The organism is Neobacillus sp. YIM B06451, from assembly GCF_032667185.1.
Lineage (GTDB): Bacteria > Bacillota > Bacilli > Bacillales > Cytobacillaceae > Bacillus_D.
Map to the genome: position 1 here is coordinate 1 of NZ_JAVFKJ010000004.1, position 115343 is coordinate 115343.

The window sequence follows — 115343 nt, forward strand, 5'->3', positions numbered from 1 at the left end:
TCATGAAGATGACCTTTTTTTTTACACAATTATATGGACTTTATCCGGATGAGTGACATTGATTTGCCAAAATCGGAAAAGGAAGTCACTCAAATCCGTATGAGTGACATTGATGGGTAAAATCTAAAAAGGAAGTCACTCAAACCCCGATAAGTGAAAATCCATCCAAAAAGGGTGGGAGGCAAAGAGCATTGTCCCCTCCTATTGAGCAACGGGGTTTTGCCTTCTAAATCATTCTGAATCCTCCCCAAAACTCTTATACGCCCTTTCAAATTTTTCTCCTAGTGAAGCCCCTAAACCCCTTGCCAGATCCTGTCGAAACCCGCGCTGGACAAGCATTTGAAATGTAATTGTAATTTATTGGAGGATTAATGGACAACCTGCGGGGGTAACTAATCTTTGTATCAACCTTTAAAGGAGGAAGATCAATGGATAAGCGAGTAGTTGGTGTTTTTGACAACGGAGATGAAGCGGTTAGAGCGATTGAGGATTTAAAAGTACAAGGTTATGACAGGGATGCGATTTCTGTAGTTGCAAGAGACAGAGACGACGTTGACGACATACATGATGAAACAGGTACGAAAACAGAGGAAGGTTTGGCGACAGGAGCTGCGACTGGCGGAGTGCTCGGAGGCTTGGCTGGATTCCTTGCCGGTGTGGGCGCATTGGCGATTCCGGGCGTTGGTCCAATCCTTGCGGCGGGGCCAATTGCGGCTACATTGACCGGGGCTGCTGTGGGAGCCGGTGCTGGCGGTTTGACTGGGGCATTGATCGGCATGGGTATTCCGGAAGACGAAGCGGATCAATATGAAAGGGATGTGAAGTCTGGGAAAATCCTTGTCCTTGTTGATGAAGACGGGAAAAATCTCGGATACGATCGAACCGGCACGGTGACGGGAAACACGAATGACTGGTCCGGCAGCACGACGATGGATGACCCAACTATGAGAGCGGGCGATGAATTCGGAACCGGGACGGTAGACGCGAATTACGATACTCTCGGCGGGAACATGAATACCCGTAACGATCGATCGGGAAATCCGACAAACTGGAATGATGATTCTGCGAGCGGGATGATGTCTGGAGGCGCCTCGGTGGGTAGATCGAGCATGATGGATGACTACCCTGTAGGATCTGATGATATGTCGCGTGGCAACTCGTCACTTCGAAATGGTGATACCGGTACATCGGATCCATCCGCGATTAACCAAAATACCGCAGGAGCTGCTTTCGGAACTGATGAAGACACAGTTATGGGCGGCCCTGGTGGAAATTCAACGATGGGCACTGGCGGTAATACAACAATGGGTGCAGGAACCGGCTATAACGCAGGGCTTGGAACCGACCCGAATTTCTCCAATACGCCAAATGCCAATCCTGATTCGACCATGGGTGATTCGATGATCAGCAATGATCCATTCCGGGGAACCGACGATACGCTGAGGGAAACGAATAAGAATCGAGACAGCTTCGATGACAGGTTCCGGGGTGAAGGAAGGGACAACACAAAACGCTAACTTTGGGCTAAATAGCAAAAGGCAGGGAATGGCGACATTCCCTGCCTTTTTGAGTTTGAGGCGCAAACAGGCGCCGTAATCCACGCGATAAGCCCAAAGAGCGTCGCGCCGTATCAAGTAACTTGCAGCATGTTGCAAGGTAATAGTTAAAATTAGGATTGTTTAACGTGAACAATCAGTTTGCCGCGGTCCAATATTCCACCTGGTTGTTTAAAACCTAAACGACGTAAGCCCTGCCTCTCTTACATCCTCGCGGCTCCGAAGCCGCTCCAGTGTGAATAAGTCCTTCTATATAAAACATAAGCAGAATGCCAGTCTAAATTACTTTGCAATCCGCACGTTCAAGTTACTCGATCAAACAATTATCAATAATAACATGTAAAACCATATATGTCAACCATCTTTTTGTTAATAAAATTTTTACATAATGATTTAAAAAAATGGAAAAAAGCAGTATGATTGATTTGCAAGAATATTTAGATTTCCGAAGTATTGCATAGGTACTGGCCTCCGGTACCGCAGCTTGGGATATATCCATTCAGGCAGGTGGCAGACGGTGTCAAAAATTTTTTCTTATTTAAAATCATACAGAATCCATATGGCAATCGCGCTTTTCCTAATGCTCGTCGAATTGATCGTCGAACTGTGGCAGCCATTGCTGATGGCAAGAATTATTGATGAAGGCGTCCTGAAAAAAGACCTCGACCTTGTCCTGCAGGGTGGAGCAATCATGCTCGGAGTTTCGGCGCTTGCGTTTGCGGCGGGTATTCTTAATTCATTTTACGCCGGCCACGCCAGCCAAAGCTTTGGCTATGATGTGCGGAAAGCACTTTTTGAAAAAGTCCAATCTTTTTCCTTCGCAAATTTTGATCGCTTCTCGACTTCATCCCTTGTTACGAGGATGACGAATGATGTTACGATGATCCAAAATACGGTGTTCATGAGTTTGAGGATCATGCTCCGAGCACCGCTCCTTATTATCGGTGGGCTCGTGATGGCAATGGTGGTCGACCTGAAACTCGGTTTAATCCTGGCAGGGGTCACACCATTTCTTATCTTTTTCCTCACATGGGCGATGACGAAAGCTCGAGGCTATTTCCTAATGATGCAAAAAAACTTGGACCGGGTTAACTCGGTCCTAAGGGAAAACCTGACCGCAATGAGGCTTATCAAAGCTTTTTTACGCGGGAGGCACGAGATTGGCCGATTTACAGAAGCAAATGGGCACCTAAGGGAAAAGACCGTTTCCGCCTTCAGGTTGATCGAATACACGACCCCAGTCCTGATGCTTGCAATGAATGCGGGGATTCTTGCTGTGCTATGGTTTGGCAGCATTGAAGTCAGTACTGGCAAGATAAAGGTCGGGGAAGTTGTAGCGATCATCAACTATGGAACAAGAATCACATCCGCTCTTTCGATTGTGTCAATGATCATCATGGTTTTTTCAAGAGCGAGGGCATCAGGCCAGAGGATTGCCGAAGTGTTCGATACCGAGGTTGACCTCGTCGATTCTCCGTTGCCGCACAAGGAAAAGGCTGTTCCTTATGGGAAAATTGAATTCAAATCCGTCTCCTTCCAGTATCCTGGTACGAATACGCCGGTTCTTGAACATGTATCGTTTATGGCCAAGGCTGGTTCAACCATTGCCATCCTTGGCGCAACAGGGTCAGGCAAGACTTCTTTATTCCAGTTAATTCCCCGGCTCTATGATGTGACGGATGGCGAAATCCTGATTGATGGGACTGACATCCGCAAAATGAAACTTGAAACACTGAGAAGGCAAATCGGGTATGTGCCGCAGGATGTCCTTCTTTTTACAGGAACAGTCGCGGAAAACATCTCGTGGGGGAAGGAAAACGCTACTGAACAAGAGATTACCGAAGCAGCGGTGAATGCCCAAATCCATGAGTCCATCGAAAATTTCCCGGAAGGCTACCAATCGAGGATCGGCCAAAAAGGGGTTAACCTGTCAGGCGGCCAGAAGCAGCGGATTTCAATTGCCAGGGCCCTTGTCAGGAAGCCGAAAATCCTTCTTCTTGACGATAGCACAAGCGCGCTTGATTTAAAGACCGAAGCCATCCTCTTGAAGTCTTTGAAACAATACAAATGCACAACCCTAATCATTACGCAAAAGATTTCGACAGCGATGAGCGCCGATTCCATCCTCCTGCTCGAGGACGGAAAGATTAAGGCTGCCGGAACCCATGCGATGCTGATGAGGTCGGAGCCGCTGTACAGGAGAATTTACGAAACCCAGCTTGAAGAGGAGAACAGATTATATGCTGAAGGTATTAACTAGGCCTTTTTTGTATCCGAAGCCGGTCCTGAAGGCTAAAGGCGCGCCTGAGCCTAGGAAAAAGGCCAAGGCAAAAAACTGGGCGGGCACGATTAGACGATTATGGGATTATCTTTCTGTAAAAAAAGGCGGCATAACAGTCGTCCTGTTCCTCGTCATCCTTAGCACAGGACTTTCCCTTCTTGGGCCAATACTGATTGGCAGGACGGTCGACGATTACATTGTTACAAAGGAAACTACGGGGCTTCCGCTTTTGCTTGCGGGAATCCTCGGGGTGTATATCTTATTTTCACTTTCAAATTTCCTTCAGGGTTATCTGATGATCGGAATCGCCCAGGATACCGTATCCAGGCTGAGGACGGATTTGTTCAGCCACCTTCACAGGCTGCCTATCTCCTTCTTTGATAAAAGGCAATCGGGCGAGCTAATGAGCCGTGTAACCAACGACATTGAAAACGTCAGTTCAACGCTGAACAGCTCCGTCATCCAAATATTTTCAAGTGTGCTTATGCTTGTGGGCACCATTTCCGTCATGGTATGGCTCAGTCCGCTATTGACCCTGATTTCACTTACTATTGTTCCGCTCATGTTCCTTGGCATGAAATGGATTACAAACCGGACAGGGATATTATTTAAAGAACAGCAACGGAACCTTGGAGAAATTAATGGATACATTGAAGAGACGATTTCTGGCCAGCGGATCGTCAAAACCTTTTCGCAGGAGCAGAAAGCCATTGAAGCTTTCCTTGAAAAAAATCGCCGGTTAAGGCAGGCAGGCTTTTGGGCCCAAACCTTTTCCGGGTTCATTCCAAAGCTCATGAACGTCCTCAACAATGTCAGCTTTACGATTATCGCGGCAATCGGCGGAATTTTCGCTTTGAATGGGATGATTACAATTGGTGTTATCATCGTCTTCGCCGAGTATTCCCGCCAGTTTACACGGCCCTTGAACGATTTGGCGAACCAGTTCAACACACTCCTGTCCGCGGTTGCGGGGGCGGAGAGGGTATTTGAAATTCTGGATGAAGATGCCGAATCGATTAATGAATCCGGCGCAATCGAGCTTGAAGAAGTAAAGGGCGAGGTGGAATTCCGTAACGTTTCGTTCTCTTATGAAAAGGAAGGAAATACAATCAGGGATGTTTCATTCCTTGTCCACCCTGGAGAGATGGTTGCGCTTGTCGGCCCGACGGGTGCTGGAAAGTCAACAATCATCAATCTGCTATCACGGTTCTATGACCCTGATAGCGGAGCGATATTGATTGATGGACATGATACATCCGCTGTTAAAAGAAAAAGCCTCCGCAGCCATATGGGCTTTGTACTCCAAGATTCCTTCCTGTTCGAGGGTCCGATCTTGGAAAACATCCGCTATGGAAGACTCGATGCGACCGACGAGGAAGTAGTAGAAGCCGCGAAAATGGCCAATGCCAATTCCTTCATTGAGAAGATGCCGGAGGGTTACAATACCGTCCTGAAACAGGATGGAAGCGGTATTTCACAGGGACAAAAACAGCTCTTATCAATTGCGAGGGCAATTCTGGCTGATCCGTCCATTTTGATATTGGATGAAGCGACAAGTTCAATCGATACGATCACCGAACTGAAAATCCAGGATGCGCTTGGAAGGTTGATGGAGGGCAGGACCAGCTTTGTAATTGCCCATCGTTTGAACACGATCCGAAATGCAGACAAAATCCTTGTCCTTCAAAATGGGGAGATCATCGAGGAAGGAAACCACGATTCCCTTCTGAGAAATAAAGGATTTTATTATGAATTGAATAATAATCGAAACTAGGCTGAAGGTCTTAAACCTTCAGCTTTTATTGTTCTAGTAACTTCAAATATGTCATCCTAATTCCTTCCGAAATGTTAGTTTATTCAGTTTTCTACTAAAAAGACAGCCTATTTGCAAAAATATAGAGGGAAGGATTCTGAATAGTGTGACTTAAATAGTTGCTTTACATCAAAATATTATTTTATAATTCAGAATGAAACAAAAATTCTGAAACACGCAAGGGGGATGTTTGTGAACGAATTTGTTGACGCGTTGAATGGATGGCTTTGGAGTACGCCGATGATCGTATTTTGTATTGGGGTAGGGCTTTACTTTTCATTGCGTACCCGCTTTCTTCAAGTAAGGCACATTAAGGAAATGGTCATGCTGATGTTTCAGGGGAAAAGCTCGGACGCGGGTGTTTCATCATTCCAGGCGCTATCGCTTGCCCTTTCCGGACGTGTAGGAACGGGTAATATCGCAGGTACAGCCACAGCCATCGCTTTCGGCGGCCCGGGAGCGGTATTCTGGATGTGGGCGATCGCCTTCATCGGCGCGGGAACAGCGTTTGTTGAATCGACCCTCGCGCAGATTTACAAAGTGAAGCAGGACGGGGAGTACCGCGGGGGGCCAGCCTATTACATTGAAAAAGGCATGGGAATGAAATGGTACGGAATCCTGTTTGCATTATCGGCTCTGGTTGCAATGAGCTTCCTGATGCCGGGAATCCAGGCGAATTCGATTGCAATCGGAATTGAAAATGCATTCAAAGTGGACAGGGCCATCACCGGAGCGATTATTGTCGTTATTCTTGGTGCGATTATTTTTGGGGGAGTAAAAAGGATTTCCATCGTTGCTTCTTATGTGGTTCCATTTATGGCCCTTGGCTATATTCTTGTTTCCCTCTATATTGTCGCAGTTAATTTTACAGAAGTACCAGCTGTTTTCTCGTTGATATTCAGAAGCGCATTCGGTGCGGACGCAGCGTTCGGGGCGCTGCTTGGCTTGGCCATCCAGTGGGGCGTTAAGCGAGGGATTTATTCCAACGAAGCCGGCCAGGGAACGGGAGCGCATGCTGCGGGTGCGGCTGAAGTATCCCACCCGGCGAAGCAAGGGCTTGTACAGGCTTTTTCGGTTTACATTGATACATTATTCGTTTGTTCTGCAACCGCCTTCATGATTCTTTTTACAGGTATGTACAACACTGTAGACCCAAGTGATCCAACTGAAAAAACATTTATTATACAAAATCTTCCTGGGGTGGAAGCGGGGCCTGGCTTTACACAGGCGGCTGTTGACACCGCATTGCCTGGGTTTGGCGCTGGGTTTGTTGCAATCGCACTTTTCTTTTTCGCATTTACTACCATTATGGCTTACTACTATATCGCTGAAACGAACATTGCCTACCTAACAAGGGGCATGAGCAGCAAATGGCCGATGTTCGTACTTAAGATTGTATTGATGGCTTCAACTTTTTATGGCGCGGTTAAAACAGCAAAACTTGCCTGGGCCCTCGGGGATGTCGGCCTTGGCATCATGGTATGGCTGAACCTTATTGCGATAGTGATTCTTGCCAAACCGGCACTTATGGCGCTGAAGGATTACGAGGCCCAGAAAAAGGCCGGCCTGGATCCTGTATTTAACTCCAAGGAGCTTGGCATTAAAAACGCCGAGTATTGGGAAGATGGTTATAAATCGGAGGAAACTGAAAAAGTATCATAGGGTTGTTTTATTGGAACGGGGTGCCAGGCATCCCGTTTTTTTTCGTACTCAGTTTTATAGCAAATGTCGTTTTTTAGGGGAAATGCTAAGTAATTGTCGGACGAAACATAGGTGGGAAATGAAGGATTGGCTAGAGATTTGTCGTAAAATAAATATAACAAAATAGTCAGATAAGAAATTGGGTGTATACGATGATCGAGGAAAAACTTCTTCTTCAGGCCCTACTGATTTTGGCCCCCGTACTCCTCTTCAGCCTTCTGCCTGAAAACAGGCGATTGGAGAATAATAGCTTGATTTTTGGGATTTTCCAGGGCGGCGCCGCCTTTTTATGTGTCGTTTTTTCCTATCAATTTGAAGGGTTCCATTGGGACCTGCGGTTTGTCCCTTTTGTATTGGCGCTTCTTTACGGGGGGCCTGGCGCGGGGTTGATTGTTTTCTCCGTCATCCTCATAACGAGGACCTTTATCGGTGGAGAGGCCGTAATTTACAGTTATTTCACAAGCATTGCAACTGTGGTTTTCGCGATTTTCTGGTACAAAAAGTTCTGGGCATACACGCCTTCAAATCGGATAAAATTAGCTATTCTTGGGAGTGTCTGGTCGATTTCCTTTAGTTTTGGCATGTTTGCGACTTTCCGAACCCTTGCCGGGAAACCTTTGAATAAGGATTTAATTTTGTCCCCGGATATTATCTTGTTTGGCGTCATCAGTATTGTGGGAATCGGTTTCGCCGCAAGATTGATTGAGGAAATTATTGAGAGGGAAAAAATGAGGGACGATATACTAAGAAGCGAGAAATTGAACACAATGGGAGAACTCGCCGCCTCTTTTGCCCATGAGGTAAGAAATCCCCTTACAGTAGTAAAAGGGTTCATGCAGCTTATGCACCAAAATGAAACCGGCAAAAACCATGAATATCTTACCCTTGCCTTAAGTGAAGTGGGGCGCGCGGAAATGATCCTTAGTGACTATCTGAATTTTGCAAAGCCCCAGTTTCATAAAATAGAGGAATGCAGCTACAATGAAGCTCTCTCGGAAATCATAGCACTTCTTAACCCATTTGCCGCTAAAGGTGGAGTCGCACTGGATGGGAGCCTGTCAAAAGAACACCTCCATATTGAAACGGACCGGAACCAGCTGAAGCAGGCGATCGTCAACCTGGTGAAAAACGCGATTGAAGCCACACAGGAAGGAGGTCTGGTCTCTATCAGGCTTTATAATAAAGAGGGCCAGGCGGTCATTGAAATTACCGATACCGGAAGGGGAATGACAAAAGAGCAGCTTTCAAGGATTGGTACGCTTTTTTACACGACAAAGGAAAGAGGGACCGGGCTAGGTACTTGCGTGTCCCTTAGAATTATCAATGAAATGGGCGGCCGGGCCTTTTACTCGAGCGAATTGGAAAAAGGAACAAAAGTGACGCTGCTTATGCCGATAACCAAAAAGGGCTGCTCTCACCAACCCCATTCGGTGTTGGAAGTAGCAAAATAAAATTAATTTTTGGGTTTTTGCCACTTAGGCGAAAACCTTTTATTATTTTTAAAAAATAAGGAATCAAAAGAAATGTAGTGATATAAGTAATAGAAAAATGTATGAGACCTTGAAATAATTTATGTGAAATTATTTTTTGAAAATTTTTGAGTGGATAGGGAAATGATTATAGTATGGCTTTTTGTTAACGTTCACCAAGGGGGGCATCATGAACCTATTTAGAAAAAAATCAATTGAACAGCTTCTTTTGGAAGCCGGAAAAAAAGATATCAAGCTTAAGAAGGACCTGGGGGCTTTTGATTTATCCATGCTCGGAATTGGAGCAATCATCGGGACGGGCATTTTTGTACTGACAGGGGTGGCAGCGGCGACCCATGCCGGTCCGGCCCTGATTATTTCGTTTATTTTATCTGGGCTTGCCTGTGTATTTGCCGCTCTCTGTTATGCGGAATTTGCTTCGACCGTTCCTGTATCCGGAAGTGCATACACATATAGTTACGCGGCATTCGGTGAACTCATCGCCTGGATTCTCGGCTGGGTTTTGGTCTTGGAATACGGGCTTGCCTCTTCTGCGGTGGCAAGCGGCTGGTCCGGCTATTTCCAAGGTTTGCTGGAGGGATTTGGCATTCACATTCCTACCACCCTTTCAAGCGCATACGACCCAGCGAAAGGGACGTATATTGACTTGCCGGCTATTTGTATTCTTTTTCTCATTACATTGCTTTTAACACAGGGAGTTAAGAAATCGTCACGTTTCAATACGATAATGGTAATCATAAAAGTTGCTGTTATTTTGCTGTTTATTGGCGTAGGCGTCTGGTATGTTGAGCCTGCGAACTGGACCCCGTTCATGCCATTCGGTTTTTCGGGGGTAACAACGGGCGCGGCGACTGTGTTTTTTGCCTACATTGGCTTTGATGCTGTTTCGACAGCGGCGGAGGAAGTAAGAAATCCGCAGCGAAATATGCCAATCGGAATTATAGTATCCTTGCTTGTATGTACGATTTTATATGTTGTTGTATCGCTAGTTCTTACCGGGATTGTTCCTTATGATCAGTTGAACGTAAAAAATCCAGTCGCATTTGCCCTGACCTATATCCACCAGGATTGGGTTGCGGGATTCATTTCTGTTGGCGCCATAACAGGCATCACGACCGTTCTTCTGGTTATGCTGTACGGCCAGACCCGGCTATTCTATGCCATGTCAAGGGACGGGCTCCTTCCAAAGGCTTTCTCAAAAGTTGACCAAAAGAAACAGACACCAGTCGTTAACTCATGGATTACGTTCCTGATGGTTGCTGTATTCGCGGGTGTTGTCCCGCTGAACAGGCTTGCTGAACTCGTTAACATCGGCACATTGTTTGCCTTTATGACTGTGTCGATCGGCATTTTGTATCTCCGCAAACATTACACACCTACCGGAAAAGGATTCCGCGTACCTTTCGTACCGGTCATTCCGATTCTGGCATTCTTATCCTGCGGCTACCTTGCCACCCAGCTCCCTTCGACTACCTGGAAAGGATTCCTAATCTGGCTCGCAATTGGGCTTGTTGTTTATTTTGTTTACGGAAGAAAGCACTCGGTTTTAAATAATTCCAATTAACACGCAGATATTGCTGAAAAAGTCCCAGTTAGCGTAAGGAGGTCCAATAAAGGGCCTCCTTTTTTGCTAACACGATTATGTTGAATGTGGAAATAATGCAAAAAATGACGAATTTTGGAGTTTTTTTATAAAATATGTAATTAACTATCGTGGAAAGATGGTAATATAAAGGAGGAATAAACTTAAACATTAAGGGAGAAAGCCGATGACCGGAAGATTGCAAGACGTTCGAATGGTTTCAGAAGAAGTAAAGGCTCTTAAGCTTTTTTTCTTCCTTTTTTATCTTACTTTTATTGTAGTGGACCTATTTTTATTCCTTGCTTATAGGGGAACCAAATCTTCAGCCCATTATGTGATCAATCCTTTGGAGGTTGCATGGTACTATCTAATTGTCTTAGGGCTACTTCCACTATCAATATACTGGATTAAAAGATATTCTCCATTTACGGTAAAATACTTATTTTTTATTTGTTTTTCAATTGTTGACTTCAACTATATAGTTTATTCTTTTTGGAACTCTCCCAATAACGTTCTAAGCTCGAATTTTGTTGAGCTTATTTTTATCTTGCTTGTTCCGACTTTTGTGAATAAAAGATATTTCTGGGTGATAAGCATCGGGACTATTATTAAGTATTTGTTCTGTGGATTGGTCCTTCAGACAACAGAGGTTTTTGTGCCTATGGCTCTATTCATGCTTATATCATCTATTTCCTTTATTATATTAAATCGATATGCATCCCATTTAAAAGCCATTACAGAAGTATATGAAGAACTAAGGCAAAATGAGAAACTAATTGGCATTGGACAGATGGCTACAGGTATTGCGCATGAAATTCGGAATCCTTTAACAGCCTTGAAAGGATTTATTCAGCTCCAGCAAGAGTCATCGAATAAAAAGGATTACTCTCTGATCATGAATCAGGAAATCGACAGGCTGACTACAATCGTTGACGACCTGATGATTTTAGGGAAACCAAAAAGCTCTTCTTTCTCTAAAATTGACTTAAAGCAAATGGTTGATTATGCCCTTTCAATAGCCATGCAATTTGCAAGGGGAACAAAGATTACCTTTATAAAGGAATTTGATGCAAATCCAGCTTTTATAAAGGGAGATGAAAAGCAAATTAAGCAAGTTGTCATCAATTTGGTCAAAAATTCCATTGAATCAATGTCCGAAGAAGGCACTATTAAAATTTCTCTTAAATCGATTGATGAAAACCAAATCGTCCTCTCTGTATCTGATGAAGGGTTTGGGATACCTGAAGAACACATTAAAAAGTTATGTGATCCCTTTTTTACTACTAAGAAGGACGGAACCGGATTGGGACTTATGGTAACAAATCAAATAGTCAACGATCATGGCGGAAAAATCCAAATAGAGAGTGAATTAAATGTAGGCACAAAAATTGACATCTTATTTCCGAAAGTGCAATAAAAGTACATTTTTTTATTAAAAACCTGCACATTTTTAGGAAAATTTCTATGATTATACATAAATAATCCAGTTGAGCTATGTATTGATAGTAGAAATTGTTTTATAATGTATGAGAAATCAAATAAGATGGCAGAAAAACTAGATATTAGTAATAGAGGTAAGAAGAGTTCTTTACTAGCGAGGTATTTACATGCAGAAACCTATTTACAATAGTTTGTTGAATGAGGAGCAGAGATCTTTAAAATGGTTTATCGCTCTCTTTTATATTATTTCACTGTCGTTTGATCTTTTTTATGAATTATTTGTTCGTAAGTATATGCCTAATGTTGAAGATTCTATTACTTACGTTTTGGGATTTTGGATTTATTTAGTTCTGTTTGCATTAATTCCAGTTGCAATATATTTAATTAAGCAGAATAAAGCTTATTTGGTTAAATATGTTTATTTTATTACTTATACTATAATAAGCTTAATAAATGATATATTAACTTTTTCTGGAAACCCAGAACTTTTTAGGAGTGGAAATCCAGTTGAAGTATTTTGGCTATTATTATCGCCAATTTTTGTTAGTACCCCTTTCTTCTTCCTTGTGATTTTTGGGTTGATAGTGAAATATTTAATTGCAGGAATTGTAATTCAAGCACCAAATGCCCTCTTTGCACTTGTGATAATTGTTATAATATCTATTTTTTCTTATATATTATTAATTAGATTCCAATCCTATGTAAATGCTGTTAAAACGTCCTATGACCAACAACTAGTCGGGATAGTAAAAGGGGTTATTTCAACTTTAGAACTTAAAGATCCCTATACAAGGGGTCATAGTGAGAGAGTAGCAAATTATGCCTTAATTTTGGCGAAAGAATTAGGCCAATTTTCAAAAGAAGAACTTAAAACATTTAATTACGCCTGTCTTCTTCATGATATTGGAAAAGTCCATATTCCTGACCATATTTTAATGAAACCAACGGCTCTTACAAAAGAAGAATATGAAATTATTAAATCCCATCCCGAAGTTGGTGAGAGGGCAGTCTCCAATGTGGATGGCCTTCAGGGAAGCATTTCAGTAATCCGCTCACATCATGAACGGTGGGATGGTAAAGGGTACCCTGACCAACTTAAGGGAACGGAAATTCCGTATCTAGCGAGAATAACTTCAATTGCAGATGCATTTGATGCCATGACGAGTTCACGGTCTTATAGAGCAGCTCTTTCTGTCGAGGAAGCTTACAGCAGAATAATAGAAGGTAAAGGAACTCAATTTGATCCTGAATTGGTTGAAGTCTTTGAAAAAGTCTATCCTGATTGGAAAACAATCCATAAAGAATGGAATTCAAAACCTAATGAGAAATTTTCAAGCTTAAATATAAGTTAATAAGGAGGTGATATCATGAAAATTCGTAAGTTAAAGAAAGTTAAGGCAACTGCCGTTCCTTGCTGGTGGTGCATCTGGCTATAGATATGTAATTGGGAGGATGCATATTATTATGTGCATCCTCTTATCATTTAGTTAAAGGTGAAGGAATGGAAATTAATAAAAAAACACGGGTAGAAATAAAACCAGTAATTATTAGAAAAGATAAAAAAAATTTCATAGTTGAAGACAAGCAAAGCGGTGAATTTTACGAAATGCCTGAACCGGCAGTTGAAGCAATTCGCATGATTGAAGAAGAAATTCCTCTAGGGGAGATAGAAGATATTTTGACATTTCGTTTCCCTGAAGAAGAGATTGATATGATTGATTTTGCAAACCAGCTTATTGAGCTTGGCCTGGTAAGCAAGGTTGACGGAGTAGAAGTTCACACAAAAAAAGAAAAGAGAGAAGAGCTCGGTTTCACATGGATTCCTTCTTGGGTTGGTAAAATGGTATTTAATCGAGGGAGTTACATCTTTTACGGACTCCTTTTTCTAATAAATATCCTTTATTTCATTGGGAAGCCTGATCTTTTCCCTAATTATAAAGATTATTTTGTGTTTTCCTGGATGTCGCTTAATGTTCTGCTCTGGATTGCAATAGGAATGACGCTTTTACTCATCCATGAACTTGGCCATATATTAGCTATGCGTTCCAATGATTTGCCAACCCGTCTTAGTATTGGCCACAGGCTGATGTTTTTAGCTCTTGAGACGGATATGGAGGGCGCTTGGAAGCTGTCACCTGGAAAACGCAATGTTCTCTATCTTGGAGGCCTTTGTTTTGATATGGCAATACTGGCTATTGCACTTTCGGTTCAGTATTTTTATCAAACTGCTCCAGTTTTGCTGCTTTCAATCATGAAAATTGTGGTAATTGATATATTCATCCGATTCATTTTTCAGTGTGGAGTGTATATGAAAACAGATTTCTACTTTGTGCTGGAAAATAGTACTGGAAGTTACAATCTAATGGAAAACGCCCATCACTACATAAAAAGCTTTTTTAAAAAAGAAGAAAGGAAGGCAGGCGAAACTGTCTATGAGGAAGAAAAACGGACTATTAAGTGGTACAGCGTCATCTACTTCCTTGGAGTGATATTAACTATTCTCGTCTTTGCTTTCTATTCCATCCCACAAATTATCACAACAATAAGCCATTCTATCGACAGGCTCGGTAACCCAATATTCTCAAAGCCTTTCTTTGATGGGGCGATTGTTTTGATTCAAACACTGACTGGATTAAGCCTCCTCCTCTACTCATGGAACAAAAAGTACCGGCTTAAAAAAGAATAAGCGCTTTGGCCATTTCGGATACCAACCGGAATGGCTTTTTTGTTGTAAAAAAAGGGTGGCTTGCCCCATTTATAACCCTTTTGTGTCTAAACTTTGACGGATTCTCGTGAACTCAGGGGATTTTCCCCCGAGGATGGGGGAATACCCTGATTCTGGCGGGAGGCTGGTTTTTCTTACAATGGGAGTAACAAAAGAAAGTGCGATTTTTTAAGGAGGAACTTCCATGCAGGCAAATCTTGAAACTGTAAAAAAACCTGGCCGGTCTGTAAACGATGCATTTGCATCCCGCTTTGCCAAGTCGATGTTTTTGGCGGTGAGCGGCCTTGTCATCCTATCTTTCATTGGTACGAGAATGTTTACCCACGTTGACTTGAATCTTTACGGATATATGGTGGGGACGATCGTTTTCCTGGGTGGATTTTTCTACAGGTTCATCGCCTGGGGAGAAAGGCCACCGACAAAGATTTTTATCAAAAAGGGTATCAAGCTTCTATTCAGGAAATCCACTCCTAAAACGGCGACCGAGCAGCTTGTTACATACCGGTTCATCTGGAACCGAGGCCTGTATCGCTGGACACAGCATCTTATGATGGGCTGGGGCTGCGTGATAGCCCTTCTTGTAACTTTTCCACTTGTCTTTGGCTGGATGTACTTCACGATGGCCGACAATGGCATGTACACCATTGTCTTAATGGGAATGAACATCATGACGGTCCCGGCAGACGGCTTCATCGCATTCTTATCGTATAACGCCTTAAACATTTCGGCCTTCATGGTCATCACCGGTGTTTCAATGGCGCTTTATCGCCGCCTTAAGAACATGCAGGCACGAGCGGAGCAGACTTTCATGTACGACTTTCTGCCGCTGTACCTATTGCTGTTTGTGTCAATTACGGGGCTTGCCCTTACTTTTATCAACATCGCGCTGCACGGCTTTGGCCATCAGGTGATGTCACTGATCCACCAGTACTCGGTTATCGTCACACTTATTTACATGCCGTTCGGAAAACTTGCCCACATCCCGTTCCGTCCTTTGAGCGTATTCGCAAGGAACTACCGTGAACATTATGCTGAGCAGGCCACAAAGGAATGCAAGGTTTGCGGAACAGGCTTCGTCTCTGTCGAACAATCAAATGACGTCATTGATGTACTTGGAACGAACAATATTGAATTTGCGTCCAAAGAAGGCTTCCAGCTTGCTGAGCTCTGCCTTCCATGCCGCCGGAAATACCGGATCGCCCAATTTTCGGGAGTTGCGACCCACCATGTGAAAGTCAAGGAGGCCAACCAGAATGCAAAAGGCTGAGTTCAGAAACGAACGGGATAAATTTTTCAAGGAAGTTGAAAACCTCACCCATCCGAACGAAACGCTAGTCAAAACACATTGCAGCTATTGTGCGATGCAGTGCGGGATGAACTTGAGGGTAAATACAGTAACAAATAAAATCATTGGCGTTGAGCCGCGCTATGACTGGCCTGTGACGGTTGGTAAAATGTGCCCGAAAGGCGTGACCGCTTACCAGCAGGTAAACCACCCGGACCGAATACTAAAGCCGCTGATCCGTGATGATAAATCCTTAAAAGGAACAAAAGAGGGATTCCGCGAAGCATCCTGGGATGAAGCGTATGACCTGATTATTAAGAACTTCAAAAGGCTTCAGGCTGAAAATGGAAAAGATAGCTTGTCCGTTTATGGCGGGGTTTCGATGACTAATGAAAAGTGTTATCTGACAGGGAAGTTCGCCCGTGTCGGATTGCAAACACGATACATTGATTACAACGGCCGCTTCTGTATGTCGAGCGCGGCTGGAGGCTTGAACCGTTCTTTAGGGATTGACCGCGGTTCGACTGTTCCATGGACAGATGTACATGAGACAGACTGCCTGTTCATCGCCGGAAGCAACACCGCTGAGTGCCACCCGACTTCAATGTTCCGCGTCTGGAACGTACAGGAACGTGGCGGCTATCTAATCATAGCCGATCCGCGTGAAACTCCAATCGCGCGGCGAGCAGATGTCCACCTTGACCTGATGCCGGGGACGGACCTTGCTCTTGCGAATGGTATTGTAAATTTGCTAATCCAAAACGGCTATGCCGATGAAGAGTTCGTAAACAACCATACGAATGGGTTTGCTGAACTGAAGGAGCTCGTAAAGGAATTCACGCCTGAATACACAAGTGAACTTACCGGAGTCGCCTCGGAAAAAATCATCCGCGCCGCCGAATTGTTCGGCAAGGCTCCGAACGCGATTGTCATGTTCGCCCGTGGAATCGAGCAGCAGCAAAAAGGCGTCGACAACGTTTCCGCCTATGTGAACATGTCGCTTGTCACAGGCAAAATCGGGCGCCCGAAGGCAGGGGTCGCAACGATTACCGGACAGGGGAACGGCCAGGGCGGCCGGGAACACGGCCAGAAGGCTGACGCGCTTCCGGGATATCGTAAGCTTGCGAATCCTGAACATGTTAAGGAAGTAGCAGAAGTATGGGGAATTAAACCGGAGGAAATGCCGGAAGCGGGTGTTTCCGCTTATGAAATGTTCGGACTTATGGAACAAAAAACAATCCGGGCGCTTTACTTGCTATGTTCCAATCCAGCGGTATCCGCCCCTAACCTGAATTATGTAAGGGAACAAATGAAAAATCTTGATTTCATGGTCTGTGTCGACTTTTACATGTCAGAATCAGCCGAGTTTGCCGATGTCATCCTGCCGACAACTACTTGGGCGGAAGACGAGGGAACGACAACGAATGTGGAAGGCCGGATTATTAAAATCAACCGTGCCCAGGAGCCGCTTGGAGAATCCAAGCCTGATTGGAAAATCCAGGTTGAAATAGCAGAGCGCATGGGACGAGGACAATATTTCTCACACCTTAAAACACCGCTTGATATTTTCAATGAACTGCGCCGCGCTTCAAAAGGCGGAATCGCGGATTACTCGGGAGTAACATGGGAAAAGATAGATAAACAGGATGGCGTCTTCTGGCCATGCAAGAGCGAGGAAGACCCGGGAACACCACACTTATTCCTTGATAAAAAGTTCTACCATCCAGACGGGAAAGCAAAGCTGTTCGCCCTTCCATACACGCCTCCAGCAGAGGAGCCGGATGGTGACTTCCCGCTAAGACTTACGACCGGCCGTGTTGTCTACCATTATCTATCAGGCAACCAGACTAGAAGAATACAATTTTTGCACGATATGTGTCCGGATCCGTTTGTCGAGGTACACCCGGAAACAGCCGCAAGGTATGGCATCGAGCATGAGGAACGGGTTCTTCTCTATACTCGCCGCGGTGAAGCGGTCTATCAGGTAAAGATAACAGAAGCAATCCGGAAAGATACTGTCTTCGTTCCTTATTCATGGGGACATGAAAAATCTATCAACCTATTAACAATCCCGGCGCTTGACCCGATAAGCAGGATGCCGGAATTCAAGGCATGCGCCGCGCAGATCAAGAAGGTGCAAGCCGCAAATCACGAATTGAAGAAGGTGCAATAATGGATAAGAGGCTTTATATAGAACTAGAAAACTGTATAGGATGCCGCTCATGCCTTGCTGCCTGTACTCAGTGCGGCGGGCATGAAGAGCGGAACAGGAACTACGTCTATGACGTGAATCCGCTTGTCGACCGGCAGACAATGCCTCTTATGTGCCTTCACTGCGTGAACCCGGCATGTGCAAGAAGCTGTCCGGCCCAGGCCATCCAGATACATGAAACAGGCGCGGTCCTTTCCGCACTCGTTGAGAAGTGCATCGGCTGCCAAAACTGTACTATTGCCTGCCCATACGGTATCCCGAAATTTGATACAGAGCAGAACCTGATGTACAAATGTGACTTATGTATCGACCGTTCCAAGGACGGCATCCCGCCAATGTGCTCGAGCGTCTGCCCGACGAATACGTTGCAGTGGCTGACCGATGAGGAAATCGATGCGAAGAGAAAGCAATTCAATCTTGATAATGGCGGCAAATGGGTAACAAGCCTGCCATACCTTGAAGGCGAAACAAACGTCAAAGTGAACCTGCCTGGTATTCTGCAGGGCGTCACGAAACTGTTTTAGGAGGGATTGGCATGACAGAGAAAAATAATAAAATCCCGTTCGAAGAAGATAATTATACACATAATATAAACCGCAACAACGAGCGGAAGTTGGACCGGCGCGGTTTCATGAAAACCCTTGTCGGCGCAGCGGGCGTATTCGCTGTCTCCTCCCTGCCATGGGGGGCGATGGCAGCTAAGGAACTGATGGGCCTTGGCGAAAAGGAATATCCGCGCAAAAAAATCGCCAGCCTCGATTCGGTCGCTGTCGGGGACGCAGTCGAATTTGCTTTCCCTGGTGAGCATGACAGTGCGATTATGATTAGACTATCCGAAACGAAGTTCGTTGCGTACCAGAACGCGTGTACACACCTCCGCTGTCCGGTTTTCTGGGATAAAAAGGAGAACGATCTCCTTTGCCCATGCCACCACGGAAAATTTGACGTAGAAACAGGAGCGCCGACTGCGGGGCCGCCAAGAAGGCCGCTTCCAGAGATTTTTGTAAAGGTCGATAAGGGCGCAGTTTACGCAACAGGGGTGAAAAGATATGAAGCCTAGTAAGGTAAACTTTTTTATCCTTTGCGCCGTCCTGATGATGAACATCGTATTCACCCATTTCATGGTCCAGCAGTACTTTTTCGAAAACTATGCCAACTCACTCATTTTCGGTGCGATGAATATTGCGCTCTTCCCGTTTGCCTTGTACATTTATAAACGTGATAGGAAACAGGAGCGTGAAAGGCAATGATGAATAGCGAGACGTACATCGACTTTTGTTTTGCCAGGAAGGAAGAAGGGAACTTCTCGCCTGAAGTGGATTCCATGCTGATGCAGCTTTTTTCAGGGAAACGCCTGAAGTGGTACCTTGAAGAAAAGCAGACGGACGGCGCGGACATTGTCATTGCCGAAATCAAAGGGATGAGCCCTTTCCAGACAGAGGATGAGGCAATCGCCTTTATCGAGATGAATGCCGGAGAACCGTTCTGGCACTATCTTCAAGGCTATAAAATCTTTATTTATCCAAACAAAAGAGGGTGCGGCAGCTGTGGAACCCATTAAGCTGAAAGAACTGAAACGCTTCGAAGGCGCTAATGTTGAACTGGCCATCACGGACAGGGAGGGCGGGGAGCAGGCTCCTTCCATAAGGAAGACAATCAAGTATGTCCTGATGTGCCCGGATGGAACACATGTGAGGTTTTATTTTGACAAAAACAAATTCCTTGCTGTCCCCGTGTCCAGTGAGTTTGGAAGTACGGAAGAGGAATTAACAGCATACGATGCGGTAAGCGGCCTGTCCTACTCGGTAAAAATGAAGCAATAAAAGGCGGCCCCTGGAAAAGAAGGAGGAAATGGTATGGAGGCTTTAACGGGAAATAAAGACATCAGCTCGTATATTATCCATTCCCAGGAAGACGAATTAAAAAGAATCGCGCTCGACCTTCACGAAGGGGTCGGCCAAAATCTGTACAGCGTCTTCAACGGCCTTCAATTTATCCAGGCTTCGATACAGGATCCGGGAATGAAGGCGTATGTGAACGAGATGTCGCAGCTAATGGAGAGGACAATCCAGGAAATTCGCCTCCTGTCCGTCGAATTGCATCCACCGACATTAAGTACTCTTGGCTTTGTACCTGCAATGAAAAGCTATATAAGGCTATATACTTCGACATTCGGTATCCTTGTCGATGTCGAGACGGAGGGCGAGGAGCAGGACATTTCCGAAAAAGGCAGGATTGCCGTGTTCCGGGTTTGCCAGGAAGCACTCGCGAATATCGCAAAGTATGCGGACACCTGCCATGTCAGCCTCCGGATCCAATGGTCGGCGGATTCGTTAACCGTGTCCATTAAGGACTTTGGCAAGGGCTTCGATTTAGATGAAAGCGCCATTGCATTCCAGTCTTCCGGCCTTGCCGCAATGAAAGAAAGAATGCTTCTAGCTGGCGGCAATTGCCATATTTCCTCTACAATAGGGGAAGGGACATTGATTGAACTAACCCTGCCGCTCTAAACAAGCCGGCCGGGTTTTTTTGCAGAAAAGCTGTCTGTTAAATAAAAGGGGGGGGTTGCTTTGATTAAAATCCTGCTAGTAGATGACCATGCGGTAGTCAGGATGGGCCTTTCAATGCTTTTGAATGTGCACCCGGACATGAGGGTGGTTGGCGAGGCGTCGGAGGGGAACGAAGGGATTCAAAAAGCACTCGAGCATAAGCCGAACGTTGTTATCATGGACTTGAGCATGCCCCACGGCAAGGATGGTCTTTCGGCTACCTCGGAACTTAAGAAGCTGATGCCTGAAGTCAATATCCTGATTTTAACGATGCACGATGACGAGGAATATTTGTTCAGGGCAATCCAGGCCGGCTCGTCTGGCTGTATCTTGAAAAGCGCCCCACACGATGAGCTTTTGGCCGCGATCGAGACCGTGGCAAAAGGCGATGCGTATCTACACCCGTCGGCGACCAAAAGGCTGATGGAAGAATACATGGGCGCGGTAAGGCAAGGAAGCACCGATACCTTCAACCAATTGTCCGACAGGGAAAAGGAAGTGCTTACCCTGATTGCCAAGGGATTTTCGAATAAGGAAATTGCCGAGCAGCTTGTGATTTCCGTTAAAACGGTTGAAACGCATAAAGGGAATGTCATGGAAAAATTGCAATTGAAAACGAGGCCAGAGCTCGTCCAATACGCCATTAAAAAAGGGCTATTGGGATACGGCCTGTAAGGAGAGTCAGCCGGCATGGAAGAATTAAGGGGATTTCAGCCTGTCAGTGAAACATGCGAACAGCTTCGGGAAGCGATTGGCTGTGATTTTGTCGGGCTCGCCCTCCAGAACAGGGTCGGCCTTGATATCCGCTGGCATTTCGCATCCGGAAATTTGAATGATAAATATGAGAGGATTACGGTCCGGTACGGAAAAGGGGTTGCCGGCAAGGTAATTTCAACCGGGAGCCCGCTTCTTGTGGAAAACTTTCCGGAGAACATTCTCGGCAAAACGACCGACCATCCGATCATGCTGGCCGAAAAGTTGGTTTCCGCCTATGCGGTGCCGCTATTTTTCAGGGGAATGCCAAAAGGAGTACTGCTGGCCGGAAACAGGACAGCAAGCTCCTTCAGCGCGCAATCATGCCTGATCGTGAAGGAAACGGCCACGGCACTCGAGAAAATTCTTGAAGGGCAAATCTACTTTAAATAACGGAGGCTCTTTATGAGAAAAGAAGGCGGTTTGGCAGACAGACACGATTTTGGGGACGGGGTTTTGCTTGTCGATTATGGCGGCAAGGTCCGGTACATAAATGAACAAGCGCGGTTAAAATTCGGCTATAGTAAAGAAGCTCATCAGGATAGGGAGCTTTATTTTAGTGATTTCCTACCAGATATTGATTTGAAAAACGCGTCAGAAGGAATCGTGACAGGTGCATATGGACGAAATGCAGAGGGGGAAACATTTCCGCTCTTTTTCAGTATGAACAGCTTTTTGCTGGAAGGGGAAAAGTATACCCTCGTCGTTATCCAGGACATTAAAAACAGGGAAAGGCTCGACAAGGAACTATCCCAAACGCTTAACGAATTGGTCGACCTGAAGTTCGCGCTTGACCAGTCCGCGATCGTTGCGATAACAGACAGGCGCGGGACGATTAAATATGTAAATGAAAAATTTTGCGAGATTTCGAAATACAGGGCAGAGGAACTAATTGGACAGGATCACAGAATTATTAACTCCGGTTACCATTCGAAGGAATTCTTTTCGAGGTTATGGAGGACGATTTCCTCAGGGGAAGTATGGCATGGGGAAATCAAAAATAAGGCGAAGGATGGAAGCTTTTACTGGGTTGATACAACGATTATCCCGTTTTTGGATGAAGGAGGAAAGCCATATCAATACCTGGCCATCCGGTTTGAGATAACCCAACGGAAACGGATGGAGGGTGAGCTGCAAAAGATGATGACCCGGATCATCGATGTCCAGGAGGATGAACGAAAGCGGCTCTCGCGTGAGTTGCATGACGGCCTCGGACAGAATCTTTACAGCCATCTGATTACGATTAACCGGCTGTTGTCGGAAATCGATCATCCACTCCTCCTCCAAATGCAGGAGGAGGCAATGGAAATGATTGAGGAAATCCGGGATCTTTCGTGGGAGCTTCGCCCATCCGTCCTGGATGACCTTGGCCTTGTGCCAGCCATCCGTTCTTTTTTAAACCGTTACTCCAACCATTATAAAATTGCCGTCCATTTCGAGTGCGTCCTTGGCCGGCGGCTTCCGGCAAGCACGGAAACGACGATTTACCGCGTCATCCAGGAGGCGCTTACGAACACCCGGAAATATGCGGACGTGGACGAAGCTTTTGTCGTGATTAGGGAATACGATGATGCAGTCCGCGTGATGATTGAGGACCATGGCAAAGGATTTACCGTTGGGGAAGGCCCGCGCGGTGTCGGCCTGTTCAGCATGGACGAACGCGCCAAGGCTTCGGGCGGTGAACTTCAGTTGGTTTCGGAGCCAGGAAAGGGAACGAAAGTCATCCTTGAAGTTCCAGTTGCTCCATAGTGTTGAAAAAGGGAGTGGAAATTTGAAAACGGAAAAACAAAAGATGCTTGACGGTCAAATGTACAACCCTGCAGATCCTAAACTGGAAGAAGCGCGATTAAACGCCCGAAGGCTGACGAATGCGTACAACCGTACAGCCGAAAACGAGCTTGAGAAGCGGACAGAAATCTTACGGGAGCTTTTCGGTACCCTTGGCAAAAATGCCTTCATCGAACCGAGCTTCCGCTGCGACTATGGCTCGAATATTTATACCGGCGCCAATTTTTACGCCAATTTTGACTGTGTCATTCTTGATGTGTGCGAGGTGCGGTTCGGAGATAACTGCATGCTTGCCCCTGGTGTCCACATCTACACGGCGACCCACCCATTGGGAGCCGCGGAGAGGAATTCGGGACGCGAATTCGGTAGGCCGGTCACGATTGGAAACAATGTTTGGATTGGCGGCCGGGCAGTCATCAATCCAGGGGTGACAATTGGGGATAATGCCGTTATTGCATCAGGCGCGGTGGTCGTGAAGGATGTTCCTCCAAATGCGATTGTCGGCGGAAACCCTGCGAAAATTATTAAATTCATTGAGGAATGAATTAGGAACGGAGCCAGGTTATAAAAGCTTTTGCCTAACTCCTCGGGGAATCTGGATAATCTGAGGACCGTTAGGGGTGCTCTATCGAAGTGAAAAGGTCTTGATGGAATGTCCAAGAACGAAAAAGGGACGGGTTTTTCATAATTAAACGCAATAAAAGACAACCGGCTGCGGGTATACACAGCCGGTTGTCTTTTTTTAAAGACCTGTATTTGCTTTTACGAGAATTTCATCAAAATTCCTCGCATCTTCCCTCTTAGTGGATAAAAGGGTGCCGATGATGGCAGCCAAAAAGCCCATCGGAATGGAGACGATTCCCGGGTTTGTCAAGGTAACGAGCGGTTCTCCGACTAGTATCGCTGCTCCTGCTTCAGGCGACCAAATATTCGGTGAAATCGCAACCATGAGCAGGGCGCTTGCCAAGCCAACAACCATCCCGGTGATGGCGCCGGTCGTGTTGAACTTTTTCCAAAAAATCGTCAGTAAAATAACAGGCAGGTTTGCGCTCGCTGCGACGGCAAATGCAAGGGAAACAAGGAACGCCACGTTCATCTTCTGGGCAAACAGGGCTAAAAGAATGGACAGGACCGCTACCCCGATTGAGGCAAAGCGGGCTACCTTAACCTGTTGTTTCTCCGTTGCCGTTCCCTTTTTTAAAATATGCGCGTAAAAGTCATGCGCAAACGCGGAGGCCGCGGAAAGAACGAGTCCCGCTACTACGGCAAGAATTGTTGCGAAGGCAACTGCCGAAATGAACGCAAACAGGAATTCTCCTCCGAGCGCCTCGGCGAGCAGCGGCGCCGCCATATTGCCGGCCGCATTGGCGGTGACAATTTTATCGTAGCCGACAAATTTCGCAGCTCCAAAGCCGAGGAATACAGTCATGACATAGAAAATCCCGATGATCCATGTTGCGTAGATTACCGACTTCCTGGCCGTAATTGCATCCTTTACAGTAAAAAAGCGAATCAGGATGTGCGGCAGCCCGGCTGTTCCAAGAACAAGGGCAAGGTTGAGCGAAATGGTATCGAGCGGATTTTTAAACTTATTACCTGGATTCAAAAATGCTTCACCTAGCGGAGTCGCTGCCTTCATTTCGTTAAACATTTTGAATACGCTGAAATCAAATTTCGCGAAAACGATAACTGAAATGATAAATGTACCGGCCATCAGCAAGACAGCTTTAGCGATTTGCACCCAGGAGGTGGCGGTCATGCCGCCAAAAACGACGTAAACGGTCATGAGCGTCCCTACAATGAGTACGGAATAAACATAATCGATTCCCAGGAGCAACTTAATTAGCGCGCCGGCGCCGACAAGCTGGGCGATCATATAAAAAATCGAAATGGTAATTGTGTTTAGCGCTACAACACCGCGTACTTTCTTTTCCTTAAAACGGGCCGCTATCATGTCGGCCATCGTATATTTCCCAAGATTCCGTAATGGTTCGGCAACAAGATATAGGACGACAAGATAAGCGACCAAAAACCCGATGCTATAAAAGAAACCGTCGAAGCCAGATAGCGCAACCATCCCCGCGATGCCGAGGAATGAGGCTGCGGACATATAGTCACCTGCAATCGCGAGCCCATTCTGGAAACCGGTCAGGCTGGAATCTGCAGTATAAAAATCGCTCGTTGTTTTCGTCCTTTTTGAAGCAAAATATGTTATAACGAGCGTAAGGAGGACGATCGCCAAAAATAGGGAAAAGGCTACAGTGTTCATCGCTGGGCCCTCCGTTCAACATTCTGTTGTTTAATTTCCTCCACAAGCCGGTCAAACCCGGCTGCCCGTTTTGTATAAATGATACACAATGCCCAGGTCATGATGAATTGCGCAAACGCAAACACCCAAGCCCAGCTGATTGGGCCGATTGCGGGGTTGTTCAAGATTGTGGAATAGGATGTCAAAACAGGAAGCGTAAAATAAAAGGCCAAGAAAAATAAACTGGCTGGCAGCAAGAATTGCCGTTTTTCGCGCAGTAACTGTTGAAAAGAGCTAGATTGGACGATTTTTGAATAGTCTAAAGAGGGAGATGAAAGATTTGTTTCCTTTAATTTCGGTTCCTTCAATGCCATGAGCAATTCCTCCTTGATAGTAAAAGGATAGATTGTTATAAAATCAAGGTTATTATATTACTATCAAAATAATTTGTAAATTCTGAATACGGATGATTATTGTTGGATTTTCGGCAATTTTCCCAATGAAATTTTAATAGATGAAGCTTGCCTTTTTAATTGAAAAGTGGTTGGAATAAGGGCTGATTTACTAGAATGGAAGAATAAATTTTCCCTATTTAAGGTCGGAGTGGAATAAAATGTTGCTCTTTACCGAAGTAGAGGTGAAAATTAAAGTCAACAGATAGAGGGAAGGTGGGATATACAGTGAAAATAATCTACCTTATTCGCCACTGCCAAGCGGAAGGACAGGAGCGGGAAGCCAAGCTTACTAAAGCCGGGGAAAGCCAGGCGAGGGAGCTTGCGACATTTTTGAAAAATAATCAAATCGATCATATTGTTTCGAGCCCTTTTGAAAGGGCGGTTTCCTCTATTCGTCCCTTTGCGGAGGAAGCTGGTATTGATGTTGAAACCGACGAACGGCTTTCGGAGAGGGTATTGTCGTCGGCGCCACATCCGGACTGGCTTGATATGCTGGAAAAATCGTTCAGTAATCCCGACTTGGCTTTTGAAGGCGGAGAGTCCGCAGCCGAAGCGGGACAGCGCGGCATCGATGCTATTAATGAAGTCATTAAAAGGACCGGTAAAAATGCGGCTGTTGTCACGCATGGCAATCTAATGGCCTTGATTCTCAAACATTATGACGAGACATATGGCTTCCAACAGTGGAAGGCCCTCTCGAATCCAGACGTGTTTAAACTCACGTTTAAAGGTGCAACTACGGAGATTAAGAGGATTTGGGAGTGAATAAAGGTGGAAGATAAAGAGAAATTATTGATGGAACGAATGAACCAGATCCGCCATTTGTTCGGACGTGAGTTTACAATTTTAGAAGGACTACCAATTTCGATTATCCTTGAACAAAAGGAGCCGGGAGTAGTCCTTGATTGGGAAGAAAAAATCTTAGCACTCCTTGATATTTCCAGTAAACTTGGAGTGGAACGCACTGGGGTCACATTGCATAAAGGAAACCCAGCCGTAGAGATGTTGGGTAATCTTCTACTTGAAAAAGGATTTGAACATTTCTCCTCAAAAGTGGATGTATACAAGGATTTAAAAAACTATAAGGAACCTGATGAGAAAGTAATGTGGCGGTCTCTTGAATGCCCAAAACTAAATGAGGAGGAATTCAAACATTACTGGGAGCAAGCGATGCTTTATTCCGCGAATCAGGCCTCCACTTTGACGATGGACCAGCAGCTTGCTTCAGTAAGGGCGGAGCTCGGATCAGAATGGAGGGGTGCATGCCGTGTCTTTTATATAGACGGGAAAGCGGCTGGTGTGGGCATTCCCCATATCGAACCCGGAATGCCGGGTGAGGGAAGGCTTTTCTATTTCGGAATCCTTCCTGAGGCAAGGGGACGGGGACTTGGTTCGTTTTTACATAAACAGGCCCTTTCAATGCTAAAGGATATTGGAGCGGACTATTATGTAGGCAGTACGCATATGGCTAATGTGGCGATGCAGAAAGTGTTTGAACGGAATGGATGCAGTGTCAGGTCTTATACCGAGTCGTATTATTATTACTTTTAAAAGAATGAGAGGGCAGATACCTTCATTTGTAATTTTTGGATAGGTTGGTGGTACTGCCAATTATTTCTGGTAAACTAATAGTATTGATGTTATGCCTGGCAGGATGGTACGCCAGGCATTTTATTCTTAATGTGCCACAAATGGCGCATGGTTCCGTCTACTATTTAAGGGGAAAGCGGAGGAAAGCTGATGTCGAGGAAAGAGGTCATTTCAGAGTGGTTCCGGCAGTATAGCCATGATGTATACAATTTTCTGATTTACTATACTGGTAAGCGCGATGTAGAGGACCTTGTCCAGGAGACGTTCATCAAGGCGCTGAAGGGGCTGGAGCGGTTTAATTACAATTCGAGTCCGAAGACGTGGCTGTTTGCGATTGCCCGAAACCTCGCGATTGATGAAGCGCGGAAAAAGAAAAACAGGATATGGGATAAAATAGCGCGGTTTGATAAAGCCAATGAAGGTGTTGACAGTGTAACTCCGGAGACGATTTTTGAGGGGAATGAGCAGGCGGAGGAACTGTTGGCGGCAATCCGCGGTTTGAAACAAAACTACCGTGATGTCGTAATCCTTCGCGGAATTAAGGAGTTAAGCGTGGCCGAAACAGCCGCAGTCCTTGATTGGACTGAGGATATGGTCAGGACGAATTATTATCGTGCCTTAAAAGCGCTCAGGAAGGAAAAAGGAGGTGGCCTCAATGAACAGCCAGGACGAATTTCGTGAATTGGAATTACAATTGAATAGCCTTCCTTCTAAAAAGTTGAATCCTAAATCCTTTGATGATATCCATCAAAACCTGATGCTTGAAGCCGAGGCACTCGACCGAAAGGAAAGATTGGGTTCGGTTTTGAAAAAGGCGGCAATGGGGATGGTAGGTGCGGCAGCGCTTAGCCTGATGCTGTTCCTCGGGTTCTCGATGGGCCCAGAGTCAAATTCCAGTGAGTCGTCGAAATTGTCTGGACAAAAGAATGATGCGAAAGTCACCGAGGATAGGGACGTTACTGAGAGTACGTCACAATTCAGGGGGAAATTGGTTGTTGAAACCGGGAACGGAGACATAGAGGAAATCGCGAATGAGGCGATAATTGACAAGGCTGCTGAAATTTTGCAGGCTGCTGATTGGGAGGATGCAAAAATGCAAATGGCCCATCCTCCTGATTTTAAGCTGAACGATCGTTATTTCATCTGGCTGGCACCAGGAAGCGACCGTCTCGAAATCATCATTTATGGTGAAAACAAATATACAAAATTGACAAAGGAAGCCTCGGGTGCGTTGTACGAAATGATTACTGGGGAAAGGCTTGGAGAGTAGTTTCCAACATGAGAAAAGCAGAAAGGATTTTTTTTCCAAACGATGAAACTAAAAAGCTTCCCAGACGTTAAATAGTAAAAAGGGAGGGAATAAAGATGGGGGATATCATTTCTCAATTGCTGCCTCTTGTTTTAATGCTGTTATTTTTTGTGTCCCTGGGGTTGTTTATAAGCAGATTGCTGCGGAATCAAAAGGAGCGGACCCATTCAAACGTTGAAATCGCAAAAAAACTCGACCATATCATTGAATTGCTTGAAAAGCAGAAGTCATAAAAGCTAATTCCATCAGGGAGACAATTTTCTCTAGCTGATAGTTAGGTAAGACAGCCCGGTGGCGATGTATTCGGCCCCGGGCTTTTTTCAGGGGTTAAATTTCAAGCTGTACCCTTTTTAATCAGCGCTTTTTTCCGTGGAAGCTGTTTTATGGCAAAGGAGATCACACCGCCCGTATAGAAGTCGGTAGCCGTTCCTTCGGTCACTAAATTGTAAAAAAGAATGTTGAAACTATTTTGCTATCTAGACGTTAACATATTATTGAAATTCAGGAAAATGCCCCATATCTATTTATACTAATACCCATATATGGTAAGTTTTCCATAAGAGGAAAAGAGGAGGAACAACAATGGAAACTCAAATCGAAACGAGTACGACGAACCGGCCGCCATCACTATTTGGCATTTTTACGAGTCCGGGAGAGCAGTTTGAAAGGATTAGGACAAATCCGAAAATCTGGGTGCCGCTCCTGATTGTAGCGGTCGTCAATGCAATTGGAATGGGAATTATGGCTATGATGATGGATGCCGGGATGCTCATCAAGCAAGGAGTGCCGGAAGAAAATGCCGATATGATTCTTGGCATTACCCGGATTGCGATGGTTGCAACCGGAGTCATCTTTCCGGCGATCGGCGCACTGATTTCAAGTGCTATTATGTTAGCTGTCGGGAAGATTGCAAATGCACCGGCTACATTCAGGCAGTTGTTTTCGATGAACACATACATAAGCTTTGTCGCCGCTGTCGGCCACCTGCTTAATATGGCTGTTGGGTATCTGATAGGTGCGGATGCGGAAACCCATGTCACAAGCCTCGGTGGATTGCTTGGAAAAGGCAGTTCCGGAGTCCTTGGCGCAATTGAGTTATTCGCAATTTGGGGAATGGTGCTGACTGCAATCGGGCTCTACAAAACGGCGCGCTTCCCAAAAGGACTTGCGTGGGCGGTTGCCATCGTCTTTTTCCTTGTTGGAATTGGGCTGGCTGCAATTGGAACTCTAATGCAAGGAGCGCCTAAACTTTGATGAACAAGAAAAAGAAACTGTTAATCGGCTCCACAATCGCCGTCCTGCTGCTATCGATGATCAGCGTCAGCGTTTACCGAGAAGTCTATGCTAAAGGGCCTTCTGTGAAACTAGTTGATTCAAAGGAAGATAGCATTTCCGCTTTCCTGATGGTCCCAGGCACTGTTGCGCTCGAGGAGGAACAGGCCGTGTATCTGTCTCCTGAACGGGGAGTGTTGAAGGAAATTCTCGTCGAGGAAGGGCAATCCATTGCAAAAGGAACCGCCATCGCACGTTTTGAGAATCCACAGCTACAGCTGGAGGAGGAACAAAATGCACTATCCCTTGAATCAAACGAAATGAAGATTGACCAGCTTGAAGAGCAAATTAGCAACTTGAAAGACCAGGAGCAAACATTGGCGGGTGCACCCGTTCCGGACCCCGCCGCTTCTGCGCAAATTGCCGCTCAAATCTCCCAGCTTGAAATGGAACTGAAGGTTGCGGAGCTTGAGCGGAGGCAGGCGGAATTGCAAAAGGAAAGCATTGAAAATAGAACCGCAGAGTTGGAGATTAAAAGTACGATTGATGGAACCGTCCTTTTGGTGAATGAGGATGTCTCACTGCAGGGAACTTCCGCCGGAAGCCCGATTGTTTTGATAGGCAAAATGGAAGGGCTTGTCGCAAAGGGCCTATTATCCGAATATGATACGTTAAAGGTGAGCACGGGGCAAAAAGTAACCCTCCGGTCTGACGCTGTACCTGACCAGTCATGGCCGGGCGAGGTAATAAAGGTAGGCACCCTTCCGGAATCCCAGGGGGCCATGGCCGGAAGCCAGGCAGTCCAATATCCAGTCATCGTGAAGCTTTCCGGGCAGAACCCTATCTTGAAACCAGGCTTCCAGGTAATTATGGAAATCGAAACGGAACAAAAGACAGCCATCGTCCTTCCTGACACTGCTCTTGTGGATGAAGGGGATTCCCAATATGTCTTTGTCGTCGAAAATGAGGTAGCCCACAAACGAAAGGTAAAAACAGGGATCATGTCCGGTTCAAAAGTCGAAATCCTTGAAGGAATCAAGGTCGATGATAAAGTGGTTGCCGTACCGCCTGAAAAACTGGAGGACGGCATGGAAGTGACCGTAAAATGATAGAACTCAAATCGATTACAAAGACTTACACCGTGGGAACAGAAAAAATCGATGTCCTGAAAAATGTGTCGGTCACGATTGAAGATGGGGAATTTGTCGCCATCATGGGGCCTTCCGGGTCTGGGAAATCGACGCTGATGAACATCATTGGTTGTCTCGATAAGGCATCCGAAGGGTCTTACTTCCTCGATGGAGAGGATGTTTCCGGATACAAGGAAGCTGAACTGGCCAGGGTCAGAAATGCTTCTATTGGGTTCGTCTTTCAGCAATTCCACCTGCTGCCAAGGCTTACCGCGTTAAGGAATGTCGAGTTGCCGATGATTTACGCCGGTGTCGCCAAAGCCGAGCGAGAGGAGCGCGCCGAAGAAGCGCTTGTTAAAATGGGTTTGGGAGACCGGATGGGCCATCTGCCAAACGCCCTTTCAGGAGGGCAAAAGCAGCGCGTCGCCATTGCAAGGGCGATTGTGAACAGGCCATCACTCATCCTTGCCGATGAACCGACTGGCGCGCTTGATACAAAAACAAGCAGGACGATTATGGAACAGTTCCGGAAATTGAATGATGAGGGCGTAACAGTTGTTGTTGTAACGCATGAACCCGAAATTGCCGAATATGCAAACAGGACGATTCTTGTCCGAGACGGGGAAATTGTCTCTGCCGGCTTGCAGGGGAATCTGCCAGAGCCTGCAAGCCCGGGAAGGACTGCAACGGGAGACCCTGCTGAATTTTACCATGAAGCGGGTAATAATGATCGTTCCATTCCGATTCGAAACTCTTCATTTGAAGACGATCGGGGGGTGGGCCGATGAGCTTGATGGAAAACTTTAAAATGGCGCTTGGCTCGCTAAAAGCCCATAAGATGCGGTCGATTTTAACCATGCTCGGAATCGTAATAGGCGTTGGCGCGATCATCATTGTCGTCGCAATTGGCCAGGGGGGCGAGGCGATGCTGAAAACCCAGATAACCGGCCCTGGAAATACGATTGAAGTGTTTTACCAGCCTTCCGATGAAGAAATTCGCGCCAACCCGAACGTGTTCAACAGGGCGCCTTTTACCCAGGAGGATATCCGGGCGCTTGAAAGGATTCCCGAGATAAAACGGGTGGTCGCATCTAGCTCGCAATTTTCCTCGGCGCGCCTGCAGGATAAGGTTGTTGATGTCTCGGCAACCGGGATTACGAAGGATTATATTAGCCTCCATGAGCTTAAGGTGAAAAGTGGAAGAACATTTTCCGCCTCCGACTTCCTTGGTGGCAGAAGGGTGGCATTGGCCAGCCAAAAGCTGCAGGAAGAGCTTTTCAAAGGGAAGTCACCAGTTGGAAAAGTCATCCTTGTCGCCAATCATCCGGTAGAAATCATCGGAGTACTGGAAAAGCCCCAAGGCCTGTTTGCTTTCGGATCGATGGAAGTTTACCTTCCCTTCCAAACGTGGCGAACGATTTACGGGAAATCCGACTATACGCAAATAACGCTCCAGGCGGCACATCCGGATAAAATCCAGGCAGCGGGGAAAAAGGCCGCGAAGACATTGAATACACTCCATAATACTGAAAAATCGTATCAGGTAATCAATATGGAGGAAATCGCCGCTGGCGTTGGGCAGGTTACGAAAATCATGACCCTGATCATTGGCAGCATCGCCGGCATATCGCTGTTTGTTGGCGGTATCGGCGTAATGAACATAATGCTTGTTTCCGTCACTGAACGGACGCGGGAAATTGGCATTCGGATGGCGCTCGGGGCGACAAGGAATCAGGTCCTGACCCAGTTCCTGATTGAATCCGTCACCCTGACCTTAATCGGCGGGATTCTTGGCATCGGACTTGGATGGGGAATCGCGACATTGGTCAGCATTTTTGCCGGATGGCCGTCCCTCGTATCCTGGCAGGTCGTTGTCATCGGGGTTCTTTTCTCGATGGTCATTGGTATCATTTTCGGCATATTGCCTGCCAACAAGGCATCCAAGCTCGACCCGATTGAATCGCTGAGGTATGAATAATGGATTTTGCAAACCCCTTCTATGCGGGCAACCGTTTAGAGGGGGTTTTTGTTTTTCAAGAAGGTGTTGGCCCATCATTGTTCACTCGGTTTAGCTGGCCAATAAAAAAATCCCCTTCTCCGCTTATACCTAAATGCGGAAAGGGGAATGTTTTCCTATAACTTAAACGAACTCTTCAGCGAAACAATCCGGTTAAATACCGGTTTTTCCGGTGAAGTGTACTTTGGATCAACATTGAAATAGCCGTGGCGGAAGAACTGGAATTTATCCTGCGGCTTTACGTCTTTCATGTTCGGTTCGACAAAGCCCTGCAGCACTTCAAGCGAGTTCGGGTTCACCTTGTCAAGGAAGGTTTTTGCATCGTCTTCGCCGTCTTCCTCACCGTTATCATCCAGGATGAGCGGCTCGTACAGGCGGAACTCAGCAGGAACGGCATGGGTCGCTTCCACCCAGTGGATTGTCCCCTTTACTTTCCGGCCGGTGAACCCTGTACCGCTCTTCGTTTCCGGATCGTATGTGCACCGCAGTTCAATCACATTTCCGTTTTCATCCTTGATGGCTTCCTCGCATTTAATGAAGTACGCGTGCTTTAGGCGGACCTCATTGCCAGGGAAGAGGCGGAAGTATTTGGGCGGCGGGTTTTCCATGAAATCGTCCTGCTCGATGTAGATTTCGCGTGAAAACGGGATTTGCCGGATTCCCATGTCCGGGTTTTCAGGGTTGATTTCTGCGTCAAGCATTTCCACTTCGCCTTCAGGATAATTCGTGATGACCACCTTAAGCGGGTTCAACACGCCCATCGTCCGGGGCGCTTTCAGCTTCAAATCTTCGCGGACAAAATGCTCGAGCATTTGCTCATCCACAACGCCTGAGCTCTTGGAAACACCTGTTTCACGGACAAACGCGCGGATGGCTTCAGGCGTGTAACCTCGGCGGCGCATGCCGGAAATCGTCGGCATCCTAGGGTCATCCCAGCCGTCAACAAAGCCTTCGTCCACAAGCTGCTTCAGCTTCCGCTTGCTCATGACTGTATTGGTGATGTTCAGGCGACCAAACTCGATTTGTTGTGGGGTAGCCTCCATCTCACATTGCTCGACTACCCAATTGTAAAACGGACGCTGGTCTTCGAACTCAACCGTACAAATGGAGTGGGTAATCCCCTCAATCGCATCCTCGAGCGGGTGGGCGAACGCGTACATCGGATAGATGCACCACTTATCGCCGGTATTGTGATGTTCCGCGTGGGCAATCCGGTAGATGACCGGGTCCCGGAGGTTGATGTTTGGCGATGCCATATCAATTTTTGCACGAAGGACCTTTTCGCCGTTCCCGAATTCTCCTGCCCGCATCCGTTCAAACAGGTTCAGGTTTTCTTCAATGGACCGGTCCCTATACGGGCTGTTTTTCCCGGGTTCCGTCAGAGTTCCCCTGTATTGGCGAATTTCATCTGCGGAAAGGTCATCAACGTAGGCAAGCCCTTTTTTTATTAAAAGAACCGCCCTGTTGTACATTTCCTCGAAGTAATCCGATGCGAAGTGAAGGTTTTCCCATTGAAATCCGAGCCATTTTACATCTTCCTTGATGGAATTGACGTATTCGATGTCTTCCTTCAAAGGGTTTGTATCATCGAAGCGAAGATTTGTCGTTCCTTCAAATTCATCGGCAAGCCCGAAGTTCAGGACGATCGACTTTGCGTGGCCGATATGTAAGTAGCCGTTTGGCTCAGGAGGGAAGCGGGTGGCGATTTTTTTGTGTTTTCCCGATTCCAAATCCTTGATAATGATGTCGCGGATAAAATTAGACGTATTGTCCACAGTTTTCTACCTCTTTCAAAAGCGCGATAAATGATACTTGTATATATATCATAAATACTGCTATTTTTCCATAAAACCAGCTATTTAATAAGGAAAGCTTCGGTTTCACCAAAAAATTCTTAGGTGCGGGCCATCCAAAACGCCTGCCAAACACTATGTGACAGTTTTCCGACATTGTTTGGTGTGTTATGTAAATCACATACTCTTCATGGCTGATTTTCTATAGTGGATGTATAGGAATGAAATGGAGGGAGTGTAATGGCTGCTTTCACCCGGTTTTACAAAAGAATGAAGCGGCATCCGGTTCAGTATACGAGAATGGCGGTGCAAATTGTATTTGCGCTGTTCCTTTTGTTCGTTGGTTTCCGTTTTTATCAATTTTATGAGCATTTCAATACCATGGGGGCGGAGCCATTTGTGCCGAGGCCCTCCGCTGTTGAGGGATTTCTGCCAATCAGCGCACTCGTAGCATTGAAGGTTTGGGTTACAACGGGGATATTTGACCCAATTCATCCCGCGGGGCTTGCGCTGTTCGCCTTTTTCGTCGCCTCTGGTTTTATTTTTCGAAAGGCGTTCTGTGGTTGGATGTGTCCAATTGGAACGTTAAGCGAATGGATTGGCAGGCTCGGAAAAAAGCTGTTCAAGCGGAATTTCGAAGTTCCAACATGGCTCGGATGGTTATTGAAGCCGCTCAAATATTTAATCCTTTTTTTCTTTATAAAATTCATTGTCATTGATATGCCGGTATTCTATGCGATCGATTTCATGGCGGGAGCTTACAACAAAATTTCCGATGTGAAAATGATGCTGTTCTTCATGCACATGGGCGGCCTTGGGCTGAAGGTCATCCTGGTTCTATTGGTCCTGTCCCTTTTTGTAAAAAACTTCTGGTGCCGCTTCCTTTGCCCGTATGGCGCGATGATCGGCCTCGGTTCGGTTTTCGGGATAACGAAAATCAGGCGCAATGAAGAGTCATGCATTGATTGCAACGCCTGCACGAGGGTGTGCCCACAGCGGATTGCCGTTTCCAAGGTAAAAGCCGTCAGGACCCCGGACTGCTCTGCTTGCATGTCATGCGTTGAGGTCTGTCCCGTAAAAGACACCCTAAACATGACTGTCGCCGGTAAAAGGGTCAATAAATGGGTAATCCCCGCGGTATTCTTCGCCGCCTTCTTTCTCGTGGTGGTGATTGCAAAAGTGACCGGCCACTGGAATACAATCATCTCGTACGAGGAATTCAAGATCCTCATCCCGAACGTTTACAATATCGGGCACTGAGTGGCCGAACATTAAATGCATCAGCATCTTCGCGGCAAGCAAAGACCGTTTCCCGCTGTGAAGGTGATTCTAGAGATTAAAAATGCCTGCCCACTGTTTCCCCGGGCAGGCAATTGTTTTTAATTGTAGTATCCAATGTTAAGATGCTAGCACACTCGGTCTCTTCCAAGCCTTTTTGCGAGGTACAGCTGCTTATCGGCTTCTTCTATCGCTTCATTCAACTGGGCAGGACTCGAGAGTTCTGCCATCCCAATTGAGAGTGACAGCCTTAAAGGTAAATCCCCATAAATCGGATGGCATGTTTGTTCTTTGGCGCCTTTTCTGATTTCCTCAAGCTTTTGCTTTACGGTTAAAATTCGATCCGTTGCTATACACAAGATGAACTCATCCCCTCCGTAGCGGGCGACGATTGTATCCGGGCCGCAATGGGACAGAAGGTATTTCCCTATCTTTGCTATGGCAGAATCGCCAATCTGATGGCCGAACTTATCGTTGATTTCCTTGAATCTGTCGATATCGATCATTGCAATGAACATCGGCTTTCCGGCCCGGCTGTTGTCCCGAAGCTTTTCCTCGAACTTTCGCATATTGTACAGGCCGGTTAACCGATCCCGGTCAGCAAAAAACTGGAGCGTCCTTGTCGAAGCAAGATGGCGCCTCCCCATTTCCACGAAAAAATACATTACCGCGAATGCAAGGAGCAGCGCGCCAAGATGGAGGAATGCGGCAGGCATGGGCAAAAAGAGCCTGATTTTAGCCGAAAAAAGATCGGATGCTGCCCAGGAAAGAAGGACAACACCAAATAGATACAAATAGAGATGTTTCCGTACGCCAATGGATTTGGCAAGTATTGAAAATGCCGCCGGGAGGAGAATGCCAAACAGAGTTCCCTGTATTGCGGTCGGCCCGCCAAGCCCAAGGCGGTATAGCGATGCGATGGCAACAACCGGCAAAACATATTTCCAGCCATGGAAGAAGCCTAGAAGGATAATCGGGATCATCCTTAAATCGACCCGATGGCCTCCGCTCATGAATGGGAAATGAAACATTGAAATGACTGTTAACGCCACAATGAATATATGTATTGCAGGCAACCAGGCCGCGCGGATTTTCTTCTCTTCACTTAAATGGTAAGTGGTATTTATACATAAATGCATCAGCAAAAGGATGCCCAGGTTGGATAAAAAAGACTGCAGGATAAAAATCCCTCCATTCACATGAAACCATTATAATACTGATATGCCATTTCCATCATCACTAAATAATGAAAGATATTCGAACATTTCGGGTATTCCCGCGACTCAGTGACATAATCAATTGACGGTCATCAAAGCAGGCTCAACTAAGCGGGAGTGATAAGTGAGGGGGAATTTTTGCAAAATAAAAACCAGCCGCGATGCAGACTGGTTTTGAAACCATCAAACAACTTTTTTCCTAAGCACAAGCCAGTAGGAGGCAAGTCCCCCAATAATCAGGATTCCGGCTATTCCGGGGAGGATATATGTCTTGATTGGGGATATGGGTTCCGTGGATTTTTCCTGGACCGGCTTTTGCGCTTCCTCGCCGGCTGCCTCCGCCAAGGTGATTGGCTGATTTTTACCAGTAAGTGTTGGTGAAATTGCTTCGTTGGATATAAAAAGGAACAAGAGTCCGAAAATAACTAGAATTTTCTTTAACATTGTATTCAACTCCGATATGTTGTTTATCGTGATGTTCCTATTTTAACATCTATAGAAAACCGCAAGGGGCTTTGTGGCTATTGTTCACAATAGTTTCATATTTAGCGTTTGAAATATGACAAATTTGGCTATTGGGAGTGGGTTTTGAAGGGTGCAAAACGATGGTGTGTGCAGCTTGAGGCGGGTGGCTCGATGGCATGGGCCGATTTTTCCCAAAAAGGCCTTGGCCTTAAATGGATTTATGAGGGAATCTTCCTTATAATAAGGACAATCAACAGGTGAAAAGGAGCAGTTTATGCTAACGATACGTGAAACATTTAAGCCATTTATACAGGATGTGTGGGAGAAGTCGGGGTTCAGCCGGCCGACGTCGATCCAGGAGGCTGCGATTCCGGCGATTCTTGAGGGGCGCGACGTGATTGCGGAGTCGCCAACCGGGACGGGGAAGACGCTGGCGTATTTGTTGCCGGTGCTTGAAAAGGTCGATAGTTCGAGCCTGGCGCTCCAGGCGGTCGTGCTTGCGTCGAGCCAGGAGCTGATTATGCAGGTGTACCAGGAATTCCAGAAATGGTCGGAAGGGAGCGGCATCCGCGGGGCGACTTTTATTGGCGGCGCAAACGTGAAACGGCAGCTTGAGAAGCTGAAGAAGAAACCGCATATCGCTTTCGGGACACCTGGCAGGGTCAATGAGCTGATTAAGCAGAAAAAATTGAAGATGCATGAGGTGAAAACAATCGTCCTGGATGAGGGCGACCAGCTTTTGGTGCGTGAACATTTCGGCCCGGTGCTTGATATTGTGAATTCGGCGCTGAAGGATCGCCAGGTAGTCCTGTTTTCGGCGACGATGAAGCCGGAGACGGAGCAGCTTGCGAAGAATTTGACAGAAAATGCGGAAATCATCAGGGTCACGAGGGATGAAGCGATTGAGCAGGGATTGGTTGAGCATATATATTTCTCATGCGAGCCGCGTGAGAAGATGCTCATGCTTGAAAAAATAGCGAGGCTGAACGGGATTAAGGCGCTGGCGTTCATCAACGATATTACCGAAATTCCGTTTATTACGGCGAAGCTTCAATTCAAGGAGTTGTCCGTGGGCCTTTTGCATAGCGAGCTTGGAAAGATGGACAGGCAAAAGGCGATCAAGGATTTCCGCGATGGTAAAATTAAGATGCTCGTCGCCACCGATGTTGCCGCGAGAGGGCTTGATATCCCTGGCGTCACCCATGTCGTCCATGTTGATTTTCCGAGAGATATCGACCAGTACATCCACCGCTCCGGCCGTACAGGTAGGATGGGCGCGAATGGGACGGTCATATCACTCGTAACGGAACGGGAGGAGCGCGAGTTGAAGACGTATGGCCGAAAACTGAACGTTCCGGTGGAAAAGCGGATTTTTTACAAAGGGACCATTGCCGTTGAGAACATCAGGCAAATCGAACGATCGAAAAAGAGATAGGAACAGGGCGTCCACGGTTGGGGTGGGCGCTCTTTTGGTTTATCAGCAACCTTTTAATAAAAAGGATTCGCGGGAACTTTTATCGAATGTATGTACAAAGAGAGCAGGGGGGATTCTTATGCAAAATCCAAGGTTGAAAGAACTGCATGATACATGGCTTGAAGAAGCGACGATTGGCGATATGCAGGAAAAAATGGCGACCGGGGAACTTACGTCTAAGGAACTTGTGCTGATGTATTTATACCGGATTTCAAAGTATGACCGAAAAGGCCCGGAGTTGAAGTCGGTGATTGAGATTAACCCGGATGCGGTGCAAATCGCGGCCGCTTTGGATGCTGAGCGTGAGGTTTCGGGAGCGCGCGGACCGCTGCATGGGATTCCAGTGCTGATAAAGGATAATATCGATACGGGAGACCGTATGCATACGAGCGCGGGTTCGAAGGCGCTGGCCGATTCATATGCGCCGGTTGATTCGGAAGTCGCGCGCAGGCTGCGTGAAGCGGGTGCGGTGATTCTTGGGAAAACAAATATGACGGAATGGGCCAATTTCATGGCAATCGGCATGAAGAGCGGCTACAGTTCAAGGGGTGGCCAGACACTTAATCCATACGGCCCAGGCACCTTCGACGTTGGCGGTTCGAGCGCGGGTTCGGGTGCGGCAATTGCGGCAAATTTTGCTGCGGTTGCGGTTGGGACGGAAACCTCTGGTTCGATCCTCAATCCATCGGCGCAAAATTCGCTTGTCGGAATAAAGCCGACTGTCGGCCTGGTCAGCAGAAGGGGAATCATTCCGATTGCGCATACCCAGGATACGGCCGGCCCAATCGCAAGGACCGTTACCGATGCGGCGATTTTGCTAAACGTGCTTGCAGGCGAGGATGGAGAAGACCCGGCGACATTGGCGAGCAGGCTCGTCGGAATGGACTTTACAATCCATTTGGAAAAAGGGCTTTCCGGCAAAAGGCTCGGCGTTGCCCGGGAACATTATTTTGCCGAAGCCGGTGAAAAAAGGGCCGCTGTCGTCGACAAGGCGATTGAAAAGCTGAAATCACTCGGTGCGGAAGTGATTGATATAACGATTCCCTCCGCGAAAAAGCAATGGGATTGGGAGGTGCTCACGTTCGAGTTTAAGGCAGGGTTGAACGCCTACCTGAAAAGCCTTGGTCCAAACGCGAAGGTGCGTACGCTTGCGGATGTGATTCGGTTCAACAAGGAAAATGAAGCGGAAATGCTCAAATATGGCCAGGAAGTCCTCATCGGATCGGAGGCTACAAGCGGCGGATTGTATGAGGAAGCCTATATCCGTTCGCTCGAATTCAATGAGTACCATGCGAAAGATAACGGCATCGATTATGTGTTGTATGAGTATCAACTTGATGCGATAGTTTTCCCGCATGATGAAGGGGCGGACCTTTCGGCGCGGGCGGGCTACCCGACGGTTGTCGTGCCCGTCGGCTTCACGGAGGACGGCGAGCCGGTGGGCATTAGTTTCGCAGGGACGGCCTGGAGCGAGCCGGAGCTAATCCAAATTGCGTATGCGTTTGAGCAGGAAACCCATGCCCGGAAACTGCCTAACCTCGAGAAAGACGCTGCACATTGATTTATGATTTTTTAAAAAAACATCCCTTAAAACAATGAAGAAACTGCCACTCTACGATAAGAATAATCCAGTTTCCTTAGTCAAAACTAAACAATATCCTGAATAAGGAGATGTGGTTAGGATGGGTAGAAAGAAGTTGGGAAACCGGAATGCGCAAATCAATAACAATAAAAGTGTAGGCAAAACAAGTTCTGAGCTTGTAAAGTTTACAACCGGCCAGGACAGGCTAATTCGTAATCGGCCGAATGATGATTGATGCTCGATTGAACTTTGGAAGCCACTCCTATTGGGGGTGGCTGTTTTATGTTTATGGTTATATTGGTCTATTCTCCAATGGGCACAAAGGCGCTATACTACATACAGAAAAAGGCAAACCTGCCGAAAGACAGGGACGCAAAGCGATGGGCCTGCCCGGGAAACCGAATGGCTGCCACGCCGCCGGACTTCTTTTTGGATGTCTGGGACAATTCCAAAAAGGAGAGGAAAGAAGTCTATGCGTAAAGCTTTGTTGTGTGCAATTTTATTATGTATGGCGGCGGGGTCAATGGGAAATCAAATTGTAAAGGCTGAGGGGGTGCCGCGGGCAACCTGGCTGTGGGATACATCCCTTATCGAAACTCGGCCTGATGAGGTGCTCGCTTTTCTTAAGGAAAACAACGCAAACCAAGTTTTTTTACAAATCAACCGGGACATCAGCATGAATTCATACAAGCGGTTCATCAGCAAATCCTCAGCTTTAGGAATCAAGATTCATGCGCTTGATGGCGCTCCTGACTGGGTATCCGGGAAAGGCGGCGCGTATTTGAACCAGTTTATGGGGTGGGTTGCTAGTTATCAAGCAGGGGCCGCTCCGGAAGAGAAGTTCTCTGGAATCCATCTCGATTTGGAGCCGTATTTGTACAGTGGCTGGACGTCCAACTACAAAGCCACAGTGCTTGCCTATCAAACCCTTCTTTTAAACGCGAAGGCGCAGTCTGGCCAACTTGGCTTGCCTCTGGGTGCGGATATGCCTTTTTGGTTTGACGAGCATACTTATAACAATAAAATTGGTAAAGGCAATCTCGCCAATTGGGCCATTCAAACGGTTGATTTCCCGACCATCATGGCCTACCGCGACACGGCGCCGGCAATCACCGAAATTATCAGCAACGAAATCCGCATGGCGCAAAATGCGGGGAAAACGCTTATTGTCGGTGTGGAAACAGGCGCAAGTTCGGAGGGTAATTCCATCACATTCCATGAAGAGGGAAAAGCTTATATGGAAGGCGAACTTGCCGCGGTTGATGGCAGCCATGTTTTTGCCATCCATTATCTTGAAAGCTGGATGAATATGAAACCTTAATGTTTTGGGAGAACAGTTGCACCAGAGGGGGTAGCTGTTTTTTTTACACGGGTAATTCGGGAAATAAACAATTTTGAAAATTTAGATAGAGGCGAATCCATGAAATAATGGGTTGAATAATTGGAAAAATGGTCCGAATTCTTTAAAAAATGGGGTGAATAAAAGTCGGTGGCTGCTAATTAACAAGATTGTAAGTGAATTTAACCCGTTCTTTTTGTAAAAAGGTATAGTCCCGGCTGGGAAATTTGGTGATCATTCCATAAATAAAGGGTGCCTAACAAAAATGAGGCAAAGGGTATGTCCTCTGCCTCATTTTTTCATCCTTCCAGCTTTTTAAGGTCTTCGATTGCCGGGCCTTCGACAACTTCTCCGTTATAGGCGAATCGTGAGCCATGGCATGGGCAATCCCATGTCTTTTCGGCGCTGTTCCATTCGCACTCGCATCCAAGATGTGTGCACGTCGTATCAACAAGATACAGCTTCCCGGTTTCGTCCTTGTAGCCGCCGGCACGTTTGCCATCGACCAGAACAACGCCGCCTTGGCCAACCGACAGATCGCCAGGGAACTTAGGAATAAACTCCAACTTTCCTTTTACAAGATGGCCGGCTACAGACGCATTAAAGCTGACCGCCTTTTTTAACGCCGGGTCGAGCTCGAAGCGGGATGGGTGATAAAGTTTTTTATACGGGCTTTCAAGGTTCAGGACATAGTCCGTTAAAATGTGCCCGGCGAGCGTACTCGTCGTCATTCCCCACTTTTTATAGCCTGTTGCAACAAGGATGGTTTCTTCATCATCCTTTAATGGCCCAATATAAGGCAGTTTATCAAGCGTATCCAAATCCTGCGCTGACCAGCGGTACATATAGTGCCCGTTTCCCAACACATCCTCGGCGAATTTAGCGAGCGCAAGATAATGCTTCTCTGTATTCTCACTTTTCCCGGTACGGTGGTTCTCTCCGCCGATAATTAGCAGGTTATCCCCATCATGAGGCGTATAGCGGATTGAGCGGGTAGGAGAATCCGCGCTTATGTACATGCCGCCGGGATATTCCTTGTCCGTCTTCACACCAATCGCATAAGACCGGGACGCGTACATCCTTGCGAAATACAGACCTCTTTTATCAAAAAATGGCCAGTGCGAGGCGATAATGGCATGCCCGCAGGATATTTTCAGCCCATCCTTTGTATGGACAACGGTGCCGCCTTCAAGGGTGATATCCTTCGCGGTGGTATTTTCAAACACTTTGCAGCCGGCATCAATGGCTTTTTTCAAAAGCGCCCTTAAATATTTCAGAGGGTGGAACTGTGCCTGGTGTTTCATTGCGAGCGCATTTTTGACTTTGATGTTAAACGGGATGCTCTCGCGCAATTCGTGCGGAATGCCAAGCTTTTTATATGCTTCAGCCTCGGTCTCGATTTTCGATTTGTATTGATCGGTTTCGGAGTAAATGACCGCATCCTGGCTGCTGAAGTCGCAGTCGATGTTTTCTTCGTTAATGATCCTTCTGATAAAACCGAGCGCATCGGAATGGGATTCATAGTAAAGCTTCGCGTTTTCCTCGCCAAAATGGCTGATCAGCTCATCGTATAGCAGACCGTGTTGGGCCGTGATTTTTGCGGTCGTATGCCCTGTCGTTCCGTTCAGAACACTGCCGGCCTCGATAATCGCCACCTTTTTGCCTTGTTTAGAAAGCAGGTAGGCCGTTGTGATGCCGGTCATTCCCGCCCCGACGATAGCGACATCAACAGAAAGGTCCCCCTCAAGCCTGCTAAACTTCGGAAGGTCGATTTCTCGCCAATACGTTCTCGGATACTTTGGCGTCCTGCTTTGTCCGCTCATGTTATTCCTCCTTCATCTGATAAGTCCGAATAATGCAATCTGCAATTCACTTTATCCATTCCTTAGGGCAACTGTCCCTAAAGATTCGCTTGGTTCAACCTAACCATCTGCAGAAAACCACCGCTGATGGAAGCTTCACTTTATTGTTCCCTGTTTTGGGAAAATAAACTCAATAACTTGCCAGGGGTCTGCTATCTGATTTTTCGAAGGATTAGCAATTCCGTTGACGCTTAATGCACTGACTGATATACTCACCCTCATACTAAGGATACCCAACAGAAGAAGGTGGCTTGAGTGGCAAAGGAATTTGAAACAAAAGTATTGCATGGGGACAAAATAGGCAGGGAAATTGCAAGCAAGGTGACACCGATTTACCAGACGTCTGCCTTTACGTTCAAGGATTTGGATGAGCTTGAAGGGTTTTATGAGGGCAGTGGGCGCTATCTGTATTCGAGGGTTGGAAACCCGAATACGGATGAGCTTGGCGCGGCGGTTGCCAGGCTTGAGGGGGCTCCTGCCGGAGTGGCGGCTTCATCGGGATTATCGGCTATCCTCGCCGGGGTGCTCGCGGCTGTTAAAAGTGGCGGCCATATTATCGCGGCGGACGACGTATACGGCGGCAGTTACCATATGCTGAAGGAAGAACTGAAGGATTTTGGCATTGAGACAACGTTTGTCTCATTTACTGACCTCTCCAATGTTGAAAAGGAAGTCAGGGAAAACACCCGCTTGATTTACACGGAAACGATTACGAATCCGCTTCTCCGCGTCGAGGAGCTCGGGTCGGTTATTTCTTTTGCGAAAAAGAAAGGCCTAATCACGCTTGTCGACAATACGTTCGCGACACCGCTGCATGTCCGCCCGTATGAGCTTGGTGCCGACCTCGTTGTACATAGCGCCACTAAGTATATTGGCGGCCATAGCGATGTGACATCCGGCGTCGTAGTCGGAAGGGAAGACTTGATTGCCAAGGCGAGCGGGAAGATAACCAACCTTGGAGCCAACCTGAGCCCCTTTGAAGCGTGGCTAACTACCCGTGGCTTAAAAACGCTGGCGCTCCGCATGAAAGCCCAGTCATCCAATGCCCGGCTGCTTGCTTTGGCGTTAAAGGAAAATCCGGATGTAAAGAGAGTGTATTATCCATTCGGGTATGGGGAAGATGGGTACGGCGCGATCGTTACGATTGAGCTTTCCGAAAAGGCGGATATGAATGGATTTTTCCGGGCGTTTTCCTGGATTAAAATTGCGCCAACACTCGCCGGCGTGGAAACAACCGTTTCCCACCCGGAAGTGACATCCCACCGCGCACTTTCACCGGAAGCGCGCGCCGCACTTGGCATTAACCGCCAAGTCGTCCGAATTTCGGTCGGCATTGAACATGTGAATGACATCATCAGCCAGTTCGAAACGGCGATTAAAGAATCCCTTCAAGGTTAATGAAACGACAGCACCGGCTAAAAAGGCCGGTGTTTTTTACCCGAAATTTGTGTTGCAGTTAAAAGGCCAATCTCTTTTGGTTCCCGCTTAAATCATCTAAAACTTCACTATTCAAGTACCCCTCCATGGCTGCCATGTTTCACAATCACCTCAAGATTGGTAAATAAGTAACGGGAAACTAGTAACTTTAAGGAGGCCAGCCTATGGCTCATAATCAAAAAGAGATAAAAAGGCAAAGGGAGAGATCCGAACGCTTTGAGGTGGCGTTCAACCAAATCCATACAGAATTAAAAAAGCTCGAGAAAAATGCAGATACCGACCATTTTATCGAGTTGCTCCATAAAGTGAAGAACAGGCATGCGCCAATACGCCGTTACTTTGACGATTTAAAAAGCTATGCCCGGCTCCGTAACGCGCTTGTCCATGAAAAGAGCAGGAAAAACTTCTATATTGCCGAGCCCCATCCGGAGGTTGTTGAGCAAATTGAAGCAATTGCCGAATTCCTGCAAGTCCCACCGTCAATCCTAACTGTTGCTTCGAAGCCGGTGAAGACGTTCCAGGCGGATGAAGAAATCAAGGACGCGCTTCTCGAGATGGAAAAGCACGAATTCACACAGTACCCGGTTTACGAAGGAGAAAGATTTAAATTCTTGATGACCGAGAGCGGGCTGAGGTGTTATTTTGCAAGCAGGCTGAAAGGCTCCAAGATTGAACTCGCAGGACAAAAGCTAAGCGATGTCCAAAAGTATGAAAAGACGAATACGGTTAAAATCGTATCGAAGGATATGAATATTTTCGAACTTCAGGACTTATATGATTCCCGTCCGGAGCATGAAAACAAACTGGAGGCAGTCATCATCACCGAGAATGGATCACATAAGGAAAAGCCAATCGGAATCGTTTCCTCATGGGATTTAATAAAGATGGATACGGATTAATTCATACCCTGGATGCATCCAGTTCCTGTTTAAATTAAATGGCTCCCCAAATGATTGTATAAACATCCCGGCCAAACCATTTTCAGCCGTGAAACAACATTTGTGAAACAAGAAAATTCGGGTGGTGCCAGGCACTGTTCGTATTTTCAAGTAAAAAACTCGCCAAATTCGGCGAGTTTTTTTGTGTTAACCTTTTGGATGTTCCTTTGGAGGGCGGGCATCTGGAGTGTTGGTTTCGTGCTCTTTTGCGGAGTAATAGGCGACTTTTTTAATGTTGACGCCAACAAATGTTTCTATGACAGACTGGCCGCCGGCAATGGCTAGGATTAGCCCGAGGACAAGGAATACTTTTGGAAAAAGCAAATAGCCTCCTCCAAGGAAAATCGCGCTCCAGATGCCCGCGCACCAATAACAGTTAAGCAGGTAGCCAAACATGTTCTTCGGGACGTCCTTTACCTCGCTGCCATGCGAAGTCTTAATCTCCTTCTTCTTCATGAAAGGCTTGCGGATAAATTCGGTAATTTTATCAAAAACAATCAAATGGGTCAGGCGATAGCTCGCCAGGATAAGGATGATGAGTTCCAGCCAGGACAGGCTTTCCATAATGAACCTCCTACAAAAGCTTTTGGTGTTAGATTGCCCAAAACATGCCTAAGGGTCCGTTATCTGTTTTCCCGCCCGCGAGAATAATAACCATCCTCTCTTCGTTTCGGTATATTTTTGTGAAAAAAACACAATCTATCCCGAGGAGGCGATTATATGAAAAAAGCTTTATTGATTCTATTGGTTTTCGTCATGGCCATTGTTGCAGTGCCGTCGATTTCAAGCGCCCAGACGATCCATACGGTTGTCCGGGGGGACACGCTCTGGAAAATTTCTGTCCGGTATCACGTTGGGCTTCATGAACTGATTAGGGCAAACCCGCAATTTAAAAACCCAGACTTGATCTATCCTGGCCAAAAGGTAACCATTCCGAAAATTGGGGCAAAGTCGGTGGAGCAGCAGGTCATTAGCCTGACGAATCAGGAGCGCGCCAAACATGGTCTTAAGGCGCTTGCGCATGACTGGGAGCTCTCAAGGGTGGCAAGGTATAAGTCCGTCGATATGAGGAACAAGAACTATTTTTCTCATACAAGCCCTACATACGGTTCGCCGTTCACAATGATGAAGAATTTTGGTATTGCCTATAGATCCGCTGGTGAAAACATTGCGGCAGGGCAGACGACCGCGGCGGAAGTCGTCCGGGCATGGATGAATTCGCCGGGCCACAGGAAGAATATCCTGAGCCGGGACTATACGCATATCGGCGTAGGCTATGCGGCAGGCGGTTCCCAGCGGCATTACTGGACACAGATGTTCATCTCCAAATAAGCTCTTTCATGGCATCCGCTTTCCAAAGCGGGTGCTTTTCTTTTGTTAAAAAAAGTCAGTCCCACCGCTGGGCCGAGCCTGTCCTCCGCCTCAAGTCCTAGATGAAAATCTGGCTTGAGCACGTTATTGAAAATTCTCCCTGAAGGTAAGATAGAGACATGAAAGGAAAGGAGAGGAAATGGAGTGAAAAAATTTGGTTTGCTCGTAGCAGGAGGCATCGCGGCCATGGTCCTGTTATCGACAATTGGCCCAATCGCGGGAATGGTGATCAGCCTGGCAATTCTGTACTTTGTGATTAAGCAATTCTTGAAAACGAAATCGACAGCGGCGAGGATTGGCCTTGGCATCCTTGGCCTGATCGTCCTATCGTCGGCGGCAAGCAACGCGCCTGCTCTATTCGGCCTAGCGGCGGCTTATGTCCTGTACCTCGTGTACAAAAATTGGAATGACACAAAGTATTCCGAACCCGTTAAAGAATCTGATCCATTCGTTAATTTCGAAACGCAATGGAACGAACTGCATAAAAACCACTAATTCATAAGGGAGAGAAAAGACAATGGCAAACTTATTTACTAAACTCAAAAACACGGTGATGGCGGATCTGCATGAAGCGTTGGACCAGAAGGAAAGGAAAAATCCGATCGCGATGCTGAACGAGTACCTTCGCCAATGCGAGAAGGAAACTGAAAAGGTACGGAAGCTTGTTGAGCGCCAGCATGCGTTGAAGGAAGAATTCAACCGTGAGTACAACCTTGCAAAAGATATGGCCGCAAAGCGGAAGCATCAGGCTGACGTAGCATCCCAGGCAGGGGAACTTGACCTGCAGGAATTTGCGTCAAGGGAGTACCTACAATATTCTGAGCGGGCGGCGCGCCTTGAAGAGGCGATTGCCCATGCGACAAGGCAGCACAATGAGCTTGAAGCGAAATACGAGGAAATGAAGCATAAGCTGAAGGACATGAACATTCGCCGCCTTGAATTGATGGGCCGGGAAAATATGAGCAGAGCCAACCATCGCATTAGCCAGGTGGTGGAATCGGGCGAATTGAAATCGGAAACCCGCTTCCGGGAAATCGAAACCTATCTTGACACTGTTGAGCACGAGGCGAATAACAACTATATGCGCAGCACAATCGATGCCAGGATTGCCCAGCTTGAAAGACAGTTGAAGGAACAGGAAGGGCAGCAAAACGCGCAATAAAATAGACTGGCCGAATGTGAAGTATGCACGGCCCAAGTAACAAAAGCAGGGGCGAGTCCCGGTAATACGCCGGGACGCCCTATTGTCAATAATTAAAATGTATAGAATGTCTAGCTTCAACGCTAAACGGGCGCTTACGCTTTTCTTAAAGACAACAACCCACGGGAAATGATATCCTAAAGATGACAAAAGATTATAGTACAGAAGAGGCTTTCGGGGAGGAAGAAAGATGGATAGGAAAATGACAGGGGATTATATGGGCTGGCTCATATTTGGCGGCGGAATCATACTTCTATTGGAAATTGCCTTTTTTAACAGCGGCCTTGTCTTTTCCATTTTCCTGGCTGTGGCCTTGATTTACATTGGCAGGAAAAAGTCTCCTTCCAAATTCGGAAAATTTCTTTTTTGGGTAGGGGTTGCAATTTTAATCGCGAGCCTGATGAGTATGATTACATTGAAACTGGTGCTGATTGGGATGCTCGTTATGGTCTTTATCCAGTTCATGCAGTCAAAAAAAGCGCATAAGCGGATAGCCCCGTCCATTGAAGTTACAAATCCGGGTAGTTCCGGGCATATTGTAAGAACAAAACCGCTTTTTGAAAATATCTTGTTTGGCCAGCAAAAAACCCCTGACCATGTGTATGACTGGAATGATATCAACATCCAGGCAGGGGTTGGCGATACGACGATTGATTTGAGCTACACCGTTTTTCCAAAAGGGGAGACGGTCATCTTCATTCGGAACTTCATTGGCAATGTCCAAATCCTCGTCCCGTATGAAATGGAGGTCAGCATCAACCACTCGGTAATGGCGGGTTCGACGACCATTTTCGGCCAGGAGGAAGAAAAGGTTTTTAACCAGGTCTATCAGGTGAAAACAGCTGATTATGATGAATCGATCCAGAAGGTGAAAATTTTTACATCATTAGTCGTCGGGAATCTCGAGGTGAGCCGGATATGAGCGCAATCCAAAGACAGGTTGTCTGGTGCCTCGGGTTCGCCATTATTTTAATGGTTATTGGTTCAACGGCCTTTTTTGTCGTTTTTCCAATTTCCGAATTGTCGCAGCTTTGGGAGAGGGAACTGATGGGCATCCCATTCATCATTTTTTTACCAGCATCAAGCGGGGCATTCGGAATTTTGTTCGGCTTGATTTCCGGTGTTTTCTGGAAATCACAGCTTTCACAGATCGGCCAGTCACTCCGCCAGATTGAGGAAGGGCATCAGGCGGAATTCAAGGATGATGGTTCTGTTTTTGAAATGAAAGAAATCCATGAACGTTTTCAAAAACTGAATGCCCAGCTGTCGGAAAAAGCAAAGGTATCTCAACGGCTCGCGACTGAAAAAGCCGAAGAGCAGGAAGTGAGAATCCAGGAAATCATCTCCCAGGAGCGAAACCGGCTTGCCCGCGAACTTCACGACTCTGTTAGCCAGCAGCTTTTCGCCGCTTCGATGCTGATGTCGGCGGTGACGGAATCAAGAGAGGAAGTGAAAGGCCCGGAATCAAAACAATTAAAGCTTGTAGAGGAGATGATCCACCAGTCCCAGATTGAAATGAGGGCGCTTCTCCTACACCTACGCCCGGCAGCCTTGAAAGGCAAGTCACTTCAGGAAGGCATCGCCGAGCTTCTTAATGAGCTTTCACAGAAGGTAATGATGGAAATTACCTGGAGGGCAGAGAACTTTTCAATGGATAAAGGCGTGGAGGACCACCTGTTCCGTATCCTCCAGGAATCGGTCTCTAACACGCTTAGGCACGCGAAGGCAAAGTCACTCAACGTACTGTTAATTAAAAGGGATGGTTTGATTATAATGCGGGTTGTTGATGACGGAGTCGGCTTTGATGAAGATGACCGGAAAGCGGGTGCGTACGGCCTGCAAAATATGCATGAACGCGCGCTGGAAATAGGAGGCACGCTGAAGATTGTCTCTGTGAAGAATAAAGGGACGCGGCTTGAAGTGAAGGTTCCGGCTGTGTCGAATGGGGATGGGGAAAAATGATTAAAGTTGTATTTGTTGATGACCATGAGATGGTCCGCATCGGAGTATCTTCCTACTTGTCCGCACAGCCCGATATCGAGGTGGTTGGCGAAGCGGACAACGGGCAACGGGGCGTCGAACTGGCGCTGGAACTAAGGCCGGATATCATCTTGATGGACCTTGTGATGAAGGAGATGGATGGAATCGAGGCGACACGCCAGATTATCGAGCAATGGCCCGAGGCGAAAATCATTATCGTCACTAGCTTCCTTGATGACGAAAAAGTGTACCCCGCCCTTGAAGCGGGTGCAACAAGCTATATGCTGAAAACATCGAAGGCAAGCGAAATCGCGAACGCTGTCCGTGCTACATACCAGGGCCAATCGATTCTTGAACCGGAAGTTACTGGCAAAATGATGCTCAAGATGCGCCAGAAAAAAGAACTCCTTCCCCACGAGGAACTGACGGAACGGGAAATGGAAATCCTCCTGTTGATGACCGAAGGAAAAACGAATCAGGAAATCGCCGACGAACTGTTCATAGCTTTGAAAACAGTCAAAACTCATGTGAGCAATATTCTCTCAAAGCTCCAGGTCCAGGACCGTACACAGGCTGTCATCTATGCGTTCAAGCACAACCTTACGAAGTAGGATCCGAAGTTTAAGAATAATAGAAGAGCTTCCTTCCAAGAGAAAAGGAGGCTTTTTCATTTGGGCAGTTTTCAGGAGGCTTAATTGTTTTGAAAATGGTACGTAATCCGCTTCATAACAGCCATCTGGTTCATAAAATCAATTTTCGGTACGTAAAAGTATAAACCCGGTTCATAAAAGTAAAATTCGGTTCATAAAAACATCATTATGGTTCATAAATCCAGCAAACAGGTTCATAAAAGCTAGAACCCGCTAGCCATTTGCTATCACCATCATAGGTTGGTGCCTAAGGACCAGCAGGACTAAACTTCCTGGCAGCAGAACATGCCGAAAATCATGCGAAATTTACATGCCTGACAGCGGGAATCGTCCCCGGCTACATACTCCCAATACTTATGGCTAAATCATTTGTTTTTTGCTTCCGGATTTTCCTCGATTTTCTCTTCATGTTCTTTTATTTCGGCCTCAAATTTCTTTTGCAGAAGCGATTTGTCTCCGTATAAAACCAACTGGTCGCCGGCCTGGATTTTTTCTTTTTGCCGGTCGTGGCGTATGGCCACATCCCCTCTTTTAATGAAAAGGATATTGATATCCTCTTCTGGCTTGATCGTTTCCTCCAGTGTATTCCCGACTAAATCAGACGCCTCATGGACATGAATTTCTACAAAGTAATCATCATCATTTTGCAATAGTACATCTTTGATCGGGAGGTCCTCGAGTTTATAGTTTTCCTCAAGTTCTTCCTGAAGGATGGAAGAGAGCCTTTTTTGTAAAAACGGAAGTTTGAGGATAACCAAAAGCAGGACTAACACTCCCGCCGTAACGCCTAGCTCGGTTATATGAAAATTTTTTTGCAGGATGCCGCTTATGGCGGAAATGATGACAGCGAGGGAAAAAGCGCCAAACATGATCAGGAAAGCGCCGAGCCTTCTCCTGATTGGATGGGCAATAATGAGCTCGGATTCCCCCGTAGTGAATCCTGTACTTGTCAGCATGGATACGACCTGGAAACGGGCGATGGGTTTTTCAAGCCCTGTAAGGACAAATAACGCTGTACAAATTTCCACTACGATCAAGATAATCCCGATATAAATACAAATAAATAAATAACCCATCGCCAGTTCCTCCGTATCCGGAATCATGAATCGCCATTTTGGCCAAATCAGCAAAAAGCCTAAAGGGGTTACCCTTTAGGCATTATCCTGTTCGTTCTTGTTGTAGTAGTGCACTCCGTATTGTGATCCTTCGCTAACCATTTTGTTGTCATCGAGGTCCATTGGGTCGGATAGGCCGGCTTTTGCGACGGCAGGCTCCATATTGTTTTTTCCAAATGGAAGTTTGTTGACTGCTGAATTGACCATTTCTTTCATATTCATACTCGACGGTTTCAGTGCGTACCAAAGCAATGCCCCAATTCCGGCTCCAGCTACCAGGTAACGGGTATTTCGATTCATGCCAGACCATCTCCTTTTCGTCTATTTTCTCTCTTGAGTGTAATGTTTATTTACCCTGTGCCTCGTCCATAAAAACCTTCCCTCCTCGTTAAGGGCAAAAAAGTTTTGAAAAGGATACTTTTGGGGATTGTTAAATAAGGCTGGGTACGTATTTATTGATTCGATTGGATGTGGGGAAATGAAGCATGTATTTAATGGGGGTACCTGGGAATGGCATGAATTTCCGGAATCGGATAAAGCGGGAATCGAAAAGCTTATCCGGGAAAAGGATCCCTATGATATAAATAAATGGGCAGCTAATCTACCAAGGATAAAAACAAACCATATAATGGTAGACACATTTCGGAAAGGACACGAATGGATAGCCGGAACCCTCGTTTTCAAACAGGATTTAACGGAAAAAGAAGATTATCATTATTTCCACTTTTTTGTCGCGGAAAATTTCATGATAACGAGTGGGCTGGATTTTAATGTTTTTGGAAAAGACGATTACAGCCTTCTGAATGAACAAATGGAAACCTGCGATAATGCCCTTGAGGGATTTTCAGTCCTGCTCGGGGAAATTACGACCAGCAGCCTGATGAAAATCGACCCATTTGAGGTAAAGCTCAACGACCTTTTTTGGAAGGTTAAAAAAGAGAATAGTACCGGGTTGCTAGAAGAAATCTACCATGCCCGGCATGAGTTGCTGGTCCTAAAACACCTTATGATGCCGCTTCAGGAAATTAAAATAGCAATGGAAGAGGCATTTGGAGAACAAGCATCCGGCGGGCCAGAATATAAAAGAACGTGTTTGAAAATTGAGAGGGGTTTCAAAATCGCAAACGAATACCAGACGGAGATCGATACGCTTATAAGGCTAGAGGAAGTTGTTTCTTCACACCGTGGAAATGAGATTATGAAAACACTGACGGTTCTTACAACTTTGTTCACCCCTATTACCGCTCTTGGGGCCTTGTGGGGAATGAACTTCAAGAATATGCCTGAACTTGAGTGGAAGTATGGGTATTTATTCGCAATTGGACTTGTTATGATTTCTACTCTTATCCTATATATCGTTTTGAAAAAAAAGGGATGGGCGGGAGATATTTTACGCGGAAAAAAGCGGAATTCATTCTTTAAATGAACGAAAGGCAGGCCTGGGGGAAGGCCTGCCTTTCATTATCTATTCAAAAAAAGGGGGAACACATATTAATCGTCGCTCGACAAAATGCCGAAAATACGCAACAAATTGATGAACAGGTTGACGAAGTCCAAATACAGGTTCAGGGCCATGAGCGGAACTTCTTCAGCTGTAACGCCATAATGCTTCATTCTATTAAAATCAAATAGGATGTAGCCGCTGAAAACAAGGACGCCTACGAATGAGAATGCGAGCATTCCAGTCGAGTTAAGCGGCCAAATCAAATTGAAAATCGAAATTGCGATAAGTGCGAGCAGGGCTGCCATCAGCATGCCGCCCATCCAGGAGAAATTGCGCTTCGTCTTTGTTGCGTAAACGCCGATTCCCGCAAAAACAACCGTTGTTGTCCCTAGTGCGAGCAAGACCACTTTGCCACCAGATTGTGCCATATAGTGGTAAATAATCGGGTATGTGGTTATACCCGAAATGAACGTAAAGGCATAAAGGAATGTGTACGAAATCGTCCTCTTTCTGCGAATCAGGAATGCGAAAACAAGCATACCTATTTCCAGGATGATAAGTGGAATAAATAATGCCGGAGGAACGTAAACACCAGCCATTGCGCCAAGGAGCGCGAACGCAATCGACATTGCGAACGCCCTCATTACGGATGGCAAATGTTCCGTGCTGGTTTGTACATACATGAGTGCTTCACCTCATAAATTTTTTCGTATAAACGTTGTACGGGTGGAAGATTCAAAGGTTTCAATTTTTTTCAAAAAAATTCTGGGCAACTGTAATCAACGGACATTGTATCCGGCTGGTTATTCTTGAAGACGATTATTTAGAGAAAAAGAAGCTAGCCGCGGTCAGCAGATCCCTTGGTCTGTTCTTTTAGGAGATCCCTGATTTCCGTTAACAATACCTCGGTTTTGTCGGCTTCTTCTTTTACCTCTTCCTTCTTTTCTTCATTCACCTGCCTGAAGTGTTGGAACAGCCTTATGAAAATAAAAATTGAAAATGATACGATTAAAAAGTCGATAACAGACTGCAGGAACTCTCCGTAGAGGAGTTCCGCGTCACCTACCGGAAAACTCAGGCCTTTTAGGTCGATTCCCCCCATAAACAGGCCGATAAGCGGCATCAGGATATCTTCAACAAGCGAAGCGACGATTTTGCCAAAAGCCCCTCCAATGATGACCCCGACAGCCAGGTCAAATACATTTCCTTTCATTGCGAATTTCTTGAATTCTTGCAGCATTCCAAATCCCCCATTTTTAAAAAAGATAAGCCTACTTTACCAGCAATGCATGGAGTTGTCACTGCCTGGAATGAAAAAAAGGAGAGGCTCTCTGGCAATAAGTTGTGCCTCTAACCGCGAAGGTTTACAAAAAAACAGACAGGGTTTTCGAAAACCCCTGCCTGCCTTCCTCATTAGATGCAAACCATTTTTTTTAAAAGTTTAAATGAAATGGTGTTTTTCAAACAACCTTTGATTAAAGTGATGTCCCACTTTCACATAAACGGTCAGATTAAGTGAAATGGTTTTTCAATCAAACGTTTGATTGAATTGTTAAATTGCCCAGTTTCCGCCTCGGAAGACGGGTTCGGATTTGCCGTCCTCGGTGATGCCGTCGATGTCCATTTCGGCGGAGCCGATCATGAAATCAACGTGGGTGATGCTCTCATTCAAGCCTGCCTCTGCAAGCTGCTCGGCATTCATTGTTTTGCCGCCTTCAATGCAGAATGCGTACGCGCTGCCGATTGCCAGGTGGTTTGACGCGTTTTCGTCGAAAAGTGTGTTGAAGAACAATACATTTGATTGTGAAATCGGCGAGTCGTAAGGGACGAGCGCCACTTCCCCAAGGTAATGGGAGCCTTCATCGGTTTCAACAAGCCTCTTCAGAATTTCTTCGCCTTCTTCGGCTTTTACATCGATTATTCGGCCATTTTGGAACGTCAGGCTGAACTTGTCAATGATGTTTCCGCCATAGCTGAGCGGCTTAGTGCTGGAAACAACGCCGTTGACGCCAGTTTTGAGCGGAACGGTGAATACTTCCTCTGTTGGCATATTAGCCATGAATTCAAACCCTTTTTCATTGATGCTTCCAGCACCTACCCAAAGGTGGCCATTAGGAAGCTCGATCGTCAAATCGGTTCCAGGCGCCTTGTAATGAAGGAATTTAAAGCGCTTATCATTCAGGATGCGCACCTTTTCGTGAAGGGTCTCGTCATGCTGTTTCCACGCCTGAACCGGGTTTTCCGAGTCGACACGGACAGCTTTGAAAATCGCATCCCATAGCTTATCAACCTGCTCGGATTCTGGAGCATCCGGGAATACTTTGGCAGCCCATTCCCGGGAAGGGACAGCGATGACTGTCCAGCTAACCTTATCGGACTGGATCATCCTGCGGTAATTGGCAAGTGCGGTACCCGCGGCTTTCTGGAAGTTGGAAATGCGCTGTGGCTGAACACCTTTCAGAAGGTCCGGGGATGAAGATACAATCGACATGAAGGCAGCTCCATTTTCGGCAAGCTCTTCCGTTTCCTTCGCTCTCCACTTTGGATATTCATTGAATGCTTCCTCTGGTGCAAGTTCATACTTCAGGCGTGACACCGTATCATCGTTCCAGTTAACGACGACATTGTATGCACCGGCTTCGTATGCTTTTTTCGCGGCAACCCTGATAAATTCTGCTGCGTCAAGCGTCGCATTGATGACAAGCGTCTGGCCAGGCTGGACATTGACCCCAACCTTGACAGCGAGCTCCGCGTACTTTTCCAATCTTGTTTGAAAATCATTCATTGTATGTACCTCTCTTCCTGTTTCATCCTCCTCAGTTTATCTCTTTTTTGGAAAAAAAAGAAATGAAATACACGCGGGTTATGTGAAAAATGGCCATTTCAAGGTACAAACAAAAAAGCAGCAGGCGAGGCCTACTGCTCGATATCATTATATAATTTTATATTCAAGTAAATCCCCCAGGAAAACAGCGATGCGAATGCGATAATTCCTGACAAAGAGGTAGGAGACATCCAATCCATCATTTCCACCATCCCAACGTGGTTTAGTATCTGTTAACTTGAAGTATACGCTCATTTATCAAACAGTTCAATTAAAAGTTCACCAAATTTTCACAAAATAATATTGACAAGATGATAGGGTGAGCGCAGTAACTTGAAAATGGAAAAACCTTAAATAACACTCCCTACTTCATTTGGATAGCAGAAAAGCCTGTTGGACAAGTTTTTTGAGCAGCTCCGGGAGCGCTGTGAATGAAAAGTCCAGTTCGAGCCGTTCCGTTTTCTGGTGCGGGTCGGCTCCATATGGACCAAGGTTGAATACCGGCATATTGAGTTTCCTGATTGAATCGAATGGAATCGTATAGCCATTGCCGTAGAGAGGCATATTCCCGGAAAGAAGCCTGATATCTTTTTCGGTCATGGACGTTGCGACAAAACTTAGATCGCACAGACCTGGAAAAAAGTTCCGGGCGACAATTTGTTCATTCTCCTTTTTTATAAAAGAAGCAAGTGACTGGACCAAACCGGAATTCCGGGATGAAACGGCCGGGTAAAAGGGAGGGCTAAAATAAAATACGATAAACGGCTTTTGATTTACAAACGCTGAAAACTCCTGAACGATTCGAAGTGTTTTACCTCGCTCGTCCTCTCCGGCGGCTGCTGCCAGAGAGGAAGCTATTAAATCCGCGGCTCCTTCTTCCCCAATTAAATCAACAGCATGCGCATACAACTCGTCCCACGTATAAACCCCTATCTCAAAAGGTAATCCCTGCATGCCGGCTTCTTCCGCTTTAACCCGGTAATGGACTGCAATTCTGCCGGCTGCTTTCCGGGTCTCGGCCAAAAGCCAATGGAACAGTTCCTCAGGCTTTTTTTCCATATACAATAGGTTGAACATCACCACCGCTGAGGTTGGCGTCTGCACATTGTAGCCTGCTTTTAAATCCCTCATCATCAGATTTGTCAGGGCGGGGGTTTTCTCGTCGCCAATCGTTTCGGCACTCCTGCTGTTCAATTCAAACTCCATCGTCAGCGCTGCCGCCATCAGGGAAGCATTCAGGCCGGCAAACGGTTCCCCGACATGCGTTTCCTGGCCGATGCATAAAAAGCTCGGCATCATTTTCCCAATCGTTCCGGTATACATGTATTTATTCGTATCATGTGGGTGCTCTTTGAATGAGGGCTCCGAATTCAGGCAAAGAATGTATTCAAGACCCAGTTCCTCTTTTAAGCGGAGGATTTCATCAATGGCCTTCAGCATTCCTTTAGAACTGACTTCCTCGTCCGAAACGGTAATGAACAGGAGATTTCCGTCAAGTTTGCCTTCCCCGCCTTTTTCCAGAATGGATAGTTGGGCGACGATGCCGGCCTTCATATCCAACGAACCTCTGCCGAAAATCCAATCCCCTGACTGCAATTCCTCCCTGAAATCGTCCGGCAATAACTCTGGATTGGTTTGATATACTTCTGTCAGTTTTTCTGTATTGAACGCGAATTCCTTAAGTTGCCCATAATCGTCGACCCCTACGACATCGAAGTGGCTGATCATGACAATCGTCTTTCGAGTGCCCTTCTTTTCCACAAAAGCAGCCAGGAAGGAGCCGTCCAGTGAATTATGTACATTCAAATGATGGGGGTTCTCCTGGAAGTAGGGGAGCTTTTTCAGCTCAAGCGCCAACAAATCCGGGAATATCGCCTCCGTTTCCGTCCCCGTGATGCTGGGAATGCTCACGAGCCGCGCCAATAAATCCGATAATTGTATCTTTGTTTGCCAATACATATCCAGGACCTCCTTTTAGGCTGAATCCGCTTTTTGTTTATCATATAACCTAAAGGTCACCCAGTACAGCACTGCGCTCAAAAGTGAAAGCGCACAAAGGGTAATGAAGGTCCAATCATAGCCGATCCACTCGGTTAATGGTATGGATAGGGGTGCAATTGTCCTCCCGATGGTATATCGGAGGCTTGCCGCAGCGAAATACTGGCCGCGCAGGTGTTCAGGGGCAAGCTTTGATACAAATCCTTGCTGGACGCCGGCTGTTGCGAGTTCTCCGAGGGTGAAGATTGCCATGGCGAATATAAGCCCCCAAATCCACACGGTCTGTCCAAAGAGGATAATCGAAATCGCAAACAAAATTGATGACACGATAAAAACATTTTGCTCTTTGTATTTTGACATCCATCGTGTGACAACGACTGTAAATAGTGCGACGAGCAACCCGTTTTCAGAGAGGATTAAGCCAAAAGCCTGTTCTCCGTTCACCTTGAAACTCCAGTCCCCCAAACTGAATACTGTCTGGGTTCCAACGAATTCCTTCATGTAAACCGGAAACAGCAAATCCAACTGCATAAATGTCTGTGAAACGACAATCCCGGCGATGATGAACAGGAGGAAAATTTTGTCGGCCATAATGACCCGATAATCTTTAAACTGATTAACGATTGCCGAATACCAGCTGTTTCCGTCGGTATTAGCGGAAACCATTTTATGCGGCAGCGTTTCCCGGATCCATTTTAAAAGGATAAATGAAAGCAGCAGGCCGATGAAACCTGAAACGAGCAGCACTTCGAAAGGGTAACGCACGAAAAAAATCGACCCAAGGATCGGCCCGATAACAACCGATATATTAATCGAGGTGTAGAACACGGCGAACACTTCACTCCGGTCTTTTTCTGGTACGAGATCGGCGACCATCGCTTGGCTTGCAGGCCAGTAAAGCGAACCGAAAACCCCGGCGAACGCAAAGCAAATAAAGCCTAGCATCGGGGAGTCGAGCAATGGTGACTGGGCAAGCCCGAAAACTAGAAAGGACAAACCCTGGCCCGCCGCTGACAGGACCATCATCTTTTTCCGTCCAAACCGGTCGGCACAGTAGCCCCCAATCAGGTTGGCGGCAACCGAAAAAACCTGCGAGAAGACAAGAAGGAGTCCTGCTTTGCTTTTCCCGAATTCCTCGGAAAAATAGATTGCTAAAAACGGAAAGAACATCCAGAACATTGTATTAAATGATGCTTCCGCCACGAGACGGATGCGTAAATTAGTATCCCAATCTTTAAGGCTCATCTGTAAATCTCCATTTCTATAACTGAAGGCAGCTTTTTAATCATACTACCTTAGAGGAAGAATTTTCAAGAAAGAAAACCGTTTTTAACATCCGCGTGGAAACAAAAGGTTTTCTCATGAAGAATGCCGAACTATACAGTTGAATGAAACAAAAGGGGCGAAAATCCATGGACAATATGATAAACAGGATTGCCGAAGATATGACGAAAACCAGTCCGGAACAAATGTGGGCCGGCTTTCAGTATGTGGCGTTTGCGCTATATGATGAAAAGCTGGTTTATTTATTCAACCATCCGAACTATCCGGCGGTAAACGAAAAACCGTACTGTGTGTTAACCCGCACGGATTCTTTTATCGCTGAAACTTTGATTCTATTTGAAGGGCATCCAACCGCTATAGCGAATCTGTCCCTCCATAACGATTATGAAGGATTGTTTTCCACCTTGGTCCACGAATTATTCCATGGATACCAATATATAAAAGGGGAAAAACGGTTCCCGAATGAGCTTCTCGGAATTATGTATCCCATCCAGGAGGAAAATGTCGAGGCGAGGAATCAGGAGAGGAAGGCTTTGCATGATGCGTTCATGGCGGACAGCCGTGAACAAATGCTTCATGATCTCTGCCGGTTTATAGCGTTGAGAGAGAAACGGGAGGAACTGATCGGGGAAGCGCTCGAATACGAAAACAGGATTGAAACGGTCGAGGGGCCGGCCATTTATCTCGAGGCAAAGGCAAAGTCACTCGTAAGCCCGCTTTCTTTTGGAAAAATTCTCGAATACTATGCGGCCTTCCTTGTTGATCCCTATGATTCTTCCTTTCAATTGCGCAGAAGCTGCTATTATACCGGAATTTTTTTATCGTTGATCCTTGATAAAGTAGCTCCAGCTTGGAAGGAATCTTTTATGGAAACGGATAAGACTTTGTATGCTATTTTAAAAGAAGCCTTATTTGGCCAGGGGCTGGGCCTTCCTGAAGTGAAGTTGTCTTTAAGTGGGGAGAGCCGGAACATTGTCAGGGAGATACTTGAAAAAAGGGAACAGGGTTTTGATGAGTTTTATAAAAAGCCCGGAACTCGGGTATGCATATTAGGAGAACTAACAGCCAAAGGAATTGACCCCATGAACATCATCCGCCACGGGGACAAGCTGCTGCACAAACATTATCTAAAAGTAGCCATAAGCCAAGAGGAATATCTTTTCAAGCAGCCCGTGGTAGCATTTATTAATAAGGATTACCGGCAGATGAAAGAGCTGCATCTAATCCTAAATAACAAGCCCGTTGAAACGAAGGAATCGCTCATCTTAGACGGCATCGGTGAAATAAAAGGGACATACAAAAAAAAGGGAGATATTCTTTACCTGTACCCGAAAGAATAGGTGTGAAAAATGTATGCAAAAATTGAAGCAATGGGCTAGGCAGCTTAAAAAACAGATCATGATCCTTTACTATGCGGTCAGGGATCCCCGGATGCCGTGGTATGCGAGGCTTGTGGCTGCCATGGTTGCCGCTTATGCGCTTAGTCCAATCGATTTGATTCCCGACTTTATCCCAGTGCTCGGATACCTCGATGATGTCATCTTGCTGCCGATCGGAATTTGGCTCGCCCTAAAACTAATACCGATGGAAGTCAGGCGAGAAGCAGCCCAAATGGCAGAAAACGCAAAAAGGCCGGTCAGCAAGCTTGGGGCGGCCGTTATCATCCTGGTTTGGGTTGTGGGAATTGCAGCAGCATTCGCTATTCTATGGTAATTGGTGGAATGTAAAAACCGTTTCGAAAGGGAAACCCCGCCAAAACGGTCTTCATAAAGGCTATTTCGCACATCGTTGTCACGACTCATTGCTTTTCGTGACAACCGAACCAGTTTCTTACACATGGTTGTCATGAATCATAGCTTTTCGTGACAACCAAACCGGATTTTTCGTACATGGTTGTCACGAATCATTCACTTTCGTGACAACCGAACCGGATTTTGGAACATCGTTGTCACGAATCATAGCCGTTCGTGACAACCGAACCAGATTTTTGCACATGGTTGTCACGAATCATAGCTTTTCGTGACAACCGAACCAGATTTTTGCACATTGTTGTCACGAATCATAGCTTTTCGTGACAACCGAACCAGATTTTGGCACGTGGTTGTCCCGAATCATAGCTTTTCGTGACAACCGAACCAGATTTTTGCACATGGTTGTCACGAATCATAGCTTTTCGTGACAACCGAACCAGATTTTTGCACATTGTTGTCACGAATCATAGCTTTTCGTGACAACCGAACCAGATTTTGGCACGTGGTTGTCCCGAATCATAGCTTTTCGTGACAACCGAACCAGATTTTTGCACATGGTTGTCACGAATCATAGCTTTTCGTGACAACCGAACCAGATTTTTGCACATTGTTGTCACGAATCATAGCTTTTCGTGACAACCGAACCAGATTTTGGCACGTGGTTGTCCCGAATCATAGCTTTTCGTGACAACCGAACCAGATTTTTGCACATGGTTGTCACGAATCACGGTCTTTTGTGACAACCGAACCTGATTATTACGCATGGTTGTCACGAATCACGGCCTTTTGTGACAATCGAACGAGATATTGAAGAACGATTCAAAAGGGAAACCCCGCCAAAACGGTCTTCATAAAGAACTTAGTCTTCTTTCTCTAAAGCTTTTTTAAGCAGGTCGCCGAGGCTTGTTCCGAAATCCTCCTTTTGGGTGTATTTCTGGACAAGCTTTTTCTCTTCGCGCTTGTTGACGGCTTTTTTCTTTTCTTCGGCTTTTTCAACGACGTTGCACGGGCGGCACTGGAAGTAGGTGCCGGCTTTGCCATTGTGGATTTCCATTTTCTTATGGCATTGCGGGCAGCGGCGGTTCGACAGCTTCGGATCCTTCCGCTTCCGGTATGAGCAGTCGAGGCTTGAGCAAACAAGAACCTTGCCTTCCTTCGTGTTCCGCTCCTTCAGGAAGGAGCCGCATTCCGGGCATTTCGAGCCGGTCAGGTTCGGCGGGCGGTATGACTTGTCGCTCGTTTTGATTTCGGAAACGAGCCACTTTGTCTGTTCGCGGATTTTCCGGCCAAATGCTTTCGCATCGCCTTTTCCCTTAGCGATTTTCTCAAGCTCTTCTTCCCATTTGGCTGTCAGCTCTGGTGATTTTAAGTCATCGTTGACTAGCTCAATCAGTTGCTTGCCTTTTTGGGTAGGGTTGAGACGGCCATTCTGCCTATCGACGACTTCTGTTTCGACGAGCCTCTCGATGATTTCAGCGCGTGTTGCCGGCGTCCCTAGACCGAACTTTTCCATCTGCCCAAGAATATCGGACTCTGAGAAGCGGGCTGGCGGCTCGGTCCATTTTTGGTTTATGTTCGCGGAGGAAACGGTCAGTGCTTGGCCCTCCTTCAGTGCGGCGACTGCTGGCTTAAGAGGAACAGTTTCTTCCTTGCCGAGAACCTTTTTGAACCCCGGCTCAATCGTAACTGTCTCTCTCGTTGTGAACGATTCGCCGGCGGCCGCTACTTCAAACGAAATCGTTTCGTACTCGTACGCTGGGTAGAAGAGCGTGAGGAAGCGGCGGACGATGAGGTCATAAATTTTCCGCTCATCCGAATCAAGCTCGGACAAGTTCGGGCGCTCCTCGGTCGGGATAATCGCATGGTGGTCGGTTACCTTGGCATTGTTGAAAACACGCTTGGCGAGAACCTGGCCTTTCCCTAAAACCGGCTTTGCCTCGTCCTTGTAAGCACCGGCAATGGCGCCTAGGCGGTCGGCCATTGTCGCTTCCATATCGGTTGTGAGATAACGGGAGTCGGTACGAGGATACGTAACCAATTTATATTGCTCGTATAGGCGCTGCATCGTGTTCAGCGTCTTTTTGGCGGAAAAGCCAAAACGCTTATTGGCGTCCCGCTGCAGTTCCGTTAAATCATAAGGCATCGGCTGCGGCTCGGACTTTGTTTTCCGTTCAATTTTTACAACAGCCGCTTTGGCGTTTTTCACTTTGCCAACAATCTCTTCGGCTTTCGCCTTATCAAATATGCGTTTTTCGCCTTTCTTTTCCCATTCAAGCGAGAGTGGGCCAGCAGAAAGGGATATCGTCCAGTATTCCTTCGGTTGAAACTTTTGAATCTGTTCTTCTCGTTCCAATACCATCGCCAGTGTCGGCGTCTGGACGCGGCCGGCGGAAAGGGGATCCTGGTATTTCGTTGTTAGGGCACGGGTTACATTCAAACCAATCAGCCAGTCTGCTTCCGCGCGGCAGACGGCTGATTCATACAGGCTCTCGAACTGGGAGCCTGGTTTCAACTGGCGGAATCCGTCCTTGATTGCTTTATCTGTCTGGGAAGAAATCCACAGGCGCTTGACTGGCTTTTTCCAATGGATTTTTTCTAGAATCCAGCGCGCAACCAACTCTCCTTCACGCCCGGCGTCCGTCGCAATGATGACTTCGCCGACATCCTTCCTCTTGGCTAGGTTCTCGATCGCCCGGAACTGGTGGCTCGTCTGCTTCATGACCTTGATACCCATTTTGTCCGGAATGATGGGCAGGTCTTCAAGGTTCCAGTTCTTGAATTTTGTATCGTAATGCTCGGGCATCTTCAATTCGACAAGGTGGCCGAGTGCCCAAGTCACAACGTATTTATCGCCTTCTATATAGCTTTTAGATGATTGCCTGCATCCAAGAACGCGTGCAATTTCACGCCCCACGCTTGGTTTCTCGGCAAGTACCAATGATTTCACAGCATTCAATCCTTTCGTTAAGCCATTCTTCTCCCGGCAAGCCGGGTTGGCCTTTTACAAGTATACCGGAAAATGGACCATTTTTAAAAACAGGAGGAATGAGAAAGTCGGGCTAGCCCTTGTGGTGCTCCATCAAAATTAATACTGATAGAATTATCAATGCACCTCGAAGCTAATTTGAATCCCTCAAATCAGGCAACCAGGCGGGAGGCCAAACTTTCCGTTGACACCGCTTCCAGGCACACATACAATAAAAGTAATTATCGTTATTTTCTAAAAACAAGGGCTGATTCCGATGAAAATAAAACATGATGCAGGCATATACAAAAGGCTGGACCCCAAATCTTAACCGGTTTGGACGTCCAGCCTTTTTCTTTATCCTGCTAAATTGGTAGAGGTGAGAATGATGGTTACATTAACAGGAAACACATTGACGCTTGCGGAGGTAAAGGAGGTCCTTTATAACGGGGCATACGTGGCCGCATCAAAGGAAAGTATGGAGAAAGTGGAGAAAAGCAGGCAGGCTGTCGAGCGGATTGTTGCCGAAAAGAAAGTTGTCTATGGAATCAATACCGGATTTGGCAAATTTAGCGATGTGCTGATTGACGCCGCCAATGTCCGGGATTTGCAGCTGAACCTGATTCGTTCGCATGCATGCGGCGTTGGCGAACCATTTCCTGAGGTTGTTTCAAAAGCGATGGTTCTGCTGAGGGCGAATGCATTGCTGAAAGGTTACTCAGGAGTTAGGCCGATCGTTATTGAAAGGCTTATTGATCTTGTGAATACCGACATCATCCCAGTTATTCCACAGCAAGGGTCACTCGGCGCGAGCGGGGACCTTGCCCCGTTGTCCCATTTGGCGCTTGTCCTGATTGGGGAAGGGGAGGCCTTTTACAAAGGAATTCGGATGGACGCGGCTACCGCGCTTCAGCAGGAAGGAATTATGCCAATCACACTCGAGGCAAAAGAGGGGCTTGCCCTTATTAATGGAACTCAGGCGATGACTGCGATGGGAGCGGTCGGCTATCTCGAAGCGGAGCAGCTTGCCTTCCAGAGCGAACTGATTGCAAGCATGACGATTGAAGGGCTGTCTGGAATTATGGATGCATTCGCTGAGGAAATCCATCAGGCGAGGGGGTACACGCAGCAAATCGAAACAGCAGCAAGAATCCGGAATTATCTTCATGACAGCCAGCTGACAACGAAACAGGGGGAGCTGCGTGTTCAGGACGCATATAGCCTTCGCTGTATACCGCAGGTTCACGGCGCATCCTGGCAGGCATTGGATTATGTTCGTGAAAAACTCGAAATCGAGCTGAACGCAGCAACCGACAATCCGCTTATTTTCCATGATGGCGAGATGATTGTCTCGGGCGGAAATTTCCATGGCCAGCCAATCGCGCTTGCAATGGACTTTATGAAGATCGCCGTTGCCGAACTTGCGAATATATCCGAGCGACGCATCGAGCGCCTCGTCAATCCGCAGCTGAATGACCTGCCGCCATTCCTAAGCCCGGAACCAGGCCTGCAGTCAGGGGCAATGATCATGCAATACGTAGCGGCATCGCTCGTTTCGGAAAATAAAACACTGGCCCATCCGGCAAGCGTCGATTCGATTCCGTCATCCGCGAACCAAGAGGACCATGTATCAATGGGAACAATTGCAGCGCGCCACGCCTGGCAAATCGTCCAAAATGCTAGAAGGGTCCTGGCAATCGAACTCATTTGTGCACTCCAGGCTGCTGAATTCCGAGGACCGGAAAAATTGGCCACCGTAACACGAAAAATGTACGACGAAGCAAGGGAAGTGGTCCCAAGCATCACCCATGACCGCGTTTTTTCAAAAGACATTGAAGCCGCAGCAAGCTGGCTGAAGCAAAAGGAGCTTACCACGGTTTTGTTGCCTAAAGAAGAGCAGGTGTGAGCTAATTCCGAAAAAGTTCAAAAAAACGGTTCCGCCAAATTGTGGCTGAACCGTTTTTTATGTATTCCTGCTTTCAATAATGGATTTCTTAATGGAACCTGTTTCCGTCCCCTCGTTCAACGCGGTTTTTAAATGCTTCTCTGACGACCAGGAACTCCTCATCGCCAATTGCTTCCTTGACATGCTTTTCGGTCAGGCTATCCTTCGGGAACTCACCGGGATGCCCTTTCTTTTTATGCTCAAATTGTTTGCCGCGGCCCATATTGGCACTCCTTTCACATTCAACTGTCTTAACGCGATTAGTTTCCCCTGCTATTGCTTGTTTATGAAAAAGAAACCCTGCTTAAGTAAAGGGTTTACTCGCTGATGATAGTGGAAAAGTGGTATACTTATAATGACAGCATGTTCATCCATACACATTCCCATATGAGGAGGAAACAGGGTGGATTATTTTCAAATCATTTCAGAAGACCGAATTAAAAAGGCTTACAATAACGGGGAATTTGAAAATTTGCCAGGCTTCGGAAAACCGCTTCCGCCGGATGAACTGGCGGGGATACCAGATGAATTGCGAATGGCTTACCGTGTCCTGAAGAATGCAGGATATACGGAAGAAGCAAAATCTCTGCGCCAGGAAATGGTCTCCCTTGAAAGCATGATCGCCCAATGTACGGATGATGCCGAGCGTGCTTCCATGCAAAAGAAGCTTAATCAAAAGCTTTTGAGGTACAATAGCATGATGGCCAAACGCGGCGCCAAAACGAACTCCTCCGTTTTTAAAAACTACGGGGATAAGGTTATAAGAAAACTGACATAACCATAAATTAAAGGGACCCGCCATTGCCGGCAGGTCCTAATTCATTTCCATACCCCGTTTCGAATTTCAATTGGCTGATCACCAGCCTGGTCCTGGAGGTGGGCTTCCGTTTCCTCCGATGCCTGGGAAGGCCTACACATCCGATCAAGTAAAAAGCCAAAGAAAATCATAAACGCTATCGGGATTGTATAATTTATTACATGGATTAAGGTCAATTCAATCCCTCCTATTTGAAATTTTGGTTGTTTTCCTTATCTTCATGTTGTTTATATTATATTTAACGTTGGCTGAAAATTCAAAAAGTTTTCAAAATTTTCATTCAACATTTTTTTAAAAAAGAATCGGCACAATTCGTTCCATTCCGGAAGAATATTGGCTCGAAGAAATCGTTATCCTCCAGTGTTTCGACAATTTCCCAACTCCTTTTCCAGCGTAATCATAAAAAACTAAATCAAATTGAATTATCAGAAAATTTACTGTAGATTTTTGTATGAATTTATTGGTATTATATGGTTTTTTCAAGACAAAATCTAACAACCTCCCCCAAAAGAACTATCTATAATGGATGTAGAACTACTACTTAAGTATGTGTCCATGTTTATAACAGTAGAGACGGCATGGAGCGTGCCTAGGTACATAACAGAAAAAGGCAAACCGTTTGAAAAAGCGGGACGCAAAGCTTCAGGTCTTCTGCAGAGTTTTTGCAATGACGGCTGGGCTGCCTGGAATACGAAATCGTATTTTAGGGGTGAGAAAGTGCTAGTTAAAGAAAGAGGTTTTGAGGGACTCGATCAGGAGTGGATTGCACTTATCATGGAGGCAAAAGAGATAGGCCTCGAGTCGGAGTTGGTCAGGGATTTCTTGAGTAGGAATGAAAAAGCGTCATTGAAATGACAGTTCCGGGGCAAAAAAAACAATCCAATGGGAAATTCCCATTGGATTGTTTTTGTCTAGCTCAAGCGCCCAGCGCCTAGGGTACTTCGGTCCATACGGCACTAAACGGGCACTTGCGCTTTACTATTTGTCATCATTGTTCTGGTTCAAACGCCATTTATTAAATTCGAGGAAATCCCGGAACTGATCCTTCGATACCCCCGATTCCATCGCCTCTTTCACCAGATTCAGCCAGTCGCTGTCCAACTCTCCCTTGTCTGCCGCATCATGGATCAAGTGGTCAACAGGAACATTCAGCACAGCCGAGATTTTTTCGAGGAACTGGATCGACGGATTCCGCTGTAAATTTCGTTCTAGGGAGCTAATATATGATTTAGCAACCCCCGCCTGTTCGGCCAACTCTGATAACGACATTTTTCTTTCCAAACGAATCTTCTTGACGCGATCACCAATCATGAACGTTCACACACCTTGGAATTATATATCTTTCATTCATGATAACAAATTGAGAATAAAAGTACCATAGCATGAAACTGAATAATCAAAAAATCCAACGCAATGAAACCACCCAATAACCCAAAAGTCTAATGCATTTGAAACCGATTCAACGAAAATATTCAACTACCCGCCTAGACAGACGGCCAAGGTTTTATTACGGAAGTCGAAGGGAATGAGAATAACGGGCAATTTTGAAAAACAAGAGAAGGAGCTGCATACAATGGCAAAAAAAATCGCCTGCCTAATTACATCGATGTTTGAAGACTCCGAATTCACCGAGCCGGCAAAAGCCTATGTCGAAGGCGGACATGAAGTCTTCACGATTGGGACCGAAAAAGGGAATGAAGTCAAAGGGAAGCAGGGTAAAGCAACAATAACAATTGACTACAGTATTGACGAGGTAAGTCCCAACGAGTACGATGCCTTGTTTTTACCAGGAGGCTTCTCACCCGACATTCTTCGCGCTGATGACCGATTTGTCCAATTCTCAAAGCACTTCATGGACGAAAAAAAGCCTGTTTTCGCCATTTGCCACGGACCCCAGCTGCTCATCACAGCCAAGGCCCTTGAAGGCCGAACCGTGACCGGCTATAAATCCATCAAGGTCGATCTTGAAAACGCCGGGGCGACTTATAAGGATGAAGAAGTTGTTGTCTGCGGCGACCAGCTAGTCACAAGCCGTACCCCTGATGACATTCCGGCCTTTATACAAGAATCAACAAAACTATTGGAAGCATAATTGATTTTACTACCTCTTATCATGAGGCTGTAGCCGGCAAAAGTGCGGCACAGCCTTTTTGTTTGCGAAGGAAAGCTGCTAGGATAGCCATGTCAGCAACCAACGACTAGTACTTGTGGCCAAGAGATTTGCCTAATTAGTGGTTTTGCCCAAAAACAAGCCGCTTTGAAAAAGAGGAAAAGAGAGATACTATAAAGGATGAGAGCATTTTATTGTGACAGCATATAGTAAACGAGAAAATGAATTTTGCAAAAAGGCGGGAAATACATGATTGTCCTCAAATCACCAAGGGAAATCGCCATGATGAAAAAGGCAGGAGAGGTTTTAGCCGCTTGCCATAAAGAGTTGGCAGGCATAATCAAACCTGGCATAACAACATGGGAGATTGACCAATTTACGGAAGAATTTTTAAAAAAACATGGAGCCACTCCGGAACAGAAAGGTTACCGGGGATATGAATATGCCACATGCGCAAGCATTAATGACGAAGTTTGCCATGGGTTCCCTCGAAAGGAACCGCTCAAGGAAGGCGATATTGTTACCGTGGATATGGTTGTGAACCTCAACGGGGCGCTTGCCGATTCTGCCTGGACGTATCCTGTCGGCAAGGTTAGCGATGAAGTCCAGAAGCTGGTGGATGTAACGAAGGAAGCGCTCTATAAAGGAATCGAAAAGTCCGTCATCGGATCGAGAATCGGCGACATTGGCCATGCCATCCAGCAATATGTTGAGGGGGAGGGCTTCTCAGTCGTCCGGGATTTTATTGGCCACGGTATTGGATCTGTCATCCACGAAAAACCAGACGTTCCCCACTTCGGGCTGCCAGGCAAAGGCGCAAGGTTGAAAGAAGGGATGGTCTTCACGATCGAACCAATGGTCAACATCGGCGCATGGGCAACCAAAATGGACCCTAACGGCTGGACAGCGAGAACCGTAGACGGTACCTACTCCGCCCAATACGAACACACTATAGCCATAACAAAAGACGGCCCGCTTATCCTCACCAACCAGGAGTAAATGAAAGGTGCCAGGCACCAATGTGGACATTTTCTGCCCCATTCGGGTGTCTGGCACCTTAAATGATAAAAATGGCGCCTCTTTTGGGAAGCGCCTTCCATTTCATCTTATTGTTTGCGGAGGTTGCCAAGCTCTTCTGCGAGTGCCTGCATTTCGCTTGTGGAGAAGGAGTTTTTCCGCATGACCATTTCATAGATTTCGGTTAGTTCCTCATACATATTTTCATCGAAGTGGGAGGGCTTGATTGCCCCCAAATTCATAACTTTAAGCTTGTCCTTTATTTTTTCGATCATATACTCAACGTTTTCAGCCGATTTTTTCGATAAATCCATCTTATCCACCCTTCCTGGTTTTCGTAGTTTCATCTTTCCATGGTAAAGTAGAAATGTCAACATCGGAGGAGAACACCAACGAAATTAAAAGGATTCCCTTGGCAACGCGGGACGAGGCAGTCATGTTTGCCTGTTTCTTAAAGCGGGAAGGATAGTACCAAAGAAATCTGGATCAGTACGTATTTTTAAAGTATAACAATGATAAGAAAAACGCGCAGAAGAAGGAGAGATTGTTTATGGCAGGTACGAGCAAATTTTGGAAGGCAATAGCCTTGGGGGCATTGGCAGGCGGGGCAATCAGCCTTTTTAACAAAGAAACGCGTAAAGCTGTATTTGAAGGAGCAAAGAAGACCTCCAGCAACTTAACGTATGCAATGAAAAATCCACACGAAATCACGAATTCAATTCGTGAAGCCGCGAAAAAAATCCAAAACACTGTTGAACAAATGAATGATGACATCGCCTATATCGCGGGCAAAGTCGATGAGCTGCGCGGCACGACTCCACAACTCGTCGGAATCCTGAAGGAAACAAAAGAAGCTTTCGCGAAAAAAGAGGACAACGGCAATCCTGACACTGTTTCAGCCATGGCAGGCGGCATGAAAAACGACAGCGATGGCAACGAGCCGGTATTAAGCGAAGTAGTCCTAAAGGAAGCTGATACTGTTGGTACATGAGGCATTGGAGGAAAGAGTCGAGAATGTCAGCCGTTTGTTCAGCAAGAATATATTTAAACAGCTTTGGCACCGCATCCAGGAGGATGACCTGCCGGGGCTGGCAGCGCAACTGGCCTACTACTTTCTACTCTCCATGTTTCCAATGCTGATTTTCCTTTTAACGCTTCTTCCGTATTTGCCGATTCCCCACCATGATATCCTTGGGGCAATCAGCCAATACGCGCCGGAAGAGGCAATGGTCCTGATTGAAAAAAACCTTGATAGTGTAATGGCAAACAGAAGCGGCGGACTATTGTCCATCGGGATTATCGGGACAATCTGGTCCGCCTCAAATGGAATCAACGCACTTGTTCGCGCATTCAATAAAGCATATAACGTAAAGGAGAGCCGGCCTTTCATTGTAGCCCGCGGAATGGCAATTGTATTGACCTTTGGAATAATCACGGTTTTTATCGTCGCACTTGCTCTGCCTGTATTCGGTAAAGCAATCGGGCTGTTTTTATTTTCGCAACTGGGCCTTAGTGAACAATTCCTAGCCATTTGGGCCGCACTCCGCTGGATTGTTAGCGCGCTGATTCTATTTGGCATTTTCACCGTCTTGTATTGGGTGGCGCCAAATGTGAAAATGAGGTGCAGATCCGCAGTTCCCGGCGCTATTTTTGCAACAGTCGGCTGGACAGTCGTTTCCCTTCTTTTTTCGTTCTATGTCAATAACTTTGGCAACTACACCGCAACCTATGGAAGCATTGGGGCAATCATTATCCTGATGATCTGGCTTTACCTGACTGGTTTTATTATCCTTCTCGGCGGGGAAATCAACGCCTTCTATGCGGAAAAAGCGAAAGAGTGCTAATATACCGTAAGAGAAGCCGTGCCTTAAAAAGGTGCGGTTTCTTTTTTGAAATTTAGGATGTTTTAAAGTGAATTCACTAGTGAAAAATCACTATCTGTTTTCTATTAAAATAGTAGGTGTCAGACGCTTACTATTTGTCTCGGAATTTTATAGCAATAAATCACTAGTCTTATTGCGTGTTGAACCGGGATTCACTAGTAAAAAATAACTATCTGTTTTCAAAAAAATAGTAGGTGTCAGACGCTTACTATATTTCCTGAAATCCTATAGCCATAAATCACTAGCCATCCCAACAAAACCGTACTAAACGAAATAAAAGCAGCCAGCATCACAGTGCCAACTGCATTTAATCCTCCATCCCAAGCAACAGCAACTCAAGATCTCAAGAGCCGCAAGCTGTTTAAAATAACCAAAATCGTGCTTCCTTCGTGTCCGATAACTCCGTATGGCAAATCAAGAACCTGTAAAAAATTCGATGCAATCAGTACCATAATAACCAAAATCGAAAACACAACATTCTGCTTAATAATCCGGTTCATCCTGCGCGACAGCCGAATCGCTTCTGCAATTTTCGGAAGATCATTTTTCATTAACACGATATCAGCTGTTTCCAGAGCGACGTCGGTTCCTTCTCCCATTGCAATCCCGACGTTTGCGGTCGCGAGTGCGGGCGCGTCGTTAATTCCGTCTCCGACCATGGCGACAGTGTTAAACCGCTTCATGAGCCCTTTCAACTTGTCGACCTTCTCCTCGGGCAGGCACTCGGCAAAATACTCATCGACTCCACTCTCCGCGGCAATCGCCTTCGCGGTCGTTTCGCTGTCGCCGGTCAGCATCACCGTATACACGCCTTCCTGCTCAAGCTCCCCAATCGCCGCCATCGCCTTCTCGCGGACAACATCCTTCAGAGCAAGCATCCCGGCAGGAACGCCATTTACACTGATATAGACAAGCGTGTTTCCTTGAGCCGCAAGCTGTTCAGCCCGTTCGCCGCCAAGTACAGCGGCCCCTTCGCCAATAAACCCCGCTTTGCCGATTTTCCAAGACTCACCGCTAATTTCAGCTGAAATGCCCCAACCCGGCATATCTTCCATTTTATCCGGCTGAATCATCTCTTTTTCAAATCGGTTTTTTGCAAAGCCCACAATCGCCTTCGCAAGCGGATGGTTGGACTGGTTTTCGATGGATGCGGTTTTCCAGAGCAGGTCTCTTTCGGAAAATCCTTCCCCGATCACGAATTCGGTCACTTCCGGCTTTCCTTTAGTCAGCGTTCCGGTTTTGTCAAAAGCAATCGCGTTAAGGTTGCTTAAATTTTCAAGATGGACGCCGCCCTTTACAAGGATTCCATGCCGTGCCCCATTGGAAATCGCAGATAACGTCGCAGGCATAATCGAAGCGACGAGGGCGCATGGCGAGGCTACGACCAACAAGATCATCGCCCGGTAGAACGATTCCTGCCAACTCCAGCCCAGCGCGAAATGCGGAACAATCATCATCAGCGCCACAACCGCCAGGACCACTTTTACATATCTTCCTTCAAACCGTTCAATGAAAAGTTGGGAAGGGGACTTTTCACTTTGTGCTGACTGCACCAGCTGGATAATCTTGTGGAAAAGCGTTTCGTTGCTAGCCTTTGTTACTTTGACGGTTATCGCACCCGTCAAGTTCACCGTTCCGGCAAAAACCTCGTCACGCAAGCCTTTTATAACCGGAATCGATTCTCCGGTAATCGCTGCCTGGTCGATGCTCGATTCACCTTTATCGATAATGCCGTCAGCAGGGACGCGTTCACCAGGCTTTACCAAAATCGCATCGCCAACAGCCAGCTCCGATACCCGTACCCTCCGTTCGCCGCTGCTTGTAATCAGGAGGGCCTCTTCAGGCTGAAGCTCCATCAGCGACGAGATTTCCTTATGGCTTTTGTTCATCGTATACGTTTCAAGGGCGCCGCTGACCGCGAAGATGAAAATCAATATCGCGCCTTCCGCCCAGTATCCGATGATGGCGGAACCAATTGCCGCAAAGACCATCAGCATTTCGACATTCAGTTCTTTGTCCTCGATTGTCGCTTCTATGCCTTCCTTCGCCTTTGCAAAACCGCCAATCACAAATGCCGCCAAATACGATGTTACACTCGCGGCCTCAAGGCCATTTGTGGCAAGCAGCCATCCGGCGAGAATGAGGATGCCGCTTACGGCCGCGGCTATCAATTCCGCATGGGGAAGTATTTTTTGTAAAAAAGAATCATCGGTGGTTTGCCGTTCATTCACCCTGGCTTCCGCTTCCATTTTCGTTTCCCTCCTTCTAATTGAGAAAAAGAATCATAATCAATACCCTTATAAAATGACGAAAGCTGCCACCGACAAGCGATAGCAGCATAAAACATTTGTTTTCTAGTTTAGAATAATTCTATCATATAGTATAAGTGAAGGAAAGTAAAACTGCCTGGAATAAAATCGCTATATTGTGAAACCGGGTTAACTAGCAGATTCTTTTGTTAACGAACTGCCTGGCTGCTTGACAAAATAAAGGCAGGCAAAAATGATAAGCAGCAGGACGCTAATCATATAGAAAAACGTTGCACCCTCAGTGTACTGGATGGCCAGCCCGCCTATGAAAGGCCCGGACATACTGCCAAAGCTAAAAAAGATTCCGCACATCAGGTTCCCGGCGGGAAGAAGCTGCTTTGGCAGCAAATCCGCCATATAGCTGATTCCAAGCGAGAACGTCGTGCCAACCGCCATACCCGCTAAAAAGAAGCAAATAAGAAGTCCAAGGGCTGTTTTATGAAAAATACCCGCCGCGATAAAGAATATAAAGCCGCTGAGCATAATACCCATTAGAACGTTCCGCCTTCCGAATTTGTCACTCAGCATCCCGAGCGGAAACTGGAAAAGGATCCCGCCAATCGAGAATGCGGGCAAGATAATTGATACGGCTGAAATATCAAGCCCATTCCGCAATGCCAAGACGGGGAAGTTCCCATTCAGGGAGGCTTCAAGGAATCCATACCCAAGTGGGGGCAGTAATGAAACCCAAGCAATTTTCAAAACCTTCCCGAAACGGGAAAAGGTGCCTAGATAAGTACCGGCAGAACCCGCCCCTTCCGTATCGGGGGAGTCATTCCGCAAAAGCCAGACGAACAGCCACGAAATCACCGACAGTACGGACGAAACAACGAAAGGAAGCGCTTCATTGATTTCCACAAGCCTTGTCAATAGCGGCCCGGCCGCAAAGCCTATTCCAAAGAATAGCCCATACAGCGACACATTCCTGCCGCGGCGGTTTTCTGGCGATGATGCGGTTATCCAAGTCTGGGCGCCGAAATGGAGCATGTGGTCACCGATGCCAATCACGAACCGTAGCATAAACCAAAACCAAAAACTTTTCCAGACAGGGAACAAAGCGAGCGCCAACGCCACGCTCAAGCCTCCTGCAAGGATGATAGGCTTATAGCCAAATCTTCTGAGCGGCGCCTCCATGAAAGGGGAGGCCAACAGTATTCCAATATAAAGGGCGGTCGCGTTGATTCCATTAAGGGAGGAAGAGAGCCCGTCTTGTTCAAAAATGATTGCAATCAACGGAAGCAGCATGCCCTGTGAGATCCCGGAGATGCCGACCGTACTGACCAGGATCCAAAAATGGGCTGGGGGACTTTTTTTCATGATGAAAACCTCAATTTACTAGAATAGTCAAAGTCGATAGTATCTGTTAAAGCCCCTTTTTGCAATAGGAAGAAGTGAAAAACTTTTCTCCGAAAACCTTTTGAGTTAATCTCTAAACAAGATACTTGTGGCAAAATAAATGAAGAGGTGAAGATGTTGATTTTTAAAATGAAAGAAATCGGTTTTTATACGGAGCTGCCGTTCGGGCGCCTCGATGTATCAGGCAATGAGGAGGCGGGTTTCCGTCCATATCAGCTGATGGCTGCTTCCGTAGCCGTATGCAGCGGGGGGATCCTTAGGACAATCCTTGAGAAAAAGAGGCTGCAGGTCGAGGATATTGAAATCCACACGGAAGTCGACCGAAATCCGCACGAGGTAAACAGGATTGAAACGATTCATCTCCATTTCATCATTAAGGGTAACGGGCTCGATGAGAAGCAAATTGAAAAGGCGCTCGAGCTTGTCGGAAAAAATTGCTCGATGGCACAATCCGTAAAGGGAAGCATCGATATCAAGGAAACGTTCGAGCTAGTCAACGGGGAATAAATAAAGAGAACGCGGGTAAAGGTAGAATTATAATCAGCACTAGGATTGAGAGGGAAAAATCGTGGCTAACAAGATTTTTATGATTATGACCTTTGTCGGCGTTCCGGTGTCTGTGATTGGGAGCCTCATGCATTGGCCGAGCACGATTATGTTCGGTATTTATTGTTTGACCATCATCGCGTTGGCAAGCTATATGGGCAGGGCGACCGAAAGCCTAGCGGTAATTGCCGGGCCCAGGATAGGCGGGCTATTGAACGCTACGTTCGGGAACGCGGTCGAGCTGATTATTTCGATCTTTGCCCTCAAGGCCGGACTGACGGGAGTCGTCCTCGCTTCACTAACTGGTTCTGTCCTTGGGAACTTGCTGCTGGTTGCCGGACTATCCTTCTTCCTAGGAGGGATTAAGTTCAAACGCCAAACGTTTAACGTCTATGATGCGCGCCATAACTCGGGGCTGCTGATGTTTGCAGTCATCGTCGCATTCGTCATCCCGGAAGTGTTCTCGATGGGAATGGATGAAGGCAAGACGATTTCATTAAGTGTTGGGATTTCCGTCATTTTGATTGCGCTGTACCTTGCGGCGCTCTTCTTCAAGCTTGTTACCCACCGAGGGGTTTACCAAAGTGAAAATAGCGGTGGTGGAGGCGGCCATGAGGAAGAACCGGAATGGAGCAAAATGAAGGCGATCATCATCCTTGCCCTTGCGACAGTCGCAGTTGCGTATGTTTCCGAAAGCCTTGTCCACACATTTGAAACAGTGGCAGAGTCGTTCGGCTGGACGGAGCTGTTTATTGGGGTCATCATTGTGGCGATTGTCGGTAATGCGGCCGAGCACGCATCCGCCCTCATTTTTGCCTGGAAAAACAAAATGGACATCGCTGTTGAAATCGCCATCGGCTCTACATTGCAAATCGCGATGTTCGTTGCTCCGGTCCTTGTTCTCGTTTCGCTTCTGTTTAATGAAGCCATGCCGCTCGTCTTCACCCTGCCGGAATTGGTCGCAATGGCTTCATCTGTCCTGCTGATGGTCATTATTTCAAATGACGGCGAATCAAACTGGTTTGAAGGGCTGACGCTTTTAGCGGCTTATATTATCATGGGAATCGGCTTCTTTCTGCTTTAAAAATTTTTTGGCAACACAAAATGGCTCGGGGCGTGAAGCCCGGAGCCATTCTTTAATCCAACTATTTACCCAACCAATAGCATAAAACCACCACTGATGGTTGGTTCACTTGACTCGCCGATAAGGGTCCTCAATCAATTCGCTTTTATTTAGGGGACAACCACCAACCTTCATGCTTAATATGGTAAAATCAATCTCAGTCAACATAAATTAGTGTATCCCTGCCTCCTTCTATGGAAAGTTGCCAGCGAGTTGATCCTGCCCTCCTTTTTATTAAAGTAAGGTCAGTATACACCATTATTTAATTTTTGTAAACATTCTGAACATTTCTTTTTGCTAAAAAGGAGAATAAAATGTCGTTAGTCTATCGTTTTTTATTTTTTCTTATAGGGTTAATGATTTTAACAATTGGTATTTGTATGACAATTGTCGCTGACTTCGGGGCGGGTGCTTGGGATGCACTGAACGTTGCGTTAACTGAAACATTCGGCCTTTCAATTGGGCGCTGGGTCATGATTGTCGGAGCCATCCTGATTGTTGTAAATGCATTTCTTCATAAAAGCAGGCCGGAATTCCTGGCAATAGGAATCATTTTCGCCATTGGATCTCTAATTGATCTATGGATGTCCCTTTTCTTTAAAGGTTGGGAACCTTCAGGGCTTTTCGGCCAGCTTTCAATGTTTCTTGCAGGAATCGTTGTTATTGGAATTGGAGCGGCAATTTATTTGCAGCCAAAATTCCCGCTTAACCCAATTGATTCCTTAATGATGGGAATTAAAAAACGGCTGAACATCAGCATCATGGCGGCTAAGACAATTGGGGAGCTGATCGCCCTTATCCTCGCGCTGGTTTTCAACGGTCCAATCGGGCTTGGAACATTGATTATCACGTTCGCGATTGGCCCGGTCATCCAGCTTTTCTTCCCGCCTTTTGAAAAATTGCACAAAAAGCTGCTTGCTTCAGCCGAAAAAAGCCAGGAAATTGGATAATATCGCCGAACTCCGAAAACAATAAGTGCAAACACATGCACCTTTGTGAAAGGAGTTCTTTTTTGTGGGAAAAAAACTTGTCGTTTTCATCATGATTACATTAATGGCCTCACTCGCTTCGCCGGCTTCTGCTGAAAAGGCGACACAGAAAAAGCTGATTCCTGAAGGGGTTATGAATATTACGAAAGAAAACACATACCCGAATCCGAATCAGGACGAGCCTCTTCTCCAGCCAAGCGACCTTGCGACTAAGCTAATCAAGTCATCCAGGATCAAAATAGAAAACCCGAATTTAATCCGGATGCTGAACGAGACATCGATCAGTACCACTCCGTTTGCCCTGGGATACAAAGCCATCATCTATCTTGGGCAGTGGCCGCTCAATTATGAATCGGCGGAAACGTCGCCGAATTGGGAATACCAGAGGATCAACACGAATTACTACGACAATCGGGGCGGAGAGAAGCCATACCAAATCCATTACGTACAGGAAGCACAGAAGGTCATCAAAGGCGGCCTGACGGCGAAAATCCCGAACGCCGATGAAGTGAAGAAAATGATGCTAATCAAAGCTGCCGGCAAAACAAACTTGCCGCTTGCTTTTGAAACCGTCATTGGCCTCGGGACAAAGAAGGACCAGATTTACAACATCCCTAGGAAGCGGCTCGGCTATTTGTATGCATATGCCCCGGCCATCAATGAAAAGGGAAAAATCACCTATGGCGAAGTGTACCTGGTACTAAAGGGCAACAAAAAAACACTCGTCATTAAAAATGTCACCTCCCAGGGAATCGGCGCCTGGATTCCGATACAGGATTATGTATCCTTCAGCTTCGCGGCAAGCGAACGTCCAAGGTAAAAATGTTTCACTATTAAAGGGGCTATCTCGGGTCAAACCGGGATGCCCTTTTTGCATGGGATTGTTTTTTTTAGACGCGGGATTAGATTTCATCGTAAATGTCCTTGTAACCAATTATTGAACAGTATGGAAATCCTCCTTTTCTTTGTTTAGGCAAGCCCCCGACCGGGAAATAAACAAACAGGCTAAACTTTACTTTTAAATGATGTAAGGAGGAATTGGCAATGAACGAGTACGAAAACCAAAACAACCAGAACTATGGCTACTCTGAAAATGAAAAGAATAGCAAATTGCTGAAAGGGATCGTAATCGGCGGCGTGATTGGGGGAATCTTGACACTTCTTGATTCTTCGACGCGCAGCAGCCTAAAGGAAACCGCTGTGGACCTGAAAAATACCTCTAAGAACATGTTCACGGAAGTAAAGCAAAACCCCACTGAAGTAAAGGATCAGATGGTTTCACAGTTTCAACAGGCATCCAACGTCCTGAAAGAAGCGATTGCTGACGCACAGAAGCTGTACGATCGCTTGAACAACGACCTGTTTGGTAAAGTGTCCGAAGTGAAGGATATTTCAAAGGATGCAATTGGCACAGTTATGGGCTTTAAAGGAGAAGTAAAGGAAATTGGATCAAAGGTAGCGGAAGCAGGTTCTGAATTGAAGGCCGCCGCGCCAACGGGATCGGGCACTTCTACTGGCAGCTCATCTTCGTCCCAATACGATACTTCGATGAATTCATCCATGTCCGAAACGTATCTCGGCAAGGCGTCTGGCTCATTGACAGGATCGACAGGGCTTGGAACCGATATGGAAACCAGCGATGGCACCGGTCTAGACGGATTGGGCAACTCTTCCGTATCGTCCGAATCGGTAGATATGTCCGCGAGTGACGATTCATTCGAATCGGAAAAATCAGGCGGACTCGGCTATTCAAATGACAAGGGCCGCCACACAACAGGCGGACAGGAGTCACCAAACCACGACAAGGATGAAAAATATTAAGAAAAGCAGACGAATAAATGAACCAGCGGGATAACCCCGCTGGTTCGTTTCATTTCTCATTCTTTCTTGCTCCCCATTACCAAAACTCTTCCTAACTTATTTGTGTATAATAATGGAAAAGTGATAAAACGGCAGGGAATACATAACCTGGGGTGAGGGAAATGGGGAAAGTTTCAACGAGAAGATTAACAGTTTTTATCGTAACTTTATTTATCATTTCGATTTCAAATATTGCATTCATGACACTCCCGTATTTTGAACCAATAAGAAAGGATGTAGCTATTTGGTCATTTTTTGATTTAGCGGTCTGCCTTCCAATTCTTTTTTATTTTCTAATCATCCGAAAGAATTTTAAAGTCTACACCGTCGTGCCGTTCGCGATCGCCTGTTTTTGGTTCGCCTATTTGATTGTGCCAAAAGAGGACTTAGCGGGGCTGGATTATTTAAAAAATGGCCTATTATTGGCCGAGGCTGCACTAATAGGCTTTGAAATTTTTCTCGCGGCGTTTTTAATCACAAAAGTCCCGAAATTAATTAACCAGTATAAAAAGGAAAAGCAGGTGAGCAATCAATTTCTCATTAATTTGCAGAAAGCGATCACAAAAACAATGGGTGAGCGAAAAACACTTATTCTTTTTGCAACTGAGGTATCTGTTTTTTACTACGGGCTGTTTTCTTGGAAAAATAAACATAAAGAAAATGAAACTGCATTTAGCTACCACAAGGATTCCGGTTACTTCGGAGAATTTATTATGCTGGCCCATGCATTAACAATAGAAATTATCGGTGTCCATTTTATGATGCTGAAGATAAGCCACATACTTGCTTGGGCGGTGACGGCTCTTGATGTTTACATCCTTTTAATTTTGATAGCCGACTACAAAGCGATTGTACAAAGCCCGCTCATGCTGACTAAAACCTCTATAAAAATCCAAAAGGGGTTGAGGGCAACGATGGAAATTGACTATAACAATATTGATTCAATAGAAGTAAATCGGTCTACCAAGGAGGATAGGAAAAAAGAGAAACGGGCGTATTCAATGGAATTAGGCTCCATGATGGAAGACAAAGTCCCTTATGTTATGAACTTTAAGGAAGAAATAACGATGAGGGGCTTATATGGAAAAAAGAGAACGATTGAAAAAGTGTACATCTCGGTGGATGAGCCAGAAAAATTTATGAAGTGCATAATCGATTTGAAAAAAGAGCAGGAAGAGGAAATGTACATGCCCGAAACAATCGTGCCCAAATTGTAGCTAGAGCATAAAAACTTATTGAACAAAATGGCTGTAAAGGGTAAGTTTGGATTAATAGAACAAGTAGGAGGATTTATTCGTGTATTTTCCATCAAAAAAAGATGTTTGGCTTACCCTCGTTATCTGGTTATCTATCCTCGTGTGCTTTATACCACTGTTTTCAAAAGGAAATGGTTCACCTATCACGACTGTCCCCATTGCCGGATTTTTGCTTTGGCTTTGGTTTTCGACAGGCTATAAGGTCGAGGGTGACATGCTTATGGTCAAAAGTGGGCCCTTCAGAAGAAGTATTCCAATCAAGGAAATCGTGAAAGTTAGCCGAAGTAAAAGTCTGCTCGCATCGTATGCACTTTCCATCAAGCGGCTGGAGATACGATTTGGCAAATACGGGCAGGTTTATGTATCTCCCCAGGATGAGCAGGGTTTTATAAAATCCCTTAAAAAAGTTAACCCAACCATACAAACGGATTTAGAGTGATTTCTGGGCAGCCGAGGGGCTGTTCTTTTTTTCGAAAAGATGCCCGACTTCCTGCCCATTTGCCATAGACGTCCAGTTTTACTGAGAAGCCATACGGGTACTTACTTGGTATAAGACATTAGATAGAGAGAGGAGAGGCGGCATTTGGCGCGTTCAGATAGATGCTCGATAGAAAGAGAAACAGCAACAGGAAAATATGGAATGGTGGCAACCGCCCATCCACTTGCGACGGAAATCGGTGCGAAGGTGCTAGAAGAGGGGGGGAACGCCATAGATGCCGCGGTGGCTATCCAGTTTGCCTTGAATGTCGGCGAGCCGATGATGACAGGCATTGGCGGTTCTGGTTTCTTCATGGTCTACCATAAGGAAACCGGCGACATCAAAATTTTTGATGGACATTCAGAAGCCCCGGCGGCAGCCCACCCGGAAATGTTCCTGGATGAAAACGGCGAGGTCATTCCTTTCCGGGAGCGGTCGACCCACGCAACCGCTGTCGGTATACCGGGAATCCTTAAAGCAATGGACGCCGCATTAAAAGAATATGGAAGCAAGCCCCTTGCCGAGCTTATCGAGCCTGCCGCGCAGGCGTGTGAAGACGGCATCCCCCTTAATTGGGTATTCATGAGTTCGCTTGATCAGTTCGGCTACAGGCTGGGTGATGAAGCAAAGAAGGTTTATTTGTCAGAAGAGGGGAAGTTCGAGGAAGGCCATACCCTGAAAAAGCCGCACCTTGCAAAAACATTCCGTATATTGCAAAGTGAGGGCGTTGCCGCTTTTTATAAAGGAGAAATTGCCGAAGCGATTGTCGAAACACTTCAAAGCCTCGGCGGATTCATGACGCTGGAAGACTTGAAAAAGTACAAGCACACCGTCGATGAACCAACGCGAGGCTCTTACAGGGGGTACGAAATTGCCGCCGCAAGCCCGCCAACCGCAGGAGGGCCTAGCCTCCTTTATATCCTGAAGCTGCTTGAAAGGTTTGATCTCGCTTCATATGGTCCGCGTTCGTGGGAAAAGTATTATTTATTCACAGAAGCGATGCGGCTGGCTTTTTCTGATAAAATTGCCTATATTGCCGACCCGCACTTCAATGAAATCCCACTGAAAGGGATGGCGGATGAGCGTTATCTCGCGGAACGTTCAAAATACATCAACTTTGAATTCAGAAATCCAGAAATCGATTTCGGTAACCCATGGAAGTATCAAAAGGGACAAGGCCGTCCGGTTGTCAGACAGCCGAATGACGTAGAAAAAAGTGAAACGACCCACTTTACCGTCGCCGACCAATGGGGAAATATTGTCGCATGCACATCGACGGTGGAGCATCCATTCGGGACAGGTATCATGGTTCCGGGCTATGGTTTTTTCCTTAACAATGAATTGACCGACTTTGATGCGATTCCTGGCGGAGTAAACGAACCAGGGTCGGGGAAACGGCCGGTCAGCTGCAAATGCCCAACTATTTTATTCAAGGATGGCAAGCCGGTCCTGACCCTTGGTTCACCGGGCGGGCCGACGATTATCGCATCCGTTTTTCAAACAATCGTGAACTTCATCGATTTCGGGATGGATTTGAAGGACGCAATCGAAGAACCGCGTATCTTCTCCACCCCGGGCATGCTGCTATCTTGGGAAGAGGGAGTCGATATGCTGGCCAAAGGAAAGCTTGAATCAATGAATTTCGAGTTTGGCGATGAGCCGCATATAATTGGGAACGTCCAGGCGATCCAGTTCGACCAGGAAACGGGAATGCTGTACGGAGCGGCCGATTCAAGCCGGGAGGGAACCGCAATCGGGATTGATTTTTTGCCTAAAGAGGAATAATAGGACTAGAAAAACAGTCCGTTTTCGGATAGGATGATAAACGAGACGAAAGGAGCGAACCACTTGGGCAAAGACATTACCGACAAAGATACGCAAGTAACCTTCCTGAAACAGCGCCTGAACATGTTCATGGAACTGCTTGAGGCGATTGAACCTGAAGACGCGGACGTTGACGACATCGACCGCCTGCTCGAAATTATCGACGAAATTGAATCCAAAGTACGCGAATTCAATAATCGCGACATCTAACCCCTGCCACGAGCGGGGTTTTTTAAATGGACACATAAATTTAAGAATCAAACATACTGTAATCACTTATGCATTCGGGGTATAATGGACGAGAATGGGAATGTTTGCACTTTTCATACTATAACTGCTGTTTCATACAAGGGGGAGAAGACAGTGAACATAGAAAAGTTTCAGGAGAGTATGTACAAACTGATTGTGGAAACGTCTACAAAGCTGCCAAAGGATGTCCGCCGGGCAATCAAGGCTGCCGCAGAGCGTGAAAATGCCGGAACACGTTCGGCAATGAGTCTTGCGACAATTACCAACAATATTAAAATGGCCGATGAACAGGTTTCGCCGATTTGCCAGGATACCGGGCTGCCAACGTTCAAAATCAAGACGCCGGTTGGCGCGAACCAAATTCAAATGAAAGCAGCTATCCAACATGCGATTGCTTTGGCGACAAAGGATGGCAAGCTCCGCCCGAACTCCGTCGACTCGTTGACAGGTGAAAATAGCGGCGACAACCTTGGCGGGGGAACTCCTGTCATCAAGTTTGAGCAATGGGAAAAAGACTATATCGATGTCCGCCTTATTTTAAAAGGCGGCGGTTGTGAAAATAAAAATATCCAATACAGCCTTCCTTGTGAGCTTGAAGGGCTTGGCCGCGCGGGCCGGGACCTTGACGGAATCCGCAAATGCATTATGCATTCCGTCTATCAGGCACAGGGACAGGGCTGCAGTGCAGGATTTATCGGAGTTGGCATTGGCGGCGACCGTTCTTCAGGCTATGACCTTGCCAAGGAACAGCTTTTCCGCTCCAATGATGATGTGAACCCGAATGAAGACCTTCGCAAGCTAGAGGAATACATTATGGAAAATGCCAACAAGCTTGGCATCGGTACTATGGGCTTTGGTGGGGAAACAACCCTTCTTGGCTGTAAAATTGGCGTCATGAACCGGATTCCAGCAAGCTTCTTTGTGTCGGTTGCTTACAACTGCTGGGCGTTCCGCCGCCTTGGAGTCAATGTCCATCCTGAAACCGGGGAAATCATTGATTGGATGTACCAGGAAGGCGAAATGATCGACTTCAGGCAGGATCAAACGCTTGCGGCCCAGGAAACAGCCGCGGCATCTGAAGGAGTCATCACGCTACAGGCGCCAATTACAGAAGAGCAAATCCGCAGCCTGAAGGTTGGTGACGTTGTCCAAATTAACGGAATGATGTATACAGGCCGTGACGCAATCCATAAATACTTGTCGACAAACGATTCTCCAGTCGACCTGAACGGACAGGTCATTTACCACTGCGGGCCGGTTATGCTGAAGGACGAAGAAGGAAAATGGCGCGTTAAGGCTGCCGGTCCGACAACTAGTATCCGCGAGGAGCCTTATCAGGGCGATATCATGAAGAAGTTCGGTATCCGCGCCGTAATTGGAAAAGGTGGAATGGGGCCGAAAACACTTGCCGCGCTTCAGGAGCATGGCGGGGTTTATTTAAACGCAATCGGGGGAGCGGCACAGTATTACGCGGATTGCATTAAATCTGTCGAAGGCGTTGACCTGATGCAGTTCGGCATTCCGGAAGCAATGTGGCATCTCAAGGTTGAAGGATTCACCGCTGTTGTCACAATGGATTCGCACGGGAACAGCCTTCACGCAGATGTCGATAAATCCTCTCTCGAAAAGCTGGCAAAGTTTAAAGAGCCGGTATTCAAATAAGAATATTCTGACAAAACGACAGCCTATCACAAGGAGGCTGTCGTTTTTTTGTCCAACTAACAGAAATTGCCGGAATTTCCCGGGAAATTAAAAGTGGTATAACACAATTCTCCATAGTGTAAATATTGCCAGCAGTATTATCGACAAGAACTCCAAACACTAAAGAAAATGGGTTTGGAGGAATCCTCAAATGAGAAAATTGTATATGATTTTGATTGCAGTTTGCATTATCCTCGCTTTTATTCCAAATAAAACTCACGGTCAAGCTTCTTCTGCACCGTTCGGCTGGGGGTTTAAACGCGGGCAAAACGAACAGCAGGCTGATGCGGGATGGCAATATGAAGCACTCCTCGAAAAGAACGGAGCATTTTACAAAGGCAGTCCTGACGACAAAATTGTTTATCTGACTTTCGACAATGGTTATGAAAATGGCTATACGGAAAAGGTTCTCAATGTCCTGAAAAAAGAGAAAGTCCCTGCGGCCTTTTTCGTAACCGGCCACTACATTGAGAGCGCGCCGGAATATGTGGAACGAATGGTAAGGGAAGGGCATATTGTAGGAAACCATTCGTGGGGGCACCCTGATTTTACAAAGATACCTGATGCACAAATCAAAGAAGAGCTTGAACGGGTCCGGGCAGCTTATCAAGAGCTGACCGGGAAAAAGAAAATGGCTTATGTCCGGCCGCCACGCGGAACGTTCAGTGATAGGTCCATGGCTGTAAGTAAGGAAGCGGGTTACACACATGTTTTCTGGTCACTCGCATTTGTCGACTGGAATGTAAACCAGCAAAGGGGCTGGCAATATTCGTATGACAACATTATGCGGCAAATCCATCCGGGAGCCGTCATTCTGCTCCATTCTGTTTCTAAGGACAATGCCGATGCACTTGAAAAAGTAATCGTAGATCTAAAGGCAAAAGGCTACAAATTCAAAAGCCTCGACCATTTGGCGAAACAGCAAAAAGCAAAGTAGTCCAAAGTAGAACTGCAGCGATGCAGTTCTTTTTAATTCTTGGCGAAATGGTTTCCTGGTTTTTGTTAATCAAATGGTATAATTGGTAATATAAACCTATTAAAAACGGCTTAGAAAAGACAAATGGAGGTAACGAATGGAAGACGTAATGCTAAAAACCGAGAAAAGTCCGATGTTAATGGTTGTTTGGGCGATTATTTTATTTGTTTGCAGTTCTTTTATGCCCTTTATTATTGTTTCTATTATTCACAGCTATTTGTTCAAAAGCCCCGATCAGTGGTTATTCATTGCGCTTGGCGAAGGTTATATAACTTTCATGGCGGGAATGTTTTGGGTTTCAATTGTCATGTTTCTATATGTCTTCATTCAATACAAATATCATGTGAAATTTATGAAGTGGATTGCGTTTGCGCTTTTCTCTATAAGTATCCCTCTGTTTATGTTTGGGTCTGAACATTTTTACTTTTTTAACGAAAATGGCCTTCATTACAATGACCTAAATACATTTAAACAAACAACTACTTATGATTGGGCAAGTATGAAAGAAGTAAAACAAGTATATGCCAATAGGGCAACGAACAACGCCAGGTATTTGGATAACTATGTGTTTATCATGCCGGACAACAGGCATATTGTTATTCCTTATGATTCTGAACTTAGAAGAAACGAAAAAAGAATTTTGGTGAAACTGGAGAGAAGCCAAGTCAAAGTTACGGATAATTATTATGAATGAGAATGGATTTTCCAGATTAGAAGAACCTAAAAAATCATTCGTGAGGTGATGGTATGAAAAGCTCCAAATGGGTGATTTGCTGTTTTTGCTTTCTATTCATTTTTGTTCTATCGGGGTGCATACAGACCCATAAAGATAATACCAGTGTGAATGAGGAAGATGTACTCATAACGGATAAAGCCAAACAGTGGGAGCTGTCCCCCGAATTTGAAACTTCCGATGGAGACTATCTGATTGGCGAGGAAGGGAAGGTTGGGATACTTGGACCGGAGTTTATTGCAGGGGAAACGGGTAAATGGCTTTGGCATTTTTGGGGTGATGAACAGACGATAGAAGGCGGCAATTTCAAAGTAGTCGCCATATACAAAGAGACAGGAACAAAAGAAAAAGCACTCGTTGAACATGCCGGAACAGCTAATGTGAAAAAAGTATGGAATTATGGAAAGATGGACTACGGCCCAAATGGGATTAGAGGTTCTGACAGTTCAAGGCCCTCCAATATGTCCTTATCCAAACCGGGACTCTGGCGTTTGGAAGTATCCATTGGGAATAAAAACGTTGGCTCTATCGTTGTGGAAGTAAAAGAAAAATAATGTAGTGGAGTAGGGGGCGGCTATTGATATGCAAATAGAGACGTTTGAACAATTAGTCATGGCGATTGATACACTTCCGAGAAAGCAAAAAACCTTGATTATCGGGGTTGATGGATGCGGGGGCTCAGGGAAAAGCACTTTGGCCAGAAAACTGAAGGAAGCAAGGAAAGATGCCACCATTGTCCATATGGACGATTTTTATTTTCCATCTGCCCAAATTATAAAAGGACTGCCACAGGATAAGCCGGTTGGTGCGGATTTTGATTGGCAGCGGGTATTAAATCAGGTGCTGCTGCCGTTGAGCAAGGATAAAGATGGCGAGTACCAACGTTATGATTGGAATAGTGATCAGCTTGCCGAATGGCATACCGTCCCCGTTGGTGGAATTGTCATTATTGAAGGGATATCCTCGACCCGTCATGAGCTGGCGGATTACTACGATTTCACGATTTTCGTGGAATGCCCGTACGATATCAGGCTCCAACGAGGGCTTGAACGGGATGGAGAAGGGGCCAGGGACATGTGGGTAAACAACTGGATGGTTGCGGAACAAATGTATATAGAAGCCCATAAACCGGACGAGCGGGCTGATCTGGTGATAGATGGGACGAAGTAGCTGAGTCTAGAGTAGATAATAATTAGTAATTAGTGGTAAATACCTAAATGCCCTTTTTAAATTTACAATTTTTCCATATAATTCTTCTAGTATACTAATTACTGGAGGAAATAATGAGAAAAATTACTATATTAATTGTTGCTTGTTTTTTGATTGCCATGGCCGATACTCCAAAGACCGAAGCTGCTGAAGCAGGAAATTTTTGTGACCAATTCAAAAATGTTAAGACCGTTTGGTGGAATGGAATGGAGTTAAAGCCAGGACAAATTGGAAGGCTAAATGTTGTTAAAGATACCCCGTTGTTTAAAGTTTCTGGTGAAAAGATAGTGTTTTCAAGAACTTTGAAAAAAGGTGAATTTTACCGAATCTATGCTTTCAAACCCGGAATGTTAAGTGTGGGCGGGGGCTATTTTGTAGATAGAGATACAAGGGTTAAATATGAAACCCCTAGTAAATCCAAACTGCAGGCGGTTAAGTGCATCAGTGTTTGGAATACGAAAACGCCATATCCGTTGGAATCTTATGTGGCTAAAGATGTATGGATTAATATGAATAAATCTAAAAGCAGTTCTTTAAGTGAGAATGACTTCTATAATAGTTTGTATCCATTTGTATTGGAAATCAGCAAATTAAAAAATCCAATAGAAAAAGAGTATCTCATCCATGAATTGTATAGATTGAGAACTCAAAATAAGATTGCCATTAACAAGATTATTGTAAAATTAAGCGATGGGGAAAAGTACTTGTTTTCCGATAATAGCATGTTAATTGGCGACAATTTGAAATTTGAAAATGAAATTTACCTTAAAACGCAATACTTAAATGAGTTGTTCGGATTATTAAGCAATCAATTTACTATCAAGAAAGAAACTCTTCCCGGGGGATTAAAAGGAAGGATAAGTGCTTTCTACGTAAATTCATTTCCCGAAAAGGTTTATTTGGACATGAATGATATCAACTCTGATTATTACGAAAAGATCGTATTAAGAGCGCCATGGACAGATAAAACACTGGAATATGGCGGCTTTATCGACAAAGCACAAAGTTTTACAAATAAACGAAATCCTTATTCCATCAATGATTTATTCAATTTTGTAAATATAACTGGGTCTTATTCACTTAATGGTGATGTCTTAGAAATACATTTACCAGAAGTTGCGCCTAAATAAATGATTGGATGCTGGCAAAGATACTTTTCTTGGCCAGCATCTTTTTTGGTGTTTTAGGAATTTATAAAATTGAACCATGTGGATAACTCGAAACAAGTTATTGTAATCCAGCTCCAGCGCCTAGCCCCTCGAGGTCATAAGCCGGTTCCCTCCGGAGGGCTGGCCCGTCCTGCGGGCCCCGTCTTATGCTGGTCGGGGCTGACCAAGGCGCTTGCGCATTTTGTTCTTGTTTACAGTGTTTTATGCCATCCCAGGAAATCATGCTATAATCAGGGAAAATGGACAAAGGGGAAACGAATGTGTGGCAGGAATCAATTCAAATAGACGGCCCGTATAATTTTGACAGGGTCCTCGACCGGCTATCGATGGACCCGCTCAATGCCCTCAACCTTGAAAAAAGGACAATCACGGTACCAATCAAACTTGAAGGCGAAGCTCACACGGCAACCGTCACCGCAACCGGTACGACTGTGCAGCCAAGCTTCATCATTGAGGCAAAAAACGGAGATAAAGAGCTTATCATCAAGCGCCTCGCCGAGGTTTTCCAGTGGGAAGTACCGTTAAAGGATATTCACGAGCATTTTGGTAAAACTGACCTCAACGAAATTTTTGATGAGCATATCGGCACCCCGCTCATTCTCGACTTCGATCCGTTCGGCTGCCTGCTGAAATGCATCATCCACCAACAGCTAAATATGGCATTCGCCATCAAGCTGACTGAACGTTTTGTGAAAAAATACGGCTACGAAAAAGACGGTGCCTGGTTCTATCCGGACCCCGATACCGTTGCCGCGCTAACAGTCGAAGAACTGCGGGAACTTCAGTTCAGCGGCCGGAAAGCGGAATATTGCATCGACATTGCCAAAGCTGTCACCGAGGGCGGTCTTGATATCGAGGCTTTGAAGCAAGAGAATGAGCAGGTTATTTTTGACAAGCTTATTAAAATACGCGGCATCGGCGCATGGACCATTCAGAATTTCCTGCTGTTCGGGCTCGGCCGCCAAAACCTGTTTCCAATGGCAGACATCGGCATCCAAAACGCACTGAAAAAACTATACCAGCTTGAACGCAAACCAACCCTAGAAGAAATGGAACGCTACAAAACCGGCTGGGAACCATACCTAAGCTATGCATCTCTCTACCTTTGGAGAAGCATTGAATAAAGCACGCGCTTCTTTTAAAGAGGGAAAGTAAACGGAGTTGAACATCATGAAAAAAGAACAGGCAATTAAAATAGAACCAAAGCAAACCTTCCCGTTGACAATTAAAAGGCTTGGCATCAATGGGGAAGGCGTCGGCTATTTCAAAAGGCAGGTGGTCTTTGTCCCCGGCGCGCTTCCTGGTGAGGAAGTCGTCGTTGAAGCTACCAAAATCAATCCGAAGTTCGCTGAAGCCCGGATCAAAAAAATTCGTAAAAAGTCGCCTTACCGTGTGGCGCCGCCATGTCCGGTTTTTGAACAGTGCGGAGGCTGTCAGCTTCAGCATCTCAAGTATGAACGGCAGCTTGTCGAAAAGCGCGACATCGTTTTGCAGTCACTCGAGCGCCATACAAAGCTGAAACTTGAGGAAATCGACGTCCGCCCGATGATCGGTATGGAAGACCCGTGGGCTTATCGGAACAAAAGCAGCTTCCAGGTTGGCGTCGAAAAAGGCAAGGTTCTGGCTGGCTTATACGGACTTAACTCGCATAAGCTCATCAACATCGAGCAATGCGCCGTCCAGCATTCCGCGACAACTGATGCAACATTAAAGGTACGGCAAATTCTCCAGGATCTCCACATTCCAATTTATAATGAGAAGTCCCGCAAAGGAATCGTCAGAACGATCGTCACCCGTGTCGGCATCCAGTCCGAGGAGCTCCAGGTAGTCCTGATTACAACGCAAAAAGACATTCCTAAAAAGGAACTATTAATAGAAGAAATTAAGAAAAGGCTGCCCGGTGTTAAATCAATTGTCCAAAACATCAACGGGGAAAGAACTTCTTTGATTTTTGGAAAAGAAACCGCCACCTTGGCAGGAAGCGATTTTATCCAGGAAACACTCGGTGTTTTGCAGTTCGAGCTATCTGCCAGGACGTTCTTCCAATTGAATCCCGTCCAGACAGTAAAGCTGTACGATGAGGTGAAAAAAGCTGCTGAGTTGACCGGTGTGGAAAAAGTCGTCGACGCATACTGCGGAGTTGGAACGATTGGCCTTTGGGTCGCCGGCCAAGCAGGCGAAATCCGGGGAATGGACATCATCCCAGAATCGATTGAAGACGCAAAGAAAAACGCCGCCCGGCATGGCATAAAGCATGCAAATTATGTAACGGGCAAGGCGGAAGAATGGCTGCCAAAATGGACGAAGGAAGGCTGGCGCCCGGACGTCGTCATCGTCGACCCGCCGCGGACAGGCCTCGACCGCAAGCTGCTTGATACACTATTAAAGGTAAAACCAAAAAAGATTGTATATGTTTCCTGCAACCCATCAACTCTCGCGAGGGATATCCAGACTTTAAGCAAGGAGTTCAAAGTTGAGTACATACAACCGGTCGACATGTTCCCGCAGACGGCGCATGTTGAGTGCGTCTCGCAACTCATTTTAAAAGAAGGTAACTAACTTTATGGGTTACTACAAAGAATCATTCATTAGAACTTTGATAATAAGGAAGGTGTCTAACTAAAATAAGCAGTCCCTAGCCAAAATAAACATTACCGATTCAGATCCGGTTTTCGTGAAAATAAACATTTCCGAATTCCGGGTCTTTTTAATTCCTATTAAATTAATTATGCGATGTAAGACTTTTGCGTAATAATAGGTTGTCGAAATAGTGAAATAACAACTATTGTTTGTAATAAAATTTCTTTCTTGCCATTTATCAATTGGATTTATACTCCGAGTGTATTATGATAGGAGTATATAAGGAGTGAAGAATGCTCATGAATACGGAAAAAGTTAGTATTAACGTAAATGTTGTCGATATTGGGAAAATCGAGCTATTAATAGACAAAGGAATCTATACGAATAAAACCGACTTTATGATTAAAGCAATATCTAATGAATTGAATAAAAATGAATTTCATTTTGATAGAACAATCAGGGAATTGGAAAAGGATGTAGATATTCAAATCGGAAAGGTCAAATACGATACTGAAAAATTGAAGGAAATCAAAGCCTCGAATATGGGAATTAAGCTATACGTAATTGGAAGATTAACGATTGATGAGGATGTTTCCTTACAATTAGCAAAGGAAACTCTACTGAGTATAAAAGTATTTGGTCCATGTAAAATGTCAAAGGAATTAAAAGATTACTATAAACTATAATTAGTTAGGGATGGTTAACTATGTATTTATTAGAAACAGAACGCTTAAAATTTCGTCAGATGGAACATAACGATATCGAACTACTTATGGAAATTTTTGCTGACCCTATTGCAATGCAATATTATCCTTCCACTTATTCACGTGAAGCTGCAATGAAATGGATAAATTGGAACATACAAAGTTATGAAAAGCACGGTACAGGTCTCTGGATTTGCGAGTTAAAAGAAAATGACTTGTTTGTTGGCCAATGTGGTATCATTCCTCAAATTGTAGATGGCCAAGCAGAAATGGAAATTGGTTATCTATTAGTTAGAAAATGTTGGGGGCAAGGTTTCGCTACAGAGGCTGCACGAGGATTACTAGAATTTGGTTTTAACGAGCTAGGATTAACGAGAATAATAGCAACTATTTATCACAAAAACGCCCCTTCAATTAAAGTAGCGGAACGTATTGGAATGAAGTTCGAAAAAAGAACCTTCGTAGGAAAAAGTGATGATGTTATCTATTCAATTCATAAAAATGATTAGATACTGCGATTACCACGCAATCCACAAAACCCACTACTAATATAATTGATGTGGAAAGTGAGATTGCTGAGGTTTGTAAGGGATTTTCAGAGGTAGTAAAAAAAAAATAATTTATTAATCGAATTATTTATTCTGGTATCGCTTTGTCTTAATGGAAATTTATTTAGAAGTGTTATTACTATAGTTAAAAAATCTATATAGTAACACTATGGAGGTAAGTATGGTAAGAAGAATACGTGCTTTTGAAATTGAAGACAATACAAAAGTGGTTGCAATTTGGGGATTGAAGAATTAAAAAAAGTGGATCTTAGAGAAAATAACTATGAGCATGAAATAACAACAAAATATCATTCAAATCAAAATGCAATTCAAACTTTTTATAACTTAAAATTTAGGGATGCAGTGGAATTCAACATAGTTTTAAGTTTTGATCAACAAAGCCTGGCGATTGATTATCTACTAAAGCGTTGCCCACTTTTCTTAATTTATAATCAAGCTAGCAATGATCCTATTGCTGATATAAAGAGCTTTGCTAAGTATTCTGGTTTATTTGACGGAACGACAATATTAAGTCTCCCGGAACAAGTACTCAACGATATAAAAAAGTTTAAAGATATCTTTTTAAGCAATTAACCAACCATTTTTACTAAATCAGGCACGTCATTATACATAATTAAACTAATTTGCTATGGATGTTTATATTGAAATAAAACATCCATACTTTTTAAAATACTGATAAACTCGCCAACATCTACTTGTGTTGTCAATTACAGTCCACACATGTAGAGTGTGTCTCGCAGATAATATTAAGATAGTAAATGAGGCAAGAGCTATACACTCTTGCCTCTAATTTATTTTAGGATTGGTAAACCGAGAATGGATAATTGATGAAGTTATTTCAAATATGTAAATAGAATAAAATTTTCATTTTACCTCACGACAAAACATGTTGTCAACAATAAATTTGTGTTATTTTTGAATAAATGTTACAATAGTCTTACAATTGTTTTTTAATCGTATTCCGAATTCAGCTGTACTTTTTGCAGATAGAATTATGGATACGGTTTTTTTAATATCTTTTTTTTAAACGAAAAAAAAATCAAACAATTGTGTGAGCTTTAAAGGAATTTAGGTGAATAAAATTATCAATTTACTAACTAGTAGTAGTCGAGTTTTTATTTACAAGGAGGACTAGAATATTGAATCTAATCAATAAGAAAGTTACACACAAGCGTTTTGGCCTAGGTAGTATAGTGAAACATAATGATTCTCGTATTGTCATAAACTTCGCATCAGAAAATAAAAAGTTTGTTTTCCCCGATGTATTTGAAAAGCACCTAAAACTGCATGATAAAGTTGCTGCTAATTCACTCGAAAAAGTTATACAAAAAATGGAAGTCGAACGAAAAGAGGAAGAATGGAAGAAGGAAGAGGAAAAAAAGCTACAACAGAAAAAACTGGAGCTTCGCTGGGAACATGAAAAACTTATGAAAAATCATAAACTTCATCCTGAATCCCAAATGGTTTTTTGGTGTGACACAGAAGAACAGAATAATTCCTTTTCAGAATGGAAGGTTTTTTCAGGCGTATTAAAAAGTGGTAAAAACCAGGGGAAGCCAAATAAACCCATTCGCTTGCATCAAAATAGCGCTGTCCTGTTAACAACAAGAGATTCCAGTTTGCCTGAACAAGACAGGCGTATCTTAGGTGTCTATATGGTGAATGAAAACTTTATCGGTAAGCTTTGTGAAGATGGATTTATTCCCGCTCATTCAACATACAGACTCCAACTTACTGAAAAAGAGTCGGAACAGATGCTTTTCTGGAACTATTACGTAAATGAGAAATTGCCCCACAGAATAACATGGAATACAGGTAAATACCGTTATTTTGATAATTTATGGATGGCTCAAATTTTGCTTGATATCGTTTCGCTGAAAAGTGACCCGAAGGAACGAGAACTGGCACAACAATTTTTCGAACATTTTTGTAAAATGAATCAGATAACCGAGCAAGAGTTGCCAAAGCCTAATGGCGCTTTATTGCGTGTTTAGCCGTTAGCAAAAATTAATAACTTTAACGAAGTTTATTTTAGAAGAAGGCAACTAACCCGAATGGGAGTTGCCTTCTCTGTTTTCCTCAATTATCAATAAAACCTTCCCGTAAAGCGCTTTTCAAAAAAGAGCTTGGTTCACCTACGCTATAGAGCTGCAAAGAATGCATGGCCCTAGTGCAAATGGTATAGAAAACCCTCCGCAGGCTCTCATCCCCATATGTTTGCTGCGATGCATCATAAATGATGACGGCATCAAATTCGATTCCTTTTGATAAATAGGATGGGATGACCACTACTCCTTGTTCGTATTCAATTGAATTGCTCTTCAGGAGTTTAATATCAGCGATGCCAGCCAAGGCTTCAAAGGCACTTTCACTTTCCTCGGCAGATTTGCATATGATTGCAATGCTGCTATGCCCGAGTCCTCGCAGTTCAGCTACTTTGGCGGCAATGCAGCGGTGCAGCTCGGCGTGGTTCGCCAATTGAGTTAGGACAGGCCGCTCGCCGTCGCGTTCGAAAGGAATAATCCGATCACCGCCAGGGACGAGCCGGCGAGTAAATTCAATGATCGGTTTTGTGGATCGGTAGCTCCGTGCCATATTGATGACTTCTGTTTCTTCCGGCCCGTAAAGATTGGTGAGCATGTGGAAATCAACCGCTTCACTGGCATGGGCAAATATTGCCTGATTAAAGTCGCCAAGAACAGTCATCTTTGCCGACGGGAATAATCGCTTCAAGAATTCGAATTGAAACGGTGAATAATCCTGTGCCTCGTCAATGACTATATGTTTAATCGAACTGTTCGTCTGAAAGCCTTGAATTAACTCTTTTAAAAATAAATACGGAGTAGCGTCTTCATAGTATAAGTTGCCTTCTTCCAGCGCTTCCAGTGTCAATCGGCAAATATCCGTCCATTCCGGCGGTGCTTCCCCCTCCAACCACTGTTCGATTTGCAAAGGGTCAGCAAATAGTTGTTTGTACATCCCCTTGATGTCAATGAAACGAAAAGCCCGGATTCGATTTCGGATCGGCTTTAATTTCCTGCTTACGATCAATTGGGCAAGCCCTTCGTACTCCATTTCATAATTGATAGCCGCTTCCCCTTTAAATCCTCGTTTTTTCGCTAAATATTTGTAAGCCTTATGGTATTCCTCGTTGCTTAGCAGCTCGATTTCCTCTTGGACCCATGGCTTAGCCCGTTCGAGTTTTTCGGCTTCGTCTAGTTTCTTCATCAGCCAATCCTTCAACTTTTCAAGCCTGTTATGGAATCGAAGTGAGGTGTCGCTGTTATAAAACCTTTTTGCGATTTGTTGAGATGTAACAATCGGCTTTCCTCTAAAGGAGATGCCAGTGAATAGCATTCCGGATTGCCCGAGCGCCTCCCGATATGATTTGATTGCCTCAAAAAAGCGGGTGGATGCCTTGAATTGGATGCCAGCAATCCTTGGCTTGTATGAAGGGGCATTTACCGAAGTTAAAACATATTCCAGTTGCTCATACGGATTTTCAATTTGAAAATCTTTTCCAAGCCGATGGATCAAATATTCCTGGAATGTTACCTGTTGCATATTCTCTTCGCCGAGTTCCGGCAACACATTGGACACGTAACTATTGAACATCGAATTAGGTGAAAAAAGAATTATTTGATCGGCATTCATTCGATCCCGATATTTATAGAGCAAATAGGCAATCCGCTGCATGGCGGCCGATGTCTTTCCACTGCCGGCTGCGCCGTGTACAATGAGCAGCCGCCCGCGATCATGGCGGATAATCCTGTTTTGCTCCTGTTGAATGGTAGCGACGATATTGTGCATATATTTGTCAGTACCTTTGCCCAGCACCTTCTGTAAAATTTCATCTCCGATTGTTAGGCTCGTATCAAACATGGATAGAAGCTCGCCGCCCCTGATTAGATATTGCCATTTTTTCTCCAATACACCATTGATAACTCCCCCGGGCGTAGCATACTTAGCCGGACCTGGCTGGTAGTCGTAGTAAACACTAGAGACAGGCGCCCTCCAGTCGTAGACAAGAAAATTTTCACCACTATTATCCGTCAGTGTGGAGATTCCAATGTAAATCTGTTCCTGAGCCGGATCATCGTCTTCGATGAAATCGATTCGGCCAAAGTAGGGAATTTCCGCCATACGGCGCAGCGCGGATAATCTCCTCGAAGCATGCCTGTGGGTACTTTGGCTAACGGCGAGAGACTGGGCTTCTTGCCGTAAGCCGATAATCGTTTCAAGGTAATCATCAAAGGTATCCGTATTGACCTTGATTTCGTCCCAAAAGTGTTTGCGGATGTGAATGACTTCATTTCGATGCTGGGTAGTTTCACCCTCCAACCTGCTGATTTGCTCCTTAATGGTATTCATTACACAGTCGACTCGGTTTTGTTCCCGTTGAAATTCCGAATTCACAGCAAACACTCCTTTTAAAAAAATAATGATTAGGGGTTGACTCTTGATGGGGCTAGGGTGTATAATTATAATAGGGGTAAATAGGTACTTATAATAAATTCGAGTGGCTATCTATATAAATTTACCACGCTTTTTTACTTTTTTCAATGGGACGGACAACTTCTTTGCTCGTCTTTTTAAAATTTATTAACTTACTGCTAAAACATACATACTTTAGATCGCCAAAAAAGAAACCCTTCATGCTATCAGTTATGAAGGGTTTCTTTTTTGTAAAACGATTTATGTGTTAAAATCATCTCGACATATTAAAACAGGAAAGATGTTTAGGGGTAAAAATCAAGAAATTCGGACAAGACTGAAATGATTAACCAGATTGGTTCGTGTGTTTTTACCCGGATGGTGAAGTAATAGTAACAAAACGCAAAATATAGTAAACGAGGAGATTAGTATGGAAAATAAAAATTTGGCCTCAGAACAACGTGAACAACTGCTTGAGACATTGAAAGCCCGTTTTGAAAAAAACATGGATCGCCATAAATGTCTTGATTGGTCCAAAGTACAGGAAAAGTTGGAAATGCATCCTGAAAAGCTGTGGTCGTTAAATGAAATGGAAAATACCGGTGGTGAACCGGATGTTGTTGGTTATGATGAAAAAGCGGATGAATACATATTTTATGATTGTTCGGCGGAAAGCCCCAAAGGCCGTAGAAGTGTTTGCTACGACCGGGAAGCGCTTGAGTCAAGGAAGCAGCATAAACCACAAACGAGTGCTATGGACTTGGCTGCTGAGATTGGGATTGAGATTCTAACAGAAGAACAATACCGGGAGCTGCAGGAACTTGGAAGTTTTGATATGAAAACATCCAGCTGGGTGAAAACACCTGAGAATATTAGAAAACTTGGCGGGGCAATCTTTTGTGATCGCCGCTACGATACTGTGTTCGTTTACCATAATGGAGCAGAATCCTATTATGCCGCCAGAGGTTTCCGTGGGTCATTGAGGGTTTAATTTTTGTGTGGCAGGCTGCCTGGTGAAGTAGCAGAGGTACCAATATCCAATCTTTTTCATAGTAAAGAAAAATATCTACCCTTTGTTAGAATTTTCTATATAATGGATTTATGTAGGAGCACTCCAGTGAATCTGCGGTGCTCCATTCTAATTAGAGAAAAAGATGGGGGCGAACATTCAATGGCTAATGATCCTGAAGTTTTAACGGATAAAGGGAGACAGCCTGATGTAAAAAAGAAAGTGGAGCGGAAAGAAGGGGAACCGACTCCGGCTTTTGTGGGGGCTTCCTGGGCAGCGCTTTTAGTCGGAGTTACCGCTTATCTTATCGGCTTATGGAATGCGGGGATGCAGCTGAATGAAAAGGGTTATTACTTTGCTGTTTTGGTATTCGGCCTTTATTCCGCGGTATCACTGCAAAAAGCGGTAAGGGATAAGGATGAAGGAATTCCTGTAACGAACATTTATTATGGCATCAGTTGGTTTGCACTTATTGTAGCGATTTCATTAATGGCGATCGGTTTATACAATGCGGGAAGTATTGATTTAAGCGAAAAGGGCTTTTATGGGATGTCGTTTGTCCTTAGCCTATTTGCTGCCATCACGATCCAGAAGAACATCCGCGATACGCAGAGGGTTAGGGAAAGAGACTGATTCTTATTTTAAAAATACAATGGTATTCGAATGCAGGTATTCGGATACCATTTGTCTTTATGAGGATAATTGCTGAAGTAGAATTCTGAAGGCTGGTTGAGTCATAATAGAAGAAACAGGAACGGACACAGGAGGTCTTTCGTTGGAAAACAATGATATTTTAATCAGAGTTCGATATGCGCTAGATATTAAAGATAATGATATGGTGAAAATCTTTAAACTGGGCGGCCTTGAAGTCTCCAGGGATGAAGTCAAAAAGATGCTTACGAAAATGGGGGACAGCTACAAGGATGAAGCTGTTCTTGAGGAAGACGACAGTATAAAAATCAATAACAGCAAGCTTGAGTCCTTTTTGAACGGCCTGATTATTTTTAAAAGAGGGCCTCAGGAACAAAAGCCCGGACAGCCTGACCAAACCCAAGCACCGTTAAAGAGCAATGAACCTGTAAACAATATACTTATAAAGAAACTGAAAATCGCCCTCGCATTAACAAGTGAGGACATGATCGATATTTTGGCAATGGCCGGAGTTACGATCACAAAAGGAGAGCTTGGTGCGTTATTGCGGAAAAAAGGCCATAAAAATTATAAGGAATGCGGGGACAAATATGCCCGGAATTTTTTAAAAGGATTGGCTATAAAATATAGAGGTTAAGGGCGAAGTGCTCGAATAAAAATAAGTGTCTGTTATACCCGAATGTTATCTATTCTAGAGGGATATCCCGGGTTGTGGCAGGCGCTTTTGTTATTGAAGCGGATGAAAACATCTATATTATTCTGAATATTGTATATATTCGTTGGCTTGGCGGTTATAATTTATGTAGCAACTTGAAAAACGTATATGGCAGTAAAAATTTATAAAAAGCGGGTGCTTAGTTATGGGAAGATTAATTCATTTCGAAATTCATGTTGATGAGATGGAGCGAGCAAAAAAGTTTTATGGCGAGGTTTTTGGATGGACATTTGAGGATTGGAGCGAGTATGCGGGTATGCCTTATTTTGGGGCAGTGACCGGCAATGAAGGTGAACTAGGCATCAATGGTGCATTAATGAAGCGACAAGGTGCCCGACCTGAGTCGAACCAAGCGATGAACGGCTATGCCTGTACAATGGGAGTGGAAGATTACGATTCCACTGAGGCTAAAATTCTAGAGAATGGCGGCCAGGTCGCAATGCCGAAATACGCCCTGCCTGGAATGGCTTGGCAAGGCTACTACCTAGATACCGAGGGCAATATATTCGGAATCCATCAGCCGGATGCTAATGCAAAATAGGATTCGGTGAATAAGACATGATTTCACAAGAAAACGCAGGCATGTTAGAAACTCTGCGCACAATCTGCCTTGCTCTGCCCGAAGCGGTTGAAATTGTTGACGGATTCGGCCACAAGACGTTTAAAGTCAATGGAAAATCATTCGTAATTTCAGGTGAAAGCGAAAAGGGATTCAATGTGTCTTTCAAGTCGGACCGGGAATCCCAGGAATTGTTGCTTCAGAAAGAGCATTTTTTTAAAACTCCATACATAGGGCATCATGGCTGGGTTTCCATCCAAAATCCTGCTGGGGAACACTGGAACGAATTGGCCAGCCTTATTCAGGAAGCCTATTTGCACGCGGCACCAAAGCGTTTAGTCAAGCAGTGGATGGAGTCACATAATTAAGTGAGGAAAGGTGGGACACTCTCACCTTTCTTTTTTTCGCGCTTCAGATACAATTCGGCAAAATCACCGTGAGTAGAGCATAAAGATTGAATAAGCCAAATAAGATTAATGTATCTACTTTATCAATACATATCTAAGGTTATTAACGGAAATACAGATTCGGAAGATATTGTGAAGAGTTTAATATATTGTAAATTTAGTGATATAGTGAATAAAGTTCCAATACAAAGACAGATTGACTTCTATTTCTTGTGGTGATAGATTATTCTTATTGGAAAACTAGGGATTAAGATTTAGATAGGAAAATCAATAGATTCATAGGAGGCAAAAAAATGAATAAAAGATTAGTATCTTTATCCGCCTTGATTTTAGCATTGTTGCTAACTTTGGCAGCTTGCTCGGGTGATAAAGATTCATCAAAACCATCTGGCGGGAATGAAAGCAAAGGTACCGCTAAAGAAGGCGGAACATTGACGATTGCGGTTTCCGACAACCCCCAGGTGATGAACCCGCTGTATGCAAATGACCGCGTTACACTTACAGTCCAGCAGGCGCTTTATGCCCCTCTTTATTTTATGGAGGATGGCGGCAAAAAGAAGTTTGTCCTGGCAGAGAGCTTCGAACCGTCAGAGGACCAACTGACATGGACATTGAAATTAAAAGACAATTTGAAATGGCATGATGGCCAAAAGATTACAGCGGATGACATTGTGTTTACTATTGATTCAATTCTGGATGAAAAACAGAGCAGTTCCATTCGCGGCAGCCTTGTTTTCGATGGCCAGCCTTTAAAAGTGGAAAAAGTGGATGAATTAACAGTAAAGTTCATCCTGCCACAGGTAACTGCTTCCTTTGAAGGGGCATTGAACGACTTCTTCCCGATTCCTAAGCATGTTTTTGAAGGGGAGACCGATTTGATGAAGAGTGAAAAGAACCAGGCGCCAGTCGGCTCCGGTCCTTTCAAATTCAAGGAGTTCAAATCGGACCAATATGTTCAGCTCGACCGTTTCGATGATTATTTTGCAGGAAAGGCGAAGTTGGATTCCATCGTTTACAGGGTTGTAAAGGATCCAAACACTGCGAATATTTCCCTTCAAAATGGCGAAGTCAACATGAGGCTTATCGACCCACAAGATTATAAGAAGCTGGATGCAACAGGGAAGTTCAATATGCATCGATTCCCTGAAGGCCGACTCTTTTACATGGCGTTCAACCTGAACAGCAAGGCTGTCCAAAGCAAGGAACTTCGCCAGGCTGTCGCCCATGCGCTTGATAAAAAGGAACTGATTGATTCAGCGTTTATTTCGGCTGATTTTGCGGAGCCTGCTGCTTCGGTCCTGACTCCTGATACAATGCACCACACCCAGGAGATTACGACATATGAATATAGCCAGTCGAAAGCAAAAGAGCTTTTGAAAAAAGGCGGTATTAAAGAAGGGCATACACTCCGTGTAATTTACGCAAACAACAATAAAATCATGGAAAGCCTGGCGCTTTATACTCAGCAGAAGCTTCAGGAAATTGGCTTGAAGGTGGAGCTGACGCCGATGGATCCAAGTGCGTATGGCCAGAAGACACTGGATATGGCAACCACTGATTATGATATCAGCTTTGGCGGATACATTATGGGGCCAGAGCCGGACGTCTATAAGTCACTATTCCAGAGCGATGCTGCATACAACTTTGCCCGTTATAAAAACGCTGAATTCGATCAGCTTTGGGATAAAGCGGCAGTAGAAACGGATAAAGAAAAGCGTGCTGATTTATACAAGCAAATCCAGGAAACCGTTGCCCAGGACGTTCCTTATTTACCGCTAGCCTATCCAAAGGCAAGCCTTGCAGTTGATAAGAAATTTGGCGGCATCGAGGAAGCAAAACTGATTCCTGTTACTATGGTTGAAGATCTCTCGAAAATTTATCAAGTTGAATAGTCCTTTTGCGAAAAAGCTGATAAAAGCATCAGCTTTTTTGCAGTTTTAATACGTATGGGCGGTACTCAGCCTGCCAAAGGGCTTTTGGCGTTCCATAAGGAGGTACACGCGTGAAAAGAATAATAGTGAAGAGGCTGCTCAATGCGATTCCGCTCTTGATCATCATTTCCATGATAGCCTTCCTTCTTATCAAACTGGCCCCGGGTGACCCGGTGAGGAGCTTTGTTACTCCGGATATGGCTCCTGAAGATGTAGAGCGAATACGCAAAAGCCTCGGTCTCGATAAGCCGATCTATATTCAGTATTTTTTATGGCTTCAAAATATTGTGGTCGGAAATTTTGGCTATTCCCTGATTACTAAGCGCCCCGTCCTGGATATGATTCTCGAGCGCCTGCCCGCAACAGTCGGGCTGATGGGGGTTTCGCTTATCGTAACTTTGATTATTGCCATTCCCCTCGGACTGTTTACGGCAGTGAAAAAGAATTCGCTCTTTGACCGCATTGCAAATTTAATCTCGTATATAGGGATATCCATCCCAATTTTCTGGTTTGCCTTAATGCTGATTTACCTGTTTTCGCTCAAATGGGGGTTGCTCCCAAGCATGGGGATGCGTACGGTTGGCAGCGATTCTGCGTGGGATATCATCAAACACGGAATCCTTCCTTGTACGGTCCTCGCTTTTCAGAATGTATCAGTCTATATGAGGTATATCCGTTCGAGTACCATTCATCAGTTGGAAGAGGATTATGTCCATATCCAGTACGCTTATGGGGCCAGCAAGACCACTGTTCTGTTCCGCCATGTCCTGAGGAATGTCCTTTTACCAATCATTACAATTATCGGATTGTCGATACCTGGGCTGGTCGGGGGTGCGTTCATTACAGAGACTGTCTTTTCGTGGCCGGGACTGGGGCTTTTGGGCGTCACTTCGATTTTCTCATTCGATTATCCCGTGATTATGGCCATTACCCTGTTTTCTTCATTAATGCTTGTGATCGGGAACTTGTTTGCGGACATCCTCTACAGTGTTGTCGATCCACGGATAAGGCTAAGGGGGTAAGCCAATGAACAAGAGAAGATGGAATAATGTTAAAAAAGAACTGGTAAAAAACAAATTTGCCTTGATGGCCCTGATAATACTTATACTCTTTTCAATTCTTTCGCTGTTTGCGTTTTTGTCGCCATTTGATCCTAATAAAATGTCAATACCGGATCGTCTGCAGCCTCCAAGCGGCGAGCATCTTTTTGGAACGGATGATTACGGCCGGGATTACTTAACCCGGGCGCTTTATGGCGGCCGAGTGTCGCTCGCGGTAGGTTTTCTTTCCATGGTTGTCGCAGTCACTGTTGGGACAGCGGTTGGTACCATTTCGGGTTATTTCGGCGGCTGGATTGATAATATCCTGATGAGGCTTGTGGAAGTGCTGATGTCAATTCCATCCTTTTTCCTCATGCTGATTTTAAATGCCTATATGAAACCAGGAATTAAGACGCTCGTCATTATTATCGGCTTGATGACCTGGATGGAGATATCGAGAATTGTAAGGTCCGAGACGCTTTCGGTAAAAGAACGGGAGTATGTCATGTACGCAAAAGCGTCTGGCCAGTCGTCCGTGTTTATTATCTTAAAGCATATTATCCCGAATATCGCATCAACCATTATCATTGCCGGTACCCTTAACATCGCGACCGCTATATTGATGGAGTCCTCCTTAAGCTTTCTTGGACTGGGCGTCCAGCAGCCGAACTCATCTTGGGGCAGCATGCTGAATAATGCCCAAGGGTATATCGGAGATGCCTGGCACCTGACGTTGTTCCCGGGATTTTTAATTTTATTTACCGTCCTAAGCTTTAATGTCCTTGGAAATGTCCTTCGTGTCGCATTCGAGCCAAATGGAACAATGCTGCAAAAAAAATAACGCATATGTGTTTTAAATAAAGGGGAGTAACCAAAGTGCCAGAGAAGCTTCTTGAAATCGAAAACTTAAAAACCTCTTTTTACACAGAAGCAGGGGAAGTTCAGGCAGTCCGTGGTGTTGGCTTCAGCTTGAAAAAGGGGGAAGTGTACGGGATTGTCGGGGAGTCTGGAAGCGGAAAAAGCGTCATGGCTAAATCAATTATCTCTCTTATTCAGCCCCCGGGAAAAATAAAGGAAGGATCGATCCGGCTTCGCGGCGAAAATCTTCTGCTAAAAAAAGAAAAAGATCTGCAAAAAATTCGCGGCAATGAAATCGCGATGATTTCGCAGGACCCGATGTCCGCGCTAAATCCTGTTGTCAAAATCGGCAAGCAATTGACTGAAGTAATCATCCGCCACCGCCGTGTCGGGAAAAAGGAAGCCTACCTAATCGCGGCGCAATTGCTCCGCCAGGTAGGAATATCTTCTCCCGAAGAACGGCTCCAACAATACCCGCACGAATTGAGCGGCGGGATGAAACAGCGAATCATGATTGCGATGGCGATCAGTTGCCGTCCCGAGGTATTGATCGCGGATGAACCGACAACCGCGCTCGATGTGACGATTCAGGCCCAAATTCTTGATTTAATGAGGGATTTAAGAGAAAAGGAAAACATGGCGATATTGCTGATCACACACGATCTTGGCGTGGTTGCGCAGAACTGTGAACGGGTTCTCGTCATGTACGGCGGACTTATTATGGAAGAAGGACCGGTAAAGGACCTTTTTCAAAATCCGAAGCATCCGTATACAGAAGGATTGCTAAAGTCGCTGCCAAAACGTTCGGATACTGGAAAAGAAAGGCTCGTCCCGATACAGGGAACTCCCCCAAATCTGCTGAATCCTCCGAAGGGCTGCCCGTTTGCCGGACGATGCCCTTATACGATGGGGATATGCGAGGAAAAGATGCCGCCTTATTTTGATGCCGGTGAAGGAAGGCGGACAATGTGTTGGCTTCACGACGACAGCGGAATAGAAGGTGAAGTTCATGAGTGAGACAATTTTGGAAGTAAAGGATCTTAAAAAATACTATCCGGTCAAAGGCGGAATTCTTGGACGGAACCAACAGTATCTGAAGGCTGTCGACGGTGTAAGTTTTTCTATTCAAAAAGGGGAAACGTTCGGCCTTGTTGGTGAGTCCGGCTGCGGGAAATCGACGGTTGGCAGAAGCATCATTAGGCTCCATGATATTACCTCGGGGAACATTTATTTCGATGGGAATGATATTGCTTCTTTAAAAGAGAAGGACCTTAAGAAGTACCGCCGGCGAATGCAGGCTGTTTTTCAGGACCCTTATGCATCGCTCAATCCGACCATGAATGTATTCGAATTGATCAGTGAACCTATGAAAATTCATAGTTCTTCATCTGTTGCGGAACGGAAGGAAATCATTTTAGACCTCCTCGAGCGGGTCGGCCTAAAGGAGGATCATTTATACCGCTATCCGCATGAGTTCAGCGGCGGGCAGCGCCAGCGTGTGAGTATCGCTAGGGCGCTTTCGGTCCGGCCTGATTTCATCCTGTGTGATGAACCGATTTCCGCCCTCGATGTTTCAGTTCAGGCTCAGGTGGTCAATATGCTTGAGGATATCCAGCAGGATACAGGTGTGACATACTTGTTCATTGCCCATGACCTGTCAATGGTCCGGCACATCTCAAGCCGAATCGGCGTCATGTATTTAGGCAATATGGTTGAAATCGCCGAAAGCAACGAGCTATACAAAAACCCTTTGCATCCTTATACACAGGCGCTTCTATCGGCAATTCCGGAACCGGATACGACAAAGGCAGCCCGGGAGCGCATCATTCTGAAAGGCGAGGTGCCAAGCCCTTTGAATTCGCCATCAGGTTGTAAGTTCCGCACGCGGTGCCCGTATGCCATGGAGATTTGTGCCGAAGTTGAACCGCCAATGTTGGATGCCGGAGAAGGCCATCAAGTTGCTTGTTATCTATATGGAGAAAAATAGGGGAGGGAAAATGATGCAAAAAGAGCGGCTTGCTTTGAACCATGCGCTGATGATTGAGATGGTTCGCTCGAATGGCGTTCACGACAGTGACATCCTGCAAATGCTTGAAAATGAGAATTCTACAGAGTTTGAGAGATTTGGAGAAGGAATCCCGGATTGGCAGACGCTGATTGATTTTTACAATAACAATCCTGGGAGAATCAGAAATGCTATCCTAAAAGGCTACAGAATCACCTTTTTGACAAAAGGCGCGCTGAAGTCGCTCCTCGGGATTAAGTTCGGGCTGGAAAGAGATGTCGCATTCCGGGACGGCGGATTTTACCTTGGTCAGGTGAGGCTGTCCGGAAATCAGGTGAATGAACTCAAAGAGATTATCTCCGCCAACTGGCAGGTAATCGAAGAACTCCAAAACGATGGAATGTATGAACTGAGAATTGCCTTGGTGAATCCTCCAGGTGAATAGAAGGATGGAATTGACCGCGCAGATTAGAATGGCTTCCAGAAATGGGCTAACGGGGCTCGGCCTCTCCCTTACCCAATGGATTGACTCTTCCTAAACGGCACCATCTCGGTTGAAAGTGAACCGGGAAAGGGGAGTGAATTCATGTTACAATTTCAATTTTTCTTTAGCAACTGCCACTGGTATAGGTGGCAGTTTTTTTGTGCCCGAAAACAGGTATGGAAGTTTTAACCTAATTTTAGAGGAATAACATTTGGCAAGAACGAATATTCAATTAAAGTGGATTCCAAGCAATTATTTTTAATAGCGGGAGGTTTATATGCTAAGTAAACATGTAATCGAAGAGGTGCTTTCGGTAGCTTTAACAACAGGCGGGGATTTTTCTGAAATTTTTATTGAAGACCGATTTACTAATAACCTTACCTTCCAGAGCGGGAAAATTGAAACAGCCTTGTCCGGACGTGATTTTGGTGTTGGCATCAGGGTATTTAAAGGCTTACGGAGCATCTATGCATATACAACCGATTTCAGCAGGGAAGGCCTTTTAAAAGCAGCAGCCAATGCCGCCCAGGCGATTAAAGGTGAATCGGTGGCCAGGCTTGCCCCATTTGTCAGCCAGGCTGCAGACTCTATTCATCCAATTCAGATTATGCCCCGGGATGTCGGAAAATCACGCAAGGCGGAAATCCTACATAACGCGTTTGAGAAAACAAAAAACTATCATTCTTCGATTTCACAGGTAACCGTCCGGTATATGGATGAGGAGCAAAATGTACTGATTGCCAACTCGGAAGGTACTTTCATTGAAGATAAGCGGGTTCGGTCAAGGCTGGCAATTCAAGCTGTAGCCGTTCGGGGAAATCAAATGGAGTCTGGATTTTATGGTCCTGGCGCCCATCAGGGATTCGAATTCTATGAAAACCTCAATCTTGATCATTATACAAATGAAGCGGCTCGCATTGCGGTGACAAAACTGGATGCAATTCCATGCCCAAGCGGGAAATTCCCTGTCATCATTGATAATGAATTCGGCGGGGTTATTTTTCACGAAGCCTGCGGCCATGGTCTTGAAGCCACGTCCGTGGCCAAAAACACGTCGGTGTTTGCCAATCGGATTGGCGAGCGGGTTGGGCCGGAAATTGTTTCTTATATCGATGACGGAACGCTTCCGAATGAGTGGGGTCCCCTCAATATTGACGACGAAGGGGAAAAAGCGCGCAAAAATGTGCTGATTGAAAATGGCATTTTAAAAGGATACTTGATTGATAAATTTAACGGTCGGCGTATGGGAATGGCCTCAACTGGTTCCGGAAGAAGGGAATCCTTCCGATTCGCGCCGACTTCAAGGATGACGAATACGTATATTGCCCCTGGTAGCTCAACTCCTGAAGAAATCCTTTCTGCTACCGAACATGGCATTTACGCAAAGTATATGGGCGGCGGGCAGGTAAATCCGGCAACCGGCGATTACAACTTTGCGGTCATGGAAGCGTATGAAGTGAAAAACGGGAAACTAGGCCGGCCGCTAAAAGGGGCTACCCTGATTGGTAATGGCCCTAAAACGCTTCAAATGGTTGATATGGTTGGCAACAATTTGAGCCATGGGGCCGGGATGTGCGGTTCACTGAGTGGAAGCATCCCGGTAAACGTTGGCCAGCCGACAATCCGAGTCAGTGAAATTACAGTCGGCGGGACTAAGGGGGAATAGACGATGACTTTTCAGGAATTTCTGTTTCGCGAGGCTGAAAACAGAGGGTTCACAGATGTGGAAATCTATTTTGAAAAAAAAGAAGTGTTTGGCTGCCAAATTTACAATGGCGAAATTGACCAATATGAGATTGCAGAGGATGGAGGCCTGTCGTTTAGAGGAAAGATTAATGGAAAAATGGGTTATGCCTATACAGAAAAAATCGAAGATGCATCCATTCCTTATCTAATCGAGAATGCGATGGAAAATGCCTCGATACTAAATGATGATGAGGTGGAGGAGATTTTCTCCGGCAGCGAAAGCTATGCACAGGGCGACTTCTTTTCCGAGTCATTGCAGGAAGTTGGGATTCCGGAAAAAATCGACTTCATTAAGGAAGTTGAGAAGGAACTCTTAGCAGCCGACCCGCGATTCCAGCCAACCGATTTCTGCGGCATCCGAACCGAATCAGTTATAAAAACGCTTGCCAATAATAAAGGTTTGAATATAAGTGACAAGTTGAATGTTTTATATGTGTATGCCCAGGCGATTGTGAAGGATGGTGAGGAAAAGAAAACCTCGTTTGAATTTAAAGTGACGAAGGACTTTCACAAGTTAAGCGCCAGGGAAATTGCCCAGAAAGCCGCAAAGGAAGCATTGGCGCAATTGGGTTCGAAGTCAATTGAAAGCAGGAAATATCCTGTTCTGCTCCGCAACGATGCGGCCGCTCAGCTTTTAGCGGTATACTCAGGCAATTTTTCCGCTGAGAATACACAGGCCGGCACGTCGCCATTGAAGGATAAACAGGGAAAAGCAATTGCGTCCGCCAAAGTAACGATCGTGGATGACCCGTTTCTTGAAGGAGGACTTGGCTGCCGAACTTTTGATAGTGAGGGAGTGGCCACAAAGAAACTGACAGTTGTTGAGTCAGGGGTGCTGCAATCCTTGCTCCATAATTTAAAAACTGCCAGGAAGGAGCAAACATCCACCACCGGGCATGCGCATAAAAGTTCCTATAAGTCAGCGATTAAGGTCGGGCCGTCTAATTTTTACATTCAGCCTTCATTAAAGGAATTTAGCGAATTGGTCAGTGGGATGGAAGAAGGAGTTTTGATTACAGAACTTTCAGGTCTGCATTCCGGGGCCAATACCGTTTCAGGGGACTTCTCGGTCGCTGCAAATGGGTTCTACGTAAAGGATGGGAAAATCGATTACCCTGTCAACTTAATGACGATAGCAGGGAATTTTTACGAGATGCTGAAGGATGTTGTGGAAATCGGTTCCGATCTGGCATTCCCGCTCTCACCAATCGGCTCTCCGTCAATCCTTGTAAAGTCATTATCGGTTACGGTTGAATAGTATTGGGCCTTTGTTTGGATACGATACAAGTGAAATATAAATATAATCCTTAAGGCAAGCTGTCGCCGCTTTGGTGGCAGCTTTTGTTATTATGTATAAAAAATCTCGGAAGTCGTTTTTACATGATAATTCACTAATTATGGTATAAGATTCACTAGTTAGTGTCTGGATCGCTACTATTTTTCGAAACGCTGTATAGTGATATTTCACTAGTCCTTCTCCGCCACCCCGTCGATTTTGCAAGGGACGGATCCGCCGCCTCAATGAAGAAGCTACCCGTCCCTTATCTCTTAATAAATCAGTAACTCCAATGGTGGAATGGATAGCCCCCATGCCAATGATGATGATGGAACCAAGGATAGTGATGGTGATGATGCCAAGGATAGCCGCCATATCCATAACCCGGATAGCCGCCGAATCCCATGCCATAACCAGGATAACCGCCGACTCCCATACCGTAGCCCGGATAGCCACCAAAGCCCATCCCGTAACCCATGCCACCTAAGAATTGTCTCTCCATGTTTCTCTCTCCTCCTCAAATTCATTCAAAACATCTTATGCTTCTTTGGGTGGGCGGGAATGGTCAAATGCCTAGGTGCGGAGATATTTCTTTCATAAATGAGGGGGGCGTATCCTGTGCATCAATGAAGCACTTGATACCGGGTCCAACAACGAAAAACAGGAAACGTATCCCGTGCTTCAATGAGGCACTCGGTCCGTTCCCTGTTTCTAATTGTTAGGAAATTTTCGCTATGTATTCGGCGGTTGATTGCGGTTCGTCCTTGGCTTGGACTTTGTCGATTTTATCGACAAACATGCCGAAGACCCTTTTCTTTTCTTCAAGGTCCTTGATTTCGGCTTTTAGCCTATTAAATTGTTCCTCGAATGGTTTGTGGTAGATTTCCCGGATGGTGCGGATAATCTCTTCGTTCACTGTTGACTGGGTGACCTGCTTGGTTATGCTGAACTTGTAATTGTATACCATAAGCTCCTGCTTTACCTTTTCATACTCCTTATCGATCTCCGCGAGCAATTCCAAGATTTCCTCTTTCCATTCATTCAACGATTTTTTAAGATATGAAGAATCCATAACGTGTCTCCTTATGCATGTAATAATGGATGAGAAAGTGTGTCCTTCAATTTTAACATGTCTAAGTTACAAATCGTTTTCGGACAGGTTACAGTTTAAACCGCTATATTAAAAAGGCGTAACGAGTGAGGATGTGGATTAAAGAAAATCTCATTCGGATTCGGAATCACCCAACTCTTCCTCCACAACTTCCTGAATATCAACATCCTGTTGCCTTATGATTCCTTGTGCGTATTGAATGAGCGGTTCCTGGCCGGAGTCTTCTCCCAATTCAAAGTTGAAGGCATCCTTCGTTTCCCTTTCTTCCAAAGAAGCGAAAAGGTCATGGATATCAGCATTGTCACCCGATACAGTGCCGAATCCCTGGTTATGCTTTTTATAACTCGTAAAGCCGCTCGGAAGGTTATTGCCCAGATTGACGCACGATGCACCTTCCACAGTTCCGATCGTGATTTTTCCGATAAAAAAAGCGGGAGAAAATTTATTCATCGCGATTGCCCTTTCCGTTGGTTAGTGAAAACGAAACCGGGTCGCCATTGATTAGAATCTGTATATCCCGGCTGTTTCTTTCTGTTTCCAAAAATGTCTCCGTACCGCTTCTCGTTTCTGGCGATATATCCTCAAGGTTTTCTTTTTCCAAAAATGAAGCAGAATTTCTTTCCACATCGGGTTCATTCACTTTCTCTTTTCCATGTACCTTTGGCGAAAATGTGTTGCCCATGTTCAGCATCCCGCTTAACTCCTGGATATCGAGCCTATCGAGGTGAAAGGCGAGTTCCTCAAGGTTCAGTTCATTTAAATGGAGGTCGTTTATATGAATGTCAAAATGGATTTTGCTGTTGTTCGATTCTTTCACGGCATTTTCAAGCCTGTCCAATCTTTCCGCAAAATTCAGCAGGCTTTCAATGATTTTTTCTGTGCTCATCTGAATCAAATCCTTTTTTGTCATTGAAAAATAGCGCATGATTGCCAGTCGCTTTGCTATTTATTCCCCTGATCGAACCAAACCCTTCATTTACTTCGGTTTTGCTAATCCTCCCAGTTTGAATGTTTGTACCTATAAAAAGCCCGGATGAAGAATAGACTCTTCCGATTTTCATTCCTTTGTATCGAATAGCCATCATGTTTCTCCTCCTGGAAAGCGATCATTATTTGTGTTTTTTAATAAAGGAATTGTGATACTTAAAATGCCGTACGCCAATTCCGCTTTTATTTGGCTTGGCACACAATGAACGGGAAGTTTGATTTTTCTTTGAAAAGGGCCGTAGAATCGTTCCTGCTTTATAAAATTTGAAGCTGGGGTCTCAATAAGAGGGTGAATTTCCCCGCTGATCAAAAGACCGCCGGAACTTATTCCGAGCTTTACATCCTTGGGCTTCGCACCGGCAAGGTCCACAGTTATATAAAGCGAATCTTCCGTGTGCATACAATCAATCCGGGGACCTATTAAAGGAGCGACTTCTGTTAAAAGTTCCACGAAGTCACTGCCCAATATTTTTGTGATTTGGGAACGTCGGCCTTTGTTTTTCACTCGGTCACGACCTTTCGGATGGAAAAGATTTCTTTACTACATATATGTAAAAAAGAGGCTGTCATGCTATCGGATTCCTTATTTTATAGAATTGCGCCTAATATAAAAAAACAGCATAGCATCCGGCCGCTATGCTGCTTCATTAAATTGTCTGACCTTGCGCGCTTGGCGAGACGTTTGCGTTGTTCATTTGGCCATCAATGAAATCGAGGTCGTTAATGACGGATCCGTTGGCTGTATTCACCACATTCCCCACTAAAAATCCCTGTCCGTTATTGACCTTCCGGTGGGCCGCCCAGCCGGGGAGCTGATTCTGTCCAACTGCGACGGTGGAATTCGTATTCTGGGAATTAATATTGATGGCGCCAACTCCGAAGGTAATGGCCACCTGGATCCCTCCTTTAGAGGCCAGCGGAAAGTTATGAATGGGTCAAATGATTGATTTGGGTATCAATAATATCTTGATCTGAAATGTAGGTTGCATTGTTTTCGTTCTGTATCTTGCCAATCATCCTGCCTTGTCCGGCATTCCGCTTGCTATGTGTACTCCAGCCGTTCAGGTCATTTTCCCCAACCGCCAGGGCAGCGCAGGAATCAAGTACGTTTACGTTAATCCCGACAACGTCGACATGATTGAGGCTGCTATTCGGCCCCCGTTCCATGATGCTAATCGCATTGCTGTTAATCGGAGTATCGACAACATCATTGTCAATGACATAACTATAGTTCCTGGAAATCCGGCAATTGCTCATCGAACCAAAGCCGTAATTCGTTTTACGGTGTGAGGACCAGTTATTTGCATAATTAATGCCAATAAAAATGCCCGAGGCCGTATCGATGGAATTCACATTCACCTGGTCGACAATGACCCGGTTCCTCATTCGTTTCCGTACCATCTTCATACCAATCCCCTGGTTTACAAATATATAGTGTAGAATATGCATCCATCTGAAAAAAGTTCGTTATTACGGCGAGGTGAGGTTTCTCATTGACACTTCATTTACCATTGATATACTTTTTAGTAAGGCCATTTAAGGTGGTTTCATTTTTGTTTATTT

116 protein-coding genes, 2 pseudogenes and 2 riboswitches are annotated in these 115343 nt (G+C 45.5%); of the genes and pseudogenes, 88 read left to right on the forward strand and 30 right to left on the reverse strand.

Annotated elements, in window-relative coordinates:
* Positions 1 to 428: 428 nt before the first annotated feature.
* The 21 genes and pseudogenes from RB160_RS09725 to RB160_RS09825 form a co-directional block, all read left to right on the forward strand.
* Positions 429 to 851 (forward strand): annotated as a pseudogene (locus RB160_RS09725) (general stress protein); the annotation flags it as partial.
* A gap of 1222 nt (positions 852 to 2073) precedes the next feature.
* Positions 2074 to 3816 carry an ABC transporter ATP-binding protein gene (locus tag RB160_RS09730; protein WP_316570058.1) on the forward strand — a complete coding sequence of 581 codons (1743 nt, stop codon included), beginning with the start codon at positions 2074 to 2076 and terminating at the stop codon, positions 3814 to 3816.
* Entirely contained in the window at positions 3797 to 5611 is a 1815-nt protein-coding gene (locus RB160_RS09735; protein ID WP_316570059.1) for an ABC transporter ATP-binding protein, read from the forward strand. The genes RB160_RS09730 and RB160_RS09735 overlap by 20 nt, the downstream gene beginning before the upstream one ends.
* A 231-nt stretch (positions 5612 to 5842) precedes the next feature.
* Positions 5843 to 7312, forward strand: coding sequence for an alanine/glycine:cation symporter family protein (locus RB160_RS09740; protein WP_316570060.1), 1470 nt, complete (start codon positions 5843 to 5845; stop codon positions 7310 to 7312).
* A gap of 191 nt (positions 7313 to 7503) precedes the next feature.
* Complete coding sequence (locus RB160_RS09745; protein ID WP_316570061.1) at positions 7504 to 8802, forward strand: ATP-binding protein; 1299 nt, start codon at positions 7504 to 7506, stop codon at positions 8800 to 8802.
* A 208-nt stretch (positions 8803 to 9010) separates the two neighbouring features.
* On the forward strand, positions 9011 to 10405 hold the full coding sequence (bcaP, locus tag RB160_RS09750; protein WP_316570062.1) for a branched-chain amino acid transporter BcaP: 1395 nt from the start codon (positions 9011 to 9013) through the stop codon (positions 10403 to 10405).
* 205 nt (positions 10406 to 10610) lie between these two features.
* Positions 10611 to 11840, forward strand: a complete 1230-nt coding sequence (locus RB160_RS09755) for an ATP-binding protein (RefSeq protein WP_316570063.1) — start codon at positions 10611 to 10613, stop codon at positions 11838 to 11840.
* Positions 11841 to 12030: 190 nt separating this feature from the next.
* Positions 12031 to 13215, forward strand: coding sequence for an HD-GYP domain-containing protein (locus RB160_RS09760; RefSeq protein ID WP_316570064.1), 1185 nt, complete (start codon positions 12031 to 12033; stop codon positions 13213 to 13215).
* 149 nt (positions 13216 to 13364) lie between these two features.
* Positions 13365 to 14549: a hypothetical protein gene (locus RB160_RS09765; RefSeq protein ID WP_316570065.1), complete on the forward strand. Its 1185-nt coding sequence runs from the start codon at positions 13365 to 13367 to the stop codon at positions 14547 to 14549.
* Between the two features lie 223 nt (positions 14550 to 14772).
* A complete protein-coding gene (locus tag RB160_RS09770) occupies positions 14773 to 15855 on the forward strand; it encodes a hypothetical protein (protein WP_316570066.1) in 1083 nt (360 codons plus the stop codon).
* Positions 15842 to 18046, forward strand: a complete 2205-nt coding sequence (locus tag RB160_RS09775) for a molybdopterin oxidoreductase family protein (RefSeq protein ID WP_316570067.1) — start codon at positions 15842 to 15844, stop codon at positions 18044 to 18046. The genes RB160_RS09770 and RB160_RS09775 overlap by 14 nt, the downstream gene beginning before the upstream one ends.
* Positions 18046 to 18609 carry a 4Fe-4S dicluster domain-containing protein gene (locus RB160_RS09780; protein ID WP_316570068.1) on the forward strand — a complete coding sequence of 188 codons (564 nt, stop codon included), beginning with the start codon at positions 18046 to 18048 and terminating at the stop codon, positions 18607 to 18609. The genes RB160_RS09775 and RB160_RS09780 overlap by 1 nt, the downstream gene beginning before the upstream one ends.
* An 11-nt stretch (positions 18610 to 18620) precedes the next feature.
* Positions 18621 to 19145: a Rieske (2Fe-2S) protein gene (locus RB160_RS09785; protein WP_316570069.1), complete on the forward strand. Its 525-nt coding sequence runs from the start codon at positions 18621 to 18623 to the stop codon at positions 19143 to 19145.
* Complete coding sequence (locus RB160_RS09790; protein ID WP_316570070.1) at positions 19135 to 19335, forward strand: hypothetical protein; 201 nt, start codon at positions 19135 to 19137, stop codon at positions 19333 to 19335. The genes RB160_RS09785 and RB160_RS09790 overlap by 11 nt, the downstream gene beginning before the upstream one ends.
* A complete protein-coding gene (locus RB160_RS09795) occupies positions 19332 to 19646 on the forward strand; it encodes a hypothetical protein (RefSeq protein WP_316570071.1) in 315 nt (104 codons plus the stop codon). Before RB160_RS09790 ends, RB160_RS09795 begins: the two co-directional genes overlap by 4 nt.
* Positions 19633 to 19908: a hypothetical protein gene (locus RB160_RS09800; RefSeq protein WP_316570072.1), complete on the forward strand. Its 276-nt coding sequence runs from the start codon at positions 19633 to 19635 to the stop codon at positions 19906 to 19908. The genes RB160_RS09795 and RB160_RS09800 overlap by 14 nt, the downstream gene beginning before the upstream one ends.
* Positions 19909 to 19941: 33 nt before the next feature.
* Complete coding sequence (locus RB160_RS09805; RefSeq protein ID WP_316570073.1) at positions 19942 to 20595, forward strand: sensor histidine kinase; 654 nt, start codon at positions 19942 to 19944, stop codon at positions 20593 to 20595.
* A 60-nt stretch (positions 20596 to 20655) separates the two neighbouring features.
* The gene (locus tag RB160_RS09810) at positions 20656 to 21309 is read left to right on the forward strand and encodes a response regulator (protein ID WP_316570074.1); all 654 of its coding nucleotides are present in this window, start codon (positions 20656 to 20658) and stop codon (positions 21307 to 21309) included.
* 15 nt (positions 21310 to 21324) lie between these two features.
* A complete protein-coding gene (locus tag RB160_RS09815; protein ID WP_316570075.1) occupies positions 21325 to 21780 on the forward strand; it encodes a GAF domain-containing protein in 456 nt (151 codons plus the stop codon).
* A 12-nt stretch (positions 21781 to 21792) separates the two neighbouring features.
* Positions 21793 to 23136, forward strand: a complete 1344-nt coding sequence (locus RB160_RS09820) for a PAS domain-containing sensor histidine kinase (RefSeq protein ID WP_316570076.1) — start codon at positions 21793 to 21795, stop codon at positions 23134 to 23136.
* A 22-nt stretch (positions 23137 to 23158) separates the two neighbouring features.
* Positions 23159 to 23719 carry a maltose acetyltransferase domain-containing protein gene (locus RB160_RS09825; protein ID WP_316570077.1) on the forward strand — a complete coding sequence of 187 codons (561 nt, stop codon included), beginning with the start codon at positions 23159 to 23161 and terminating at the stop codon, positions 23717 to 23719.
* Positions 23720 to 23917: 198 nt separating this feature from the next.
* On the opposite strand, the gene RB160_RS09830 is transcribed toward RB160_RS09825, so the two are convergent.
* Together RB160_RS09830 and RB160_RS09835 are read right to left on the reverse strand one after the other, a co-directional pair.
* Entirely contained in the window at positions 23918 to 25444 is a 1527-nt protein-coding gene (locus RB160_RS09830) for a solute symporter family protein (RefSeq protein ID WP_316570078.1), read from the reverse strand.
* Entirely contained in the window at positions 25441 to 25797 is a 357-nt protein-coding gene (locus RB160_RS09835; RefSeq protein ID WP_316570079.1) for a DUF485 domain-containing protein, read from the reverse strand. Before RB160_RS09835 ends, RB160_RS09830 begins: the two co-directional genes overlap by 4 nt.
* Before the next feature lie 306 nt (positions 25798 to 26103).
* Here RB160_RS09835 and RB160_RS09840 point away from each other — a divergent pair, with 306 nt between their 5' ends.
* The 9 genes and pseudogenes from RB160_RS09840 (at position 26104) to RB160_RS09880 (ending at position 33157) form a co-directional block, all read left to right on the forward strand.
* Complete coding sequence (locus RB160_RS09840; protein ID WP_316570080.1) at positions 26104 to 26643, forward strand: histidine phosphatase family protein; 540 nt, start codon at positions 26104 to 26106, stop codon at positions 26641 to 26643.
* Positions 26644 to 26649: 6 nt separating this feature from the next.
* Positions 26650 to 27429: a GNAT family N-acetyltransferase gene (locus tag RB160_RS09845; protein ID WP_316570081.1), complete on the forward strand. Its 780-nt coding sequence runs from the start codon at positions 26650 to 26652 to the stop codon at positions 27427 to 27429.
* A 189-nt stretch (positions 27430 to 27618) separates the two neighbouring features.
* The gene (locus RB160_RS09850; RefSeq protein WP_316570082.1) at positions 27619 to 28149 is read left to right on the forward strand and encodes an RNA polymerase sigma factor; all 531 of its coding nucleotides are present in this window, start codon (positions 27619 to 27621) and stop codon (positions 28147 to 28149) included.
* Entirely contained in the window at positions 28124 to 28738 is a 615-nt protein-coding gene (locus RB160_RS09855) for a hypothetical protein (protein ID WP_316570083.1), read from the forward strand. The genes RB160_RS09850 and RB160_RS09855 overlap by 26 nt, the downstream gene beginning before the upstream one ends.
* 95 nt (positions 28739 to 28833) lie before the next feature.
* Positions 28834 to 29010, forward strand: coding sequence for a DUF4083 family protein (locus RB160_RS09860; RefSeq protein WP_316570084.1), 177 nt, complete (start codon positions 28834 to 28836; stop codon positions 29008 to 29010).
* Positions 29011 to 29359: 349 nt separating this feature from the next.
* Positions 29360 to 30031, forward strand: a complete 672-nt coding sequence (gene yknW / locus RB160_RS09865) for a YknW family membrane protein (protein ID WP_316570085.1) — start codon at positions 29360 to 29362, stop codon at positions 30029 to 30031.
* Complete coding sequence (locus RB160_RS09870) at positions 30031 to 31158, forward strand: efflux RND transporter periplasmic adaptor subunit (RefSeq protein WP_316570388.1); 1128 nt, start codon at positions 30031 to 30033, stop codon at positions 31156 to 31158. The genes yknW and RB160_RS09870 overlap by 1 nt, the downstream gene beginning before the upstream one ends.
* Positions 31155 to 31814, forward strand: a pseudogene (locus RB160_RS09875) (ABC transporter ATP-binding protein); the annotation flags it as partial. The gene RB160_RS09870 and the pseudogene RB160_RS09875, both read left to right, overlap by 4 nt.
* A 149-nt stretch (positions 31815 to 31963) precedes the next feature.
* Entirely contained in the window at positions 31964 to 33157 is a 1194-nt protein-coding gene (locus RB160_RS09880) for an ABC transporter permease (protein WP_316570086.1), read from the forward strand.
* Positions 33158 to 33312: 155 nt separating this feature from the next.
* Here the strand turns inward: RB160_RS09880 and RB160_RS09885 are convergent, their stop codons facing one another.
* On the reverse strand, positions 33313 to 34971 hold the full coding sequence (locus RB160_RS09885) for a glutamine--tRNA ligase/YqeY domain fusion protein (protein WP_316570087.1): 1659 nt from the start codon (positions 34969 to 34971) through the stop codon (positions 33313 to 33315).
* 258 nt (positions 34972 to 35229) lie between these two features.
* On the opposite strand from RB160_RS09885, the gene RB160_RS09890 reads away from it, so the two are divergent.
* Positions 35230 to 36249, forward strand: a complete 1020-nt coding sequence (locus RB160_RS09890; RefSeq protein WP_316570088.1) for a 4Fe-4S binding protein — start codon at positions 35230 to 35232, stop codon at positions 36247 to 36249.
* A 146-nt stretch (positions 36250 to 36395) separates the two neighbouring features.
* Here RB160_RS09890 and RB160_RS09895 read toward each other — a convergent pair whose 3' ends face one another.
* On the reverse strand, positions 36396 to 37466 hold the full coding sequence (locus tag RB160_RS09895) for a diguanylate cyclase (protein WP_316570089.1): 1071 nt from the start codon (positions 37464 to 37466) through the stop codon (positions 36396 to 36398).
* Positions 37467 to 37667: 201 nt separating this feature from the next.
* On the reverse strand, positions 37668 to 37928 hold the full coding sequence (locus RB160_RS09900; protein WP_316570090.1) for a hypothetical protein: 261 nt from the start codon (positions 37926 to 37928) through the stop codon (positions 37668 to 37670).
* Between the two features lie 144 nt (positions 37929 to 38072).
* On the opposite strand from RB160_RS09900, the gene RB160_RS09905 reads away from it, so the two are divergent.
* From RB160_RS09905 to RB160_RS09925, 5 genes are all read left to right on the forward strand, one after another.
* Positions 38073 to 38210 (forward strand): hypothetical protein, encoded by a 138-nt coding sequence (locus RB160_RS09905; protein WP_316570091.1) that lies wholly within the window; start codon positions 38073 to 38075, stop codon positions 38208 to 38210.
* Between the two features lie 13 nt (positions 38211 to 38223).
* The gene (locus tag RB160_RS09910; protein WP_316570092.1) at positions 38224 to 39384 is read left to right on the forward strand and encodes a DEAD/DEAH box helicase; all 1161 of its coding nucleotides are present in this window, start codon (positions 38224 to 38226) and stop codon (positions 39382 to 39384) included.
* Positions 39385 to 39502: 118 nt separating this feature from the next.
* Complete coding sequence (locus RB160_RS09915; protein ID WP_316570093.1) at positions 39503 to 40984, forward strand: amidase; 1482 nt, start codon at positions 39503 to 39505, stop codon at positions 40982 to 40984.
* 121 nt (positions 40985 to 41105) lie between these two features.
* The gene (locus tag RB160_RS09920; RefSeq protein WP_269432215.1) at positions 41106 to 41240 is read left to right on the forward strand and encodes a hypothetical protein; all 135 of its coding nucleotides are present in this window, start codon (positions 41106 to 41108) and stop codon (positions 41238 to 41240) included.
* Positions 41241 to 41342: 102 nt separating this feature from the next.
* Positions 41343 to 41427, forward strand: a riboswitch (cyclic di-GMP riboswitch).
* A gap of 101 nt (positions 41428 to 41528) precedes the next feature.
* On the forward strand, positions 41529 to 42326 hold the full coding sequence (locus RB160_RS09925; RefSeq protein ID WP_316570094.1) for an amidase: 798 nt from the start codon (positions 41529 to 41531) through the stop codon (positions 42324 to 42326).
* A gap of 317 nt (positions 42327 to 42643) precedes the next feature.
* On the opposite strand, the gene RB160_RS09930 is transcribed toward RB160_RS09925, so the two are convergent.
* A complete protein-coding gene (locus RB160_RS09930) occupies positions 42644 to 44167 on the reverse strand; it encodes an FAD-dependent oxidoreductase (RefSeq protein WP_316570095.1) in 1524 nt (507 codons plus the stop codon).
* Positions 44168 to 44461: 294 nt separating this feature from the next.
* Between RB160_RS09930 and RB160_RS09935 the strand changes: the two genes are divergently transcribed.
* Together RB160_RS09935 and RB160_RS09940 are read left to right on the forward strand one after the other, a co-directional pair.
* A complete protein-coding gene (locus tag RB160_RS09935; RefSeq protein WP_316570096.1) occupies positions 44462 to 45604 on the forward strand; it encodes a trans-sulfuration enzyme family protein in 1143 nt (380 codons plus the stop codon).
* Positions 45605 to 45807: 203 nt separating this feature from the next.
* Positions 45808 to 46542 (forward strand): CBS domain-containing protein, encoded by a 735-nt coding sequence (locus RB160_RS09940; protein WP_316570097.1) that lies wholly within the window; start codon positions 45808 to 45810, stop codon positions 46540 to 46542.
* 186 nt (positions 46543 to 46728) lie between these two features.
* On the opposite strand, the gene RB160_RS09945 is transcribed toward RB160_RS09940, so the two are convergent.
* A complete protein-coding gene (locus RB160_RS09945; RefSeq protein ID WP_316570098.1) occupies positions 46729 to 47145 on the reverse strand; it encodes a DUF1360 domain-containing protein in 417 nt (138 codons plus the stop codon).
* Positions 47146 to 47301: 156 nt separating this feature from the next.
* Here RB160_RS09945 and safA point away from each other — a divergent pair, with 156 nt between their 5' ends.
* The 6 genes from safA to RB160_RS09975 all read left to right on the forward strand — a co-directional run bounded on the left by safA (position 47302) and on the right by RB160_RS09975 (position 51744).
* The gene (gene safA / locus RB160_RS09950) at positions 47302 to 47913 is read left to right on the forward strand and encodes a SafA/ExsA family spore coat assembly protein (protein ID WP_316570099.1); all 612 of its coding nucleotides are present in this window, start codon (positions 47302 to 47304) and stop codon (positions 47911 to 47913) included.
* A gap of 183 nt (positions 47914 to 48096) precedes the next feature.
* The gene (locus RB160_RS09955) at positions 48097 to 48447 is read left to right on the forward strand and encodes a lmo0954 family membrane protein (protein ID WP_316570100.1); all 351 of its coding nucleotides are present in this window, start codon (positions 48097 to 48099) and stop codon (positions 48445 to 48447) included.
* 22 nt (positions 48448 to 48469) lie between these two features.
* Positions 48470 to 49114, forward strand: coding sequence for a PspA/IM30 family protein (locus RB160_RS09960; RefSeq protein WP_316570101.1), 645 nt, complete (start codon positions 48470 to 48472; stop codon positions 49112 to 49114).
* 229 nt (positions 49115 to 49343) lie between these two features.
* Positions 49344 to 50075, forward strand: a complete 732-nt coding sequence (liaF, locus tag RB160_RS09965) for a cell wall-active antibiotics response protein LiaF (protein WP_316570102.1) — start codon at positions 49344 to 49346, stop codon at positions 50073 to 50075.
* Positions 50072 to 51115 (forward strand): sensor histidine kinase, encoded by a 1044-nt coding sequence (locus tag RB160_RS09970; RefSeq protein ID WP_316570103.1) that lies wholly within the window; start codon positions 50072 to 50074, stop codon positions 51113 to 51115. Before liaF ends, RB160_RS09970 begins: the two co-directional genes overlap by 4 nt.
* The gene (locus RB160_RS09975) at positions 51112 to 51744 is read left to right on the forward strand and encodes a response regulator transcription factor (RefSeq protein WP_316570104.1); all 633 of its coding nucleotides are present in this window, start codon (positions 51112 to 51114) and stop codon (positions 51742 to 51744) included. The genes RB160_RS09970 and RB160_RS09975 overlap by 4 nt, the downstream gene beginning before the upstream one ends.
* Positions 51745 to 52148: 404 nt before the next feature.
* Here the strand turns inward: RB160_RS09975 and RB160_RS09980 are convergent, their stop codons facing one another.
* Together RB160_RS09980 and RB160_RS09985 are read right to left on the reverse strand one after the other, a co-directional pair.
* Entirely contained in the window at positions 52149 to 52859 is a 711-nt protein-coding gene (locus tag RB160_RS09980) for a TrkA C-terminal domain-containing protein (RefSeq protein WP_316570105.1), read from the reverse strand.
* Positions 52860 to 52934: 75 nt separating this feature from the next.
* Positions 52935 to 53198, reverse strand: a complete 264-nt coding sequence (locus RB160_RS09985; RefSeq protein WP_316570106.1) for a hypothetical protein — start codon at positions 53196 to 53198, stop codon at positions 52935 to 52937.
* Positions 53199 to 53376: 178 nt separating this feature from the next.
* Here RB160_RS09985 and RB160_RS09990 point away from each other — a divergent pair, with 178 nt between their 5' ends.
* Positions 53377 to 54324 (forward strand): magnesium transporter CorA family protein, encoded by a 948-nt coding sequence (locus tag RB160_RS09990; protein WP_316570107.1) that lies wholly within the window; start codon positions 53377 to 53379, stop codon positions 54322 to 54324.
* A 65-nt stretch (positions 54325 to 54389) separates the two neighbouring features.
* Here the strand turns inward: RB160_RS09990 and RB160_RS09995 are convergent, their stop codons facing one another.
* The 5 genes from RB160_RS09995 to RB160_RS10015 form a co-directional block, all read right to left on the reverse strand.
* On the reverse strand, positions 54390 to 55025 hold the full coding sequence (locus RB160_RS09995; RefSeq protein WP_316570108.1) for a Bax inhibitor-1/YccA family protein: 636 nt from the start codon (positions 55023 to 55025) through the stop codon (positions 54390 to 54392).
* Positions 55026 to 55180: 155 nt separating this feature from the next.
* Positions 55181 to 55582: a large conductance mechanosensitive channel protein MscL gene (gene mscL / locus RB160_RS10000; RefSeq protein ID WP_316570109.1), complete on the reverse strand. Its 402-nt coding sequence runs from the start codon at positions 55580 to 55582 to the stop codon at positions 55181 to 55183.
* Between the two features lie 312 nt (positions 55583 to 55894).
* A complete protein-coding gene (locus RB160_RS10005; RefSeq protein ID WP_316570110.1) occupies positions 55895 to 57127 on the reverse strand; it encodes an aminopeptidase in 1233 nt (410 codons plus the stop codon).
* Positions 57128 to 57535: 408 nt separating this feature from the next.
* Positions 57536 to 59125 (reverse strand): M20/M25/M40 family metallo-hydrolase, encoded by a 1590-nt coding sequence (locus RB160_RS10010; protein WP_316570111.1) that lies wholly within the window; start codon positions 59123 to 59125, stop codon positions 57536 to 57538.
* Positions 59126 to 59140: 15 nt separating this feature from the next.
* Positions 59141 to 60409, reverse strand: coding sequence for an MDR family MFS transporter (locus RB160_RS10015; RefSeq protein ID WP_316570112.1), 1269 nt, complete (start codon positions 60407 to 60409; stop codon positions 59141 to 59143).
* A gap of 167 nt (positions 60410 to 60576) precedes the next feature.
* Between RB160_RS10015 and RB160_RS10020 the strand changes: the two genes are divergently transcribed.
* Positions 60577 to 61788 carry a hypothetical protein gene (locus RB160_RS10020; RefSeq protein ID WP_316570113.1) on the forward strand — a complete coding sequence of 404 codons (1212 nt, stop codon included), beginning with the start codon at positions 60577 to 60579 and terminating at the stop codon, positions 61786 to 61788.
* Between the two features lie 13 nt (positions 61789 to 61801).
* Positions 61802 to 62161, forward strand: coding sequence for a YkvA family protein (locus tag RB160_RS10025; RefSeq protein ID WP_316570114.1), 360 nt, complete (start codon positions 61802 to 61804; stop codon positions 62159 to 62161).
* A gap of 897 nt (positions 62162 to 63058) precedes the next feature.
* Here RB160_RS10025 and RB160_RS10030 read toward each other — a convergent pair.
* On the reverse strand, positions 63059 to 65146 hold the full coding sequence (locus RB160_RS10030) for a DNA topoisomerase III (RefSeq protein WP_316570115.1): 2088 nt from the start codon (positions 65144 to 65146) through the stop codon (positions 63059 to 63061).
* Between the two features lie 406 nt (positions 65147 to 65552).
* Here RB160_RS10030 and hutH point away from each other — a divergent pair, with 406 nt between their 5' ends.
* On the forward strand, positions 65553 to 67070 hold the full coding sequence (hutH, locus tag RB160_RS10035) for a histidine ammonia-lyase (RefSeq protein WP_316570390.1): 1518 nt from the start codon (positions 65553 to 65555) through the stop codon (positions 67068 to 67070).
* Positions 67071 to 67158: 88 nt separating this feature from the next.
* Here the strand turns inward: hutH and RB160_RS10040 are convergent, their stop codons facing one another.
* On the reverse strand, positions 67159 to 67332 hold the full coding sequence (locus RB160_RS10040) for a hypothetical protein (protein ID WP_316570116.1): 174 nt from the start codon (positions 67330 to 67332) through the stop codon (positions 67159 to 67161).
* A 180-nt stretch (positions 67333 to 67512) separates the two neighbouring features.
* Here RB160_RS10040 and RB160_RS10045 point away from each other — a divergent pair, with 180 nt between their 5' ends.
* Entirely contained in the window at positions 67513 to 67887 is a 375-nt protein-coding gene (locus tag RB160_RS10045; RefSeq protein ID WP_316570117.1) for a DnaJ family domain-containing protein, read from the forward strand.
* 41 nt (positions 67888 to 67928) lie between these two features.
* Here RB160_RS10045 and RB160_RS10050 read toward each other — a convergent pair whose 3' ends face one another.
* On the reverse strand, positions 67929 to 68102 hold the full coding sequence (locus RB160_RS10050; RefSeq protein ID WP_316570118.1) for a hypothetical protein: 174 nt from the start codon (positions 68100 to 68102) through the stop codon (positions 67929 to 67931).
* 423 nt (positions 68103 to 68525) lie between these two features.
* Positions 68526 to 68613, forward strand: a riboswitch (cyclic di-GMP riboswitch).
* Positions 68614 to 68643: 30 nt separating this feature from the next.
* On the opposite strand from RB160_RS10050, the gene sinI reads away from it, so the two are divergent.
* Complete coding sequence (gene sinI, locus RB160_RS10055) at positions 68644 to 68781, forward strand: DNA-binding anti-repressor SinI (protein WP_316570119.1); 138 nt, start codon at positions 68644 to 68646, stop codon at positions 68779 to 68781.
* A 123-nt stretch (positions 68782 to 68904) separates the two neighbouring features.
* On the opposite strand, the gene RB160_RS10060 is transcribed toward sinI, so the two are convergent.
* The gene (locus RB160_RS10060) at positions 68905 to 69237 is read right to left on the reverse strand and encodes a helix-turn-helix domain-containing protein (protein ID WP_316570120.1); all 333 of its coding nucleotides are present in this window, start codon (positions 69235 to 69237) and stop codon (positions 68905 to 68907) included.
* 262 nt (positions 69238 to 69499) lie between these two features.
* On the opposite strand from RB160_RS10060, the gene RB160_RS10065 reads away from it, so the two are divergent.
* Positions 69500 to 70018: a type 1 glutamine amidotransferase domain-containing protein gene (locus RB160_RS10065; RefSeq protein WP_316570121.1), complete on the forward strand. Its 519-nt coding sequence runs from the start codon at positions 69500 to 69502 to the stop codon at positions 70016 to 70018.
* A gap of 267 nt (positions 70019 to 70285) precedes the next feature.
* Positions 70286 to 71035, forward strand: coding sequence for a type I methionyl aminopeptidase (gene map, locus RB160_RS10070; protein ID WP_316570122.1), 750 nt, complete (start codon positions 70286 to 70288; stop codon positions 71033 to 71035).
* Positions 71036 to 71142: 107 nt separating this feature from the next.
* Here map and RB160_RS10075 read toward each other — a convergent pair whose 3' ends face one another.
* Positions 71143 to 71367 (reverse strand): DUF1128 domain-containing protein, encoded by a 225-nt coding sequence (locus tag RB160_RS10075; RefSeq protein WP_316570123.1) that lies wholly within the window; start codon positions 71365 to 71367, stop codon positions 71143 to 71145.
* Between the two features lie 236 nt (positions 71368 to 71603).
* On the opposite strand from RB160_RS10075, the gene RB160_RS10080 reads away from it, so the two are divergent.
* Complete coding sequence (locus RB160_RS10080) at positions 71604 to 72044, forward strand: YtxH domain-containing protein (protein WP_316570124.1); 441 nt, start codon at positions 71604 to 71606, stop codon at positions 72042 to 72044.
* 34 nt (positions 72045 to 72078) lie between these two features.
* A complete protein-coding gene (locus RB160_RS10085; protein ID WP_316570392.1) occupies positions 72079 to 72897 on the forward strand; it encodes a YihY/virulence factor BrkB family protein in 819 nt (272 codons plus the stop codon).
* Between the two features lie 374 nt (positions 72898 to 73271).
* Here the strand turns inward: RB160_RS10085 and RB160_RS10090 are convergent, their stop codons facing one another.
* The gene (locus RB160_RS10090) at positions 73272 to 75185 is read right to left on the reverse strand and encodes a heavy metal translocating P-type ATPase (protein WP_316570125.1); all 1914 of its coding nucleotides are present in this window, start codon (positions 75183 to 75185) and stop codon (positions 73272 to 73274) included.
* 189 nt (positions 75186 to 75374) lie between these two features.
* Positions 75375 to 76562 (reverse strand): MFS transporter, encoded by a 1188-nt coding sequence (locus tag RB160_RS10095; protein WP_316570126.1) that lies wholly within the window; start codon positions 76560 to 76562, stop codon positions 75375 to 75377.
* Positions 76563 to 76715: 153 nt separating this feature from the next.
* Between RB160_RS10095 and RB160_RS10100 the strand changes: the two genes are divergently transcribed.
* From RB160_RS10100 to RB160_RS10200, 21 genes are all read left to right on the forward strand, one after another.
* The gene (locus tag RB160_RS10100; RefSeq protein ID WP_396954700.1) at positions 76716 to 77108 is read left to right on the forward strand and encodes an OsmC family protein; all 393 of its coding nucleotides are present in this window, start codon (positions 76716 to 76718) and stop codon (positions 77106 to 77108) included.
* Between the two features lie 61 nt (positions 77109 to 77169).
* Positions 77170 to 78231, forward strand: a complete 1062-nt coding sequence (gene cax / locus RB160_RS10105; RefSeq protein ID WP_316570127.1) for a calcium/proton exchanger — start codon at positions 77170 to 77172, stop codon at positions 78229 to 78231.
* Positions 78232 to 78584: 353 nt separating this feature from the next.
* Positions 78585 to 79220 (forward strand): YczE/YyaS/YitT family protein, encoded by a 636-nt coding sequence (locus RB160_RS10110; RefSeq protein WP_316570128.1) that lies wholly within the window; start codon positions 78585 to 78587, stop codon positions 79218 to 79220.
* Positions 79221 to 79323: 103 nt separating this feature from the next.
* Positions 79324 to 80079 (forward strand): YfkD famly protein, encoded by a 756-nt coding sequence (locus RB160_RS10115; RefSeq protein ID WP_316570394.1) that lies wholly within the window; start codon positions 79324 to 79326, stop codon positions 80077 to 80079.
* A gap of 224 nt (positions 80080 to 80303) precedes the next feature.
* Positions 80304 to 81080, forward strand: a complete 777-nt coding sequence (locus tag RB160_RS10120; protein WP_316570129.1) for a hypothetical protein — start codon at positions 80304 to 80306, stop codon at positions 81078 to 81080.
* Between the two features lie 161 nt (positions 81081 to 81241).
* Complete coding sequence (locus tag RB160_RS10125; protein ID WP_316570130.1) at positions 81242 to 82336, forward strand: hypothetical protein; 1095 nt, start codon at positions 81242 to 81244, stop codon at positions 82334 to 82336.
* Between the two features lie 79 nt (positions 82337 to 82415).
* On the forward strand, positions 82416 to 82814 hold the full coding sequence (locus RB160_RS10130; RefSeq protein WP_316570131.1) for a PH domain-containing protein: 399 nt from the start codon (positions 82416 to 82418) through the stop codon (positions 82812 to 82814).
* A gap of 144 nt (positions 82815 to 82958) precedes the next feature.
* A complete protein-coding gene (gene ggt / locus RB160_RS10135) occupies positions 82959 to 84638 on the forward strand; it encodes a gamma-glutamyltransferase (protein ID WP_316570132.1) in 1680 nt (559 codons plus the stop codon).
* Between the two features lie 63 nt (positions 84639 to 84701).
* Positions 84702 to 84887, forward strand: coding sequence for an SE1561 family protein (locus RB160_RS10140; protein WP_316570133.1), 186 nt, complete (start codon positions 84702 to 84704; stop codon positions 84885 to 84887).
* Positions 84888 to 85040: 153 nt separating this feature from the next.
* The gene (locus RB160_RS10145) at positions 85041 to 86588 is read left to right on the forward strand and encodes a fumarate hydratase (protein WP_316570134.1); all 1548 of its coding nucleotides are present in this window, start codon (positions 85041 to 85043) and stop codon (positions 86586 to 86588) included.
* A 190-nt stretch (positions 86589 to 86778) separates the two neighbouring features.
* Positions 86779 to 87564: a delta-lactam-biosynthetic de-N-acetylase gene (pdaA, locus tag RB160_RS10150; RefSeq protein ID WP_316570135.1), complete on the forward strand. Its 786-nt coding sequence runs from the start codon at positions 86779 to 86781 to the stop codon at positions 87562 to 87564.
* Between the two features lie 136 nt (positions 87565 to 87700).
* Complete coding sequence (locus RB160_RS10155) at positions 87701 to 88297, forward strand: hypothetical protein (protein ID WP_316570136.1); 597 nt, start codon at positions 87701 to 87703, stop codon at positions 88295 to 88297.
* 146 nt (positions 88298 to 88443) lie between these two features.
* Positions 88444 to 88890: a DUF4871 domain-containing protein gene (locus RB160_RS10160; RefSeq protein WP_316570137.1), complete on the forward strand. Its 447-nt coding sequence runs from the start codon at positions 88444 to 88446 to the stop codon at positions 88888 to 88890.
* A gap of 28 nt (positions 88891 to 88918) precedes the next feature.
* Positions 88919 to 89506: a uridine kinase family protein gene (locus RB160_RS10165; RefSeq protein ID WP_316570138.1), complete on the forward strand. Its 588-nt coding sequence runs from the start codon at positions 88919 to 88921 to the stop codon at positions 89504 to 89506.
* 113 nt (positions 89507 to 89619) lie between these two features.
* Entirely contained in the window at positions 89620 to 90675 is a 1056-nt protein-coding gene (locus RB160_RS10170) for a hypothetical protein (protein WP_316570139.1), read from the forward strand.
* Between the two features lie 299 nt (positions 90676 to 90974).
* Positions 90975 to 91838, forward strand: a complete 864-nt coding sequence (locus tag RB160_RS10175) for a DNA-3-methyladenine glycosylase family protein (protein ID WP_316570140.1) — start codon at positions 90975 to 90977, stop codon at positions 91836 to 91838.
* A gap of 46 nt (positions 91839 to 91884) precedes the next feature.
* Complete coding sequence (rlmD, locus tag RB160_RS10180) at positions 91885 to 93273, forward strand: 23S rRNA (uracil(1939)-C(5))-methyltransferase RlmD (protein WP_316570141.1); 1389 nt, start codon at positions 91885 to 91887, stop codon at positions 93271 to 93273.
* A 320-nt stretch (positions 93274 to 93593) separates the two neighbouring features.
* Positions 93594 to 93980: a hypothetical protein gene (locus RB160_RS10185; RefSeq protein ID WP_316570142.1), complete on the forward strand. Its 387-nt coding sequence runs from the start codon at positions 93594 to 93596 to the stop codon at positions 93978 to 93980.
* A gap of 20 nt (positions 93981 to 94000) precedes the next feature.
* The gene (locus RB160_RS10190) at positions 94001 to 94507 is read left to right on the forward strand and encodes a GNAT family N-acetyltransferase (RefSeq protein WP_316570143.1); all 507 of its coding nucleotides are present in this window, start codon (positions 94001 to 94003) and stop codon (positions 94505 to 94507) included.
* A 276-nt stretch (positions 94508 to 94783) separates the two neighbouring features.
* A complete protein-coding gene (locus tag RB160_RS10195) occupies positions 94784 to 95140 on the forward strand; it encodes a hypothetical protein (RefSeq protein WP_316570144.1) in 357 nt (118 codons plus the stop codon).
* Between the two features lie 566 nt (positions 95141 to 95706).
* On the forward strand, positions 95707 to 96561 hold the full coding sequence (locus tag RB160_RS10200) for a malate synthase (RefSeq protein ID WP_316570145.1): 855 nt from the start codon (positions 95707 to 95709) through the stop codon (positions 96559 to 96561).
* A gap of 85 nt (positions 96562 to 96646) precedes the next feature.
* On the opposite strand, the gene helD is transcribed toward RB160_RS10200, so the two are convergent.
* A complete protein-coding gene (gene helD / locus RB160_RS10205; protein ID WP_316570146.1) occupies positions 96647 to 98983 on the reverse strand; it encodes an RNA polymerase recycling motor HelD in 2337 nt (778 codons plus the stop codon).
* A gap of 448 nt (positions 98984 to 99431) precedes the next feature.
* Between helD and RB160_RS10210 the strand changes: the two genes are divergently transcribed.
* The 13 genes from RB160_RS10210 (at position 99432) to RB160_RS10270 (ending at position 111664) form a co-directional block, all read left to right on the forward strand.
* Positions 99432 to 99992, forward strand: a complete 561-nt coding sequence (locus RB160_RS10210; RefSeq protein ID WP_396954701.1) for a DUF4256 domain-containing protein — start codon at positions 99432 to 99434, stop codon at positions 99990 to 99992.
* Positions 99993 to 100172: 180 nt separating this feature from the next.
* Positions 100173 to 100643 carry an inner membrane protein YiaA gene (yiaA, locus tag RB160_RS10215; RefSeq protein WP_316570147.1) on the forward strand — a complete coding sequence of 157 codons (471 nt, stop codon included), beginning with the start codon at positions 100173 to 100175 and terminating at the stop codon, positions 100641 to 100643.
* A gap of 142 nt (positions 100644 to 100785) precedes the next feature.
* Positions 100786 to 101298 carry a YehS family protein gene (locus RB160_RS10220; protein ID WP_316570149.1) on the forward strand — a complete coding sequence of 171 codons (513 nt, stop codon included), beginning with the start codon at positions 100786 to 100788 and terminating at the stop codon, positions 101296 to 101298.
* 223 nt (positions 101299 to 101521) lie between these two features.
* Positions 101522 to 101917, forward strand: a complete 396-nt coding sequence (locus tag RB160_RS10225) for a VOC family protein (protein ID WP_316570150.1) — start codon at positions 101522 to 101524, stop codon at positions 101915 to 101917.
* A gap of 17 nt (positions 101918 to 101934) precedes the next feature.
* A complete protein-coding gene (locus RB160_RS10230) occupies positions 101935 to 102303 on the forward strand; it encodes an MmcQ/YjbR family DNA-binding protein (protein ID WP_316570151.1) in 369 nt (122 codons plus the stop codon).
* A gap of 332 nt (positions 102304 to 102635) precedes the next feature.
* Positions 102636 to 104234 (forward strand): ABC transporter substrate-binding protein, encoded by a 1599-nt coding sequence (locus tag RB160_RS10235; protein WP_316570152.1) that lies wholly within the window; start codon positions 102636 to 102638, stop codon positions 104232 to 104234.
* 110 nt (positions 104235 to 104344) lie between these two features.
* A complete protein-coding gene (locus tag RB160_RS10240) occupies positions 104345 to 105295 on the forward strand; it encodes an ABC transporter permease (protein WP_316570153.1) in 951 nt (316 codons plus the stop codon).
* A gap of 4 nt (positions 105296 to 105299) precedes the next feature.
* Positions 105300 to 106154 carry an ABC transporter permease gene (locus tag RB160_RS10245; RefSeq protein WP_316570154.1) on the forward strand — a complete coding sequence of 285 codons (855 nt, stop codon included), beginning with the start codon at positions 105300 to 105302 and terminating at the stop codon, positions 106152 to 106154.
* Positions 106155 to 106189: 35 nt separating this feature from the next.
* Positions 106190 to 107188 carry an ABC transporter ATP-binding protein gene (locus RB160_RS10250; RefSeq protein ID WP_316570156.1) on the forward strand — a complete coding sequence of 333 codons (999 nt, stop codon included), beginning with the start codon at positions 106190 to 106192 and terminating at the stop codon, positions 107186 to 107188.
* Complete coding sequence (locus tag RB160_RS10255; protein ID WP_316570157.1) at positions 107181 to 108158, forward strand: ABC transporter ATP-binding protein; 978 nt, start codon at positions 107181 to 107183, stop codon at positions 108156 to 108158. The genes RB160_RS10250 and RB160_RS10255 overlap by 8 nt, the downstream gene beginning before the upstream one ends.
* Positions 108159 to 108168: 10 nt before the next feature.
* Positions 108169 to 108621 (forward strand): hypothetical protein, encoded by a 453-nt coding sequence (locus tag RB160_RS10260; RefSeq protein WP_316570158.1) that lies wholly within the window; start codon positions 108169 to 108171, stop codon positions 108619 to 108621.
* A 316-nt stretch (positions 108622 to 108937) separates the two neighbouring features.
* Positions 108938 to 110326: a TldD/PmbA family protein gene (locus RB160_RS10265; protein ID WP_316570160.1), complete on the forward strand. Its 1389-nt coding sequence runs from the start codon at positions 108938 to 108940 to the stop codon at positions 110324 to 110326.
* Between the two features lie 3 nt (positions 110327 to 110329).
* A complete protein-coding gene (locus tag RB160_RS10270; RefSeq protein WP_316570161.1) occupies positions 110330 to 111664 on the forward strand; it encodes a TldD/PmbA family protein in 1335 nt (444 codons plus the stop codon).
* Here RB160_RS10270 and RB160_RS10275 read toward each other — a convergent pair.
* The 8 genes from RB160_RS10275 to RB160_RS10310 all read right to left on the reverse strand — a co-directional run bounded on the left by RB160_RS10275 (position 111644) and on the right by RB160_RS10310 (position 115187).
* The gene (locus RB160_RS10275) at positions 111644 to 112138 is read right to left on the reverse strand and encodes a hypothetical protein (protein WP_316570163.1); all 495 of its coding nucleotides are present in this window, start codon (positions 112136 to 112138) and stop codon (positions 111644 to 111646) included. The genes RB160_RS10270 and RB160_RS10275 overlap by 21 nt on opposite strands.
* Before the next feature lie 262 nt (positions 112139 to 112400).
* Positions 112401 to 112754 carry a hypothetical protein gene (locus RB160_RS10280; protein WP_316570164.1) on the reverse strand — a complete coding sequence of 118 codons (354 nt, stop codon included), beginning with the start codon at positions 112752 to 112754 and terminating at the stop codon, positions 112401 to 112403.
* 150 nt (positions 112755 to 112904) lie between these two features.
* Positions 112905 to 113243 carry a hypothetical protein gene (locus RB160_RS10285; RefSeq protein WP_316570165.1) on the reverse strand — a complete coding sequence of 113 codons (339 nt, stop codon included), beginning with the start codon at positions 113241 to 113243 and terminating at the stop codon, positions 112905 to 112907.
* Positions 113236 to 113679, reverse strand: coding sequence for a hypothetical protein (locus RB160_RS10290; RefSeq protein WP_316570166.1), 444 nt, complete (start codon positions 113677 to 113679; stop codon positions 113236 to 113238). The genes RB160_RS10285 and RB160_RS10290 overlap by 8 nt, the downstream gene beginning before the upstream one ends.
* Positions 113657 to 113878, reverse strand: a complete 222-nt coding sequence (locus RB160_RS10295) for a hypothetical protein (protein WP_316570167.1) — start codon at positions 113876 to 113878, stop codon at positions 113657 to 113659. Before RB160_RS10295 ends, RB160_RS10290 begins: the two co-directional genes overlap by 23 nt.
* On the reverse strand, positions 113875 to 114285 hold the full coding sequence (locus RB160_RS10300) for an Hsp20/alpha crystallin family protein (RefSeq protein WP_316570168.1): 411 nt from the start codon (positions 114283 to 114285) through the stop codon (positions 113875 to 113877). Before RB160_RS10300 ends, RB160_RS10295 begins: the two co-directional genes overlap by 4 nt.
* A gap of 142 nt (positions 114286 to 114427) precedes the next feature.
* Positions 114428 to 114673, reverse strand: a complete 246-nt coding sequence (locus RB160_RS10305) for a hypothetical protein (protein WP_316570169.1) — start codon at positions 114671 to 114673, stop codon at positions 114428 to 114430.
* 31 nt (positions 114674 to 114704) lie between these two features.
* Positions 114705 to 115187, reverse strand: coding sequence for a hypothetical protein (locus RB160_RS10310; protein ID WP_316570171.1), 483 nt, complete (start codon positions 115185 to 115187; stop codon positions 114705 to 114707).
* Positions 115188 to 115343: the final 156 nt, after the last annotated feature.

Bases quoted from the DNA above. Each gene is read 5' to 3' on its own strand.
- RB160_RS09735 (WP_316570059.1), top strand. From the start codon at position 3,797: ATGCTGAAGGTATTAACTAGGCCTTTTTTGTATCCGAAGCCGGTCCTG.
- RB160_RS09745 (WP_316570061.1), top strand. From the start codon at position 7,504: ATGATCGAGGAAAAACTTCTTCTTCAGGCCCTACTGATTTTGGCCCCC.
- bcaP (WP_316570062.1), top strand. From the start codon at position 9,011: ATGAACCTATTTAGAAAAAAATCAATTGAACAGCTTCTTTTGGAAGCC.
- RB160_RS09755 (WP_316570063.1), top strand. From the start codon at position 10,611: ATGACCGGAAGATTGCAAGACGTTCGAATGGTTTCAGAAGAAGTAAAG.
- RB160_RS09760 (WP_316570064.1), top strand. From the start codon at position 12,031: ATGCAGAAACCTATTTACAATAGTTTGTTGAATGAGGAGCAGAGATCT.
- RB160_RS09765 (WP_316570065.1), top strand. From the start codon at position 13,365: ATGGAAATTAATAAAAAAACACGGGTAGAAATAAAACCAGTAATTATT.
- RB160_RS09770 (WP_316570066.1), top strand. From the start codon at position 14,773: ATGCAGGCAAATCTTGAAACTGTAAAAAAACCTGGCCGGTCTGTAAAC.
- RB160_RS09775 (WP_316570067.1), top strand. From the start codon at position 15,842: ATGCAAAAGGCTGAGTTCAGAAACGAACGGGATAAATTTTTCAAGGAA.
- RB160_RS09780 (WP_316570068.1), top strand. From the start codon at position 18,046: ATGGATAAGAGGCTTTATATAGAACTAGAAAACTGTATAGGATGCCGC.
- RB160_RS09785 (WP_316570069.1), top strand. From the start codon at position 18,621: ATGACAGAGAAAAATAATAAAATCCCGTTCGAAGAAGATAATTATACA.
- RB160_RS09790 (WP_316570070.1), top strand. From the start codon at position 19,135: ATGAAGCCTAGTAAGGTAAACTTTTTTATCCTTTGCGCCGTCCTGATG.
- RB160_RS09795 (WP_316570071.1), top strand. From the start codon at position 19,332: ATGATGAATAGCGAGACGTACATCGACTTTTGTTTTGCCAGGAAGGAA.
- RB160_RS09805 (WP_316570073.1), top strand. From the start codon at position 19,942: ATGGAGGCTTTAACGGGAAATAAAGACATCAGCTCGTATATTATCCAT.
- RB160_RS09815 (WP_316570075.1), top strand. From the start codon at position 21,325: ATGGAAGAATTAAGGGGATTTCAGCCTGTCAGTGAAACATGCGAACAG.
- RB160_RS09820 (WP_316570076.1), top strand. From the start codon at position 21,793: ATGAGAAAAGAAGGCGGTTTGGCAGACAGACACGATTTTGGGGACGGG.
- RB160_RS09830 (WP_316570078.1), bottom strand. From the start codon at position 25,444: ATGAACACTGTAGCCTTTTCCCTATTTTTGGCGATCGTCCTCCTTACG.
- RB160_RS09835 (WP_316570079.1), bottom strand. From the start codon at position 25,797: ATGGCATTGAAGGAACCGAAATTAAAGGAAACAAATCTTTCATCTCCC.
- RB160_RS09850 (WP_316570082.1), top strand. From the start codon at position 27,619: ATGTCGAGGAAAGAGGTCATTTCAGAGTGGTTCCGGCAGTATAGCCAT.
- RB160_RS09855 (WP_316570083.1), top strand. From the start codon at position 28,124: ATGAACAGCCAGGACGAATTTCGTGAATTGGAATTACAATTGAATAGC.
- RB160_RS09860 (WP_316570084.1), top strand. From the start codon at position 28,834: ATGGGGGATATCATTTCTCAATTGCTGCCTCTTGTTTTAATGCTGTTA.
- yknW (WP_316570085.1), top strand. From the start codon at position 29,360: ATGGAAACTCAAATCGAAACGAGTACGACGAACCGGCCGCCATCACTA.
- RB160_RS09870 (WP_316570388.1), top strand. From the start codon at position 30,031: ATGAACAAGAAAAAGAAACTGTTAATCGGCTCCACAATCGCCGTCCTG.
- RB160_RS09880 (WP_316570086.1), top strand. From the start codon at position 31,964: ATGAGCTTGATGGAAAACTTTAAAATGGCGCTTGGCTCGCTAAAAGCC.
- RB160_RS09890 (WP_316570088.1), top strand. From the start codon at position 35,230: ATGGCTGCTTTCACCCGGTTTTACAAAAGAATGAAGCGGCATCCGGTT.
- RB160_RS09900 (WP_316570090.1), bottom strand. From the start codon at position 37,928: ATGTTAAAGAAAATTCTAGTTATTTTCGGACTCTTGTTCCTTTTTATA.
- RB160_RS09910 (WP_316570092.1), top strand. From the start codon at position 38,224: ATGCTAACGATACGTGAAACATTTAAGCCATTTATACAGGATGTGTGG.
- RB160_RS09915 (WP_316570093.1), top strand. From the start codon at position 39,503: ATGCAAAATCCAAGGTTGAAAGAACTGCATGATACATGGCTTGAAGAA.
- RB160_RS09920 (WP_269432215.1), top strand. From the start codon at position 41,106: ATGGGTAGAAAGAAGTTGGGAAACCGGAATGCGCAAATCAATAACAAT.
- RB160_RS09925 (WP_316570094.1), top strand. From the start codon at position 41,529: ATGGGAAATCAAATTGTAAAGGCTGAGGGGGTGCCGCGGGCAACCTGG.
- RB160_RS09930 (WP_316570095.1), bottom strand. From the start codon at position 44,167: ATGAGCGGACAAAGCAGGACGCCAAAGTATCCGAGAACGTATTGGCGA.
- RB160_RS09940 (WP_316570097.1), top strand. From the start codon at position 45,808: ATGGCTCATAATCAAAAAGAGATAAAAAGGCAAAGGGAGAGATCCGAA.
- RB160_RS09945 (WP_316570098.1), bottom strand. From the start codon at position 47,145: ATGGAAAGCCTGTCCTGGCTGGAACTCATCATCCTTATCCTGGCGAGC.
- safA (WP_316570099.1), top strand. From the start codon at position 47,302: ATGAAAAAAGCTTTATTGATTCTATTGGTTTTCGTCATGGCCATTGTT.
- RB160_RS09960 (WP_316570101.1), top strand. From the start codon at position 48,470: ATGGCAAACTTATTTACTAAACTCAAAAACACGGTGATGGCGGATCTG.
- liaF (WP_316570102.1), top strand. From the start codon at position 49,344: ATGGATAGGAAAATGACAGGGGATTATATGGGCTGGCTCATATTTGGC.
- RB160_RS09970 (WP_316570103.1), top strand. From the start codon at position 50,072: ATGAGCGCAATCCAAAGACAGGTTGTCTGGTGCCTCGGGTTCGCCATT.
- RB160_RS09975 (WP_316570104.1), top strand. From the start codon at position 51,112: ATGATTAAAGTTGTATTTGTTGATGACCATGAGATGGTCCGCATCGGA.
- RB160_RS09980 (WP_316570105.1), bottom strand. From the start codon at position 52,859: ATGGGTTATTTATTTATTTGTATTTATATCGGGATTATCTTGATCGTA.
- RB160_RS09985 (WP_316570106.1), bottom strand. From the start codon at position 53,198: ATGAATCGAAATACCCGTTACCTGGTAGCTGGAGCCGGAATTGGGGCA.
- RB160_RS09990 (WP_316570107.1), top strand. From the start codon at position 53,377: ATGAAGCATGTATTTAATGGGGGTACCTGGGAATGGCATGAATTTCCG.
- RB160_RS09995 (WP_316570108.1), bottom strand. From the start codon at position 55,025: ATGTATGTACAAACCAGCACGGAACATTTGCCATCCGTAATGAGGGCG.
- mscL (WP_316570109.1), bottom strand. From the start codon at position 55,582: ATGCTGCAAGAATTCAAGAAATTCGCAATGAAAGGAAATGTATTTGAC.
- RB160_RS10005 (WP_316570110.1), bottom strand. From the start codon at position 57,127: ATGAATGATTTTCAAACAAGATTGGAAAAGTACGCGGAGCTCGCTGTC.
- RB160_RS10010 (WP_316570111.1), bottom strand. From the start codon at position 59,125: ATGTATTGGCAAACAAAGATACAATTATCGGATTTATTGGCGCGGCTC.
- RB160_RS10015 (WP_316570112.1), bottom strand. From the start codon at position 60,409: ATGAGCCTTAAAGATTGGGATACTAATTTACGCATCCGTCTCGTGGCG.
- RB160_RS10020 (WP_316570113.1), top strand. From the start codon at position 60,577: ATGGACAATATGATAAACAGGATTGCCGAAGATATGACGAAAACCAGT.
- RB160_RS10025 (WP_316570114.1), top strand. From the start codon at position 61,802: ATGCAAAAATTGAAGCAATGGGCTAGGCAGCTTAAAAAACAGATCATG.
- hutH (WP_316570390.1), top strand. From the start codon at position 65,553: ATGGTTACATTAACAGGAAACACATTGACGCTTGCGGAGGTAAAGGAG.
- RB160_RS10040 (WP_316570116.1), bottom strand. From the start codon at position 67,332: ATGGGCCGCGGCAAACAATTTGAGCATAAAAAGAAAGGGCATCCCGGT.
- RB160_RS10060 (WP_316570120.1), bottom strand. From the start codon at position 69,237: ATGATTGGTGATCGCGTCAAGAAGATTCGTTTGGAAAGAAAAATGTCG.
- RB160_RS10065 (WP_316570121.1), top strand. From the start codon at position 69,500: ATGGCAAAAAAAATCGCCTGCCTAATTACATCGATGTTTGAAGACTCC.
- map (WP_316570122.1), top strand. From the start codon at position 70,286: ATGATTGTCCTCAAATCACCAAGGGAAATCGCCATGATGAAAAAGGCA.
- RB160_RS10075 (WP_316570123.1), bottom strand. From the start codon at position 71,367: ATGGATTTATCGAAAAAATCGGCTGAAAACGTTGAGTATATGATCGAA.
- RB160_RS10080 (WP_316570124.1), top strand. From the start codon at position 71,604: ATGGCAGGTACGAGCAAATTTTGGAAGGCAATAGCCTTGGGGGCATTG.
- RB160_RS10090 (WP_316570125.1), bottom strand. From the start codon at position 75,185: ATGGAAGCGGAAGCCAGGGTGAATGAACGGCAAACCACCGATGATTCT.
- RB160_RS10095 (WP_316570126.1), bottom strand. From the start codon at position 76,562: ATGAAAAAAAGTCCCCCAGCCCATTTTTGGATCCTGGTCAGTACGGTC.
- RB160_RS10100 (WP_396954700.1), top strand. From the start codon at position 76,716: ATGTTGATTTTTAAAATGAAAGAAATCGGTTTTTATACGGAGCTGCCG.
- RB160_RS10110 (WP_316570128.1), top strand. From the start codon at position 78,585: ATGTCGTTAGTCTATCGTTTTTTATTTTTTCTTATAGGGTTAATGATT.
- RB160_RS10115 (WP_316570394.1), top strand. From the start codon at position 79,324: ATGGCCTCACTCGCTTCGCCGGCTTCTGCTGAAAAGGCGACACAGAAA.
- RB160_RS10120 (WP_316570129.1), top strand. From the start codon at position 80,304: ATGAACGAGTACGAAAACCAAAACAACCAGAACTATGGCTACTCTGAA.
- RB160_RS10125 (WP_316570130.1), top strand. From the start codon at position 81,242: ATGGGGAAAGTTTCAACGAGAAGATTAACAGTTTTTATCGTAACTTTA.
- pdaA (WP_316570135.1), top strand. From the start codon at position 86,779: ATGAGAAAATTGTATATGATTTTGATTGCAGTTTGCATTATCCTCGCT.
- RB160_RS10155 (WP_316570136.1), top strand. From the start codon at position 87,701: ATGGAAGACGTAATGCTAAAAACCGAGAAAAGTCCGATGTTAATGGTT.
- RB160_RS10165 (WP_316570138.1), top strand. From the start codon at position 88,919: ATGCAAATAGAGACGTTTGAACAATTAGTCATGGCGATTGATACACTT.
- RB160_RS10170 (WP_316570139.1), top strand. From the start codon at position 89,620: ATGAGAAAAATTACTATATTAATTGTTGCTTGTTTTTTGATTGCCATG.
- rlmD (WP_316570141.1), top strand. From the start codon at position 91,885: ATGAAAAAAGAACAGGCAATTAAAATAGAACCAAAGCAAACCTTCCCG.
- RB160_RS10185 (WP_316570142.1), top strand. From the start codon at position 93,594: ATGAATACGGAAAAAGTTAGTATTAACGTAAATGTTGTCGATATTGGG.
- RB160_RS10190 (WP_316570143.1), top strand. From the start codon at position 94,001: ATGTATTTATTAGAAACAGAACGCTTAAAATTTCGTCAGATGGAACAT.
- RB160_RS10210 (WP_396954701.1), top strand. From the start codon at position 99,432: ATGGAAAATAAAAATTTGGCCTCAGAACAACGTGAACAACTGCTTGAG.
- yiaA (WP_316570147.1), top strand. From the start codon at position 100,173: ATGGCTAATGATCCTGAAGTTTTAACGGATAAAGGGAGACAGCCTGAT.
- RB160_RS10225 (WP_316570150.1), top strand. From the start codon at position 101,522: ATGGGAAGATTAATTCATTTCGAAATTCATGTTGATGAGATGGAGCGA.
- RB160_RS10230 (WP_316570151.1), top strand. From the start codon at position 101,935: ATGATTTCACAAGAAAACGCAGGCATGTTAGAAACTCTGCGCACAATC.
- RB160_RS10235 (WP_316570152.1), top strand. From the start codon at position 102,636: ATGAATAAAAGATTAGTATCTTTATCCGCCTTGATTTTAGCATTGTTG.
- RB160_RS10245 (WP_316570154.1), top strand. From the start codon at position 105,300: ATGAACAAGAGAAGATGGAATAATGTTAAAAAAGAACTGGTAAAAAAC.
- RB160_RS10255 (WP_316570157.1), top strand. From the start codon at position 107,181: ATGAGTGAGACAATTTTGGAAGTAAAGGATCTTAAAAAATACTATCCG.
- RB160_RS10260 (WP_316570158.1), top strand. From the start codon at position 108,169: ATGATGCAAAAAGAGCGGCTTGCTTTGAACCATGCGCTGATGATTGAG.
- RB160_RS10265 (WP_316570160.1), top strand. From the start codon at position 108,938: ATGCTAAGTAAACATGTAATCGAAGAGGTGCTTTCGGTAGCTTTAACA.
- RB160_RS10270 (WP_316570161.1), top strand. From the start codon at position 110,330: ATGACTTTTCAGGAATTTCTGTTTCGCGAGGCTGAAAACAGAGGGTTC.
- RB160_RS10280 (WP_316570164.1), bottom strand. From the start codon at position 112,754: ATGGATTCTTCATATCTTAAAAAATCGTTGAATGAATGGAAAGAGGAA.
- RB160_RS10285 (WP_316570165.1), bottom strand. From the start codon at position 113,243: ATGAATAAATTTTCTCCCGCTTTTTTTATCGGAAAAATCACGATCGGA.
- RB160_RS10290 (WP_316570166.1), bottom strand. From the start codon at position 113,679: ATGAGCACAGAAAAAATCATTGAAAGCCTGCTGAATTTTGCGGAAAGA.
- RB160_RS10295 (WP_316570167.1), bottom strand. From the start codon at position 113,878: ATGATGGCTATTCGATACAAAGGAATGAAAATCGGAAGAGTCTATTCT.
- RB160_RS10310 (WP_316570171.1), bottom strand. From the start codon at position 115,187: ATGAAGATGGTACGGAAACGAATGAGGAACCGGGTCATTGTCGACCAG.